This window comes from Hydrogenophaga sp. FG152 (assembly GCF_057809615.1).
In genome coordinates, this window is the sequence record NZ_JBMDKH010000008.1 from 56,296 (window position 1) to 167,310 (window position 111,015).

General features: G+C 68.0%; 110 protein-coding genes, 1 tRNA gene and 3 riboswitches (2 of these 114 cut by a window edge). Of the genes, 71 read left to right on the top strand and 40 right to left on the bottom strand.

Annotated features, from left to right (window positions below; all coding sequences use genetic code 11):
- The 16 genes from ribD to tolA form a co-directional block, all read left to right on the top strand.
- Positions 1 to 655: the 3' portion of a bifunctional diaminohydroxyphosphoribosylaminopyrimidine deaminase/5-amino-6-(5-phosphoribosylamino)uracil reductase RibD gene (ribD, locus tag ACODTB_RS11430; protein ID WP_291112150.1), read on the top strand. 503 nt of this gene lie to the left of the window's left edge; 655 of the gene's 1,158 nt are visible here — the last part of the coding sequence; its start codon lies off the left edge, out of view; the stop codon is at positions 653 to 655.
- Positions 656 to 763: 108 nt separating this feature from the next.
- A complete protein-coding gene (locus ACODTB_RS11435) occupies positions 764 to 1,339 on the top strand; it encodes a GspH/FimT family pseudopilin (RefSeq protein WP_291112147.1) in 576 nt (191 codons plus the stop codon).
- Positions 1,336 to 1,923 (top strand): type IV pilus modification protein PilV, encoded by a 588-nt coding sequence (gene pilV / locus ACODTB_RS11440; RefSeq protein WP_488929348.1) that lies wholly within the window; start codon positions 1,336 to 1,338, stop codon positions 1,921 to 1,923. The genes ACODTB_RS11435 and pilV overlap by 4 nt, the downstream gene beginning before the upstream one ends.
- A complete protein-coding gene (locus ACODTB_RS11445) occupies positions 1,920 to 2,708 on the top strand; it encodes a PilW family protein (protein ID WP_291112141.1) in 789 nt (262 codons plus the stop codon). The genes pilV and ACODTB_RS11445 overlap by 4 nt, the downstream gene beginning before the upstream one ends.
- Positions 2,705 to 3,472: a pilus assembly PilX family protein gene (locus tag ACODTB_RS11450; RefSeq protein WP_291112138.1), complete on the top strand. Its 768-nt coding sequence runs from the start codon at positions 2,705 to 2,707 to the stop codon at positions 3,470 to 3,472. Before ACODTB_RS11445 ends, ACODTB_RS11450 begins: the two co-directional genes overlap by 4 nt.
- Positions 3,424 to 6,786, top strand: coding sequence for a pilus assembly protein (locus ACODTB_RS11455; protein WP_488929349.1), 3,363 nt, complete (start codon positions 3,424 to 3,426; stop codon positions 6,784 to 6,786). The genes ACODTB_RS11450 and ACODTB_RS11455 overlap by 49 nt, the downstream gene beginning before the upstream one ends.
- Entirely contained in the window at positions 6,783 to 7,235 is a 453-nt protein-coding gene (locus ACODTB_RS11460; protein ID WP_291112136.1) for a type IV pilin protein, read from the top strand. Before ACODTB_RS11455 ends, ACODTB_RS11460 begins: the two co-directional genes overlap by 4 nt.
- Before the next feature lie 61 nt (positions 7,236 to 7,296).
- Positions 7,297 to 7,941, top strand: coding sequence for a riboflavin synthase (locus ACODTB_RS11465; protein WP_291112134.1), 645 nt, complete (start codon positions 7,297 to 7,299; stop codon positions 7,939 to 7,941).
- A complete protein-coding gene (gene ribBA / locus ACODTB_RS11470; protein ID WP_291112133.1) occupies positions 7,938 to 9,068 on the top strand; it encodes a bifunctional 3,4-dihydroxy-2-butanone-4-phosphate synthase/GTP cyclohydrolase II in 1,131 nt (376 codons plus the stop codon). Before ACODTB_RS11465 ends, ribBA begins: the two co-directional genes overlap by 4 nt.
- A 45-nt stretch (positions 9,069 to 9,113) precedes the next feature.
- Positions 9,114 to 9,578 carry a 6,7-dimethyl-8-ribityllumazine synthase gene (gene ribH / locus ACODTB_RS11475; protein ID WP_291112129.1) on the top strand — a complete coding sequence of 155 codons (465 nt, stop codon included), beginning with the start codon at positions 9,114 to 9,116 and terminating at the stop codon, positions 9,576 to 9,578.
- Positions 9,579 to 9,583: 5 nt separating this feature from the next.
- Complete coding sequence (gene nusB / locus ACODTB_RS11480; protein WP_291112128.1) at positions 9,584 to 10,102, top strand: transcription antitermination factor NusB; 519 nt, start codon at positions 9,584 to 9,586, stop codon at positions 10,100 to 10,102.
- Positions 10,099 to 11,319 carry a pyridoxal phosphate-dependent aminotransferase gene (locus ACODTB_RS11485; protein WP_291112126.1) on the top strand — a complete coding sequence of 407 codons (1,221 nt, stop codon included), beginning with the start codon at positions 10,099 to 10,101 and terminating at the stop codon, positions 11,317 to 11,319. The genes nusB and ACODTB_RS11485 overlap by 4 nt, the downstream gene beginning before the upstream one ends.
- Positions 11,316 to 11,750: a tol-pal system-associated acyl-CoA thioesterase gene (gene ybgC / locus ACODTB_RS11490; RefSeq protein ID WP_291112123.1), complete on the top strand. Its 435-nt coding sequence runs from the start codon at positions 11,316 to 11,318 to the stop codon at positions 11,748 to 11,750. Before ACODTB_RS11485 ends, ybgC begins: the two co-directional genes overlap by 4 nt.
- A 49-nt stretch (positions 11,751 to 11,799) precedes the next feature.
- On the top strand, positions 11,800 to 12,498 hold the full coding sequence (gene tolQ / locus ACODTB_RS11495; protein WP_291112121.1) for a protein TolQ: 699 nt from the start codon (positions 11,800 to 11,802) through the stop codon (positions 12,496 to 12,498).
- A 1-nt stretch (position 12,499) separates the two neighbouring features.
- The gene (locus ACODTB_RS11500) at positions 12,500 to 12,943 is read left to right on the top strand and encodes an ExbD/TolR family protein (RefSeq protein WP_291112118.1); all 444 of its coding nucleotides are present in this window, start codon (positions 12,500 to 12,502) and stop codon (positions 12,941 to 12,943) included.
- Between the two features lie 16 nt (positions 12,944 to 12,959).
- Positions 12,960 to 13,859: a cell envelope integrity protein TolA gene (gene tolA, locus ACODTB_RS11505; RefSeq protein ID WP_291112115.1), complete on the top strand. Its 900-nt coding sequence runs from the start codon at positions 12,960 to 12,962 to the stop codon at positions 13,857 to 13,859.
- A gap of 114 nt (positions 13,860 to 13,973) precedes the next feature.
- Here tolA and dnaE read toward each other — a convergent pair whose 3' ends face one another.
- The 5 genes from dnaE to ACODTB_RS11530 are packed head-to-tail and all read right to left on the bottom strand — an operon-like array spanning position 13,974 to position 20,099.
- Complete coding sequence (gene dnaE, locus ACODTB_RS11510) at positions 13,974 to 17,543, bottom strand: DNA polymerase III subunit alpha (RefSeq protein ID WP_291112113.1); 3,570 nt, start codon at positions 17,541 to 17,543, stop codon at positions 13,974 to 13,976.
- Between the two features lie 36 nt (positions 17,544 to 17,579).
- Positions 17,580 to 18,293 (bottom strand): DUF599 domain-containing protein, encoded by a 714-nt coding sequence (locus ACODTB_RS11515; protein ID WP_291112110.1) that lies wholly within the window; start codon positions 18,291 to 18,293, stop codon positions 17,580 to 17,582.
- Positions 18,294 to 18,324: 31 nt separating this feature from the next.
- Positions 18,325 to 18,879: a flavodoxin family protein gene (locus tag ACODTB_RS11520; RefSeq protein ID WP_291112107.1), complete on the bottom strand. Its 555-nt coding sequence runs from the start codon at positions 18,877 to 18,879 to the stop codon at positions 18,325 to 18,327.
- A 57-nt stretch (positions 18,880 to 18,936) separates the two neighbouring features.
- Positions 18,937 to 19,350: a DoxX family protein gene (locus tag ACODTB_RS11525; RefSeq protein WP_291112193.1), complete on the bottom strand. Its 414-nt coding sequence runs from the start codon at positions 19,348 to 19,350 to the stop codon at positions 18,937 to 18,939.
- A gap of 47 nt (positions 19,351 to 19,397) precedes the next feature.
- Positions 19,398 to 20,099, bottom strand: a complete 702-nt coding sequence (locus tag ACODTB_RS11530; protein ID WP_291112104.1) for a pirin family protein — start codon at positions 20,097 to 20,099, stop codon at positions 19,398 to 19,400.
- 137 nt (positions 20,100 to 20,236) lie between these two features.
- Between ACODTB_RS11530 and ACODTB_RS11535 the strand changes: the two genes are divergently transcribed.
- The 5 genes from ACODTB_RS11535 (at position 20,237) to ACODTB_RS11555 (ending at position 25,020) form a co-directional block, all read left to right on the top strand.
- Positions 20,237 to 21,184, top strand: a complete 948-nt coding sequence (locus ACODTB_RS11535; RefSeq protein ID WP_488929350.1) for a LysR family transcriptional regulator — start codon at positions 20,237 to 20,239, stop codon at positions 21,182 to 21,184.
- A gap of 77 nt (positions 21,185 to 21,261) precedes the next feature.
- Positions 21,262 to 22,398, top strand: coding sequence for an NAD(P)/FAD-dependent oxidoreductase (locus ACODTB_RS11540; RefSeq protein WP_291112097.1), 1,137 nt, complete (start codon positions 21,262 to 21,264; stop codon positions 22,396 to 22,398).
- Positions 22,399 to 22,417: 19 nt separating this feature from the next.
- Positions 22,418 to 23,299, top strand: a complete 882-nt coding sequence (gene gluQRS, locus ACODTB_RS11545; RefSeq protein ID WP_291112095.1) for a tRNA glutamyl-Q(34) synthetase GluQRS — start codon at positions 22,418 to 22,420, stop codon at positions 23,297 to 23,299.
- 31 nt (positions 23,300 to 23,330) lie between these two features.
- Complete coding sequence (gene trmB, locus ACODTB_RS11550) at positions 23,331 to 24,059, top strand: tRNA (guanosine(46)-N7)-methyltransferase TrmB (RefSeq protein WP_291112093.1); 729 nt, start codon at positions 23,331 to 23,333, stop codon at positions 24,057 to 24,059.
- A 16-nt stretch (positions 24,060 to 24,075) separates the two neighbouring features.
- Positions 24,076 to 25,020 carry a pseudouridine synthase gene (locus ACODTB_RS11555; RefSeq protein WP_291112092.1) on the top strand — a complete coding sequence of 315 codons (945 nt, stop codon included), beginning with the start codon at positions 24,076 to 24,078 and terminating at the stop codon, positions 25,018 to 25,020.
- On the opposite strand, the gene ACODTB_RS11560 is transcribed toward ACODTB_RS11555, so the two are convergent.
- The 3 genes from ACODTB_RS11560 to alaS all read right to left on the bottom strand — a co-directional run bounded on the left by ACODTB_RS11560 (position 25,010) and on the right by alaS (position 29,419).
- Positions 25,010 to 26,131 (bottom strand): transglutaminase-like domain-containing protein, encoded by a 1,122-nt coding sequence (locus ACODTB_RS11560; protein WP_291112089.1) that lies wholly within the window; start codon positions 26,129 to 26,131, stop codon positions 25,010 to 25,012. The genes ACODTB_RS11555 and ACODTB_RS11560 overlap by 11 nt on opposite strands.
- 142 nt (positions 26,132 to 26,273) lie before the next feature.
- Entirely contained in the window at positions 26,274 to 26,801 is a 528-nt protein-coding gene (locus ACODTB_RS11565) for a TlpA family protein disulfide reductase (RefSeq protein ID WP_291112086.1), read from the bottom strand.
- Entirely contained in the window at positions 26,798 to 29,419 is a 2,622-nt protein-coding gene (alaS, locus tag ACODTB_RS11570; RefSeq protein WP_488929351.1) for an alanine--tRNA ligase, read from the bottom strand. The genes ACODTB_RS11565 and alaS overlap by 4 nt, the downstream gene beginning before the upstream one ends.
- Positions 29,420 to 29,689: 270 nt before the next feature.
- Between alaS and ACODTB_RS11575 the strand changes: the two genes are divergently transcribed.
- Positions 29,690 to 31,180: an NAD-dependent succinate-semialdehyde dehydrogenase gene (locus tag ACODTB_RS11575; RefSeq protein ID WP_291121608.1), complete on the top strand. Its 1,491-nt coding sequence runs from the start codon at positions 29,690 to 29,692 to the stop codon at positions 31,178 to 31,180.
- Between the two features lie 25 nt (positions 31,181 to 31,205).
- Positions 31,206 to 32,813: a gamma-glutamyltransferase family protein gene (locus ACODTB_RS11580; protein ID WP_291121607.1), complete on the top strand. Its 1,608-nt coding sequence runs from the start codon at positions 31,206 to 31,208 to the stop codon at positions 32,811 to 32,813.
- Positions 32,814 to 32,839: 26 nt separating this feature from the next.
- Here ACODTB_RS11580 and ACODTB_RS11585 read toward each other — a convergent pair whose 3' ends face one another.
- From ACODTB_RS11585 to ACODTB_RS11640, 12 genes are all read right to left on the bottom strand, one after another.
- The gene (locus ACODTB_RS11585) at positions 32,840 to 33,829 is read right to left on the bottom strand and encodes a Bug family tripartite tricarboxylate transporter substrate binding protein (protein WP_291121606.1); all 990 of its coding nucleotides are present in this window, start codon (positions 33,827 to 33,829) and stop codon (positions 32,840 to 32,842) included.
- A 51-nt stretch (positions 33,830 to 33,880) separates the two neighbouring features.
- Entirely contained in the window at positions 33,881 to 34,540 is a 660-nt protein-coding gene (locus ACODTB_RS11590) for a 4-carboxy-4-hydroxy-2-oxoadipate aldolase/oxaloacetate decarboxylase (RefSeq protein WP_291121604.1), read from the bottom strand.
- Positions 34,540 to 35,196, bottom strand: a complete 657-nt coding sequence (locus ACODTB_RS11595; RefSeq protein WP_291121603.1) for an RraA family protein — start codon at positions 35,194 to 35,196, stop codon at positions 34,540 to 34,542. The genes ACODTB_RS11590 and ACODTB_RS11595 overlap by 1 nt, the downstream gene beginning before the upstream one ends.
- Positions 35,193 to 35,873, bottom strand: coding sequence for an RraA family protein (locus tag ACODTB_RS11600; protein WP_291121602.1), 681 nt, complete (start codon positions 35,871 to 35,873; stop codon positions 35,193 to 35,195). The genes ACODTB_RS11595 and ACODTB_RS11600 overlap by 4 nt, the downstream gene beginning before the upstream one ends.
- Entirely contained in the window at positions 35,870 to 37,120 is a 1,251-nt protein-coding gene (locus tag ACODTB_RS11605) for a Rieske 2Fe-2S domain-containing protein (RefSeq protein ID WP_291121601.1), read from the bottom strand. The genes ACODTB_RS11600 and ACODTB_RS11605 overlap by 4 nt, the downstream gene beginning before the upstream one ends.
- A gap of 24 nt (positions 37,121 to 37,144) precedes the next feature.
- A complete protein-coding gene (locus ACODTB_RS11610) occupies positions 37,145 to 38,155 on the bottom strand; it encodes a DODA-type extradiol aromatic ring-opening family dioxygenase (RefSeq protein WP_488929352.1) in 1,011 nt (336 codons plus the stop codon).
- Between the two features lie 23 nt (positions 38,156 to 38,178).
- On the bottom strand, positions 38,179 to 39,186 hold the full coding sequence (locus ACODTB_RS11615) for an amidohydrolase family protein (protein ID WP_291121599.1): 1,008 nt from the start codon (positions 39,184 to 39,186) through the stop codon (positions 38,179 to 38,181).
- Positions 39,187 to 39,410: 224 nt separating this feature from the next.
- Positions 39,411 to 40,178 (bottom strand): FadR/GntR family transcriptional regulator, encoded by a 768-nt coding sequence (locus tag ACODTB_RS11620; RefSeq protein WP_291115236.1) that lies wholly within the window; start codon positions 40,176 to 40,178, stop codon positions 39,411 to 39,413.
- Positions 40,179 to 40,246: 68 nt separating this feature from the next.
- Positions 40,247 to 40,320 (bottom strand) — tRNA-Gly (locus tag ACODTB_RS11625).
- Positions 40,321 to 40,355: 35 nt separating this feature from the next.
- Positions 40,356 to 40,934 (bottom strand): TMEM165/GDT1 family protein, encoded by a 579-nt coding sequence (locus ACODTB_RS11630; RefSeq protein ID WP_291115238.1) that lies wholly within the window; start codon positions 40,932 to 40,934, stop codon positions 40,356 to 40,358.
- A 6-nt stretch (positions 40,935 to 40,940) separates the two neighbouring features.
- Positions 40,941 to 41,114: riboswitch (yybP-ykoY riboswitch) on the bottom strand.
- A 26-nt stretch (positions 41,115 to 41,140) separates the two neighbouring features.
- Positions 41,141 to 41,776, bottom strand: coding sequence for a 3-oxoacid CoA-transferase subunit B (locus ACODTB_RS11635; RefSeq protein WP_291115240.1), 636 nt, complete (start codon positions 41,774 to 41,776; stop codon positions 41,141 to 41,143).
- Between the two features lies 1 nt (position 41,777).
- The gene (locus ACODTB_RS11640) at positions 41,778 to 42,485 is read right to left on the bottom strand and encodes a CoA transferase subunit A (RefSeq protein WP_291115242.1); all 708 of its coding nucleotides are present in this window, start codon (positions 42,483 to 42,485) and stop codon (positions 41,778 to 41,780) included.
- A gap of 96 nt (positions 42,486 to 42,581) precedes the next feature.
- Between ACODTB_RS11640 and ACODTB_RS11645 the strand changes: the two genes are divergently transcribed.
- A complete protein-coding gene (locus ACODTB_RS11645; RefSeq protein ID WP_291115244.1) occupies positions 42,582 to 43,136 on the top strand; it encodes a LuxR C-terminal-related transcriptional regulator in 555 nt (184 codons plus the stop codon).
- 18 nt (positions 43,137 to 43,154) lie between these two features.
- On the opposite strand, the gene ACODTB_RS11650 is transcribed toward ACODTB_RS11645, so the two are convergent.
- Together ACODTB_RS11650 and pcaC are read right to left on the bottom strand one after the other, a co-directional pair.
- Positions 43,155 to 44,126: a Bug family tripartite tricarboxylate transporter substrate binding protein gene (locus ACODTB_RS11650; protein ID WP_291115246.1), complete on the bottom strand. Its 972-nt coding sequence runs from the start codon at positions 44,124 to 44,126 to the stop codon at positions 43,155 to 43,157.
- A 57-nt stretch (positions 44,127 to 44,183) separates the two neighbouring features.
- Positions 44,184 to 44,570 (bottom strand): 4-carboxymuconolactone decarboxylase, encoded by a 387-nt coding sequence (pcaC, locus tag ACODTB_RS11655; RefSeq protein WP_291115248.1) that lies wholly within the window; start codon positions 44,568 to 44,570, stop codon positions 44,184 to 44,186.
- A gap of 282 nt (positions 44,571 to 44,852) precedes the next feature.
- Between pcaC and ACODTB_RS11660 the strand changes: the two genes are divergently transcribed.
- From ACODTB_RS11660 to ACODTB_RS11675, 4 genes are all read left to right on the top strand, one after another.
- Positions 44,853 to 48,800 (top strand): two-partner secretion domain-containing protein, encoded by a 3,948-nt coding sequence (locus ACODTB_RS11660; RefSeq protein WP_291115250.1) that lies wholly within the window; start codon positions 44,853 to 44,855, stop codon positions 48,798 to 48,800.
- A gap of 87 nt (positions 48,801 to 48,887) precedes the next feature.
- Positions 48,888 to 50,558, top strand: coding sequence for a ShlB/FhaC/HecB family hemolysin secretion/activation protein (locus ACODTB_RS11665; RefSeq protein ID WP_291115252.1), 1,671 nt, complete (start codon positions 48,888 to 48,890; stop codon positions 50,556 to 50,558).
- 54 nt (positions 50,559 to 50,612) lie between these two features.
- Positions 50,613 to 51,197 carry a peroxidase-related enzyme gene (locus ACODTB_RS11670; protein WP_291115254.1) on the top strand — a complete coding sequence of 195 codons (585 nt, stop codon included), beginning with the start codon at positions 50,613 to 50,615 and terminating at the stop codon, positions 51,195 to 51,197.
- Positions 51,198 to 51,292: 95 nt separating this feature from the next.
- Complete coding sequence (locus tag ACODTB_RS11675; protein WP_291115256.1) at positions 51,293 to 51,598, top strand: DUF5666 domain-containing protein; 306 nt, start codon at positions 51,293 to 51,295, stop codon at positions 51,596 to 51,598.
- 15 nt (positions 51,599 to 51,613) lie between these two features.
- Here ACODTB_RS11675 and ACODTB_RS11680 read toward each other — a convergent pair whose 3' ends face one another.
- From ACODTB_RS11680 to ACODTB_RS11695, 4 genes are all read right to left on the bottom strand, one after another.
- Positions 51,614 to 52,822: a PQQ-dependent sugar dehydrogenase gene (locus ACODTB_RS11680; RefSeq protein ID WP_291115258.1), complete on the bottom strand. Its 1,209-nt coding sequence runs from the start codon at positions 52,820 to 52,822 to the stop codon at positions 51,614 to 51,616.
- 70 nt (positions 52,823 to 52,892) lie between these two features.
- Positions 52,893 to 53,312, bottom strand: a complete 420-nt coding sequence (locus ACODTB_RS11685) for an acyl-CoA thioesterase (RefSeq protein WP_291115260.1) — start codon at positions 53,310 to 53,312, stop codon at positions 52,893 to 52,895.
- 16 nt (positions 53,313 to 53,328) lie between these two features.
- Positions 53,329 to 54,276, bottom strand: coding sequence for a DMT family transporter (locus tag ACODTB_RS11690; RefSeq protein WP_291115262.1), 948 nt, complete (start codon positions 54,274 to 54,276; stop codon positions 53,329 to 53,331).
- A gap of 112 nt (positions 54,277 to 54,388) precedes the next feature.
- Positions 54,389 to 55,171, bottom strand: coding sequence for an SDR family oxidoreductase (locus ACODTB_RS11695; RefSeq protein ID WP_291115264.1), 783 nt, complete (start codon positions 55,169 to 55,171; stop codon positions 54,389 to 54,391).
- 190 nt (positions 55,172 to 55,361) lie between these two features.
- Here ACODTB_RS11695 and ACODTB_RS11700 point away from each other — a divergent pair, with 190 nt between their 5' ends.
- From ACODTB_RS11700 to ACODTB_RS11725, 6 genes are all read left to right on the top strand, one after another.
- Positions 55,362 to 57,047 carry an electron transfer flavoprotein-ubiquinone oxidoreductase gene (locus ACODTB_RS11700; RefSeq protein ID WP_291115266.1) on the top strand — a complete coding sequence of 562 codons (1,686 nt, stop codon included), beginning with the start codon at positions 55,362 to 55,364 and terminating at the stop codon, positions 57,045 to 57,047.
- Positions 57,048 to 57,163: 116 nt separating this feature from the next.
- The gene (locus tag ACODTB_RS11705) at positions 57,164 to 57,667 is read left to right on the top strand and encodes a hypothetical protein (RefSeq protein ID WP_291115268.1); all 504 of its coding nucleotides are present in this window, start codon (positions 57,164 to 57,166) and stop codon (positions 57,665 to 57,667) included.
- Between the two features lie 31 nt (positions 57,668 to 57,698).
- Positions 57,699 to 57,813: riboswitch (glycine riboswitch) on the top strand.
- Positions 57,814 to 57,825: 12 nt separating this feature from the next.
- A riboswitch (glycine riboswitch) is annotated at positions 57,826 to 57,930 on the top strand.
- Positions 57,931 to 57,935: 5 nt separating this feature from the next.
- Entirely contained in the window at positions 57,936 to 59,117 is a 1,182-nt protein-coding gene (gene gcvT, locus ACODTB_RS11710) for a glycine cleavage system aminomethyltransferase GcvT (RefSeq protein ID WP_488929353.1), read from the top strand.
- A 37-nt stretch (positions 59,118 to 59,154) separates the two neighbouring features.
- A complete protein-coding gene (gene gcvH, locus ACODTB_RS11715) occupies positions 59,155 to 59,523 on the top strand; it encodes a glycine cleavage system protein GcvH (protein ID WP_291115273.1) in 369 nt (122 codons plus the stop codon).
- Positions 59,524 to 59,551: 28 nt separating this feature from the next.
- Complete coding sequence (gene gcvP / locus ACODTB_RS11720) at positions 59,552 to 62,455, top strand: aminomethyl-transferring glycine dehydrogenase (RefSeq protein ID WP_291115275.1); 2,904 nt, start codon at positions 59,552 to 59,554, stop codon at positions 62,453 to 62,455.
- Between the two features lie 342 nt (positions 62,456 to 62,797).
- Complete coding sequence (locus ACODTB_RS11725; RefSeq protein WP_488929354.1) at positions 62,798 to 64,747, top strand: B12-binding domain-containing radical SAM protein; 1,950 nt, start codon at positions 62,798 to 62,800, stop codon at positions 64,745 to 64,747.
- Between the two features lie 21 nt (positions 64,748 to 64,768).
- On the opposite strand, the gene ACODTB_RS11730 is transcribed toward ACODTB_RS11725, so the two are convergent.
- Together ACODTB_RS11730 and ACODTB_RS11735 are read right to left on the bottom strand one after the other, a co-directional pair.
- Positions 64,769 to 65,410, bottom strand: a complete 642-nt coding sequence (locus ACODTB_RS11730; RefSeq protein ID WP_488929355.1) for an NrsF family protein — start codon at positions 65,408 to 65,410, stop codon at positions 64,769 to 64,771.
- Positions 65,407 to 65,970 (bottom strand): sigma-70 family RNA polymerase sigma factor, encoded by a 564-nt coding sequence (locus ACODTB_RS11735; RefSeq protein ID WP_291121801.1) that lies wholly within the window; start codon positions 65,968 to 65,970, stop codon positions 65,407 to 65,409. Before ACODTB_RS11735 ends, ACODTB_RS11730 begins: the two co-directional genes overlap by 4 nt.
- Before the next feature lie 141 nt (positions 65,971 to 66,111).
- Here ACODTB_RS11735 and ACODTB_RS11740 point away from each other — a divergent pair, with 141 nt between their 5' ends.
- The 4 genes from ACODTB_RS11740 to ACODTB_RS11755 are packed head-to-tail and all read left to right on the top strand — an operon-like array spanning position 66,112 to position 68,447.
- The gene (locus ACODTB_RS11740) at positions 66,112 to 66,405 is read left to right on the top strand and encodes a BufA1 family periplasmic bufferin-type metallophore (protein WP_291121800.1); all 294 of its coding nucleotides are present in this window, start codon (positions 66,112 to 66,114) and stop codon (positions 66,403 to 66,405) included.
- A 7-nt stretch (positions 66,406 to 66,412) separates the two neighbouring features.
- Complete coding sequence (bufB, locus tag ACODTB_RS11745) at positions 66,413 to 67,246, top strand: MNIO family bufferin maturase (RefSeq protein ID WP_291121799.1); 834 nt, start codon at positions 66,413 to 66,415, stop codon at positions 67,244 to 67,246.
- A complete protein-coding gene (locus ACODTB_RS11750; RefSeq protein WP_291121798.1) occupies positions 67,243 to 67,989 on the top strand; it encodes an HvfC/BufC family peptide modification chaperone in 747 nt (248 codons plus the stop codon). The genes bufB and ACODTB_RS11750 overlap by 4 nt, the downstream gene beginning before the upstream one ends.
- Positions 67,986 to 68,447, top strand: coding sequence for a DoxX family protein (locus ACODTB_RS11755; protein ID WP_291121797.1), 462 nt, complete (start codon positions 67,986 to 67,988; stop codon positions 68,445 to 68,447). The genes ACODTB_RS11750 and ACODTB_RS11755 overlap by 4 nt, the downstream gene beginning before the upstream one ends.
- A gap of 6 nt (positions 68,448 to 68,453) precedes the next feature.
- On the opposite strand, the gene ACODTB_RS11760 is transcribed toward ACODTB_RS11755, so the two are convergent.
- The 3 genes from ACODTB_RS11760 to ACODTB_RS11770 form a co-directional block, all read right to left on the bottom strand.
- Entirely contained in the window at positions 68,454 to 69,083 is a 630-nt protein-coding gene (locus tag ACODTB_RS11760; protein WP_291121796.1) for a hypothetical protein, read from the bottom strand.
- 166 nt (positions 69,084 to 69,249) lie between these two features.
- A complete protein-coding gene (locus ACODTB_RS11765; protein WP_291121795.1) occupies positions 69,250 to 69,588 on the bottom strand; it encodes a Fic family protein in 339 nt (112 codons plus the stop codon).
- The gene (locus ACODTB_RS11770) at positions 69,506 to 70,006 is read right to left on the bottom strand and encodes a Fic/DOC family N-terminal domain-containing protein (protein WP_291121794.1); all 501 of its coding nucleotides are present in this window, start codon (positions 70,004 to 70,006) and stop codon (positions 69,506 to 69,508) included. The genes ACODTB_RS11765 and ACODTB_RS11770 overlap by 83 nt, the downstream gene beginning before the upstream one ends.
- Here ACODTB_RS11770 and ACODTB_RS11775 point away from each other — a divergent pair.
- The 6 genes from ACODTB_RS11775 (at position 70,005) to ACODTB_RS11800 (ending at position 76,505) form a co-directional block, all read left to right on the top strand.
- On the top strand, positions 70,005 to 70,406 hold the full coding sequence (locus tag ACODTB_RS11775; protein ID WP_291121793.1) for a hypothetical protein: 402 nt from the start codon (positions 70,005 to 70,007) through the stop codon (positions 70,404 to 70,406). The two genes, ACODTB_RS11770 and ACODTB_RS11775, sit on opposite strands and share 2 nt — an antisense overlap.
- The gene (locus ACODTB_RS11780; RefSeq protein WP_291121792.1) at positions 70,391 to 70,819 is read left to right on the top strand and encodes a YciI family protein; all 429 of its coding nucleotides are present in this window, start codon (positions 70,391 to 70,393) and stop codon (positions 70,817 to 70,819) included. Before ACODTB_RS11775 ends, ACODTB_RS11780 begins: the two co-directional genes overlap by 16 nt.
- A 475-nt stretch (positions 70,820 to 71,294) precedes the next feature.
- A complete protein-coding gene (locus ACODTB_RS11785) occupies positions 71,295 to 72,428 on the top strand; it encodes a radical SAM protein (RefSeq protein ID WP_291121791.1) in 1,134 nt (377 codons plus the stop codon).
- A 43-nt stretch (positions 72,429 to 72,471) separates the two neighbouring features.
- Positions 72,472 to 73,542 (top strand): glycosyltransferase, encoded by a 1,071-nt coding sequence (locus ACODTB_RS11790; protein ID WP_291121790.1) that lies wholly within the window; start codon positions 72,472 to 72,474, stop codon positions 73,540 to 73,542.
- Positions 73,543 to 73,721: 179 nt separating this feature from the next.
- Entirely contained in the window at positions 73,722 to 74,105 is a 384-nt protein-coding gene (locus ACODTB_RS11795; protein WP_291121789.1) for a hypothetical protein, read from the top strand.
- 96 nt (positions 74,106 to 74,201) lie between these two features.
- Entirely contained in the window at positions 74,202 to 76,505 is a 2,304-nt protein-coding gene (locus tag ACODTB_RS11800; RefSeq protein WP_488929356.1) for a TonB C-terminal domain-containing protein, read from the top strand.
- Positions 76,506 to 76,512: 7 nt separating this feature from the next.
- On the opposite strand, the gene ACODTB_RS11805 is transcribed toward ACODTB_RS11800, so the two are convergent.
- The gene (locus ACODTB_RS11805; protein WP_488929357.1) at positions 76,513 to 77,247 is read right to left on the bottom strand and encodes a hypothetical protein; all 735 of its coding nucleotides are present in this window, start codon (positions 77,245 to 77,247) and stop codon (positions 76,513 to 76,515) included.
- Positions 77,248 to 77,320: 73 nt separating this feature from the next.
- Positions 77,321 to 77,977: a DsbA family oxidoreductase gene (locus ACODTB_RS11810; RefSeq protein ID WP_488929358.1), complete on the bottom strand. Its 657-nt coding sequence runs from the start codon at positions 77,975 to 77,977 to the stop codon at positions 77,321 to 77,323.
- 98 nt (positions 77,978 to 78,075) lie between these two features.
- Here ACODTB_RS11810 and aroE point away from each other — a divergent pair, with 98 nt between their 5' ends.
- The 10 genes from aroE to ACODTB_RS11860 all read left to right on the top strand — a co-directional run bounded on the left by aroE (position 78,076) and on the right by ACODTB_RS11860 (position 86,780).
- Complete coding sequence (gene aroE / locus ACODTB_RS11815) at positions 78,076 to 78,897, top strand: shikimate dehydrogenase (protein ID WP_488929359.1); 822 nt, start codon at positions 78,076 to 78,078, stop codon at positions 78,895 to 78,897.
- Positions 78,894 to 79,775, top strand: a complete 882-nt coding sequence (locus ACODTB_RS11820; protein ID WP_291121698.1) for a DMT family transporter — start codon at positions 78,894 to 78,896, stop codon at positions 79,773 to 79,775. The genes aroE and ACODTB_RS11820 overlap by 4 nt, the downstream gene beginning before the upstream one ends.
- A 39-nt stretch (positions 79,776 to 79,814) precedes the next feature.
- Positions 79,815 to 80,495 carry a TetR/AcrR family transcriptional regulator gene (locus ACODTB_RS11825; RefSeq protein ID WP_291121699.1) on the top strand — a complete coding sequence of 227 codons (681 nt, stop codon included), beginning with the start codon at positions 79,815 to 79,817 and terminating at the stop codon, positions 80,493 to 80,495.
- 131 nt (positions 80,496 to 80,626) lie between these two features.
- The gene (locus ACODTB_RS11830) at positions 80,627 to 81,163 is read left to right on the top strand and encodes a TRAP transporter small permease (protein WP_291121700.1); all 537 of its coding nucleotides are present in this window, start codon (positions 80,627 to 80,629) and stop codon (positions 81,161 to 81,163) included.
- 18 nt (positions 81,164 to 81,181) lie between these two features.
- Positions 81,182 to 82,465, top strand: coding sequence for a TRAP transporter large permease (locus tag ACODTB_RS11835; protein ID WP_291121701.1), 1,284 nt, complete (start codon positions 81,182 to 81,184; stop codon positions 82,463 to 82,465).
- Between the two features lie 38 nt (positions 82,466 to 82,503).
- The gene (locus ACODTB_RS11840; protein WP_291121702.1) at positions 82,504 to 83,505 is read left to right on the top strand and encodes a TRAP transporter substrate-binding protein; all 1,002 of its coding nucleotides are present in this window, start codon (positions 82,504 to 82,506) and stop codon (positions 83,503 to 83,505) included.
- Between the two features lie 20 nt (positions 83,506 to 83,525).
- Positions 83,526 to 84,575 (top strand): Gfo/Idh/MocA family protein, encoded by a 1,050-nt coding sequence (locus ACODTB_RS11845; protein ID WP_291121703.1) that lies wholly within the window; start codon positions 83,526 to 83,528, stop codon positions 84,573 to 84,575.
- 40 nt (positions 84,576 to 84,615) lie between these two features.
- A complete protein-coding gene (gene aroQ / locus ACODTB_RS11850) occupies positions 84,616 to 85,062 on the top strand; it encodes a type II 3-dehydroquinate dehydratase (protein WP_291121704.1) in 447 nt (148 codons plus the stop codon).
- 2 nt (positions 85,063 to 85,064) lie between these two features.
- Positions 85,065 to 85,898 (top strand): shikimate dehydrogenase family protein, encoded by an 834-nt coding sequence (locus ACODTB_RS11855; RefSeq protein WP_291121705.1) that lies wholly within the window; start codon positions 85,065 to 85,067, stop codon positions 85,896 to 85,898.
- A gap of 6 nt (positions 85,899 to 85,904) precedes the next feature.
- A complete protein-coding gene (locus ACODTB_RS11860; RefSeq protein WP_291121706.1) occupies positions 85,905 to 86,780 on the top strand; it encodes a DMT family transporter in 876 nt (291 codons plus the stop codon).
- A 12-nt stretch (positions 86,781 to 86,792) separates the two neighbouring features.
- Here ACODTB_RS11860 and ACODTB_RS11865 read toward each other — a convergent pair whose 3' ends face one another.
- From ACODTB_RS11865 to aroC, 4 genes are all read right to left on the bottom strand, one after another.
- Entirely contained in the window at positions 86,793 to 87,698 is a 906-nt protein-coding gene (locus ACODTB_RS11865; protein ID WP_291121707.1) for a sugar phosphate isomerase/epimerase family protein, read from the bottom strand.
- A gap of 4 nt (positions 87,699 to 87,702) precedes the next feature.
- The gene (locus tag ACODTB_RS11870) at positions 87,703 to 88,617 is read right to left on the bottom strand and encodes a 4-hydroxyphenylpyruvate dioxygenase (protein ID WP_488929360.1); all 915 of its coding nucleotides are present in this window, start codon (positions 88,615 to 88,617) and stop codon (positions 87,703 to 87,705) included.
- 157 nt (positions 88,618 to 88,774) lie between these two features.
- Entirely contained in the window at positions 88,775 to 89,953 is a 1,179-nt protein-coding gene (locus tag ACODTB_RS11875; RefSeq protein WP_488929361.1) for an MFS transporter, read from the bottom strand.
- 22 nt (positions 89,954 to 89,975) lie between these two features.
- The gene (gene aroC, locus ACODTB_RS11880) at positions 89,976 to 91,076 is read right to left on the bottom strand and encodes a chorismate synthase (RefSeq protein WP_291121089.1); all 1,101 of its coding nucleotides are present in this window, start codon (positions 91,074 to 91,076) and stop codon (positions 89,976 to 89,978) included.
- Positions 91,077 to 91,220: 144 nt separating this feature from the next.
- Here aroC and ACODTB_RS11885 point away from each other — a divergent pair, with 144 nt between their 5' ends.
- The 3 genes from ACODTB_RS11885 (at position 91,221) to ACODTB_RS11895 (ending at position 94,835) form a co-directional block, all read left to right on the top strand.
- Positions 91,221 to 91,643 carry a cupin domain-containing protein gene (locus ACODTB_RS11885; protein ID WP_291121091.1) on the top strand — a complete coding sequence of 141 codons (423 nt, stop codon included), beginning with the start codon at positions 91,221 to 91,223 and terminating at the stop codon, positions 91,641 to 91,643.
- 326 nt (positions 91,644 to 91,969) lie between these two features.
- Entirely contained in the window at positions 91,970 to 93,361 is a 1,392-nt protein-coding gene (gene trkA, locus ACODTB_RS11890) for a Trk system potassium transporter TrkA (RefSeq protein ID WP_291112990.1), read from the top strand.
- A gap of 13 nt (positions 93,362 to 93,374) precedes the next feature.
- Positions 93,375 to 94,835, top strand: coding sequence for a TrkH family potassium uptake protein (locus ACODTB_RS11895; protein ID WP_291112988.1), 1,461 nt, complete (start codon positions 93,375 to 93,377; stop codon positions 94,833 to 94,835).
- 94 nt (positions 94,836 to 94,929) lie between these two features.
- On the opposite strand, the gene ACODTB_RS11900 is transcribed toward ACODTB_RS11895, so the two are convergent.
- Complete coding sequence (locus ACODTB_RS11900) at positions 94,930 to 95,634, bottom strand: glutathione S-transferase N-terminal domain-containing protein (RefSeq protein ID WP_291112986.1); 705 nt, start codon at positions 95,632 to 95,634, stop codon at positions 94,930 to 94,932.
- 92 nt (positions 95,635 to 95,726) lie between these two features.
- On the opposite strand from ACODTB_RS11900, the gene ACODTB_RS11905 reads away from it, so the two are divergent.
- Positions 95,727 to 96,110, top strand: a complete 384-nt coding sequence (locus tag ACODTB_RS11905) for a YchJ family protein (RefSeq protein WP_291112984.1) — start codon at positions 95,727 to 95,729, stop codon at positions 96,108 to 96,110.
- A 111-nt stretch (positions 96,111 to 96,221) separates the two neighbouring features.
- A complete protein-coding gene (locus ACODTB_RS11910; RefSeq protein ID WP_291112982.1) occupies positions 96,222 to 96,884 on the top strand; it encodes an HAD family hydrolase in 663 nt (220 codons plus the stop codon).
- On the opposite strand, the gene ACODTB_RS11915 is transcribed toward ACODTB_RS11910, so the two are convergent.
- Positions 96,813 to 97,832: an AraC family transcriptional regulator gene (locus ACODTB_RS11915; protein WP_488929362.1), complete on the bottom strand. Its 1,020-nt coding sequence runs from the start codon at positions 97,830 to 97,832 to the stop codon at positions 96,813 to 96,815. The genes ACODTB_RS11910 and ACODTB_RS11915 overlap by 72 nt on opposite strands.
- A gap of 142 nt (positions 97,833 to 97,974) precedes the next feature.
- Here ACODTB_RS11915 and ACODTB_RS11920 point away from each other — a divergent pair, with 142 nt between their 5' ends.
- From ACODTB_RS11920 to ACODTB_RS11970, 11 genes are all read left to right on the top strand, one after another.
- Complete coding sequence (locus tag ACODTB_RS11920; protein ID WP_291112977.1) at positions 97,975 to 99,597, top strand: carboxyl transferase domain-containing protein; 1,623 nt, start codon at positions 97,975 to 97,977, stop codon at positions 99,595 to 99,597.
- A 7-nt stretch (positions 99,598 to 99,604) separates the two neighbouring features.
- Positions 99,605 to 100,741, top strand: coding sequence for an acyl-CoA dehydrogenase family protein (locus tag ACODTB_RS11925; RefSeq protein WP_291112975.1), 1,137 nt, complete (start codon positions 99,605 to 99,607; stop codon positions 100,739 to 100,741).
- A gap of 2 nt (positions 100,742 to 100,743) precedes the next feature.
- Positions 100,744 to 101,535 (top strand): enoyl-CoA hydratase/isomerase family protein, encoded by a 792-nt coding sequence (locus ACODTB_RS11930; RefSeq protein WP_291112973.1) that lies wholly within the window; start codon positions 100,744 to 100,746, stop codon positions 101,533 to 101,535.
- A gap of 13 nt (positions 101,536 to 101,548) precedes the next feature.
- Positions 101,549 to 102,169 carry a DUF4126 domain-containing protein gene (locus ACODTB_RS11935; protein WP_291112972.1) on the top strand — a complete coding sequence of 207 codons (621 nt, stop codon included), beginning with the start codon at positions 101,549 to 101,551 and terminating at the stop codon, positions 102,167 to 102,169.
- 8 nt (positions 102,170 to 102,177) lie between these two features.
- A complete protein-coding gene (locus ACODTB_RS11940; protein ID WP_488929363.1) occupies positions 102,178 to 104,196 on the top strand; it encodes an acetyl/propionyl/methylcrotonyl-CoA carboxylase subunit alpha in 2,019 nt (672 codons plus the stop codon).
- Positions 104,197 to 104,231: 35 nt separating this feature from the next.
- Positions 104,232 to 105,152 carry a 2-hydroxyacid dehydrogenase gene (locus tag ACODTB_RS11945; protein WP_291120554.1) on the top strand — a complete coding sequence of 307 codons (921 nt, stop codon included), beginning with the start codon at positions 104,232 to 104,234 and terminating at the stop codon, positions 105,150 to 105,152.
- 18 nt (positions 105,153 to 105,170) lie between these two features.
- Positions 105,171 to 106,079, top strand: a complete 909-nt coding sequence (locus tag ACODTB_RS11950; protein WP_291120553.1) for a hydroxymethylglutaryl-CoA lyase — start codon at positions 105,171 to 105,173, stop codon at positions 106,077 to 106,079.
- Between the two features lie 154 nt (positions 106,080 to 106,233).
- Positions 106,234 to 106,875, top strand: a complete 642-nt coding sequence (locus ACODTB_RS11955) for a LysE family transporter (RefSeq protein WP_291120549.1) — start codon at positions 106,234 to 106,236, stop codon at positions 106,873 to 106,875.
- A 14-nt stretch (positions 106,876 to 106,889) separates the two neighbouring features.
- The gene (locus tag ACODTB_RS11960) at positions 106,890 to 107,399 is read left to right on the top strand and encodes a YbaK/EbsC family protein (protein WP_291120551.1); all 510 of its coding nucleotides are present in this window, start codon (positions 106,890 to 106,892) and stop codon (positions 107,397 to 107,399) included.
- 4 nt (positions 107,400 to 107,403) lie between these two features.
- On the top strand, positions 107,404 to 107,640 hold the full coding sequence (locus ACODTB_RS11965; protein WP_291120547.1) for a DUF1289 domain-containing protein: 237 nt from the start codon (positions 107,404 to 107,406) through the stop codon (positions 107,638 to 107,640).
- Positions 107,637 to 108,314 carry a 2-hydroxychromene-2-carboxylate isomerase gene (locus ACODTB_RS11970; protein WP_291120545.1) on the top strand — a complete coding sequence of 226 codons (678 nt, stop codon included), beginning with the start codon at positions 107,637 to 107,639 and terminating at the stop codon, positions 108,312 to 108,314. The genes ACODTB_RS11965 and ACODTB_RS11970 overlap by 4 nt, the downstream gene beginning before the upstream one ends.
- Before the next feature lie 75 nt (positions 108,315 to 108,389).
- On the opposite strand, the gene ACODTB_RS11975 is transcribed toward ACODTB_RS11970, so the two are convergent.
- On the bottom strand, positions 108,390 to 109,460 hold the full coding sequence (locus ACODTB_RS11975; protein ID WP_291120543.1) for a substrate-binding domain-containing protein: 1,071 nt from the start codon (positions 109,458 to 109,460) through the stop codon (positions 108,390 to 108,392).
- Positions 109,461 to 109,528: 68 nt separating this feature from the next.
- Here ACODTB_RS11975 and ACODTB_RS11980 point away from each other — a divergent pair, with 68 nt between their 5' ends.
- Positions 109,529 to 111,015, top strand: the 5' portion of a protein-coding gene (locus ACODTB_RS11980) for an NADH-ubiquinone oxidoreductase-F iron-sulfur binding region domain-containing protein (protein WP_291120542.1). Its footprint extends 280 nt past the window's final position; only the first 1,487 of its 1,767 coding nucleotides appear in the window; it begins with the start codon at positions 109,529 to 109,531; its stop codon lies off the right edge, out of view.

The window sequence follows — 111,015 nt, forward strand, 5'->3', positions numbered from 1 at the left end:
TGACGGCATCACCGCGCTGGACAACGGCGCCAGCCAATGGATCACGGGCGAGGCCGCGCGCGCGGACGGCCATGCCTGGCGCGCCCGCGCCTGCGCTGTGCTCACGGGCATCGGCACCGTGCTGGAGGACGATCCCTTGCTGGACGTCCGCCTCGTGGACACCCCTCGCCAACCGCACCTGGTGGTAATCGACAGCCGCCTGCAGACACCACCGGCCGCGCGCCTCTTCCAGACGCCCGCCAACGGCCAGGCACGTCAGATCTGGATCTATCACGCCAGCCGCGACGCCAACAAGGAAGGCGCCTTGCAGCGCTTGGGCGCGACCCTGGTCCACATGCCAGGTGCCAACGGCAAGGTGGATCTGCCGGGCGTGCTTGCCGACCTGGCTCGGCGCGAAGTGAATGAGCTGCATATCGAGGCGGGTCACAAGCTCAATGGCTCGTTCGTGCGCGAAGGATTGGTCGACGAGATGCTGCTCTACTTGGCGCCGCAGCTGCTTGGGCGTGGCGCCAGCCTGGCCGACTTCGGACCGCTGCAGCAGCTGACGGAAGGCCCCCTGCTCCGCTATGTCTCGGTGGAACCGGTGGGCGCCGATCTGCGCATCGTGGCACGGGTGCAAGGCCGTGATGCGTTCCTCCTCCCCCCTGCAAGTTGATCGATCACCACGAAGATACAAAAAGCAATACAAAGAAACTATCCACTAAATGATGCCGCTCATCAGAATCAATATTTAGTTGTATTTTTTGACTGATAGAGTGCCGCCATGCAAAAAGCGCGGCATCTCTTCATCACAGCATCGAATAGGCCTCTGGGCGTCTCCCTGATCGAACTGCTGGTGGTGATCGCGATGCTGGCGGTCCTGGCATCGATCGCCATTCCGTCGTTTGCCGGTATCGCCCGCCAGTACCGCGTGAGTGCGGCCGTGGACGAATTCATGGCATCGGTCCAACTGGCCCGGGTGGACGCCATGCGCCTGGGCCAAGACATCTTGATCTGGCGCCAAACCTCGTGCGACGTCGCCTTGCCCACCACCGCCGATTGGCATTGTGGGTGGCGCGTGTTTGCCGATCTCAATGGCAATCAACTGCCGGACGCGGCCGAGGCCGAGCTGCAGTCCGTTGCGCTTCCCATCGGCATCCACCTTGTCAAGGCGGCGGGCGGCGGCAGCCCGCAGTACATGACCATCAACCGGTATGGCCAGGTCACTGCCTTAGGCCAACGTTTCGCGGTCTTCCCCGCAGGCATGGACGAACTGAGTGGCCAACTGATCTGCTTCTCCACGGGCACGCGCCTGCGCACGGTCAAGGGTGCAAAAGCCTGCCCTGATCAAGCCAAATGATGGGGAGACCGCACCACCGCCAACGTGGCACCAGCCTGATCGAAGCGCTGGTGGCCCTGCTCGTGCTGGCCCTGGGCGTCATGGGCATGGCGGCGGTTCAAACCCGCGCCCTGACCACGGCCCGCACCACCAATCTGCGAGCGGTGGCCATCCAAGCCGCCGAAGACCTGCAGGACCGCATCCAGGCCAACGCCGACCTGCGGCACATGCCAGCCTTGGTCAACCCGTATGTGACCACCTGGGGCCCCCCACCCGCCACCGGGACGGACTGTTCCTCCGCACCGTGCGGAGGAACACCACTCGCCACCTTCGATCTGATGCAGTGGAAGAAAGAACTGGCCCGAGTTCTGCCCGCGGGCGACGGGCGTGTGTTTGCTTCCACGAAGGACGCCACCCAGCTGGGCATTCTGGTGAGGTGGACGGAAGCCAAGGCCAGAAACGAGGCCCAGGCCGGCAAAGAAGAGGCTGCCCTCTTCCGCCAGGCCGTCGCCGTGCGAGGTGCGGCCGACCAACCGGGCGCTGGCGTGTCGGGCGAGCTTTGCCCTGACACCTTCACCTGCCACCTGATCTTCGTCCGGCCATGACGACATCACGCCAGTCGGGTGCAAGCCTGGTCGAACTCATGATCGCGCTGGCCGTCGGTCTCATGGTGGTGATCGCCGCCATGGGCAGCCTGGTGTACACGCGCACGGCATCGCAGGTGATGGGCGACAGCACGCGCCTGCAACAGGACGCCGCCACCGCTTTTCGTGTCATCGGCCAGGTGGTCCGCCAGGCCGGGGCACGGCGGCTGTTGGACATGCCGGGGAGCACGGTGAGCTTCAATCCGCAGTACAAGGGAATCGAAGTCAACGTGAACACCTGGCAGCCTGCCGCCGTCAAGGGCACGGATGGCGCGCTCAATAGGCCCGACACCTTGGCGCTCGCCCGGGACCACACGCTGGCGTCGGGCGCAGACAAGAAGAGCCCCTTGAACATCGACAACGTCGACTGCCTCGGCCAGCCAACTGCGCCGGGCCAGAACGTCACGAGCACCTTCAGCGTGGACGCCGGTGAACTGAAGTGCAAGGGATCAGGGAGCAGCGAGGGCAGCTACGGCCTCATGGCCAGCGTCGAGGACTTTCAGGTCTGGTACGGGCTTCGGGAGGGCGCTGGCCTGCGCTACACCACCGCCACCGCGTTGAACCAGTTCTCTCCCGCGCCCTGGGACCAGGTCGAGGCCCTGCGAGTCTGCCTGCGCCTCGCGGGCGAGCTCAGCAGCGGGCTGGTCGCAACCACGGTGGGGTGTCAAGGTGAGCCCACGCCGAACGACGGCAGGCTGCGCCGCGTGTTCTTTCGCGTCTTCAAGTTGCGCAACGCCAGCCTATGAACGCTCGCCTGTCCCCATCAACAAACGCTCGCCAACAAGGCATCGCGCTGATTGTCGTGATGGTCATGCTCCTGCTGGCCACCATCGTCGCGCTCAGCAGCACGCGCCTGGGCTGGCTCAACGAACGCATGGTGGGCAGCGAAAGCGATCACCAGCGTGCCTTCGCGGCGGCCGAAGCCCTGATTCGGGATGCAGAACGCGACATCAAAGGCGTACAGGCCGACGCCACCACCCCCTGCCGGGCTGACCCGGCCTTCATTGGCTGTCGGAATTTCGGCGCCGGCGCGCCCTTCTTTCCTCAGGATGTGGCCGATCTCGATCTGCTGCGGGCCCGTCTGAAAGCGAACGCGATCGTTGGTTGCTTGCGAGGCATCTGCCTGCCGGACAGCACCACCACCCTGGGCCGGGAGCAGTGGACCACCAAGCTGGCGGCCATGACGGCCGGAACAGGCGACTCGGCCGTGCCTGCTCGGTACGGCGAATTCACAGGGACCGACCCCGCCTCCAGCGGCAATGCCCTGCTGCACTGGTCCCGCCCAGGCGTGACTCCCGCCGTGGCCGCTCGCGCCTGGTATTGGGTGGAGGTGTTCTTGTACACCGAAGCAGCGGGCATGGCAGCGGCGTCCGGCCATGTGCTGGCGCCGGACATGCACAGCCACCCCTTCGTCTATCGCATCACCGCCTATGTGCAAGGCATGAAGCCAGGCACCCGGGTGTGGTTGCGTTCGATCTACGTGCCTCGCCCGCAAGCCGATCTGGACTGACTTTCCAAAGGTTGCTGAACATGCTCCATGCCCCTCTGCCCCTTGCCTTCATCGCCATCGCCTGCGCCGTTCTGCCCGCGACGCTTCGCGCCGCACCTTTGAACCTGGCGCAGTCACCGGCGGCGCTGGGGCGCGAGCCTGCTCCCAACGTGATCGTGTCCGTCGACGATTCCGGCAGCATGGGATTGGAGGGCATCGCCACGCTCCAGGCCGCCCTGCGGCAAACCTTCTCTGCCGCCAACGTGCCCGATGATCGCGTGCGGTTGGCCTGGCAGTCCATGAACCGCTGTCGCGGAATCCCCAGCGACAGCTTCGATTGCAGAAACCAGAACGGCATGGCTCGGCTCAGCGGCGCACACCGTGCCGACTTCATGAACTGGGTGGATCGATTGACCCACGGCAACAACACGCCTTCGCATCTCATGATCGATGAGGCCGGCAAATACCTGAGCCGGACCGATCTCGGTGTCCATAGCCCATGGGCATCCAACCCTGGCGTGAAAGAAGCACCGCTGCTTTCATGCCGAAAATCGTTCCACATCTTCATGACGGATGGTGCATGGAACTCCGTGCACTACACCTACCACGACACCGCAGGGCCGAACAACACGTACATCGTTCGCGGCGGCAACGCGGACAACACGAAGCTTGTTCTGCCCGATGGTGTTCTTTACGATCCCAGTTCGCCACAGACCCGTCTGTACCGCGACAACTGGGGCACCCCTCAACTCAGCACCTTGTCCGACCTGGCGTTCTACTACTGGTCACGCGACCTCCAACCGGGCCTGGCCAACAACCTGCGGGCAAGCCCCAAGATCCAGTGGCCCAGGCAGAACTTCGGCTCGGCGGGCAAACCGGCGGAACTTGAGGCCTACTGGAATCCGCGCAACGATCCCGCGACATGGCAGCACATGGTGAACTACACCATCGGCTTCAATGATGCCGCCGCCTGGACGGGCCAACCGCTCTGGGGCGGTGACACCTTCAACGGCCTGGCCAGCCTCGTCAACGGCGACATCACCTGGCCCTCTCCGTTCTGCAATGTGTCCGGAAAAGACAATATCCCCTGCGAGGGCGCGTTGTTCCAAACCCGTCAGAACGAACGCAAGGTAGAACTGTGGCACGCCGCTTTGAACAGCCGTGGCCGCTTCATACCTGCCGTCAGTGACACCGCGCTGCTCACTGCCTTCCAAGGCATCCTGGACGACATACTTCACCAGACCTCGCAACCCCTGGTCAGCATCGCGAGCAGCTCCAGCCGTCTGCGGGCCAACGGGCTCGTCTACGTCGCCGGCTTCAACTCCAGCAACTGGAGCGGCACCCTGAGCGCGTACACCATCAACGCATCCACCCATGGCATCGGCAGCACCCCTTCATGGTCCGCGCACCAGTTGCTGGACGCCAGCACACCGGATGCACGGCAGGTGCTCACACACAACGGCAAGGGAGGCGCCGTCTTCACCTGGAACAACCTGAACGAGGCGCAGCAGGCCTCCTTGCGAGGGAGCGACAGCGACATCGAGGGCCAGCGCCGCCTGAACTACCTGCGGGGAGACCGCGCCCATGAAAACGACAAGCCCGGCGGCACGCTGCGCCGCCGCGATTCGCGCCTGGGCGACATTGCCAACGCGAACCTCTGGCAGACCCGGCAGCCCGTGCGCATGGGATTCGAACACCCCGGGCATGCCGACTTCCGAGCCGCGCAGGCGAACCGCCCACCCATGCTCTACGTGGGTGCGAACGATGGCATGCTGCACGGTTTCAGCGCCGAGAACGGCCGCGAACTCATGGCCTATGTGCCGGCCGGGGTCTACGGCCACCTGCGCAGCTATACGCGGCCCGACTACAGCCACCGCTACTTCGTGGATGGGCAGGCCTTCACCGGCGATGTCGATATCAGCGGCAATGACACCACCAGCAACGCGGGCCGGCCCGCCGACTGGCGCACCTACCTGGTCGGGGGCCTGGGCGGTGGCGGCAGGGGCTACTTCGTGCTGGACGTCACCACCCCTCTGGCGGCCACAGCGGCCACCTCCACCTTCAACCCATCGGGTGTTCTGCTGGACCGCAGCTTTCCGGGCAGCGGCCCCGCTCCCGACGAAGCGAGCAAGGACATCGGCCACCTCTACGCACCGCCGGTGGTGAGCGCGATCGATGGCGGCCGCAGCGAGCAGATGGTCAAGCTCAACAACGGCCGCTGGGCGGTGGTGATGGGCAATGGCGTCAACAGCGTCAACGAGCGCCCGGTGCTGCTCATCCAGTACCTGGACGGACCACGAGAACTGCTCAGCATCGTGGCCCATGCCGCCACCCACCAAGGCAATGGCCTGTCCGCGCCTCGCCTGCTCGATGTCAACGGCGACGGCAGGATGGATGTGGCCTATGCCGGCGACCTGCAAGGCAACCTCTGGAAATTCAACCTGACCGACACGGACGCCACGAAATGGGGTGTCACCGACTGGAGCGGCGGTGGCATGCCCTGCAAGAGCGCCTCCTGCACCCCCTTTTTCACGGCCCGCGACGCGGCCTCCCCCGCCAACCTCCAGCCCATCACCACGGCGCCGCTGTGGATGGCCCATCCGCTGGGGGGCGTCCAGATCCTGTTCGGCACCGGCCGCAGCCTGGAGGAGGCCGATCGCGCAAGCGCGAAAGTGCAGACCATCTACTCGGTCTGGGACTTCAGCCAATACACCGTCGACAAGGGGTTGCTGTCCGAAACCACGGACGCGCGCTCCGCGATTCCCGGCCGCAGCGCACTCGTCCAGCAATCCGTCACCGGGGCCGTGACCAGCCGCGCCTCGGGCACCGAGCTGCCAACCCAGTTCTTCGACAGTTCCCGCCGGCCGGTCGCGTACGCCCGAACCAACCCAAGCTCACCGCGCGGCTGGTACATGGACCTGCCCGACGCCGGTGAGCGCGTGTTGGGCAACCCGCAACCGTTCGAGGGCCAGAAGGTGATCGTGACCACCACCGTCCCGGCGCAGGGCAGCAACGAAGAAACCTGCGCGTTCGAACAGGCCCAGGAAGGCGGTGCGATCACCGTCCTCAACATGATCACGGGGCAGCCTGGCAGAGCGCCGGCATTCGCCAGCACCGACGCGTCCATGTCCATGGTCAATGCCTCGCGCGTGCGATTTGGCAGCGGTGAATTCGCCAGCATCCACACATCGGGTGGTGATCTCAACCTGCTGTCTCTCTCCAACACGTCAGGCGACCCAGCCTGCGATCCCACCAAAGCGGCGTGCATCAGGAAGCTGACCTTGACAGCCGGCAAGGTCGCGGGCCGACGCGCGGACTGGCGGGAATTCGAATGAGCACGCGGCCGTCCCCAGGCGTGCGGCGGCCGTCGGCACAACGGGCTTTCACGTTGATCGAAGTCATGATCGTGCTGGTGATCGTCGCCGTGCTCGCCACGATCGCATTGCCGCAATACACCTCGTATGTGCAGCGAACCCACCGGGCCCACGCCCGGGCCGCCCTGCTGCAGGCCGCCCAATGGCTGGAGCGCGCGGCCACCGCGCAGGGCGCCTACCCCGAACGGGCGGCCATTCCCGCCGGCGTGCTGGCGGTGGAAGGCGATCGGTACGCGGTCGGCTTCAAAACGCTGAATGCCAGCGCCTTTGTGCTGCAAGCCACCCCGCGCGCCGCGCAAAGCGCGGACGAATGCGGCGTTTTCGAACTCAGCGAGGCAGGGCTGAGAACCCAGTCTGCCACGGCGCTCGTGGCGGCCCCCTTGTCGGCGCAGGCCTGCTGGAACCGCTAGCGCCCGAGCCCGCCAAAGAGGGCTCCAGGCCCGGTTTCCGAAACCCTGCGAAAATAGCGGGATGTTTACCGGCATCATCACCGGCGTGGGGCGCATCGCCGCCCTCCACGACCTGGGCAGCTCTTTGGACCATGGCAAGCGACTCACCCTCGAGGCGCCGCCTGGCTACCTCGACGACGTCGGTCTGGGCGACAGCATCGCCCTCAACGGCGCCTGCATGACCGTCACCTCGCTGGACCTGCCCCGGCACCACTTCACGATCGACATTTCCGCCGAATCGCTGGCCCGCACCACCGGCCTGGCGCAAGCGGGCCGTCGCATCAACCTGGAGAAGGCGCTGCGCGCCCATGACCGCCTGGGTGGGCACATCGTCGCGGGCCATGTGGACGGCGTGGGCACGGTCACCCGCTTCGCCCGGGTGGGCGAAAGCTGGGAGCTGCGCGTGATGGCGCCCACCGAACTCGGCAAATACCTTGCCTACAAGGGCTCGATCACGGTCAACGGCGTCAGCCTCACCGTCAACGAGGTGGCCGACAGCGCCGCCGGTTGCGAATTCAGCATCAACCTCATCCCCCACACGGTGGACAACACTTCATTGGGCGAGCTGGCCGAGGCAAGCACGGTCAATCTCGAAATCGACACCGTCGCGCGCTATGTCGAGCGCATGCTCAGCGCCGGCACGCACCCCACCAAGGAACCCGCATGAACGCCCCTGAAACCCTTGCCCCGGTGGCCATCTCGCCGGTCGAAGACATCGTCGCCGACATGCGCGCCGGGCGCATCGTCATCCTGGTCGACGAAGAAGACCGCGAAAACGAAGGCGATCTGGTGCTGGCCGCCGACCACGTCACGCCCGAAGCGATCAACTTCATGGCCCGCTTCGGCCGCGGCCTGATCTGCCTCACCCTCACGCGCGAGCGCTGCGAGCGCCTGCGCCTGCCGCCCATGGTGCCGCGCAACGGCACCAAGATGGGCACGGCCTTCACCATCTCCATCGAAGCCGCCGAAGGCGTCACCACCGGCATCTCGGCCGCCGACCGCGCGCGCACCGTGCAGGCCGCCGTGGCGCCCGACGCGCAGGCCGGCGATCTGGTTCAGCCCGGCCACATCTTCCCCCTGCAAGCGGTCGAAGGCGGCGTGCTCATGCGCGCCGGCCACACCGAGGCGGGTTGCGACCTCGCCGCCATGGCCGGTTGCAGCCCCGCGTCGGTGATCTGCGAAATCATGAAGGACGACGGCACCATGGCGCGCCTGCCCGACCTGCAGGTCTTCGCCGCCGAGCATGGTCTGAAGATCGGCACCATCGCCGACCTGATCGAACACCGCAGCCGCACCGAATGCCTGGTCAAGAAGCTGGGCACGCGCAGCATGAACACCGCCTTCGGTGAATTCCAGGTCACGGCCTTCAGCGACCAGCCCAGCGGCGCCCTGCACCTCGCCCTGGTGAAGGGCGAGTGGAAGCCCGAAGACAGCGTGGCCGTGCGCGTGCACGAACCGCTGTCGGTGCTGGACGCGCTGGAAGTCGGCCGCTCCATGCACTCCTGGAGCCTGGAAGCCAGCCTGCGCCACATTGCCCAGGCTGGCGCGGGCGTGGCCGTGCTGCTCAATTGCGGTGAAACCGCCAGCCAGCTGCTGGCCCAGTTCGAAGGCACGGCGCGGTCCGCCCAGGCGCCCGAGCGCGGCCGCATGGACCTGCGCACCTACGGCGTGGGCGCGCAGATCCTGCGCGACTGCGGTGTGCACCGCATGCAGCTCATGGGCAACCCGCGCCGCATGCCCAGCATGACCGGCTACGGCCTCGAGATCACCGGCTACCTCAGCCGCAACGGCTGATTCCTTTCCCCTTCCCTCCTTCATCCCAAGAAACGGACCCCCCACATGTTCGGCGCAGACAAAGGCACCCCCAGCGTGCTCGACGGCAGAAAACTCAGCATCGGCATCGTCCAGGCCCGCTTCAACGAATCCATCACCGACGCCTTGTTCAACGCCTGCCTGGCCGAGCTGCTCGCCCTGGGCGTGCAAGACAAGAACATCGCCCACGTGAAGGTTCCCGGCGCGCTGGAAGTGCCGGTGGCCCTGCAGGCCATGGCCGAGCGCGACGACTTCGACGCGCTGATCGCCCTGGGCTGCATCATCCGCGGCGAGACCTACCACTTCGAACTGGTGGCCAACGAATCGGGCGCCGGTGTCACGCGCCTCTCGCTGGACTACCAGATCCCGATTGCCAACGCCATCCTGACCACCGAAAACCTGGATCAGGCCGTGGCCCGTCAGACCGACAAGGGCCGCGATGCGGCCCGCGTGGCGGTGGAAATGGCGCACCTGCTGCAAGAGATCGGTTGAACACCATGTCCGCTGACACCCCCACCCCGGCCACCGCCAAGAGCGGCGGCACCGCGCGCAAGGCGGCCGACAAGTCCGCCCGCACCCGCGCCCGCGAATTCGCGCTGCAGGGGATCTACCAATATCTGGTGGGCCGAAATGCCGCCGTCGACATCGACACCTTCACACGCGACCTGGCCGGCTTCCACAAGGCCGACAGCGTGCACTTCGACGCCCTGCTGCACGGCTGCATCGCCGAAGCCACGGCGCTGGACGCGCTGATCACGCCGCGCCTGGACCGCCCGCTGGCGGAACTCTCGCCGATCGAACACGGCGTGCTCTGGATCGGTGCCTACGAGTTCCAGCACTGCCTTGACGTGCCCTGGCGCGTGGTGCTCAACGAGTGCATCGAACTGGCGAAGTCCTTCGGCGGCACCGACGGCCACAAATACGTCAATGGTGTGATGCACCAGCTGGCCTCGCAACTGCGCCCCGCGGAAGTGGCCGCATCACCGGCGCCCGCCGCGCGCAAGCCCGCTCCATGAGGATTGCCCAGCGCGCGCAGCGCGTCGAACCGTTCTACGTGATGGAGCTGGCCAAGGCCGCCTCCGCGATGGCGGCCCAGGCCGGCGCCGGCGACCGGTCGATGATCTACCTCAACATCGGCGAACCCGACTTCACCGCGCCGCCGCTGGTCACTGCCGCCGCCGAACGAGCCATCCATGCGGGCCGCAGCCAGTACACGCAGGCCACTGGCCTGCCTTCGCTGCGTGAAGCCATCAGCGGCTGGTACGCCTCGCGCTTTGGCCTGCGCATCGACCCGGCCCGCATCGTGATCACCGCCGGCGCCTCGGCGGCGTTGCAGCTGGCCTGCCTGGCGCTCATCGAAGCCGGCGACGAAGTGCTGATGCCTGACCCGAGCTACCCGTGCAACCGGCAGTTCGTGCAGGCCGCCGAAGGCCGCGCGGTGCTGATCCCCTCCGGCCCCGAACAGCGCTTCCAGCTCAGCGCCGAACAGGTGGAAGTCGCCTGGGGCCAGGCCACGCGCGGTGTCCTGCTGGCCTCGCCCTCCAACCCCACGGGCACCAGCATCGCCCGCGAAGAACTCGAACGCATCGCGCGCTTCGTGCGTGGCCGCGGTGGCATCACCCTGGTGGACGAGATCTACCTCGGCCTGAGCTTCGAAGACGAGTACGGCCACAGCGCGCTGGGCCTGCCCGATGGCCTCGGCGACGAGGTCATCAGCATCAACAGCTTCTCGAAATACTTCAACATGACCGGCTGGCGCCTGGGCTGGCTGGTGCTGCCGCCCGCCCTGGTGCCGGCGGTGGAGCGCCTGGCACAGAACCTGTTCATCTGCGCCAGCACCATCGCGCAACACGCCGCGCTGGCCTGCTTCGAGCCCGACAGCCTGGCCGAGTACGAGCGCCGCCGCGCCGCCTTCAAGGCCCGGCGCGACTTTTTCATCCCCGAACTCAACCGCCTGGGCCTCAACGTGCCCGTGATGCCCGACGGTGCCTTCTACGCCTGGGCCGACGTGCGCGGCCTGTGCGAGCGCTGGGGCATCGCGCCGCAGGGAGCACGGCCCGACGAAGGCGGCAGCTGGGCGCTGGCGTTCGAACTCATGAAGCGCTGCCAGCTGGCCACCACGCCGGGGCGCGATTTCGGCCAGGCCGAGCCTGGCCGATACCTGCGCTTCTCCACCGCCAACTCGATGGCCCAGCTCCAGGAAGCCGTGGCCCGCCTGGAGCAGGCCCTGTGAGCGAGCAGCCCCCCTTCACCTGGCCGGTGCGCGTGTATTGGGAAGACACCGATGCTGGCGGCATCGTCTTCTATGCCAACTACCTCAAGTTCTTCGAACGCGCCCGCACCGAGTGGCTGCGCCACCTGGGCCTGGGACAGCAAGCCTTGCGCGAGGAAGTCGGCGGCATGTTCGTCGTGAGCGAAACGCAGGTGCAATACCACCGCCCGGCCCGGCTCGATGATTTGCTTCTCGTTACAGCCCACGTGCGGGAAGCGGGCCGGGCCTCCCTGACAATCGAGCAGCGCGCGCTCCTGAAGCCCCAGTTGGCCAGCGACCCGCCCACGTTGCTGTGCGAGGGCAGCATCCGGATCGGGTGGGTCGATGCCCGCAGCCTGCGCCCCCAGCGCATCCCGGCCCAGGTGCTCGACGCGCTGCAAGGAACGGCTTGACGAGACCGGCCCCCGAAACTTTTTTCCCATCCACCGCCTCCGAACACCCATGACCCAAGATCTCTCCATCGTTCAATTGATGCTCAACGCGAGCTGGGTGGTCCAGGCCGTCGTGGCGCTGCTGGTGGTGGTTTCGGTGGTGAGCTGGGCCGCCATCTTCCGCAAGGTGTTCGCCCTGAGGCGCGTGCGCAGCTACAACGAAGACTTCGAACGCGAATTCTGGTCGGGCACCAACCTCAACGACCTGTATGCCTCCGCCGCCCAGAACGCCAAGCACGGCGGCCCGATGGAACGCATCTTCGCCAGCGGCATGCGCGAGTACCAGAAACTGCGCGAGCGCCGCATCACCGACAGCGGCGCCCTGCTCGACGGCGCGCGGCGCGCCATGCGGGCCAGCTTCCAGCGCGAGCTCGACGCCCTGGAAACCAACCTTTCCTTCCTCGGTTCGGTCGGCTCGGTCTCGCCCTATGTGGGCCTGTTCGGCACCGTCTGGGGCATCATGCATGCCTTCACCGGCTTGGCCGCGCTGGCCCAGGTGACCCTGGCCACGGTGGCCCCCGGCATCGCCGAAGCCCTGGTGGCCACCGCCATCGGCCTCTTCGCCGCCATCCCGGCGGTGGTGTTCTACAACCGCTTCTCGCACGACATCGACCGCGTGGCCAACGCCATGGAGACCTTCATGGAAGAGTTCTCCAACATCCTGCAGCGCAACCTCGGCGTGCACACCCAGACGCCGTCGGGACACTGACATGCCAGCCGTTTCCTCCCGCGGCCGGGGCCGTCGCACCATCAACGAAATCAACATGGTGCCCTTCATCGACGTGATGCTGGTGCTGCTGATCATCTTCATGGTCACCGCGCCGCTGATCACGCCGAGCCAGATCGCCCTGCCCAGCGTGGGCCAGGCGGGGCGCCAGCCCGACCGCTTCGTGGCCGTGGTGATCGACAAGGACGAACAGATCAAGGTGCGCGAAGGCTCCTCCAGCGCCGAACCGCAACCGGTCTCCATGGGTCAATTGGTCGCGCGCGTGCAGCAGCTGCAGGCCAGCCGGGGCAGCCCACCCGAAGGCGGCGTGCCGGTCGTGATCAGCGCCGACAAGAACGTCAAGTACGAAGCCGTTGTTCGCGTGATGGATACCTTGCAGCGTGCGGGCATTGCGCGCGTCGGCCTCTCCGTGCAAACCTCGCGCTGAGCCCCATCAACGCCCCATGCAATCGACCGCCGACCACCTCGACCTCGCTCCGCCCCGCAACGGGCGCTGGCTCGGCCCCATGGGGCTGGCCCTGGTTGCCCATGGCCTGCTCGTGATCGCCCTGACCCTGGGCGTGCAGTGGGAGAACGACGGCGAGCCCGTCACCGTCGAAGCGGAACTCTGGTCTCGCACGCCGCAGCAGGCCGCGCCGCGCGCGGTGGAGCCCCCGCCGCCTCCGCCCGCGCCGACCCCGGCGCCCACGCCAGCCCCGACCCCGAAACCAGCACCCGCACCCACCCCCGCACCGCCGCCGCCCGGCCCAACCCAGGCCGAGATCGCCACCGCGCAGGCCAAGAAGAAGGCCGAGGCGGAAAAGAAGGAGCGCGAGGAAGAGGCGAAGAAAGTCGCCGCCGCCAAGGCCGCGGAAAAGGCAGCCGCCGAGAAAAAGGCCGCAGCGGACAAAGCTGCTGCCGAGAAGGAGCGGCAGCAGAAACTGGCGGCCGAGAAGCGCGAACAGGAACGCAAGGAAGCCGCCGAGGAAAAACGCCTGGCGCAGATCCGCGAAGACCAGATCAAACGCATGATGGGCCAGGCCGGCGCCAGCGGCGGGCCGCAGAGCACCGGCACGGCCCAGCAGTCCAGCGGCCCGACACCGGGCTACGCAGGGCGCGTGGCCGCGCGCATCAAGCCCAACGTGGTGTTCACCGACGTGGCACCGGGCAACCCGCGCGCCGAGGTCGAGGTTCGCACCTCGCCCGATGGCAGCATCGTCTCGCGCCGGCTCGTCAAGAGCAGCGGCAACCCGGACTGGGACGAGGCCGTGCTGCGCGCCATCGACCGCACCGCCAGCCTGCCCAAGGACACCAACGGCACCGTGCCGTCGCCGCTGGTGATCGGCCTGCGCCCCCTCGATTGATCAAAAACCGCTCCAGCGGACGTGCCTGACCCAGAAGTGCCACGGCACCGGCTTCGCCGGGCCGCAGGCACTGTCCCCTTCAGGGGGAAGCCGCGCAGCGGCGCAGGGGGTATTTCAATCAAACACGATTTCGGCGCGCTGCTCGTGGGCCTGGGCCATCCAGCTCGCCAGCGCGGCGTCCGTGGGGAAGAACAGCGCCCGGTCGTCCAGCTGCAGCTCGCACTGCGCGCCCTCGCGCAGCAAGGCCAGTCGCACCGGCAGGCCGCGCACCAGCTCGCCCTGCTCGGTGATCTCGCGCTTGGGCGGGAATTCGCGCACCAGCTCGGCGATCGACGGTGCCGTGCCGTTCACCGCCACGCGCAGGTACTTGCCAAAGCGGCAGCGCGCCGCCGCCAGGTCCCAGATCTGCTGGATCTTCAGCCTCACGCCGCCCGAGAAACGGTCGGGTTGCGCCACCGCCTGAACGATGATGAGCTCGTCGTCCTTGAGCAGGTTGCGGTGCTGGTTGATGAGGTTCTCGTCCGCGCTGGTCTCGAACACCCCGGTCTTGTCGTCCAGCTTGAACAGCGCGAGCTTGCCGCGCTGGCCGTTGATCACGCGGAAGTCGGTCACGATGCCGGCAAGGATCACCGGGTCGCGGCTCTCCACCACATCGCCAAGCGGCGTGCGCGCGAAGCGGCGCACCTCGCGCTGCACTTCGTCGAACAGGTGGCCCGAGAAGTAGAAGCCCATCGCCGTTTTTTCCAGCGTCAGGCGCTCCTTCACCCCCCATGGCGTGGTGGCCACGAGGTCGGGCTCCTGCGTGCTCGATCCGTGGTCGTCGTCACCCATCATGTCGAACAACCCGCCCTGGTTGGCGTTGGCCAGGGTGGCGGCGGCGAACTCGAAGGCCCGGTCCACCGAGGCCAGCATCTCGGCTCGGTTGAGGTTCAGCGAATCGAAGGCGCCGGCCTTGATCAGCGCTTCCACCGTGCGCTTGTTCAGGCGCGTGCGGTCCACCCGCACGCAGAAGTCGAACAGGCTCTTGAATGGGCCCTTCTCGTCGCCGCGCGGCCCCTCGCCCCGGCCTTCACGCGCGGCCACGATGGCCTCGATCGCCTGCTGGCCCGTGCCCTTGATGGCGCCCAGGCCGTAGCGGATGGATTTGTTGGTGATCGGCTCGAAGCGGTGGAAGCCCCGGTTCACGTCCGGGGCTTCGAAGCTGATGCCCATCTTCTGCGCGTCTTCGAACAGCACCTTGAGCTTGTCGGTGTCGTCCATTTCCACCGTCATGTTGGCGCAGAAGAACTCGGCGGTGTAATGCACCTTGAGCCAGCCGGTGTGGTACGCGAGCAGGGAGTAGGCGGCGGCATGCGACTTGTTGAAGCCGTAGCCCGCGAACTTCTCCATCAGGTCAAAGACCTCGTCGGCCTTGTCCTGGGGAATGTTGTGCGTGGCGAGCGCACCGGCGCGGAATTTCTCGCGGTGCTCGGCCATCTCCTCGGCCTTCTTCTTGCCCATGGCGCGGCGCAAGAGGTCGGCGCCGCCGAGTGAGTAGCCGCCCAGGATCTGCGCGGTCTGCATCACCTGTTCCTGGTAGACCATGATCCCGTAGGTTTCGGACAGCATCTCCGCCACCGCCGGGTGCGGGTACTCCACCTCCTCGCGCCCGTGCTTGCGGTTCACGAAGCTGGGGATCAGGTCCATCGGGCCCGGCCGGTAGAGCGCGTTGAGCGCGATCAGGTCTTCCAGGCGCGAGGGCTTGGCGTCCTTCAGCATGCCCTGCATGCCGCGGCTTTCAAACTGGAACACGGCCTCGGTCTGACCGCGCGAGAACAGCGCGTACACACGCGCGTCGTTCAGCGGCACGTCCTCGAAACGGAAATTCTCCTGCCCCGGGTGGCGCTTCATGATGAGCTCGCGCGCGATCTCCAGGATGGTCAGCGTGGCCAGTCCCAGGAAGTCGAACTTCACCAGGCCGATGGCCTCCACGTCGTCCTTGTCGTACTGGCTCACCGCCGATTCGCTGCCGGGCTGCGCGTACAGCGGGCAGAAGTCGGTGAGCTTGCCCGGCGCGATGAGCACGCCCCCGGCGTGCATGCCGATGTTGCGCGTCATGCCTTCGAGCTTCTGCGCCAGCTCGATCAGGGTCTTGACGTCGTCTTCCTTCTGGATGCGCTCGGCCAGCACCGGCTCCATCTCGATCGCGTAGTTGTTCTTGTCGCCTTCCTTCTTCTGCGCCGGCGGGTACTGCAGCGTGACCGACATGCCGGGCTTGTTCGGGATCAGCTTGGAGATGCCGTCGCAGAAGCCGTAGGAGAAGTCGAGCACGCGGCCCACGTCGCGGATGGCCGCGCGCGCGGCCAGCGTGCCGAAGGTGGCGATCTGGCTCACCGCCTCCTTGCCGTATTTGTCCTTCACATAGTCGATCACGCGATCGCGGTTGGTCTGGCAGAAGTCGATGTCGAAGTCGGGCATGGACACCCGCTCCGGGTTCAGGAAGCGCTCGAACAGCAGGTTGTATTGCAGCGGATCGAGGTCGGTGATCTTGAGTGCGTAGGCCACCAGCGAACCGGCGCCCGAACCCCGGCCCGGCCCCACCGGGCAGCCGTTGTTCTTGGCCCAGTTGATGAAGTCGCCCACGATCAGGAAGTAGCCCGGGAACCCCATCTTCAGGATGGTGTTGATCTCGAACTCGAGGCGCTCCACGTAGCGCGGGCGTTCGGCGTCGCGCTTGGCGGTGTCGGGGTACAGGTGCGCCAGGCGCTCTTCCAGGCCTTCGAAAGACGACTGCCGGAAGAAATCGGCCATCGGCATGGGCACGCCGTCGATCAGCGGCGTGGGGAAGTTGGGCAGCTGCGGCTTGCCCAGCACGAGCGTGAGGTTGCAACGCTTGGCGATCTCCACGGAGTTCGCCAGCGCGGACGGGATGTCGGCGAACAGCGCCTGCATCTGCGCCGTGCTCTTGAAATACTGCTCGCGCGTGAAGCGGCGCACGCGCCGGTTGTTGCCCAGGATCTCGCCCTCGGCGATGCAGACGCGGGCTTCGTGCGCCTCGTAGTCGTCGGCTTCCAGGAACTGCACCGGGTGCGTGGCCACGACTGGCAAGTGCAGGCGCGCGGCCAGTTGCACGGCCTGCGCCACGTGGCGTTCATCGTCGACGCGCCCGGCGCGCTGCAACTCGATGTAGAAACGGTGCGTGAAGATGCTGGAGAGCTGCAGCGCCACGTCAGCCGCGCGCTGCGCATCGCCCTGCATCAGCGCCTGACCCACCGGGCCGGCCTGCGCGCCCGAGATCAGGATCAAGCCCGCATTGCATTCCTGCAGCCAGTCGCGCTGCACCAGGGCCTGGCCCCGGCCGTCGTTGCGCGTCCAGGCGCGGGCCAGCAGTTCGCTGAGGTTCAGGTAGCCTTGTTTGTCCTGCACCAGCAGCAGCGCGCGCGGCACGGGGGCCTGCTGGCTGCCCGGCATGGCACCGGGCGTTTCTTCGGTGAAGCCCTGCAGCAGCACCTCGGCGCCGATGATGGGCTTGACGCCCGCGCCGCGGGCTTCCTTGTAGAACTTGACGGCACCGAACAGGTTGCTGAGATCGGTGATGGCCAGCGCGGGCTGGCCGTCGGCAGCCGCTGCGGCCACCACGTCATCGATGCGGTTGGTGCCGTCGACGACGGAGAATTCGGTGTGCAGGCGCAGATGGGTGAACATCAGGCCATTTTAGAAGGCGCGGGGGTCTTCTTCCTCTCAGGTGGGCGGAGGCACTTCGTCCTTGAGGATGCTCAGCACCTCGGACCGGAACTCCCGGCTGTAGAGGATGGCGACCACCGCCAGCGTGGCCACCACCATGGCCAGCGGGGAAATGAACCAGGCCAGCGCAGCGAACGAAAAGTAATAAGCGCGCAGGCCGTCGTTGAAGGTGTCGGCCGCGGCGCCCACCATGGCCGCCGCGCGGTCGGCAAAGGCCCGGCGGTCGTGCTTGCCCGCCTCAAAGTCCTCGGCCGGCGGCATGGCGCCGATCACCAGCGCCACGAAGGTGTATTGCCGCATGCACCAGGAAAAGCGGAAAAACGCGTAGACGAAGATCGCCACCATCACCAGGATCTTGAACTCGAAGACGATCAGCGAAGTGGTCTGGGCGAACGGGATCTCGCTCATCAGCTCGGTGGCCTTGTCGGTCGTGCCGAGCAACGCGAACAGACCACCGATCACCAGGATGGACGTGGACGAGAAGAATGCGGGCGTGTTCGACAGGGTCTGGGTGATGAGCCCGTCGAGCATGCGCGGGTCGCGCGCCGTGGTCTGGGTCATCCAGTAACCCCGATAGCGGTTGGTGGTGTGGAGCAGCGAGCCCATCTTGCGGCCCCACTCGCGGGCGAACCAGGCGTAGCCGACCCACAGGGCCAGGAAGCAGACCAGCGCCAGCCAGTCTGCCCAGGGGATGATGCTGAGAACCTTCATGGCGACGGATGTTACGCCGTCTGTTCCCCTCTTATGCCTTGAATTTCGCCGTCACCGCAGCCACACGCTCGCCAAAGAGGCGCGCCGTTTCCAGGTCACCGGGCAGCATGTCCTGCGCACCGGCATCGGAGGGCGACTGGGCGATCGCGCCGCTGTAGCTCACGAGGTAGTTCACGTCGTTGCGCTGGGCGCCCTTGGTGTTGCTGGGCATCAGGCCCTGGCTGACCCAGATCATGCCGTGCTGCATGGCCAGGGTGAACATCGTGTTCAGCGTGGCGAGCTTGTCGCCGTTCATGCCCGCGCTGTTGGTGAAGCCGGCGGCGATCTTGTCCTTCCATTTCTGGGCGAACCAGGGCTTGCTGGAGGCGTCGGCGAACTTCTTGAACTGCCAGCTCACGCTGCCCATGTAGGTGGGCGAGCCCATGATGATGGCGTCGGCCGCATCGAGGGTGTCCCAGCCGCCGTCGGGCAGGTTGCCGTCGGCGTCGATGGTGAGCAGTTCGGCATCGGCGCCCTGGGCCACCGCCTGCGCCATGCGCTGGGTGTGACCGTAGCCGGAGTGGTAGACCACGACAATTTTGGACATCTTGTGTTCCTGAAAAAAGCGGCGCCCAGGCGCCGCGAAGGAGAAAACCAGTGAGGCTCAGGCGGCCGGGCGGCGCGCGTCAAGGCTGAAGGCTCCGGCGCCGAAGGCAGCGAAGGCGAGCAGGCCACCGGTGATGGCGATGTTCTTGAAGAACATCAGGTTCTGCATCATCTGCTGCTCGGCCGGCATGGCCCAGTAGTTGTGGAAGTAGAAGCTGGCCACCAGCGTGAACACGGCCAGGGCGATGGCGGCAATGCGGGTGCGGTAGCCGATCAGCAGCGCGAGGCCACCGAACAGCTCGATCACCAGGGCGATGGCCACGCCCACCTGGGGCAGCGGCAGACCGACGGACGCGGAATAGCCGACCATGCCGGCAAAGCCAGCGATCTTGGAAAAGCCCGCCGGCACGAAAACAATCGCCAGCAGGATGCGGCCGATCAGGGCCAGAGGGTTTTGCAGAGCGTTCATGATGGGTTCCTTGAGAAAAAGTGGAAGGTTGAGGAAAAAGAAAAAAGCGTTCAGGGAGCGAGATCGAACACGAGCACCTCGGCATCATCGCCGTTCGAGAGCTGCAGGCGGCTTTCGCCCGCCAGCACCGCGGCATCACCCGCCTTGAGGTGTTGGCCGTTCACGTCGAGCTTGCCACGCACCAGGTGCACATAGGCCTTGCGGGCCGGGTTCAGGGCGAGTTCGGCGGCTTCCTGGCCGTCGATCAGGCCCGCGTACATGGCGGCATCGGCGTGAATGGTCACTGAGCCCTCGGCCCCGTCGGGTGAGGCCACCAGGCGCAGTTGACCACGCTTTTCGGCGTCGGCAAAACGCTTCTGTTCGTAGCCCGGGTCGATGCCCGTCACGTTGGGCTCGATCCAGATCTGCAGAAAGTGGGTCGTGGCGTCGGGTGCGTGGTTGAACTCGCTGTGGCGCACGCCGCTGCCCGCGCTCATGCGCTGCACGTCACCAGGTGGAATGCCCTTGACGTTGCCCATGCTGTCCTTGTGTGCCAGGTTGCCCTGCAGCACGTAGCTGATGATTTCCATGTCGCGGTGGCCGTGCGTGCCGAAGCCGGTGCCCGGGGCAATGCGGTCTTCGTTGATCACGCGCAGGTTGCCCCAGCCCATCCAGGCGGGGTCGAAGTACTCGGCGAAGGAGAACGAGTGGTGGCTCTTGAGCCAGCCGTGGTCGGCATAGCCGCGGGCGTCGGAGCGTCGAATCTGGAGCATGGTGGATTCCTTTCCATCTTCCGTAGGGCCGGCCCGAATGGCTGGCATGGAATGAATTCTGAGCGGACACCCCCTCTTTGTGACTGCACGGTTTTGATGGCATCATTCAAATTATTTGAACGATTGATATCGCCGCCATGGCCACCTCCAACCCGCGTGCCGCCCTCTCTCCTGAAAACCTCGGCCTGCTCGACGCCGTGGCTCGCCTGGGCAGCATGGCAGCGGCGGCGCGCGAACTCGGCATGGTGCCCAGCGCCCTGACCTACCGCATCCGCCAGATCGAGGACGCGCTGGATGTGCTGCTGTTCGACCGCAGCGCGCGCCGCGCCGTGCTCACCCCTGCCGGGTCCGAGCTGCTGCGTTCCGGGCAGTACCTGTTGAGCGAACTCGACGCCGTGGCCCAGCGCGTCAAGCGCGTGGCCACCGGCTGGGAGCCGCAACTCACCATCGCCGCCGACGCCATCATCGCGCGCGCCACCCTGTTCGAACTCTGCGAGGCCTTCTACGCCGAAGGGGCGCCCACCCGGCTCAAGCTGCGGGCCGAAACGCTCTCGGGCACGGTGGAAGCCTTGCAAAGCGGCCAGGCCGACCTCGCCCTGGGGGTGCCCAGCGAAATGGCACCCACCGAATTCCAGTCCGCGCCCATGGGCACGCTGAGCTTCGTCTACGCGGTCGCGCCGCACCACGCCCTGGCCGCCGCCACCCACAGCCTGCGCGACGAGGAACTGCGCGAACACCGCGCCGTGGCCGTGGCCGACAGCACGCAGCGCGGGCGTGGCGTCACGCACAACCTGCTGCCGGGACAGGACGTGCTCACCGTGCCGACCATGCAGCACAAGCTCGAAGCGCAGCTGCGCGGCCTGGGCGGTGGCTTTCTGCCGCTCTCGCTCGCGCAGCCCTTCATCAACGCGGGGCGCCTGGTGGTGAAAACCGTGCAGCGGCCCAACCGCACGCTGCGCGTCTCGTACGCCTGGCGCCAGCCCCGCGGCGCGGGCGACACCGGCCGCGCGCTGCGGTGGTGGCTGGACCGCCTGCAGCATCCCAAGACGCGCGGCGCACTGCTGAACAACCACCATCAGATCTGATCCATGGGAAAGCGGCGCGAACGATGAAGCAACTGATACAGTCAGCCACACACCCATCACCCAACGCGCCAAGAGACATGACGAACACCAGAAGCCCACGCGCAGCCCCAGCCACGAAGAACACCCGCTCCAAGGCCCGCGGCGCGGCGGCCACGCCTCTGCACTTCGCCGTGGTCGGCGGTGGCATGGCGGGGGTGGTGTGCGCGCGCACGCTGGTGCAGGCGGGTCACCGCGTCAGCCTGCTCGAGAGAAGCCGTGAATTCGGCGGCCGCATGGCCACGCGGCGCACCGAGTTCGGCGGCTTCGACCACGGCGCCCAGTACTTCACCGTGCGCGACGCGCGTTTCGAGACCGCGCTGCGCAGCAACGCCACCGCCGTCGTGCGCCCCTGGAGTGCCAGCACCGTGCGCGTGCTCGACGAGCTGGGCCGCGTGCTGGCCAGCGCGCCGCCCCCCACCGAACCGCATTTCGTGGCCTCGCCCGGCATGAGCGCCCTGGTCGACCTCTGGGCGCAGCCCCTGGCGCACCCCGAGCTGCACGGCGGCCTGCTGGCCCGCACGCTGCTGGACACCTGCGTGACCCGCATCGAGCGCGATGCGCTGCATCCCGAACAATGGCAGCTGCGCGCCGAAGACGCCCAGGGCGGCCAGCAGGTGCTGGGCGGCTTCGACCGCGTGGTCCTCGCCATGCCGCATCCGCAGATCCACGACCTGCTGCTGGCCTCCGGCCTCGCACCCGAGCTGCGCAAGGCGCTCACCCCCGTGCACGTGGCACCCTGCTGGGCGCTGATGGTGGCCTACCCCCAGGCCATGCAACCCGGCCTGCCGCACCTCGGCCCGCAGTGGAACGCCGCGCGCAGCACGCACCACCGCATCAGCTGGCTGGCGCGCGAATCCAGCAAGCCCGGGCGCGACCCCATCGAGCGCTGGACCGTGCAGGCCAGCCCCGCCTGGTCCACCAAGCACCTGGAAGACGACGCCGAGCGTGCCAAGGCCAAGCTGCTCAAGGGCTTCGCCGAAATCACCGGCATCCGCGCCACGCCCACCCATGCCGTGGCACACCGCTGGCGCTTTGCCCAGACGCAGACGCCGCTGGGCCAGAGCCACCTGCTCGACAGGGCGCTGGGCATCGGCGCCTGCGGCGACTGGTGCCTGGGCCACCGCGTCGAGGACGCCTTCGTCTCCGGCCTGGAGATGGCGCTCGCTCTCGCCTGAGTCCGTTCGGACGGGGGCCATGACGGCCATGTACAGAGGCCGCTTCGCCCCTTCGCCCACTGGCCCCCTGCATGCCGGCTCGCTGGTTGCCGCCCTCGCCAGCTGGCTCGATGCGCGCGCCCACGGCGGCGTGTGGCTGGTACGCATGGAAGACGTGGACACGCCCCGCTGCGTGCCCGGCGCGGGCGACACCATCCTGCGCCAGCTGGCCGCCTGCGGCCTGGTCAGCGACGAGCCGGTGGTCTGGCAAACGCAGCGCGGCCCGCTCTACCAGCGGGCGCTGGACCACCTGGTGGCCCACGATCGCGCCTACCCCTGCGCCTGCTCGCGCAAGGACATCGAGGCCGCACGGCAGGCCCAGGGTCTCGTGCGGGAGCGCCACCACATCGCGGTCTATCCCGGCACCTGTCGGCCCGAGCGGGGCGGCCTGCACGGCCAACCCGCCAGGGCCTGGCGCTTCGCCATCGATCCCGCGCACAGCAACGTGCGCTGGGCCGACCGCCAGCTCGGACCGCAGACGCAGGACGTGGCCACCGAGGTGGGCGACTTCGTGCTCAAGCGCGCCGACGGCCTCTGGGCCTACCAACTCGCGGTGGTGGTGGACGACGCGGCGCAAGGCATCACGCACGTGGTGCGTGGCGAAGACCTGGCCGACAACACGGCGCGCCAGATCCTGCTGCAACAGGCGCTGGGCCTGCCCACGCCGGCTTACCGGCACACCCCGCTGGTGCTTGGTGACAACGGTGAAAAGCTCAGCAAGCAGAACGGCGCGCAGGCCCTGGACCTGAGCGATCCCCCCACCGCCCTGATGCAGGCAGCCCAGGTGCTCGGGCTTCCCACGCCAGCGCGCGACACGGTGACCAACCAGCTGGCGGCGTGGACGAAGGCCTGGCCCGCCTAAAATCCACCCCTTCCCCGACCGACCGCTCCCGATGACCGATCCCCGCCACGCCCAACCGCGCCCAGCCCCCGCCGACACCACCTTCATGCGGGAGGTGAAGAGCTATGTGCTGCGCGCGGGCCGCATGGGCCCGGGCCAGGCTCGAGCCTTCGAACAGCACGGCCCCCGCTTCCTGCTGAACTACGCCCCGGGCGCGTTCGACGCGGCTGCGGCCTTCGGCCGCGCTGCACCGCTCATCATGGAGATCGGCTTCGGCATGGGCGGCGCCACCGCACACATCGCCGCCGTGCGCCCGCAGGACAACTTCCTCTGCTGCGAAGTGCACGAGCCCGGCGTGGGCGCCCTGCTCAAGCTCGTGGGTGAGCAAAGCCTGGAGAACATCCGCATCTTCCGCCACGACGCGGTCGAGGTGCTGGACCACATGCTGGGCGAAGCCAGCCTCGATGGCGTGCACATCTTCTTCCCCGACCCCTGGCACAAGAGCCGCCACCACAAGCGCCGCCTGATCCAGGGCCCGTTCGTGAGCCGCCTCGCGCGCCACCTCAAGCCGGGCGGCTACCTGCACCTCGCCACCGACTGGGAGCCCTATGCCCAGCAGATGCTGGAAGTGCTTCAGGCCGAGCCCCTGCTGAGCAACACCGCCGAAGCAGGTGGCGACGGCTTTGTGCCCAAGCCCGACTACCGCCCGCTCACCAAGTTCGAGAACCGCGGCCTCAAGCTCGGTCACGGCGTCTGGGACCTCGTGTTCCGCCGGGTCTGATCCGCAACGGGCCACCATGGGCCGTCCCCCGAAGAACCCGGCGATTCCCTCGCGGCAAGGCGTGTCCGCCAGCTGCATCGCCCTGCCCTACGGCAAGGCCGCGCCCTGGCCGCTGCTGCTCGACTTCCTGGCCGACCGCCTGAGCGCCGTGAGCCGCGAGGCCTGGGCCCAACGGCTCGCGCGCGGCGAGGTGCTTGACGACGCGGGCCAGGCCCTGCCACCCGATGCGGTTTTCACGCCGGGGGTGCGGGTCTACTACTACCGCGAACTCGACCACGAACCGGTGGTGCCGTTCGAGGAAACCGTGCTGCACCTGGACGAGCACCTGCTGGTGGCGGACAAACCGCATTTCCTGCCGGTGACACCCGGTGGGCGCTACGTGCAGCAAAGCCTGCTGGTGCGGCTGAAGAACCGGCTGGGCATCGACACGCTGAGCCCCATCCACCGCATCGACCGCGAGACAGCGGGCCTGGTGGTGTTCAGCCTGCGCCCGCAGGACCGCGACGCCTACCAGTCGCTGTTCCGGGACCGCGCGGTGCACAAGGTGTACGAAGCGCTCGCGCCCTCTGGCGATGCATCCCAGGCCTGGCCCGTGGTCCGGCGCAGCCGCATCGAGGAAGCGCACGACGCCTTCTTCCGCATGAACGAGACGGAGGGCGAGCCCAACAGCGAGACGCGCATCGAGCGGCTGGAGGTGCGCGGCCCCTGGGCGCGCTACCGCCTGGAGCCCGTCACCGGCAAGCGGCATCAGCTGCGCGTGCACATGAACGCGCTGGCGCGGCCCATCGTGGGCGACCAGTTCTACCCGCGCGTGCAGCGCGGGCCGCACGAAGCCGAGGATTTCTCGAACCCGCTGCGCCTGCTGGCCCGGGCCATCGCCTTCACCGATCCGGTGACGGGCGAGGCACGGGCCTTCCAGAGCCAGCGCGCGCTGGACTGGCCCGAAGCGATCAGGCCTTGATCTCGCGCGCCGTGATCTGGTACTTGAAGTCGTCCGGCGCGTAGGAGTCCAGGCGCTGGCCGCCGGTCTCGCCCACCGGGTACATGAAGAAGCCCAACTGCGGGCCCTGTGCCTGCGGCAGCTTCACGTCGTGCGCCATGTTCCAGGCCATCCAGTTGCCCTCCCAGCCGCCGAACAGCGCGCGGTTCACCGGCGTGACCACCGGGTGCTGCGTGGTCTTGATCCACTCGGGCGTCTCCAGGCGCATGACCTTGGCCACGTCGGCCGGGTCCATCGCCACCCAGCCGTGGCCGGCCAGGTGCACCTCGGCGCGGCAGTGCTGCGCCCCCTTGAGGCTCGCGGGGTTACCGCTCAGTTCCTTGTAGCCGAAGGCCGACGGCGCGAGTCGGATGCCATAGACGTCTCTCGCGGGCAACCCTGCCGCGCGACACAGGCCGACGAAGATGGCATTGAGGTCGGCGCACTTGCCGCCCAGGTTGCCGGTCTCCAGCATGGTCTTGATGTCGCCTTCGCCGCAGCCGCGCACCTTGGGTTCGCGGTAGGTGTTGGCCACCACCCAGTCGTAGATCTGGCGCGCTTTTTCCACGTCGGTGCGCGCACCGCGCGTGGCCTTCAGCGCGGTTTCGCGCACGATGCCGTCGGTGGGCAGCAGGGCCGTGGGCCGGGTCCAGAAGCGCAGGCTGGCGGCGTCTTCGGTGCTGGCCGTTTTCTGCGAAAGATCGGCCGCGCGGTTGCGCGTCTGCACGCGGCTGGTGAGTTCGACATACGGCGTGGCGCCTGCTTCAGCGAAGGTCACATGCAGCATGCGCGCGCCGTAGTGCCGCTCTTCGGTCAGCCGAGCGTTGCCGTTGGTGCGGAAGTCGCTGGTGAACGACTTCTGCCAGTCGCTCTCGATCGAGGGGAGCGGAAGCCAGACCTGGGTGGCACCGCGTGGCAGCTCGATGTCCACGCGCGTGGTCACATCGAAGGTGCGCCAGGCGCCGGGCTGGGGGTTGAAGGCGCGCTGCGCCGGATGGGCCTGGGCCAGGGCCCCGGCGGTTTGGAACAGGGGCGATGCGGCGGCCACGGACGTGGCGGCGCGCTGCAGGAAGCGGCGGCGATCGGGGGTCATGAAGAGAACTCCGGAATAGGGAACAAAGGCGGAACCGCACACACCGGGTGCGATGCATCGCCATGGGGAATGCGGCACAGCGCGCCGCAGAGGGATTATGTGGGCCGCGCTGCGCGGTCAGCAAAACTGCCGCCTGCCGGCATCAGGTCCCGAGCAGTTGATCCACCCAGCCCAGCGCCTCGCGACCGCTCCAGTCGACCTCGCCCCGCACGCGCTGGCGAGCGCGGCCCTGGCGGTCGATCAGCACCGTGGTCGGAAACACCCGCACGCCCCAGGCGCGCGCGTGCTCGCCCAGCGGGTCGAGCCACACCGGCAGGCTCAGGTTGGTCTGCTGCACAAAGCGCTGCGCGCGTTGCGGCGGCTCCTTGAAGTTGAGCGCGATCACCGCCAGGCGGTCCTCGCCGATCAGCGAAGGCAGGTCCTGCAGCATGGGCATCTCGGTGCGGCAGGGCTCGCACCAGCTGGCCCAGAAGTTGAGCAGCACGGCGCGGCCTTTGAAGTCGGCGAGCTTCACGGCCCGACCTTGCAGGTCCAGTGTCGCCAGCGCCGGCGTGGGCGTGCCGCGCGGCCAGGCGCTCAGCTCGAAAGCCGGCTGCGCGCCGACCGCCACCGGTCCCAAGGCCACGGCCAGCCCGCCGCCCAGGACCTGTCGGCGGTTCAGCGTGCTCACAGGCGTTCGGCCACCCAGCCCTGCACCGACTGCAGCGCCTTGGGCAGACCGCTGGCGTCGGTGCCGCCGGCCATGGCCATGTCGGGCTTGCCGCCGCCCTTGCCGCCCACCTGCTGGGCCACGAAGTTCACCAGTTCGCCGGCCTTGACCTTGCCCATGCTGTCGGCCGTGACGCCGGCGGCCAGCTGCACCTTGGCGCCATCCACGGCGGCCAGCACGATGGCGGCGGACTTGAGCTTGTCCTTGAGCTTGTCCAACGTGTCGCGCAAGGTCTTGGCGTCGGCGCCGTTGAGCACGGCGGCCAGCACCTTGATGCCCTTGACGTCCACCGCCTGCGCCACCAGCTCGTCGCCCTGGCTGGAGGCGAGTTTGCCCTTGAGGGCCGCCACTTCCTTCTCCAGCGCCTTGACCTGCTCCAGCGTCTGGCCGATGCGCGCGTTCAACTCGGCCGTGGGGGCCTTGAGCACACCGGCGGCCTGCGCCACCGTGTCTTCCAGCGACTGCAGGTAGGCCAGCGCGTTCGTGCCGGTGATGGCTTCGATGCGGCGCACGCCCGCGGCCACGCCGCTTTCGCCCACCACCTTGAACAGGCCGATGTCGCCGGTGCGCTGCACGTGCGTGCCGCCGCAGAGTTCGCGGCTGCTGCCGATGTCGAGCACGCGCACGGTCTCGCCGTATTTCTCGCCGAACAGCATCATGGCGCCGGTCTTCTGCGCCGACTCGATGTCCATCAGGCGCGCCTGCGTGGCGTGGTTGTCGAGAATCTCGGCGTTGACCTTGGCTTCGATCTGGCGGATCTGCGCGTCCGTCACGGGGGCGTTGTGCGCGAAGTCGAAGCGCGTGCGCTCGGCGTTCACCAGCGAGCCCTTCTGCTGCACGTGCTCGCCCAGCACCTCGCGCAAGGCCTTGTGCATCAGGTGGGTGGCGCTGTGGTTGCGCACGGTGGCGGCCCGCAGCGCGGTGTTCACCTGCGCGTTCACGTGATCGCCCACGTTGAGCGTGCCCTGCTCCACGCTGCCGTGGTGGCCGAACACGTCGGCCTTGATCTTCTGCGTATCGCCCACGGCGAAACGTGCCGAGCCACTGGTGATGACGCCTTCGTCGCCGACCTGGCCACCGCTCTCGGCGTAGAACGGCGTGTTGTCCAGCACCACCACACCGGTCTGGCCGGCGTTCAGCGCGGCGACCGGGGTGCCTTCGAAGTAGAGCGCGACGATCTTGCCGGGCGCTTCCAGCTGTTCGTAGCCCACGAACTGGTTGCCCGCGCCGGAGTAGTCCAGCGCCTTGTCCATCTTGAACTTGCCGGCCGCGCGGCCCGCGGCCTTCTGCTTTTCCATCGCGGCGTGGAAGCCCGCCTCGTCCACCGACAGGCCGCGCTCGCGGCAGACGTCGGCAGACAGGTCGAGCGGGAAGCCGTAGGTGTCGTGCAGCTTGAAGGCCACCTCGCCCGGCAGCACCTTCTCGCCGCCGGCCAGCGCCGCGTCGAGGATTTCCATGCCGTTGGCCAGCGTTTCGTAGAAGCGCTCTTCCTCCGCCTTGAGCACCTCGATGATGCGCTGCTCCTGCCGCGCCAGGTTCGGGTAGGCCGCGCCCATCAGCTTCACCAGGTCGGGCACCAGCTTGTGGAAGAACGGCGTCTTCTGGCCCAGCTTGTAGCCATGGCGGATGGCGCGGCGCACGATGCGGCGCTGCACATAGCCCCGGCCTTCGTTGCTGGGGATCACGCCGTCGCTCACCAGGAAGGCGGTGGCGCGGATGTGGTCGGCGATCACCTTGAGCGAGGGGTTGTCCAGGTCGCTGATGTGGGTCTCGCGCGCGGCGGCCTTGATGAGCGCGGCGAAGATGTCGATCTCGTAGTTGCTGTGCACATGCTGCAGGATCGCGGCCAGCCGCTCCAGGCCCATGCCGGTGTCCACGCAGGGCGCGGGCAGCGGCGTGACGGCACCGGTCTCGTCCATGTTGAACTGCATGAACACGTTGTTCCAGATCTCGATGAAGCGGTCGCCGTCCTCATCGGGGCTGCCGGGAGGGCCACCGGGGATCTCGGGGCCGTGGTCGTAGAAGATCTCGCTGCAGGGGCCGCAGGGGCCGGTGTCGGCCATCATCCAGAAGTTGTCGGACTTGTAGCGCCCGCCCTTGTTGTCGCCGATTCGGATCACGCGCTCGGGCGGCAGGCCGATCTCCTTCGTCCAGATGTCGTAGGCCTCGTCGTCCTCTTCGTACACCGTCGCCAGCAGGCGCTCCTTGGGCAGCTGGTAGACCTCGGTCAGCAGCTCCCAGGCCCATTTCAGGCTCTCGCGCTTGAAGTAGTCGCCGAACGACCAGTTGCCCAGCATTTCGAAGAAGGTGTGGTGGCGCGCGGTGTAGCCCACGTTCTCCAGGTCGTTGTGCTTGCCGCCGGCACGCAGGCAGGCCTGCACCGAAGCCGCGCGCACGTAGGGGCGCTTGTCGGTGCCGAGGAACACGTCCTTGAACTGCACCATGCCGGAGTTGGTGAACATGAGCGTCGGGTCGTTGCCGGGCACCAGGGGGCTGGACGCGACCACGGTGTGGCCCTTGGAAGCGAAAAAGTCCAGGAAGCTCTTGCGGATGTCGGCAACGGAGGCGGGGCGGGTCATGTTGGCCTTGTGGGTGGTCGTCGGTGAATGCGGGGCAGCGCTCGCGCGCGCGGAACCCGCTATTTTCCAACATGCGGGCCGACCCCGGCGCGCGGGCGGCGAAATCGGGTGGATCGGCGCGCCGCGTCGCGGGCGGCACCGCCTCGGAAAAGACCTGGGGCTATGCTGGAATGCCTTTCGGCGGCACAATCGGCGGCGATTAATTTAATAAGTTAAATAAATTTCCAACCACCCCCTTCCCGTGCACCGCACCGACGGAGACAACCCCTCATGGACATGAAGACTTCCCCCCTGGCCCTGCTCAAGGACCCGAGCCTGCTCAAGACCGACGCCCTGATCAACGGCCAGTGGGTCGCCGGCGCCAGCCGTTTCGACGTGCACGACCCGGCCACCGGGCACAAGCTGGCCGACGTGGCCAACCTCGGCCCTGCGGACGCCGAAGCCGCGATCGCCGCCGCCAACGCCGCCTGGCCGGCCTGGAAGGCCAAAACCGCCAAGGAGCGCAGCCACATCCTGCGCAAGTGGTACGACTTGCTGATGGCGAACCAGGACGATCTGGGCACGCTCATGACCGCCGAACAGGGCAAGCCCCTGGCCGAGGCCAAGGGCGAGGTGGCTTACGGCGCCAGCTTCGTGGAATGGTTCGCCGAGGAGGCCAAGCGCGTCAACGGTGAAACCCTGCCCACCTTCGACAACAACCGCCGCCTGATGGTGCTCAAGCAGCCCATCGGCGTGTGCGCGGCCATCACACCCTGGAACTTCCCGCTCGCCATGATCACGCGCAAGGTGGCGCCCGCGCTGGCCGCCGGCTGCCCGGTGATCATCAAGCCGGCCGAACTCACGCCGCTGACCGCCCTGGCCGCGGCCGAACTCGCCATCCGCGCCGGCATCCCGGCCGGGGTGTTCAACATCCTCACCGCCGACGCCGAACAGTCCATCGCCGTGGGCAAGGTGCTGTGCGCGAGCGACGTGGTGCGCCACATCAGCTTCACCGGCTCCACCGAGGTCGGCCGCATCCTCATGGCGCAGTGCGCGCCCACGGTCAAGAAGATGTCGCTGGAGCTGGGTGGCAACGCGCCCTTCATCGTGTTCGACGACGCCGACATCGACAGCGCGGTGGAAGGCGCCTTCGCCAGCAAGTACCGCAACGCCGGCCAGACCTGCGTCTGCACCAACCGCTTCTACGTGCAGGCCGGCGTTTACGACACCTTTGTGGCCAAGTTCGCCGCCAAGGTGAAGACCGCCAAGGTCGGCAACGGCTTCGGCGAGGGCGTGAGCCAGGGCCCGCTGATCGAGGAAGCGGCCCTCGTGAAGGTGCAGCGCCACGTGGACGATGCGGTGGCCAAGGGCGGGCGCGTGGTGGCCGGTGGCCGGCGCCTCGCCAGCCTGGGCAGCGGCCAGTTCTTCGAACCCACCGTGGTGGCCGACGCGACGGCCGACATGCTGTGCGCCAAGGAAGAAACCTTCGGCCCCTTCGCGCCGGTGTTCAAGTTCCACACCGAGCAGGAAGCCATCGACGCGGCCAACGCCACCGAGTTCGGCCTGGCGAGCTACTTCTACAGCCGTGACGTGGGCCGCATCTTCCGCGTGAGCGAGGCGCTGGAGTACGGCATGGTGGGCATCAACGTCGGCATCCTGGCCACCGAACACGTGCCGTTCGGCGGCGTGAAGCAGTCCGGCCTAGGCCGCGAAGGCTCGCACCACGGCATGGACGACTACGTGGAAATCAAGTACCTCTGCGTCGGCGATATCCTCAAGTGATTCCCACCTGAGAGACACCCACCCCATGCAGTTCGACTGGAGCCACCCCTACCCCACCATCCGCAGCCCGCTCATGGCGCGCAACGTGGTCGCCACCTCGCAGCCCCTGGCTGCGCAGGCCGGTCTGCGCATGCTGCTCAAGGGCGGCAACGCGGTGGACGCCGCGATCGCGGCCGCCGCCGCCCTCACCGTGGTGGAGCCGATCTCCAACGGCCTGGGCAGCGACAACTTCGCGATCGTCTGGGACGGCCAGCAACTGCACGGCATGAACTCCTCGGGCGTGGCGCCCGCGGGCTGGAGCAAGGCCTACTTCGAGAACAAGCACAACTGCCAGATCCCGCTGCGCGGCTTCGACGCCGTGACCGTGCCCGGCGCGGTGGCCGGCTGGGCCGCCCTGTCCGAGCGCTTCGGCGCCCTGCCCTTCGCCGACCTGATGGCGCCCGCCATCGAGCTGGCCGAAGGCGGCTTCGCGGTGGCGCCCGTCATCGCCCACAAATGGGCCCTGGCCGTGCCCCTGCTGCAGGACAAGCCCGGTTTCGCGCAGGCCTTCATGCCACGCGGCCGTGCCCCACTGCCCGGTGAGCGCTTCAGCTTCGCCGAGGCCGGCCGCGCGCTGCGCCGCATCGCCGAGACGCGCGGCGAGGCCTTCTACAGGGGCGAGATCGCTGCCGCCATCGACGCCTTCGCGCGCGAGCATGGCGCGCAACTGCGCGCCACCGACCTCGCTGCGCACCAGGTGCAGTGGGTCAAGCCGATCGAAATGGCGTTCGCCGGCCACACGGTGCACGAGCTGCCGCCCAACGGCCAGGGCATCGCTGCACTCATGGCGCTGGGCATGCTTGAACAACTAAACATCGGACGCTACGGGCCCGACAGCATCGAAGGCCAGCACCTGCAGATCGAGGCCATCAAACTCGCCTTCGCCGACACCTACCGCTGGGTCGCCGACGAGCGCTTCATGACCGAGGTGCGCGCCGCCGACCTGCTCGACCCGGGCTACCTGCGAGATCGCGCAAAGCTCATCGACCCGAAACGCGCCATCCACCCCGGCGCAGGCCACCCGCCGCGCGGTGGCACGGTCTACCTCACCGCCGCCGATGCGCAAGGCCGCATGGTCAGCCTGATCCAGTCCAACTACCTGGGCTTCGGCAGCGGCGTGGTGGTGCCTGGCTGGGGCATCAGCCTGCAGAACCGGGGCCACGGCTTCACCCTGCAGGACGGCCACCCCAACCAGGTGGCGCCGGGCAAGCGGCCCTTCCACACCATCATTCCGGGCTTCCTCACGCGCGAGGGCCAGGGTGTGATGAGCTTTGGCGTGATGGGCGCCAACATGCAGCCGCAAGGCCATGTGCAGACGCTGGTGCGCATGCTGGTGCACGGACAGCAGCCCCAGGCGGCCTGCGACGCACCGCGCTGGAAATGGGGCAGCGGCCTGGACGTGGACTTCGAATCCACCATGGCACCCGCGCTGCGCGACGGCCTCAAGGCGCTGGGCCACCGCTTCGAGCCCACGGCCGACACCTACCTCGACTTCGGCAGCGGCCAGTTCATCGCGCGCCTGAGCGACGACATGGCCGACGGCTACGTGGCCGCGAGCGACGCGCGGCGCGATGGGCAGGCGGTGGGGTTCTGAGCGCCGCCCTGCAGAGGCGCCGCGCGTCAGTCGGCCTTGATGCCGTTGCGCTTGACCACGTCGGTCCACATCGCGAGTTCGCTGCGGCACAGCGCCGCCAGTTGCTCGGGTGACCCTCCCACCGGCTCCGTGCCGGCCGTGAGGAGCTGCGTCTTCACCTCCGGCATGGCGAGCACCGCGGCGACTTCCCTGTTCAGCTTCGCCAGGATGGGCTTGGGTGTCCCTGCGGGCAGAAAGAGGCCGTACCAGAGTTCGCTGTGAACGCTGGAGAGGCCGGCCTCGGCAAACGTCGGCACGTCGGGAATCTCGGCGAAGCGCGATTTGCCGGTTTGCGCCATCGCCTTGAGGTGGCCGCTCTTGATCAGGCGAACGGCGTTCTCCATCGGAGCGAGCACCACCGTGACGCTGTTCTGCACCACGTCCATGATGGCGCCGGGCACGCCCTTGCTCGGGACGTGCCGCATGCTGGTGCCCAGCACCTGCTGCAGCTGGGCGGTGTAGAGATGGAGGGTCGAGGCCTGCCCCGCCGAAGCGTAGGTGGCGTTGTCGCCCTGCGCCTTCAGATAGCTCACCAACTCCTTCAGGTTGTTCGCCGGCGTCGCGGCGTTCACCACCAGCACCAGGTTCGAGCGGGCGACCTGGATGACCGGATCGAAGTTCCTGATCGGGTCGTAGGGCATCTTGCGCAGCACCGAGTTGATGATGTGCGTGGGCGGCGCCAGCATCATGGTGTAACCGTCGGGCGCGGCGGCGGCGGCCGCGGCGGTGCCGATCTGCCCGCTCGCACCCGGGCGGTTCTCGACGATGACCGGCTGTCCCAGGCGTTGCGAGAGCCGCTCCGACACCATGCGGGCCAGGGTGTCCGTCACGGACCCCGGGCTGTAGGGCACCACCATCTTGAGGGTCTTGGCGGGATAGTTGCCCGCCGTGTCGGCCTGGGCCATCGCCCACGGGGTGGTGGCCGCAGCCAGCAGGCCGATGACCGCGCTGCGTCGGTCGATTCGAGGGATCTTCATGGGGTTTGTCTCCTGGTTTTACCGTCCATCTGCCCGGGCTTGCGCGGGCGCCTAACGCCATCCGTAAATCGACAAGGTGCTCTCTCCCCTTTGGAGCCGCTGGACGAACTCGGCTTCTTCGGCATCGCGTTGCGCTCCTGCGTCCAGGACCTCGCCGGCCATGTGGTGTGGGATGGCGACGACCCCGTCGCCATCACCGACGATCAGGTCGCCGGCGTTCACGACCACGTCGCCGATCAGGATCGGGTGATTGATCCAGCCGACGGCGCCGAAATCCTTGCCCGTCCCCCGGATGCAGAGACCGCGGCTGAACGTGGGCACGCCGATCTCCCGCAGCAGATCGCCATCGCGCACGCAACCGTCGATCACCAGACCAGCCAGGCCTCGGGCCTTGGCCATCGTCGCCATGATCTCGCCCCAATAGCCATGCCCATGGGCACCGCCCGTGAACACCACCATCACATCGCCGGGCTGGACCCGCTCGAGCGCGCGATGCAGCCAGAGGTTGTCCCCCGGCGGGGAATGCACGGTGAGGGCCGATCCCGCGCAGCGGAACCCGGGCGCGAGGGCCTGGATCTGGGCAGGCAGGGCGCCGATCTTGCGCGCGGCCTCGTGCAGGGTGGCCGACGATGCGGCCTGCGCTCGCGCGAGGACGGGCGCCGGCAGCCGGACCGCGTCCCGCGTCGTGGTGGAAGGGTCGTGCCGGTGCATCACGATGTCCTCGTCTGCAACTGGTGGTATCCATGGGCCTTGCGCGCCTCGTCTAGGCGCATGCCACCCCGCACCGCCGCGCGCACGCGCGCCTCGGCCGAGTCGATGGCTTCGGCGGTGTCCAGGACCCGTGCCTCGTGCTCCTTCGGAATGATCACGACGCCATCCGCGTCGCCTTTGACGATGTCGCCAGGGCTCACGCGGGCATCGCCGACATTGACGGGAACGCCCGTGGCCTCGACCTGCACACGGTCCTTGCCGGTGCGCATCCAGTGGTCCTTGGAGAAGACCGGGTAGTTCAGTTCCAGACAGAGCGCGACATCGCGGCAGATGCCGTCGATCACGGTCCCGGCGATGCCCCGCCGATGCGCAATCTCGGTCAGGATGTCGCCCCACACGGTGGCGTTGTCGCGGCCGCCGTTATCCAGAACGATCACGCTGCCCGGGGGCACATCGTCGATGTAGTCTCCGACGGTGCCCGGAGGGCTGCCCGCGGGGCCGTACAGCAGGGTCCACGCCCGGCCGGCCATGCGAAAGGAAGGGTCTCGCGGCTTGACGCGATGGCACTGGCCAACGATGCCCAGCTTGTCGAGGGCGTCACTGAGGGCGGCCGTGTCCAGCCGGGCCGCGCGTTGCACATGGGGATCGTCGTTCATCGCCTGTTCTCCAGCATCTGTTCGTAGTGGCCATTCATCACCTGGCTGATCGGGGTTCCTCCCTGGAGGGCCTTGGCCATGCCGCCCTCGCGCCGCGCGATGGCTTCGGCGGTGTCGAGCACCTCATCGATGCTTGCCGCCGCAATGACGACCACACCACTGCGATCGGCCACCACGTAGTCACCCGGCTGCACCAAGACATTCCCCAGCGCCACCGGCAGCTGAGTGCCCAGCTCGACGACGCGCGACCGGGCCGTCAGGCAGGTCAGGGTGCGGCTGAAGATCGGGAAGCCATAGGCGATGGCTTCGTCCACGTCCCGAAGCGGGCCATCGGCAATGACGCCCTCGACGCCGCGCACCTTGGCGCCCAGCGTGAGCAGCCCGCCCCAGCAGCCGGCCTCGATGCCCGAGCGCTGCTCGACCACGATCACCTGGTCCGGCCCCGAGAGTTCGATGGCGGTGCATCCCAGGTGCCGTGGCTCACCCGGGGGAGGCTGGCCTGGACCGACCTTCATCGTGACGGCGACCCCGGCGATGCGGCCCTGGCCACTGCGCTGCGGGATGCCGGTGACGGCGCCCGCGCGGCCCAGCTTGTCGAGGGCGTCGGACAGCGCGCAGACATCGATGCGCCGCAGGCGCGCCACGCATGCCTTCTGGGTGGTGCTCAGCGTGTTCATAGGCCTGCCGCCTCCCGGAAAGCCTGGCGCACCGACTCGGGCTGGCCGTAGGCAAAGCGGAACCCTTCGTAGTGCTGTCGCCAGATGGGGTGCGCCAGAAGCACCTGCCTCGGAAGGCCCCGCAGGAGGAACTCGCGTTCCGCGATGGGCAGCTGAACCCGGACGTTTTTCGCCGGATCGCGGATGACGCCTTTTGGATCCTCGCCCCGTTCGACCGCCGCGATGTCCTGCTCGAACCGCCGGCGCAGCATCGCGATGCCGCGGTCGCTGAGCCCGAGGGTCTCCTTCGTCCGGTCGGCGATGACCCCCTGGCCCACCCAGGCCACCATGTCCTGGTTGATCACATGACTCGTCACCCAGCGCCCGGTGGCGTCGTCCTTGACCGGGCTGCGCCAGGTTGGCACCGAAGGCTGTGAATACGACTCGACCTCCTGCGGCAGGCGCGTGAAGATCCACGAGATGCTGAGTGTGTTCTCGTCGTCGATCGGCACCCGGTACTCGAAGTGGTCGCCGAGAAAGAACGCGTTGGGCCACAGGCACACCCGGCCGACGGTCCACATCGCATCGGCCTTCGTGGCCTCGCCGCGGATGCGCTTGTAGACCAGTCCGTGGTCGAACTCTTCGAAAGCGACCTCCTTGTGCTCCGCCGAGTAGGGGCCGGTCTGCCCGCTCAGGCGGGTGCTCCAGTTGTTGTGCATCCATTCGAAGTGCACGGGGTCGATGGAGTTCTCCTGGCACTGCAGCCAGTTGCAGGGCACGTCGGACACCACGATCTGGACGAAACCGTTCTCGAAGCTGAAAGGCTCCCAGTCGGGCAGCTCCGGTGCGGGAGCAGGCCCCAGGTAGGCCCACAGAAGCCCGGCCTTCTCCTTCACTGGATAGCCCTGGATGCAAATCCGCCCGCGCTTCGTGATTTCGGGGTTGACGGTGTCCTCGTACGGGCGGCTCACGCACTTGCCCGAGGCATTGAAGGCCCAGCCGTGGTAGCTGCAGCGGATGCCATCGGCCTCGACGAAACCGTAGGAAAGGTCGGCGCGGCGGTGGGCGCAGGCCCGCTCGACCAGGCCATGGTTGCCGCTCAGGTCGCGGTAGAGGACGAGGTCTTCGCCCATCAGCCGCAGCGGCTTGATGGGGTTCTCATCGAGTTCCGACGCACCCGCGATCGGCATCCAGTGCCTTCGCAGCACCTCGCCCATGGGCGTTCCGCGGCCGACCTGCGTCAGCCTGCGGTTCTGTTCTTCATTCATGGCTTCTGTTTCCTTCTTTCACACTCACAAGGACCACGCCACGAAACCCATGCCGCTGCCGGTGCCGGCCGGCGTCCGGTAGCACGGCATGTAGTCCCGCATGTCGATGCGCAGCCCCGCTTCGTTCATCGCCGAAGCCACCGCCATCCAGCTCTTGATCTCGCCGCTGTTCCCGTTGAACCAGCTCTCCGGAATCGACTGGAGCGATGCCGCATCAAACGGGCTCAGGGCCCGGAGGACTTTCTGGTCCAGCGATTCGTCGACCACGAAGTGGCTCAACCCCCCCGAGGCGATGAACACCACACGCGAGGCATCGGGCAGATCGCGCACCGCCCGGGACAACGCCGCGCCGAAGGCGAGCGCCCTCCCCGTTCTGACCTGGTTGGGCGCGACACCCACATTGACAAAGACGGGCACGCTCGGCGGCGGCGCATCGTTCAGGATGCGGCGGTACACGAAACCGAATGCGTGGGGAATGCCGTGCTGTCCATCGGCGGTCGACGGCAGGCGGGCCGATGTCGCCACATCGAAACCCGCGTCGCTCAGGCTGGCCACGATGCGCGTCGCCTGGGCCGCATGACCGGGGTACACCGCCCCCTCCGGTGGACAGTGCCCCACCTCCGCTTCAGCAATGCCGGGCGGCAGCTTGGCCAGCTGCGCCGGGGTCAGGGGAATGTTGAGAATCGACTCGCCGGTGTAAACCAGCAACGCGGGTGACATGTCGTCATGGAAGACCTCCCGCTGGTCGTTGCCCACGACGATCACCCAGTCCGCCCTCATCGCCTTGAACCGTTCCGCCAGCAGGTCCAGTGACGACTGGCATTGCGCGTAGGCGCGCGCCTGCTGCGCTGCCTGCACGGCCATGCCGAATCCCGGCGCTCTGGCGGCGAGCAGCTCATGGTAGTCGTGACGCCGGCCCTGATACCAGTGGTTCGCATTCTTCTGGTCGGCCCCCGCTCGCAGGTGCCAGATCGAAGGCGGCGTGCACAACAGGGGCCCATGGGAGACCGCAATGCCCCCGACGATGTTTGCCATGTCTGGTGTCTCCCGAAGAGGATCTACAGCTTGAAGACCTGCTTCGCGTTGCCACTGAAGATCGCCTGCTTCGCGTCTTCAGAGAGCCAGTCGAAACCCTCGATGAGCGGCTGGATGTCGTCCATCCAGCGCCCGGTCGCGGGGTCTTTCACCGTGCCGACGCCGGGGCGCTCGGCGCCGAAGATGCAGCGCTCGGGGCCGACGGTCTTGATCAGCAGGCGCAAGGCCTCTTCCGAATAGAGCACGGTGTCGAAGTAGAGGCGGCGCAGCGCATCGAGGAACGGCTCGGGTGCCCGACCCGGTCGCAGCGATGGCGCATGGAAGCGCCCGACCTGGTACGGCATCGCGCCACCGCCATGCGACACGACGATGCGCAATCGCGGGAAATCCTTGAACACGCGCGAGTTGCACAGCGCCATGACGGCGATCGTCTCTTCGTTGATGAAGTGGACCGAGTAGCTGTTGCGCTCCGAACGAAAGCCCGCGGAGTGCAGGTAGGCAGGGACGTCGAGCTCGACCAGGCGCTCCCAGAGCGGGTACCAGTACTCGCTGCCGAGATTTGGAACCGCCTGGGTGTCCAGCCCCTCGCTGGGATCGGTGTTCACCATCGCCGCCACCATGCCGAGCTCCTTGACGCAACGGTCCAGCTCCGGCAGGCAGTTCTGGATCGGCTCGCCCCAGGCCTGCGGCAGGCCGCACACCCCCCGGAAGGTGCCCGGCACCAAACGGGCCTGCTGCCCGATCATGCTGTTCACCTCTTCCGTGTACCAGTGAACCAGCTTGGCCGGCCTTTCGCTGTGCATGCTCTGGTAGGGCCGGGGCGAGATCAGCTGCATGTCCGTGCCGAGCTCTTTCAACTGTTCCAGGTGGGACTTCGTGCCGAAGGTCGGCGTGTGAAGGACGGCCAGCATCTCGTCGTCGCTCACCTTCGGAGATCCGCGTCCGTGGTTGCCGCGGTGCGACAGCAACCCGGCCTTCCACACATACAGCGAATCGGGCGCCGTCACGTGCGCGTGTGCATCAATGAGCATGTTTTTTTCCGTGGGCATTGCGGGCGATCGGGACCAACGCGGCACCTCGACCTCTGGCGCCGGACACCCCATGGGCGTCTCGGCTTGGGTCCAACTGTAATCTGTATATCTGTAATATACATTAGGGTTTTCGCGATGGGGCCGGCGCACGCGCACCAAAGAGAACGGGCGCCCAAGGCGCCCGTTCTGGCAAAAAAGACAAAAGCGCCGGGGCGCCAGCGGCACTAGGGAGATGGGGCCTGCGCTGCCGGCACGGCCGTGGCGGCCGGATCCGAGCCCAGGATGCGCATCCGGATACCGGACTCGCGCTCGCGCATCAGCTCACCCGCGGCCGCTGCATCCCCATGGACGATGGCCTGAAGCAGGCGGGCGTTGGACTGGATGATCCGGCGGGTGGCCGCGGGGGTCGTGTTGGCTTCGAGCAGGGGGCCGAGCACCGATCCGAAGGCGCGGTACTGGGCAATGAGAACGCGGTTCTTGGAGGCGTTGACGATGGCCTCGCGGAACCGCATGGACGCTTCCGTGAACGCGTGCGGGTCACCCGCGGCCGCCTCGGTGGCCTGCGCCGCCTCTTCCATCCGCGCGGCGTCTTCCGGGGTCACGCGGCCTGCAGCCAGTTCGGCCGAGGCGATGCTCGTGATGCTCTGCGCTTCGAGCATCTCCGCCGCAGTCAATCCGATGAGATGGAGCTGAACGGCCAGCGAGTCGACCAGGCGATCGGAGTTGCCGGTGGCCACCCAGGCACCGCCCCGGGAACCCATGCGGACTTCCACCACGCCCATCGCGATCAGCGAACGCAGCGCATCGCGCGCCGCGATCCGGCTCACGCCGAACTGCTGAGCCAGGGTGATTTCGCTGCCGATGAATTCGCCGGCCTTGAGCTTTCCCGAGAAGAGCGCATCGCGGATCTGCCGCACGATCGACCACGAGAGGCTTTCGGCTCGCGCAGCGGGCTCCCATTGGGGGGCGATGTGGGCTGATGGCTCGTTCATGATGAAACCGCGCCGCCACAGGCGCCGCACGCGCAGCGATGGTGCCGGTGGAGGGGGGAGTCGAGAGGTGGAGCGGGTGAAGGGAATCGAACCCTCGTATGAAGCTTGGGAAGCTGCCGTTCTACCATTGAACTACACCCGCAGCAGGCCGCCATTCTAGCGCCCCTGCCGGGCCGGTCAGCCGGTCATCGACGCGCCCACGCCCATCAGGGCCAGCACGCCCAGCACCGCGAAGATCAGCGCGGCGATGATGTGCACGATCTTGATCGGTACGCGCCGCGTGATCGCCTCGCCGAAGAACACCACCGGCGCGTTGGCCAGCATCATGCCGAAGGTGGTGCCGATCACCACCGCGATCAGGGGTTCGTATTGCGCGCCCAGCGCCACGGTGGCGATCTGTGTCTTGTCGCCCATCTCGGCCAGGAAGAAGGCCCACAGCGTCGCGACGAACACGCCCATCTGCCGCTTGGGCACAGCGTCTTCGTCGTCCAGTTTGTCAGGGATCAGCATCCACCCGGCCATGGCGATGAAGGAGATACCCAGCACCCAGCGCATCACGTTCGGGCCCACGGCGGCCATGATCCAGGCGCCGGCAGCGCCCGCGAGGGCGTGGTTGAGCAGCGTGGCCACCAGGATGCCCCAGACAATGGGCCAGGGGCGCTTGAAGCGGGCAGCGAGAACGAGGGACAACAACTGGGTCTTGTCGCCCATTTCGGCGAGGGCGACGATGCCCGTCGAGATCAGGAATGCTTCCAAGAGAATGCTCCGAGGGCCGGCAAAAGACAGAAGACCACACGGCATCCCCGGCCCATCCGGAGGCAGTGTGGTCAAAGGTCTTGCCAGGCTGGAAGCTGTCTGCGCCATGGCCGTGGGGGCCAAGTGTGTTGACGCGGACCTCTGCAGGGCGCAGAGCGGCTACTCCCCAATGACGGGTGCAGGCGGGAGTATACCCGCCCGGGGTATCAGACCAGCGTGACGCCGGTCTTGGACTGGATGAATTCGCGCGTGACGCCCGGGGCCATCTCCACCAGCTTGAGGCCTTGCGGCGTCACGTCCATCACACCCAGGTCGGTGATGATGCGGTCGACCACGCCCACGCCGGTCAGCGGCAGGGTGCAGGTCGGGATGATCTTCAGGTCTTCGGTGCCATCCTTCTTTTTCGCGACGTGTTCCATGAGCACGATCACGCGCTTGACGCCGGCCACGAGGTCCATCGCGCCGCCCATGCCCTTGACCATCTTGCCCGGGATCATCCAGTTGGCGAGGTCGCCTTTCTCGCTGACCTGCATCGCGCCGAGGATGGAGAGGTTGATCTTGCCGCCCCGGATCATGGCGAAGCTGTCGTGGCTGCCGAAGATGCTGGAGCCCGGCAGCGTGGTCACGGTCTGCTTGCCGGCGTTGATCAGGTCGGCGTCCACCTCGTCTTCGGTGGGGAACGGGCCAATGCCCAGCATGCCGTTCTCGCTCTGCAGCCACACCTCTTTGGAACCCGTGTGGTTCGCCACGAGCGTGGGGATGCCGATGCCCAGGTTCACATAAAAGCCGTCTTCGAGTTCGTGGGCCGCGCGCGCAGCCATCTGGTCTTGATTCCAGGGCATATCAGGCTCCTGCCTTTTCGGTGATGGTGCGCTTCTCGATGCGCTTCTCGGGGTTCGCGTTGTGCACGATGCGGTGCACGTAGATGCCGGGCAGGTGGATCTGGTCCGGGTCGATCGCGCCGATCTCGACGATTTCTTCCACCTCGACGACGCAGATCTTGCCGGCCATGGCCACAGCGGGGTTGAAGTTGCGCGCGGTCAGGCGGAACTGCAGGTTGCCGGATTTGTCGGCGCGGTGCGCCTTGACCAGGGCCACATCGGGCACCAGCGCGCGCTCCATCACATAGGTCTCGCCGTCGAACTCGCGCAGCTCCTTGCCCTCGGCCACCAGGGTGCCCACGCCGGTCTTGGTGAAGAAGGCGGGGATGCCCGCACCGCCGGCGCGCAGCTTCTCGGCCAGCGTGCCCTGCGGCGTGAATTCGAGCTGCAGTTCACCCGCCAGGTACTGGCGCTCGAACTCCTTGTTCTCACCGACGTAGCTCGAAATCATCTTGCTGATCTGGCGCGTCTCCAGCAGCTTGCCCAGGCCGAAGCCGTCCACGCCCGCGTTGTTGGAGATCACGGTGAGGTTCTTCGCGCCGCTGTCGCGCAGCGCGTCGATCAGGGCCTCGGGAATGCCGCAAAGGCCGAAGCCTCCGACGGCGAGCAACTGGCCGTCGGCCACGATGCCTTTGAGCGCGGCGTCCGCGTTCGGGAAAATCTTGTTCACGTCGGTGTCTCCTGGGTTGGACCGTGGAAGCCGCTACGATACTACGTAACCACATACGTAGTATTTCGTAAAGCCAAACCCGAAGCCTGATGCGCCATGGAGATCGACTACCGCCTCGCCTTCGACCTCGCCCCCGTGGGCCTGGCCCTCTCCCGGCAGCGCATCATGGTCGACTGCAACCAGGTGCTGTGCGAGATGTTCGGCGCCACGCGCGAGCAGCTCGTGGGCCAGAGTTTCCAGATCCTCTACCCCAGCGCCGACGAGTACGAGCGCATCGGCGAGCGCATGGCGCCCCTGCTGGGCCGCAGCGGCACCTACTCGGACAACCGCATCATGAAGCGCGTGGGCGGGCAGTCGCAGGGCGAGACCTTCTGGTGCCACGTGACGGGCCGCGCGCTGAACCGCGACGCGCCGCACGCCGCCGGCATCTGGAGCTTCGAAGACCTCAGCTCCACGCGCACCGTGAAGGCCGAGCTGACACCGCGCGAGCGCGAGGTGGCGGCCTTCCTCATGGATGGCCTGACCAGCAAGCAGATCGGCAAGGCGCTGGACATCAGCCACCGCACGGTGGAGATCTACCGCGCGCGGCTCATGCGCAAGTACCAGGCCCACAGCACGCCGGACCTGATGCAGCGCCTGCTGGCGGGCTGAGCCCGATCCGGCGCCAGGTCACTGCGGCTGGAAGCCGCTGTCCTGGATGATCTTCGCCCACACCTTGCCATAGGCCTGCTCGCGCGCGCCCAGCTGCTCGCCGGTCATGAAGCCCACGGTGAGGCCCATGGCGGTGAGCTTCTCGCGCACGTCGGGCTGCGCGATCGCCTTCTGCACCGCCTGGGCGATGCGGTCCAGCGCGGCCTTGGGCGTGCCGGCCGGCGCGAACAGGCCGTAGTACGGCACGTCCTCGAAACCCTTGAGGCCGAGTTCGGAGAAGGTGGGCACCTCGGGCATGGCGGCCTGCCGCTGCGAGCCCATCACCGCCACCACGCGCAGCTTGCCGGCCTTGTGGTTTTCGATGAAATCGGGAATCGAGGCCACGCCGGCCGGGATCTGGTTGCCCAGCATGTCCGACATCATGGGCGCGCTGCCCCGGTAGGGCGCGGCCACGAGGTCCAGGCCGTTCTGCTTGGCGATCACCTGCACCAGGAACTGCGGCACCGAGGCCGGCGCGGGAATGCCCACCGTGCCCTTGCCGCCGGCCGCCTTCACGCCGTCCACATAGGCCTTGAACGATTGCGCGGGCGTGCCGTTGGAGACGGCGAAGGCGTTGACGAAGGTCGCGAAGCCGGCCACCGGCACGAAGTCCTTGGCCGAGTCGTAACCCGGGTTCTTCGTCACCATGGGCAGGATGGTGATGCTGTGGTCGTGGCTGAGGAACAGGGTGTTGCCGTCGGCTGTGGCGGCCTTGAGCGCCTGGGCCGCGAGCTGGCCGCCCGCGCCGGGCTTGTTGTCCACCACCACCGGGTGGCCGAGATCCACCTGCAGGCGTTCGCCAATGATGCGGGCGATCGCGTCGGTGCCGCCGCCGGGCGGGAAGCCCACCAGGATGCGGGTGGTGGACTGCGCCTGAGCCAGGCCGAGGGAGCAGACCAGGCCGGCGGCCAACAGGGCGCGGCGGACCAGCGAGAGACGGTAAGCGGTCATGACGGAACTCCGTAGGGGATGGTGAAGAAACCCCCGATCGTAGCGCCGCATCGGCACTCAGGCTTTCTCGCCGTCCACCACGCTGGCCGCCGTGCGAAACGCCTCCACCGCCGCCGGCACGCCGCAATACACCGCGGCGTGCAACAGCACCTCCTGCAACTCGGCGGGCGTGGCGCCGTTGTTCAGCGCGCCGCGCACATGGCCCTTGAGCTCGTGCTGCTTGCCCAGCGCCGTGAGCATGGCCACGGTGATGAGGCTGCGCGTCTTGAGGTCGAGCCCGTCGCGCTGCCAGACATCCCCCCAGGCCTTGCGCGTGATGTGCTGCTGGATGGGCTCGGTGAAAGGCGTCATGTCGCCGAACGCCTTGTCGACGAAAGCGTCGCCCATGACCTGCCTGCGCGTGGCCAGGCCGCGCTCGAATTCGGAATCGGGATGAGATGGCATAGGTGCTCCATGGCTAGAAAAACAAGGTTTGTGTGAACGATAGCGCAGCGAACCGAACAAGCACCCCAATCCCCTGTTATTCGGGCCTCAAGAACATCAAGGCCCGGCCGATACTGCCCCGAGAGCAATTTCTATAGCAACAGCTCCCTCCTCCGCGCAGCCTGTCCAGCAGGCTGCAATTCGTATCCATCGGCGTTCCCCGGCATGCAATGTGACCGGGGCCACACCAGCCCTCCCATGGTCTCTGCACCGAGGGCGACAGAAGACAGACCAAGACCTTCCATGAACCGCATCTACACCACCATCTGGAACCACGCCATCAACGCCTGGACCGTTGTGAGCGAGGTCGCCAGCGCGCGCGGCAAGCGCGGCGCCTCCCGCATGGCCGGCGCCCTGCTGCTCGCGCCCCTGGCCGCCGTGGCCGGCGGCCTGCCCACCGGCGGCACCGTCACCGCCGGCCAGGGCAGCCTGCAGCAGGCCGGCAACGTGCTCACCATCCAGCAGGCCAGCGACAAGCTCGCCATCGACTGGAACAGCTTCTCCATCGGCCAGGGCCACAGCGTCAACTTCGTGCAACCCGGGGCGGCCTCGGTCGCGCTCAACCGCGTGCTCGGACCCGACGTGTCGGTGATCCAGGGCGCGCTGAATGCCAATGGCCAGGTGTTCCTGGTCAACCCCAACGGCGTGCTCTTCTCACCCACCGCGCAGGTGAACGTGGGCTCTCTGGTGGCCTCCACCCTGAACATCAGCACCGAAGACTTCCTGGCCGGCCGCTACCACTTCAGTGGCGGCAGCACCGCGTCCATCGTGAACCAGGGCCAGATCTCGGCCGCCTCGGGTGGCCATGTCGCGCTGGTCGCGGCACGCATCGTGAACGACGGCCAACTGTCCGCCGAACGCGGCGGCGTGGTGCTCGCCGCGGGCAGCACCGTGCGGCTCGACCTGGGCGGCCCGGTGCAGGTCGAGGTCGACGGCGGTGCGCTGGGCGCGCTGATCGACAACGGTGGCGCCATCCACGCCAACGGCGGCACCGTGCTCATGACCGCGCGCGCCGTCGACAGCCTCACCGCGACCGTGATCAACAGCAGCGGCCTGATCGAGGCGCGCTCGCTCGGCGTCGGTGCCGACGGCGTGGTGAGCCTGGTCGCCGAACAGGGCGGCGTGCACGTTGCCGGCCGCATCGACGTCTCCGCGCCGCAAGGCCAGGGGGGCAAGGCCATCGTCACCGGCGACACCGTCACCGTTGCCGATGGCGCGGTGATCGACGCCACCGGTGCCACCGGCGGCGGCCAGATCTACGTGGGCGGCAGCTGGCAGGGCAAGGACAGCACCATCAAGCAGGCGCAGCGCACCCTGATCGCCTCGGGCGCCACGCTCGACGCTTCCGCCACGCAGAACGGCCATGGCGGCACGGTCGTCGCCTGGTCCGACATCAAGAACACCGCCGGCCGCACCGACGTCGCGGGTGTGCTCAAGGCACGGGGCGGCGTCAACGGCGGCAACGGCGGGCGCATCGAAACCAGCGGCGCCACGCTTTCGGTGAGCCGCGCGGCCGATGCCGCCGCACCCAAGGGCAACGGCGGCCTGTGGCTGATCGACCCGACCGACGTCACCATCGCGGCCGGTGCCGGCGCGATTGGCGGCACCAACGTCGGCCTCGACGACATCGAGGCCGCGCTTGCGGGCGGCACCAACGTCAGCATCCAGGCCGACGACACCATCACCTGGGCCAGCGACTACACCAACACCGGCGGCAGCGGCCGTTCGCTGATCCTCAGCGCGGACCAGCTCCTTCTGCAGGGCAACATCGGCTCCACCTCGGACCTGAGCTTCATCTTCAACGGCGACGTCAAGCTCGATGGCCACATCACCATCGCCAGCCAGGGCGGCGAGATCTACTTCGCCAAGTACGTGGACTCGGCCACCGCAGGTGCCGGCAACGCCAGCCGCCTCACGCTGACCAACACCGGCAACGGCAGCATCGTCTTCGGCGACCAGGTGGGCGGCACCAACCCGCTGGATTCGCTGTACGTCACCACCGCGCCCACCGGCGCCACGCACATCAACGGCGGCATCGTGCGCACCTTCGGCGAGCAGGTGTACGACTCGCCCGTGGTGCTCGGCGCGGCCGAGTTCCTGAACGCGGGTTTCGAGAACGGCACCACCGGCTGGAGCATCCACGACCAGCGCGTCTACATGAACGGCGGCTCCACGGTGCGCGGCTACCTCACGCCGAACGACCCGAGCGGCCCCTCCCCATCCACCGGCGAAAACGTCAACTCCTCGGGCAGCTTCACCTCCGGCGTCAGCAACAACGGTGCCAACGGCACCCAGGGCCTGCAGCTCAGCAGCTCCCAGCAGTGCGACTCCGGCTACTGCATCGTGCGCGGCGGCTACGTCACCAGCGACAGCACCATCGCCCTGGCCAAGGGCGATGTGGTCAGCTTCCAGTGGAACGCGGCCGGCAGCGCGGACGCCTACGACGTGTTCGGCTACCTGCTCAACGTGAAGACCGGCGAGACGCAGGTGATCCTCAACGCCACCGGTGCCAGCGCCTCGTCCAGCACCGGCTGGCTGACCGCCAGCGCGACGGTGGACACCGCGGGCACCTACGCCTTCGTCTTCGTCTCAGGCAGTTGGGATGCCACCGGCGGCCGCGCACTGGGCGCGACGCTGACGCTGGACAACATCGCCACCAGCTCCCTGCTCAACGGCAAGACGCTCGAAGGCAGCTCGCTGAGCTTCCTCCAGGGCATCAATGCGGCCGACAACAAGCTCACGCTCAAGGCCGATGACATCACCTTCGGCGGCACGGTGAGCGGCACCGGCCAGATCGGTTTCGAAGCCCACAACCCCAGCCACGACATCCACGTCGGCGGCGGCGCGGGCACGCCGGGCGACGGCGTGCTGAACGTCTCCTCCGCCACCCTGGCCTCGCTGGCCGACGGCTTCTCCTCCATCAACATCGGCGGCGCCGCCATGCAGGGCAACATCACCGTCGTGACCGACACCCGCCTGCAGGACAGCGTGGCGCTCGACGCCGGCACCGGCCACATCCGGCTCGACGCCGTGCTCGGCTCCACCGACATGGTGACGCTGCAGACCGATGGCGGCACCGTGACCCAGGCCGCCAGCGCCGCGCTCGAGGCCGGCACCCTCGCTCTGGTCGGCAACGGCGGCCGGTTCACGCTGGGCCACGCAGGCAACACCGTGGGCACCCTGGTGACCGCCACGCAGGACGTGCACCTGGTCAACAGCGGCGCCCTCACCATCGGCAGCGCCACGCTGGCCGATGGCAGCACGCTCAACGGCATCCACAACACGGGCCTCGTGAACGTGAGCACCGTCAGCGGCGACATCGCGCTGGGCAAGAGCGTTCAGACCAGCAGCACCGCGAGCAACGCCATCGTGCTCAACGCCGGCGCCAGCCACGCGGCCGGCCAGGCAGAGGGCGGCAACGTGACGGTGGGCGCGGGTGCGACCGTGAGCACCGGTGCGGGCGGCCGCGCGGTGATCTACACCGGCAGCGTCGCCGGCAGCACCGGCGTGACGAACGCCGTGGGCAGCGGCTCGGGCGCCTTCCGCTACAACAGCGACGAAAGCACCAGCAACTTCACCAAGGCCCTGGGCAGCAGCGGCGTGCACGCGGTCTACCGCGAACAGCCCGTGCTCACCGTGAGCACCAACGCGTCGACCCAGCTCGAAGCGGAGAACTCCGGCGCCAACGGCTTCGATGGCGGTGGCGTCGACGGCTACGACGTGCAGGGCCTGCTCAACGGCGATACCAAGGCCATGCTCGGCGATCCGCGCTACAGCACCGACGCGGCCGGCCCGGGCAAACACGCCATCCGGATCTCGCTGCTCAACGAGCTGGGCTACGCCGTGGTCAACAGCCCGGAGAACGCCGAGGTCGAGGTCACGCAGACCTTCAACCCCGCGCCGGTGACCGACAGCATCCAGCGCCCCAGCCTCACGGCGGTGCCGGCGCACGTGCACGTGCCGCAGGTCAGCGACCCGTCGTCCGCGCCCGACGCGACCGGTGGCCTGCAACTGGTGCAACTGGCGACCGAGGGCGAAGCCGCCCCGGGTGCCGGCGGCCAGAGCGCCAGCGCAACGGATGCCACGCCGCAAGACTGCGCCGCCAGCGGCTGGACCGGCGGCGGTTGCGGCGCCTCGGCCCAGGTTCTCGTGCGCGGCAGCGGCCTGCGCCTGCCCAGCGGCGGCCACTGAAGCACGAACCTTCCCGGCTCCTTTTTTGATCGCTCCCGCCAGGGCCCCACGGCCCTGGCGCGGGCAACCACGAACTATTCATCTCCCATGCACAAGACCTTTCGCCTCTCGCCCGTCACGCTGGCCCTCTGCGCGCTCGCCCTGGGCAGCGCCTCCTCCGCCTTCGCCCAACAGGCCCCCGACGCCGGCCGCATCCTGCAGGACCTGCAACTGCCCCAGCAGGCGCTCCCCGAATCGCTGAACCTCCAGCTCGACGCGCCCCCGGTGGACAGTGCCGGCCGCGACGAAGGCGCCGCGGTCGAACTCAAGACCGTGCGCATCACCGGCAACAGCCGCATCGAGACCACGCGCCTGCAAGCCGTGATCGCGCCCGCCACCGGCCGCAGCCACACCCTGGCCGGTCTGCGCGGCCTGGCGGACCAGATCACGCGCTTCTACCGCGAGCAGGGCTACCCCTTCGCCCGCGCCTACGTGCCTGCCCAGCGCATGGCCGGCGGCGAACTCCACATCGAGGTCATCGAAGGCCGCTACGGCCAGGTGAAGGCCACCTCGCCGGACGCCGCCCTGGCCACCGACGCCGGGCGCTTCCTCGGCGACCTGCGCAGCGGCGACGTGATCGCCATGGACGCGCTCGAACGCTCGGTGCTCGTGCTGTCCGATCTGCCGGGCATCCGCGTGCGCCCGGTGGTGCGCCCCGGCCAGGCCGTGGGCACGGGCGACCTCGCCGTCGAGGTCGAACGCAGCAAGGCCGTGGAAGGCCGCGTCTCGATCGACAACCACGGCAACCGCTACTCGGGCCAGCACCGCGTGCTGCTCGAAGGCGCCTGGAACAGCCCGTTCAGCCTGGGCGACCGCCTCAACGCGGCCGTGATGGCCACCGATGAAGACCTGTTCTTCGGCAACCTCGCCTACTCGCGCGCGCTGGGCACCAGCGGCCTGCGCGGCGACGTCGGCTACGCCGTCTCCGACTACAGCCTCGGCGGCGAGTTCAGCAGCCTGCAGGCCTCCGGCACGGCGCGTGTGGCCAGCGTCGGCGTGAGCTACCCGCTGGTGCGCAGCAACCGCGCGAACCTGCTGCTCACCGCCCAGGCCCAGCACAAGACCATGGTGGACGAATACCGCTCCACCAACACGCGCAACGAGAAGTCCGCCAGCGTGCTGCCGGTCGCGGTGCAGTTCGACCTGCGCGACGCGCTGCTCGGTGGCGGCATCACCTACGGCTCGCTGGGCTGGACGCACGGCAGCGTCTCGCTCAAGGGCGACGTGCAGCGCCTGCTCGACCGCCTCACCGCCAGGACCGACGGCTCCTTCAACAAGGTCAACCTCGACGTCACCCGCCTGCAGGCCCTGCCCGGCGGCTGGACGCTCTCGGCCCGCGTCGCGGCGCAGTGGGCCGGCAAGAACCTCGACTCGTCCGAAGACTTCGTGCTCGGCGGCGCCAGCGGCGTGCGCGCCTACCCGCGCGGTGAAGGCGCGGGCGACGAAGGCGTGCTCGGCCAGCTGGAACTGCGCTACGGCCAGGGCGCGTTCGTGCCCTACGCCTTCTGGGACGCCGGCCAGAGCACGCTCAACCGCCGCCCCTGGGCGGTGGGCGACAACCACCGCAGCCTCGCCGGTGGCGGCGTGGGCGTGCGCGCCCAGCACGGCAACTGGTCGGTGGACGGCACGCTGGCCTGGCGGCACGCCGGCGGCGCGGCGCAATCGGACAGCCAGCAGCGCAACCCGCGCGTCTGGGTGACAGGGGCCTACCGCTTCTGACCCTCGGCGGGGGGCGGTACGATGGCCAGACATTCCACCACGCCGGAGACCCGCATGAGCCGCTACCCCGCCCCCGACATCAACGACCTGCCCGAGGACATCAAGGCCAAGGTGCTCGAAGTGCAGGAAAAGGCGGGCTTCGTGCCCAATGTGTTCCTGGCCCTGGCGCGCCGGCCCGCCGAGTGGCGGGCCTTCTTCGCGTACCACGACGCGCTGATGCTCAAGGAAGAAGGTTCGCTTACCAAGGGCGACCGCGAAATGATCGTCACCACCACCAGCGCGGCCAACCAGTGCCTGTACTGCGTGGTGGCGCACGGCGCGATCCTGCGCATCCACGAGAAGAAACCGCTGGTGGCCGATCAGGTCGCGGTGAACTACCGCAAGGCCGACATCACACCGCGCCAGAAAGCCATGCTGGACTTCGCCATGAAGGTCTGCCAGCGCTCGCACGAAATCAACGACGACGACTTCGCCCCCCTGCACGCCCACGGCTTCTCCGACGAGGACATCTGGGACATCGCCGCCATCACCGCGTTCTTCGGCCTGTCCAACCGGCTGGCGAGCTTCAGCAACATGTTGCCCAACCCGGAGTTCTACCTGATGGGCCGCGTGCCCAAGGCCAAGCCGCCGAAGGACTGAGCGGCACGGCCGCCAAATCAGACAAGGCTTACAGCACTTCTTGTCGGCGCGCGATTCAATCGATACCGCCACACAACAACACAAGGAGTGCTTCCATGCCGATCAAACCATCCGTCAAGCGGGCCTTCCTGCTCACCGCCGTCCTCGCCCTGGGCACGGGCGCGGCCTGCGCAGAAGACATCAAGGGGCGCATCACGGCCGTCGACACCACCGCGAAGACCTTCACCGTCAACAGCGAAGTGATCTATGTGACCGACAAGACCGACTACGAAAACGACTACAAGCGCTTCGAGGATCTGCGCCAGGGCCACTACGTGGAAGTGGATATCGACCGCAGAGACGGCCGCCTGTACGCCGACGACGTCGAGTACAAGAAGGACGCTCGCGAGAACAAGCAGTAAGCCGCCGCGCCGGCCTCAGCCTCCGATGCGCAGCAGCTTGCCGCTGCCGCCATCGGTGAGCAGGTAAAGCCGGCCGTCGGGGCCCTGCCGCACATCGCGGATGCGCTCGTTGCGGTTCGCCAGCAGGCGCTCGCGCCCCACCACCCGCGTGCCATCGAGCTGCAGGCGCCACAGCGCCGTGCCGGCCAGCGCGCCCACGAACAGGCTGCGGTTCCAGTTCGTGGGAATGGTGCCGGTGAAGAAGGCCATGCCGCTGGGCGCGATGGACGACTTCTGACCACCCGTCCACGTCGAGCCGTCGATGGTCTCCCAATACGCCACCGGCTGCTCCATGCCGGCCTTGACCGTGCCCTCGCCCACCTGCTGCGTGGTGCCGTATTCCTGCCCATAGCTGATCACCGGCCAGCCGTAGTTCCGCCCGGCCTGCGTGAGGTTCACCTCGTCGCCGCCCTGCGGTCCGTGCTCGCTCGTCCACAGCTCACCGGTGTCCGGGTGCAGCGCCGCGCCCTGCGGGTTGCGGTGGCCGTAGCTCCAGATGCCAGCCTGCGCGCCCGCCAGCACGGGGTTGCCCGGTGCCGCCGCGCCCGAGGTGGTGATGCGCACCACCTTGCCGTTGCCCCGGCTCAGGTCCTGCGCGTAGCCGCGCTGGTCGTTGCTCTGCCGGTCGCCCAGCGTCACGAACAGGTGGCCCTCGCGGTCGAACACCAGGCGCGAACCGAAGTGCCCACTGCTCGCCACCTTGGGCAACTGCCGGTAGATCACCTGCAGATTCACGAGCGCCATCGCGCCCGTGTCGAGTTCGGCGCGCGCCACCGCCGTGCCATTGAGGTTGGCGTTGCCGCTGTCGGTTTCCGAGAAGCTGAAGTAGATGCGCCGGTTGCTGCCGAAGGCGGGGTCCAGCACCACGTCGAGCAGACCGCCTTGCCCGCCGGTGTCCAGCGCGGGCAGGCCGCTGATGAGGTTGAACGACTGCGCGTTCGCCGCGTACAGGCGCAGGCTGCCCGTGCGCCCCGTGATCAGCATGCGGCCATCGGGCAGGAAGGCCAGGCTCCAGGGATTGGGCAGGTTGGTCGCGAGTTCGGTGACCGCGACCGGCCCGGTGGTGGGCATGAAGCTGGGGCTGCCGGGCGCGGGCGAGCCGTCACCTTCACTACCGCCGCCGCCGCACGACAACAGCAGACCCATCGATAGGGCCCCGGCGATGAGCGCAGAGAAGTGGCGCATGTCGGACATGCTAGGCACGCGCGCGCCGCCTGTGTGCAAGCATTTGTGTGTGCGCCAGCGCACACAGCCATCAGCTCAAATGCGCGCGCAGCCAGTCGGGAATCGGGGCCGACTTCTTCAGCGGGAAGTTCACCCACACGGTGGTCGCACCGCCGGCCGCGCACACGGTGTCGGGGTCGTCACTGCGCGAGAGCGTGCACCAGCTTTCGAAGCTGCTGCGCCCCACATCGCTCACGTACATGGTGGCGATCACGTCGCCCGGGTATTCGAGCTGCCGGTAGAAGTTGCAGAAGGCGTTGGCGATCACCGGCCCTTCGCCGCCCGGATCGGGCGGACAGCCGATGGAGTGCATCCAGTCGATGCGGATGATCTCCAGGTAGCGGAAATAGATCGTGTTGTTCACGTGGTTCATGCCGTCCATGTCGCCCCAGCGGATGGGGATGGTCATGCTGAACACGCGCTTCTTCTGTTCGGGGATGTCGAGTTTCATGGCATTGGGGTGGTCGTCAGCGGTGCGCCTTGATCGACGCGAGGATGCCGAGCACGAACAGCACGCAGGCCGTCCATTGCAGGGCAGCGGGCCACTGGGCGCTCCAGGCGAAGGTGTAGATCAGGCCGAACACCGTCTCGCTCACGATGAGCTGGCCCGCCAGGCTCGGGCTCAGGCGGCGGCTGGCCATGTTCCAGAGCACCGAGGCGATCCAGGCCGAGCCGATGCCGGTGACCGCGCAGACGATCAGGAACATGCCGAAGCCCGGGCGCTGCACCAGGGTGTCCACCTCGGTCCCGGCCACGGCCCAGATGCCCAGCGCGCCCAGGCCCGCCGCCACACCCAGCCAGTTGGCCCACACGGTGGAGTTGACCTCCGGATGGCGGCTCAGCCAGCGCGCGTTCAGCAGACCGAACGCGGTCCACGAGGCCATGGCCAGCACAGCGAAGAAGATGCCGAGCCAGAGGTTCGTGCCGCCGCCCGCCTCGCCACCGCCATGCGCCGTCACCCGCATCATCAGCGCCAGGCCCGCCAGGGTGAGCAGCAGCCCCGGCACCAGCGCGCGCCAGCGCAGGCCCTGCGGCTTGCCCAGCAACATGATCCAGATCGGGATGGTGCCGATGATCAGTACCGGCAGCGCCGCGCCCGCCGCCTGAATGGCCAGCACCAGCAGCAGGTAGTAGCCGGTGTAGCCCAGCAGGCTCAACCACAGCGCGGCGCCCGCCTGGCGCCAGCTCGGCAGGTGCGCCTCGCCGCTCAGCCCGGCCCACGCCAGCAGCAGCACCGACAACAGGCCGCAGGCCAGGAAGCGGCCCACCGTGAGATCGATCGAGCTGAAGCCCGGCGTGAGCAGGGGCGCGAGAAAGGCCGTGCCCCAGAACGCCCCCGCGCCCAGCCCCGCCAGAATGCCGGTCACCATGCCCGGCGGCCAGCCCGAAGGCCGGCCCAGAACAGCCGTGCTCATCTCGACGAAAGAAATGCCGCGATAGGGTCCAGAACCCCGCGGAACCGGCTCTGCCGGGCCGCAGGTGTTGCCCCTGAGGGGTGACGCCGCAGGCGGCGCGGGGAGAGCTCCTTCATGCCCCGAAACCGTCGTCGGCGGCGATCACCGCTCCGTTGACGAAATGGCTCTCGCTCGAACACAGCATGACCAGCAGCGCGTCCAGGTCGGTGGGTGAGCCGACGCGCTTGCGCGGCAGCATGCTGATGAGCTTCTGGCCCTGCTCGGTCTGCCAGTGGTGGTGGTTGAGCTCGGTGTCGATGTAGCCCGGGCAGATCGCGTTCACATTGATGCCGAAGCGGCCCCACTCGATCGCCATCGCCTTGGTCATCTGCACCACGGCGGCCTTGCTCATGCAGTACACGCCGATCTGCGGCAGCACCTTGAGCCCGGCCATGGACGCGATGTTGACAATGCGCCCGCCCACGTAGGTGCCCGGCGCCGCGCCGTTGGCGCGCGCCAGCATGCGACGGCCCACCTCCTGCGCCACGAAGAACGCGCCCTTGGTGTTGGTGTCGAAGACGAAGTCGTAGTCTTCCTCCGTCACGTCCTGCAGGCGCTGCGTGGTGCTCACGCCCGAGTTGTTGACCAGGATGTCGATCGCGCCGACCTCGGTCTCGGCGTGCGCCACCGCCGCCTTGATCGATGCCGTGTCGGTCACATCCATCGCCACCACGTGCGCGTCGCCACCGGCAGCCTCGATGTGCGCGCGCAGCGCCATCAGGCGGTCGGTGCGGCGGCTGGCCAGCACCACGGCCGCGCCCGCCCGCGCCAGCGTCTTGGCGAACTGTTCACCCAACCCACCGGACGCCCCGGTGATCAGGGCCACGCGGCCCGACAAGTCCAGGCTGTATGCCATGAGAGAACCTCCTCTAAAGTGGTTGGATTCTGCGGCCATCCGAGCACCGCCCGGGCCGACGAGGCCCCATCCGACAGGATTGTGCGCCCTGGGCCACTAAAATCGGTCCCGACCACGACACCGGCATGACTCCATGCATTGCCGTCATGAAAATCCCCGGGCGCCCGCCCGACAGAGTGAGACCCTCGACATGACCCCCGAAGAAATCATCAGCACCTACGGCCCGCGCGAAGCCATGGAGTACGACGTGGTCGTGGTCGGTGGCGGCCCCGGCGGCCTGGCCACGGCGATCCGGCTCAAGCAGATCGCCGCCGAAAAAGGCGGCGAGATCAACGTGTGCGTGCTCGAAAAAGGCTCGGAGCCCGGCGCGCACATCCTCAGCGGCGCGGTGATGGACCCCAAGGCCCTCAACGAGTTGCTGCCCAACTGGAAAGCCGACGGCGCGCCGCTCAACCAGCCCGTCACCGACGACAAGCTGCTCTGGCTGACCGAAAAAGGCGCCATCGACACACCCAAGTTCCTGATCCCCAACAACTTCCACAACGAAGGCAACTACGTGGTCGGCCTGGGCAACGTGGTCAAGTGGATGGCCCAGCAGGCCGAAAACCTCGGCGTGGAGATCTTCCCCGGCTTCGCGGCCGCCGAGGTGCTCTACAACGACGACGGCTCCGTCAAGGGCGTGGCCACCGGCAACCTGGGCGTGGGCAAGGACGGCGAGCCGACCGACAACTTCCAGCTCGGCATGGAGCTGCACGCGAAATACACCGTCTTCGCCGAAGGCTCGCGCGGCCACCTGGGCAAGCGCCTGATCGCCAAGTTCCACCTCGACGAAGGCAAGGACCCGCAGGCCTACGCCATCGGCGTGAAGGAACTGTGGGAAATCGACCCCGCCAAGCACCAGCCCGGCCTGGTGATCCACACCGCCGGCTGGCCCATGAAGGACGACACCTACGGCGGTGGCTTCATGTACCACCTGGAGGACAACAAGGTCACGCTGGGCCTGGTCACCGGCCTGAACTACAGCAACCCCTGGCTCAGCCCGTTCGAGGAAATGCAGCGCTGGAAGACGCACCCGCGCATCCGAGCCTTCCTCGAAGGCGGCAAGCGCATCAGCTACGGCGCGCGCGCCATCACCACCGGTGGCCTCATGAGCCTGCCGCAGACCACCTTCCCCGGTGGCGCCCTCGTCGGTTGCGACGCGGGTTACCTCAACGGCGCGCGCATCAAGGGCAGCCACGCTGCCATCAAGAGCGGCATGCTCTGCGCAGAAGCCGCCTTCGAGGCCGTGCAGGCCGGCCGCCAGCACGACGAACTCAAGGCCTACCCGGTTGCCTTCGGCAAGAGCTGGCTGCGCGAAGAGCTGGACGCCTCGCGCAACTTCAAGTCCTGGTTCAAGTACGGCAACATCGTCGGCGGCCTCATGGTCGGCATCGAACACTGGCTGCTGCCCCGCCTGGGCTTCAAGGCCCCGCCGTGGTCGCTGCACCGCGAGAAGGCCGACCACCTCTACCTCAAGCCGGCCGCCGAGTGCGAGCAGATCGTCTACCCCAAGCCCGACGGCAAGCTCACCTTCGACCGCCTGGGCAGCGTCTTCGTCAGCAACACCAACCACGAAGAGCACCAGCCGGCCCACCTCACGCTGAAAGACGCCAGCGTGCCGGTGAAGATCAACCTCGCCAAGTACGCCGGCCCCGAAGCCCGCTACTGCCCGGCCGGCGTGTACGAGTTCGTGAAGAACCCCGACAACACCGACCGCCTGCAGATCAACGCGCAGAACTGCGTGCACTGCAAGACCTGCGACATCAAGGACCCGACGCAGAACATCGTCTGGGTCACGCCCGAAGGCGGCGGCGGTCCGAACTACGCCGGCATGTGAGCGAAATCACCCTTTCCTGAAAAGCCGCCTGCGGGCGGCTTTTTCATGCCCGGTATTCACCGCGCCGTCACATGGGCTGTCCACAGTGCAGGCTCCGTGAACGACGCCGAGATGCCATGCTGAACAAGACCCAGAAGGGCCGCGCCGAGCTGCGCCCCGGGCAACGCCAACTCGCGCAGCGCGAGCGCGCCCTGTTGCTGCTGGCCGATGGCCGCAAACCCGATGCCGAACTGTTCGCCCTGTTCGAGGGCCAGGGGCCCACCCTCGCGGCCGACCTGATCTCGCGCGGCTACCTTGTGGACGAAGCGCCGCCGCCGCTCCTCACACCGGCCAACACCCCGCCCACCGTCTCCGCCGACGCCTTCTCCGGCCCACGCTCGCTCGCCAGCGCGCGCATGTACCTGTTCGACCTGAGCGAGCGCATGTTCGCCCCGCGCGACAAGGCCATGGCCCAGCGCTACCGCGACGCCCTGCGCGCAGCGCGCGACGTGGGCGACATGCTGGCCGTCAGCCGGGCCATGACGGCCGACGTGGAGCGCCTGGCCGGCAGTGAACGCGCCGACGGCATCCGCGAGCGGCTGGCCCGCCTGCTGCCCGAATCGGCCCTGGAAACGCCCTGAAACACCGGCCGGCATGGCGCCGTGCGATACACTCGCCGGGTCAGGAGAGAAGCCGATCCGGTCCCCGGAGAAGGCTCGCCGAAGGCGCAGGCGGCACCGCACACCGGGTGCTCTGAACGCTCAGGCAAAAGGACTGGCAAACACGGGCCGCGAGGCCGGTGTACCCCCCTGGAGAGAGGCCGCTCCTCGAAGCGGCCCACCGAAGGAGCAAGCGCGGCATCGCCCGCGTGAATCTCTCAGGTAAAGCGGACAGTGGGGCAGCGCACGGATGAACCGTGTTTCGCCCCACCGGGGCCTGCCCCCTTGCCTGAAAGCCTTTGCCGTGCCCGCTGCCGCCCCGCTTCTCCAGACCCCGCTGCACAAGCTCCACGTCGAACTGGGCGCCCGCATGGTGCCCTTCGCCGGTTACGACATGCCGGTGCAGTACCCCACCGGTCTCATGGCCGAACACCACCACACCCGCAAGGCCGCCGGCCTGTTCGACGTCTCGCACATGGGCCAGCTGCGCCTGGTCGGGCCCGACGCCCCCGCCGCCTTCGAGACGCTCATGCCGGTGGACGTGATCGATCTCGGCGTGGGCAAGCAGCGCTACGGCCTGCTGCTCAACGACGAGGGCGGCATCATCGACGACCTCATGTTCGTCAACCGCGGGCACGACCTCTTCGTCATCGTCAACGGCGCCTGCAAGGCTGGTGACATCGCGCACATCCAGGCGCGGATCGGCTCGCGCTGCGAGGTCATCCCCCTGCCCGACCGCGCCCTGCTCGCGCTGCAGGGCCCGCTGGCGGTGGACGTGCTGCGGCGCCTCGTGCCCGGCGTCGAAAAACTGGTCTTCATGACCGGTTCGCCCTTCAACTGGCACGGCGCCGACCTCTTCATCACCCGCAGCGGCTACACCGGCGAAGACGGCTTCGAGATCTCCCTGCCCGGCGACCGCGCCGACCAGTTCGTGCGCACCCTGCTGGCCCAGCCTGAAGTGATGCCCATCGGCCTGGGCGCGCGCAACTCGCTGCGCCTCGAAGCCGGCCTGTGCCTCTACGGCAACGACATCGACACCACCACCACCCCGGTGGAAGCCGGGCTCAACTGGGCCATGCAGAAAGTGCGCCGCACCGGCGGCGCGCGCGCGGGGGGCTTCCCCGGCGCGGCGCGCGTGCTCGCGCAGCTCGACGGCAGCGAACCGCTGGCCCGCAAGCGCGTGGGCCTGATCGCCCAGGAATGGGTGCCCGTGCGCGAGAACGTCGAACTGCAGAACACCAGCGGCGACGTGATCGGCAAGACCTCCAGCGGCCTCATCGGCCCCAGCGCCAACAAGCCCGTCGCCATCGGCTACGTCGCGCCCGAACACGCCGCCCTGGGCACGCCCGTGGTGGCCATGGTGCGAGGCAAACCCGTGCCCATGCAGGTCAGCGCCATGCCCTTCGTGCCCAACCGATACTTCCGCGGCTGATCTCACTTTTTTCGTTTCTTTTTTCAGGAGCTTTTCCATGACCACCAAGTACACCGAAGACCACGAATGGATCACCGTTGACGGCGGCATCGCCACCGTCGGCATCACCGTGCACGCGCAGGACGCGCTGGGCGACGTGGTGTTCGTCGACCTGCCCGAAGTCGGCAAGACTTTCGCGCAGAAGGACGTGGCCGGCGTGGTCGAGTCCGTGAAAGCGGCCGCCGACGTGTACATGCCCATCAGCGGCGAAATCACCGAAGTCAACGAAGCCCTGCGCGCCGACCCCTCGCTGGCCAACACCGACCCGCTCAAGGCCGGCTGGTTCTTCAAGGTCAAGCTCTCCGACCCGGCCCAGGTCGACGCCCTGCTGGACGAGACCGCCTACAACGCCTTCGCCAACGCCTGACCCGCCTCTTCTCCCGCCGGAGCCCCCCATGCTGATGCCCTCTGTCAAACCCCTCGGTGAACTCGAAAACCCGTCCGAATTCGTGGCGCGCCACATCGGCATCGGCCAGGCCGACGAGACCCACATGCTCTCGGTCATCGGCGAGGCCTCGCGCCGCGCGCTGATCGACGGCATCGTGCCGCGCAGCATCGCGCGCAGCCAGGGCATGCAGCTGCCAACGGCCGTCACCGAGGCGGCAGCGCTGGCCGAGCTCAAGGCGCTGGCGCAGAAGAACAAGGTGTTCAAGAGCTTCATCGGCCAGGGTTACCACGGCACGCTCACGCCCGGCGTGATCCTGCGCAACGTGCTGGAGAACCCCGCCTGGTACACCGCCTACACGCCCTACCAGGCCGAGATCTCGCAAGGCCGCATGGAAGCCCTGGTCAATTTCCAGACCATGGTGAGCGACCTCACCGGCATGGCCATCGCCAACGCCTCCATGCTCGACGAAGCCACCGCCGCCGCCGAGGCCATGACCCTGGCCAAACGCTCGGTGAAGAACAAGGGCAACACCTTCATCGTCTCGGGCGACGTGCACCCGCAGATCATCGAAGTGGTGCAGACCCGCGCCAAACCCCTGGGCCTCACGGTGAAGATCGCGATGTCGGGCGAGGAATGGGCCGCCATGTTGTCGGACGGCGACTACTTCGCCGCCTTCACCCAGTACCCCGCCTCCAGCGGCTGGCTGCACGACTGGACCAAGGACGCCGCCACCGTGCACGGCAAGCAGGCCGCCTTCATCGTCGCCGCCGACCTGCTCGCGCTCACCCTGCTCAAACCCCCGGGCGAAATGGGCGCGGACATCGTGGTCGGCACCACCCAGCGCTTCGGCATGCCCATGGGCGCGGGCGGCCCGCACGCTGGTTACATGGCCTGCCGCGACGAATTCAAGCGCTCCCTGCCCGGCCGCCTGGTCGGCGTGAGCGTGGACGTGCACGGCCAACCCGCCTACCGCCTCGCGCTGCAGACGCGCGAGCAGCACATCCGCCGCGAAAAAGCCACCAGCAACATCTGCACCGCCCAGGTGCTGCCCGCCGTGGTGGCGAGCATGTACGCCGTGTACCATGGCCCCCAGGGCTTGAAGCGCATCGCCAACCGCGTGGCCGCCTACACCGCCATCCTCGCCAGCGGCCTGGAGCAATTGGGCTACCGCGACACCCACCACGGCGACCAAGGCGTGTTCGACACCCTCGCCCTGCACACGAAAGACCAGACCGACACCATCATGGCCCGCGCCGTGGCCCAGGGCGCCAACCTGCGCAAGGCCTGGGGCGACTACCTCATCGTCTCGCTCGACGAAACCACCACCCGCGACGACATCGCCCTGCTCTGGAAAATCTTCGCCAAGGACGGCCAGGCCCTGCCCGTCTTCGACACCTTCGAAAAAGGCGTGGAGCCACTCATCCCCGCCGAGCTGCGCCGCACCAGCGACTTCCTCACGCACCCGGTGTTCAACAGTCACCACAGCGAAACCGGCATGCTGCGCTACATCCGCGCGCTGTCCGACAAGGACCTCGCGCTCGACCGCAGCATGATCCCGCTGGGCTCCTGCACCATGAAGCTCAACGCCACCAGCGAGATGATCCCCATCACCTGGCCGGAATTCGCGAACATGCACCCCTTCGCCCCGGCCGACCAGCTGCAGGGCTACAAGCTGCTCGACGAACAGCTGCGCGCCTGGCTCTGCCAGGCCACCGGCTACGCCGGCATCAGCCTGCAGCCCAATGCCGGCTCGCAGGGCGAATACGCGGGCCTGCTCGTCATCCAGGCCTACCACGCCTCGCGCGGTGAAAGCCACCGCAACATCTGCCTCATCCCCAGCAGCGCGCACGGCACCAACCCGGCCAGCGCGCAGATGGTGGGCATGCAGGTCGTCGTCACCAAGTGCGACGAGAACGGCAACGTGGACATGGCCGACCTGAAGGCCAAGTGCGAACAGCACAGCGCGCACCTGGCCGCCGTGATGATCACCTACCCCAGCACCCACGGCGTGTTCGAGACCACCGTGAAGGAACTCTGCGCGCTGGTGCACCAGCACGGCGGGCGCGTCTACGTGGACGGCGCCAACATGAACGCGCTGGTGGGCGTGGCCGCTCCCGGTGAATTCGGCGGTGACGTGAGCCACCTCAACCTGCACAAGACCTTCTGCATCCCGCACGGCGGCGGCGGCCCCGGCGTCGGCCCGGTCTGCGTGGTGGAAGACCTCGTGCCCTTCCTGCCTGGCCATGCGGCGGGTGGTCTGCCCGTGAACGGCGTGGGCGCCATCAGCGCCGCGCCGCTGGGCAACGCGGCCGTGCTGCCCATCAGCTGGATGTACATCCGCATGATGGGCGCGGAGGGTTTGCAGCACGCCACCGAAGCCGCCATCCTCGCGGCCAACTACATCAGCAAGCGCCTGGCGCCGCACTACCCCACGCTGTACGCCAGCGCCAACGGCCATGTGGCGCACGAGTGCATCCTGGACCTGCGCCCCTTGAAGGACACCAGCGGCGTGATGGCCGAAGACGTGGCCAAGCGACTCATGGACTACGGCTTCCACGCGCCCACGCTGTCCTTCCCGGTCGCCAACACGCTGATGGTGGAGCCCACCGAGAGCGAAACGCTGGACGAGCTGGACCGTTTCATCGACGCGATGATCGCCATCCGCGACGAGATCCGTCAGGTGGAAAACGGTGTCTGGCCGCAAGACGACAACCCGCTGAAGAACGCGCCACACACCGCGCCCAGCCTGATGAAGGCCGACTGGCCGCACCCCTACGCACGCGATGTGGGCGCCGCCAGCGCCTCCACCCGGGCCCACGCCAAATACTGGCCGCCCGTGGGGCGTGTGGACAACGTGTATGGGGATCGCAATCTGTTTTGCAGTTGCGTTCCCTTGTCTGACTACGCTTGAGCGCGTTCTGATTCCTCGCCTGCTGGGTGGGCGAGGTCGGGTAGTCCGGTGCGATGGTGGCGCGCCAGGCTGGGTGTGCCTGGGCTTCTTGCAGGGCGGTGGCGGCGTCCGAATGCGCAGGCCTCCATTCGCGGTTGCCGCAGAGACAGCGTGCCAACAACGGCGTTGACGAAGCGATCTCCGCGCGCACGGGCAGACGCCCGCGAGCAAGGCCGGAGCAGTCGGATCCCGCCACCGGCCTGACGCGAGGTCCAAGAGCGAAACCCTTGAGCCAGCCAGAAACCCGCCAAAAACGAAAAAAAGGGCCCAAGCCTTAACATCGTGGCCACGCCCGGAAAAGCCATGACCACCCACGCCCCGCGCGTGCTGAGCCTCATCCCCCCGATGACCCAGCTCAACACGCCCTACCCCTCCACCGCCTACATCACCGGCTTCCTCCGCTCGCGCGGCGTCGACGCCGTGCAAGCCGACCTCGCCCTCGCGCTCGTCCTCAAACTCTTCACCCCCGCCGGCCTCGAAGCCGTGCGCGGCAAAGCACTCGCCCAACCCGAAGCCGATCGCAGCGGCAGCGTGCACGCCTTCCTCGACCAGTTCGCGCGCTACCGGGGCACCATCGGCCCCGTCATCGCCTTCCTGCAGGGCCGCGACGCCACCCTCGCCCACCGCATCGCCGCGCGCGAACTCCTGCCCGAAGGCCCCCGCTTCAGCGCGCTCGAGGTCTACGTGGACGCCGCCCTCAGCGAAGAAGGCAGCGACCCCCTGGCCTGGGCCTTCGGCGCCCTCGGCGTGCAAGACAAAGCGCGCCACATCGCCACCCTCTACCTCAACGACCTCGCCGACGTGCTGCGCGACGCCGTGGACGAACGCTTCGCCTTCGTGCGATACGCCGAATCCCTCGCCAGCAGCCAGCCCAGCTTCGAGCCCATGGCCGCCGCGCTCGCCGCGCCCTTCACCCTGGTCGACGAGCTGCTGCACACCCTGACCCTCGCCACCCTGGCCCAGCACAAGCCCGACGTGGTGCTGCTCTCCGTGCCCTTCCCCGGCGCGCTCTACGCCGCCCTGCGCATCGCGCAGACCATCAAAGGCCAGAACCCGCACATCACCATTGCCCTGGGCGGCGGCTTCGTCAACACCGAGCTGCGCGAACTCGCCGAGCCTCGCCTGTTCGACTTCGTCGACTACGTGACCCTCGACGCCGGCGAACGCCCCCTGCTCGCGCTGCTGGAATTCCTGGACCGCAAACGCTCCCGGCAGCGCCTGGTGCGCACCTTCGTGCGCGAGACCAGCGAAGCCGGCGCGGCCACGGTGAAGTACATCAACTTCGTCGAGCCCGAAGTGCCGTTCGAAGACATCGGCACCCCCACCTGGGACGGCCTGCCACTCGACCGCTACCTGAGTCTGCTCGACATGCTCAACCCCATGCACCGTCTGTGGAGCGATGGGCGCTGGAACAAACTCACCGTGGCGCACGGCTGCTACTGGAAGAAGTGCAGCTTCTGCGACGTGAGCCTGGACTACATCAGCCGCTACGAAACTGCGTCCGCCGCCACGCTGGCCGACCGCATCGAAGCCATCGTCAACGAAACCGGTCAGACCGGCTTCCACTTCGTGGACGAAGCCGCGCCGCCCAAGGCCCTCAAGGCCCTGGCCGACGAACTGCTGCGCCGCCAGCTGCCCGTCTCGTGGTGGGGCAACATCCGCTTCGAAAAAACCTTCAGCCCCGAGCTGTGCCAACTGCTCGCCGACAGCGGCTGCATCGCCATGAGCGGTGGGCTCGAAGTGGCCAGCGACCGGCTGCTCACCCTCATGAAAAAGGGCGTGTCCGTCGAGCAGGTCGCGCGCGTCACCAAAGGGTTTTCAGACGCCGGCATCCTCGTGCATGCCTACCTCATGTACGGCTTTCCCACGCAGACCGTGCAGGACACCGTGGACTCGCTCGAATACGTGCGCCAGCTGTTCGAGAACGGCTGCATCCAGAGCGGTTTCTTCCACCGCTTCTCGTGCACCGTGCATTCGCCCGTGGGGCTGGACCCGGCGGCCTACGGCATCGAACTCGTGCCGCTGCCCGAAGTGACCTTCGCCAAGAACGACATCGGCTTCATCGACCCCACCGGCGTGGACCACGACGCGCTGGGCATCGGCCTGCGCAAGGCGATCTACAACTACATGCACGGCATCGGGCTGGATGAAGACGTGCGCGCCTGGTTCAGTCACCTGCACGAGCCGGTGCCCAGGACGCGGGTGAAGCGGCACTTCATCGAGCGGGCGCTGGACAGGCGGGAAAAGGCCTGACCGCGGCGCCCGCCGGCGCGCCTACCAACGCAACCAGCGCCGCCCCGCCAGCGCGCCCAACAAGGCGCACGCCGCCATGCCCAGCACGTACCAGACGGCGAGGAACGGTGCCTGCATCTCAGGGCAATGCAGTGCGTACACCACCGCACCCACCGCGCCCGCCAACCAGCCCGCTGCGGCGCCCGTCAGCATGGGCCGCGTGGGCGCCAGACCACGCAGGGCCCAGAACAGCGCCACCCCCACCGGCAAGGCCGTGGCCATCACGTTGAACACGCAGTAGCGCCAGGTCTCGCCCAGCACCAAAGCCGCCCGCGTGCCAGGGGCCGCCTGCGCCAGCACCCACATCGCCCAGGCCCACAGCAGCGCCACGGGCAGCCACAGCCCCCATGCCCAGCCGCGCACGCGCGCGCCCGGGTGGGCCAGCCGGAACACCACCGCCAGGCCACTCACCGCCACGGCCAGCGGCATCGCCAGCTTGACCCCGAACGCCGACGTGGCCCAGACCTCGCCCAGATCGCTGCGCACGCCGTACATCAGGTGCACCCAGGCCAGCGCACCCACCAGCCCCAGGCCCAGCGCGAGCGCAAAACGGCGCTCACCCGCATGCCGGGGCACAGGGGTGGCGCCGGTGGCCAGGAGGTTCATCAGATCGTCGGTTTTCATGCTTGTCCTTTCCATTGGCGCGCCAGCGCCTTGATGCCCCGGTGCACCCCCACCTTGACGGCGGACTCGCTCATGCCCGTGAGCCGGGCCGCCTCAGCCACCGACAGGCCGTCGAGCTTGGTGTGCTGGATGGGCAACCGCTGGTGGTCTGGCAGCTCCTCGAGCAGGCGGCCCAGGTCGCACCGCGCCTCACCCGCCTCGCTGTCTGGCTGCGCAAACACATCCCGTTCTTCGTCCAGCGGATCGTTGAAGGCCTCGTGGCGGGCGCGCCGCCGCCACAGATCCACCAGTTTGTAGCGCGCCAGGGCATGCACCCACGCCGTCAGCGGCTCACCCCGGCGGTAGGTCTGGCGCTGGGCGTGCACAGCCATCAAGGTCTCCTGCACCAGGTCTTCCACCTCGTCGGGTAACTGCTGCAGGCGGCGCCGGAAATAGCCGCGCAGCAACGCCGCCAGGCGCTGCAGGAAACGGTGGTAAGCGGCGCCATCGCCGTCCAGCCCCGCCACAAAAAGGCCGTGCAATTCGTGTTCTGTCGCGGTCACGTCAGCTATTCGTGTCATGGCGCGGAAAAGTTACAGACGGGCTGAAATAAAAAAACCGATCGATTCTGCGTCGAGCCTGTAACCCGCAAAGAGGCTGCGACGAAATAGCCACCGGAAGCGCCGGCTGGTCGGCGCGGCCACACACCCAAGGAGCCTCTCATGAACACCTCGCAACTGACCCTCACCCTCGCCACGCTGGCCGCCCTCACCACCGGTGCCGCGCTCGCGCAGTCCAACATGCCGGACACCAAGAACGCCGCCAGCGCCAAGGAACGCTGCTATGGCGTGGCCATGGCCGGCAAGAACGATTGCGCCGCCGGCCCCGGCACCACCTGCGCCGGCACCTCCAAGATGGACTACCAGGCCAACGCCTGGAAGTATGTGCCCGCCGGTACCTGCGTGGGCATCAAGACGCCCAGTGGCATGGGCTCGCTGCAACCCGTCAAGGGCTGAACGGGCCATGGACCTGAGCGCCGGCCTCGGCCTCAAGCCCGAGCACTTCGATGCCGCCTGCGGCACGCGGGCAGCCGGCCTGTGGTTCGAAGTGCACGCCGAAAACCACCTGGTGGACGGGGGCCCGCGCCTGGCGTGGCTGGAGGCCGTGCGCGCACACCACCCGGTGGCGCTGCACGGCGTCTCGCTGTCGCTGGCCGGCCACGAGCCACCCGACAACGGCCACCTGTCGCGGCTGGCGGCCCTGGTGCGCCGGCTGCAGCCGGCGCTCGTGTCCGAACACCTCGCCTGGAGCAGGCTGGCGGGCCACTACGCCCCCGACCTGCTGCCATTCGTGCGCACCCACGAAGCGCTGCGGCACACCGCCGCCAACATCGAGCGGATGCAGGACGCCCTGCGCTGCCGCATCGCCATCGAAAACCCATCCCACTACCTGCACTTGCAGGGCCACGACTGGGACGAGCCCGACTTCCTGCAAGAGCTGGTGCGGCGCACCGGCTGCGGCCTGCTGGTGGACGTGAACAACGTGTTCGTCTCGGCGCACAACATCGGCACCGACCCGCTGGACGCGCTGGACCGCCTGCCGGCCGACGCCGTGATGGAAATTCACCTCGCCGGCCACCACGAAGACCCGGCGCTCGGCGCAGGCCTGCTGATCGACGGCCACGACGCGCCCGTGGCCGAGCCGGTGTGGCGGCTGCATGACCACCTCGTCGAGCGCATCGGCCCCAGGCCCACGCTGATCGAGCGCGACGGCAACCTGCCCGCCTTCGAGGCGCTGATGGCCGAACGCGACCGCGCCCATGCCCAACTGAGCCGGCTCGTCGAGGTGGCCACATGAACCACGCCGACTTCCAGACCGCGTTCTGGCACGACCTGTGGTCGACCGATGAAACGGCATCGCCGTCACTGGCCCGCCAGCCCGGCTTCGCGGTCTACCGCAACACCGTGCTCAAAGCCTGTGTCGACGCCCTGCTTGCGCTCTACCCCGCCGTGCGCCGCCTGACCGGCGACGACTGGCTCACCGCCGTGGCGCTGGCGCACGCGCGCGAACATCCACCGCAATCCGGTTGCCTCGCGGGCTACGGCGAAGACTTCCCCGAACATCTGGCGCGCGCGCTCCCCGCAGGCGAATGGCCCTGGCTGCCCGAGGTGGCCCGGCTCGACGCGCTGTGGAACCAGTGCCACACGGCCGCCGACGCGCCCACACTGCGGCCCCAGGCCCTGACCACGCTGGACGCCGCCGCCCTTCCCCACACGGTCCTCGTGCCCCACCCTGCCGCATGCTGGCACCGCTGTACCCCATGGCCCGCCCTCGCCCTCTGGCACGCCGCACGCGAAGCCCTGCCCGACCCCAACCCGCGCCACTGGCACGGCCAGCACACGCTGCTCACGCGGCCCCAGGGCGCGGTGCTGGCGCACGAGATCGGCGTCGGCGCCTGCGAGCTGCTCGACGCGTGTGCCCAGGGCCAACCGATCCCCGACGCAGCCGCCCGTGCACTGGCGGCACAACCCGGCCTGGACCTCGCCACCGCGCTGAGCCAGCTCATCACCCACGGCGCCTTCACGGCGGTTGCACCATGAACACCCTTGCCCGCAGCACCACCCACGCCACCGAATCCATTCGCCAGTGGCTCGAGCGCTGGATCTCGCACGACCTCATGGCCCTGGCCAGCCGCCTCGGCATCGCCGGCATCTTCTGGCTCTCCGGCCGCACCAAGGTCGAAGGCTGGTTCACCCTCACCGACACCACCTTCCTGCTGTTCAGGGAGGACTACGCGCTGCCCCTGATTCCCCCGGACTGGGCGGCCTACCTCGCCACCACCGCCGAACACCTGTTCCCCATCCTGCTCGTGCTCGGCCTGGCCACCCGGCTCTCGGCCGCCGCGCTGCTGGGCATGACCGCCGTGATTCAGTTTCTGGTCTATCCGGCCGCCTGGCCCACCCACCTGACCTGGGCCGTGCCGCTGCTCTATCTGCTCGGAAGGGGCGCGGGGCGCTGGTCGCTGGATGCGCTGCTGCTGCCGCGACGCCAGGGTTGATGCAGGCTAAGGCGCCGCGCCGGCGGACTTCACCTCGGACAGCTTGCAGCCCTTCTTGAGAAACAGATCCGTCAGGTGCTCGCCGCGCGCTTGCGCATGCTCACGGGCCAGCTCCGCGTTCACCAGCCGGGTCTGCACCTGCATCATCTTCTCCATGTTGTCCTGCATGCTCGCGCGCCGGGCGTCGGCAGCGGCCTGCATGGCGAAACTCTGAATCTGCCCACCGCCCGGAATCAGGCTGAGCAGGCTGCTGCCCACCGACGAACCCACGCCGCCACCCATGCCGCTGGCCTGCTTCATCATCTCGTTCTGGCTGGCCATCATGGCCGCCTGCGCCTGCTCGGCCTCGGCCCCCCGCTCCTGGCTGGTCTTCTCCAGCGCCTGGGCTTCCGCATAGATCTGCGCGCAGCTGAGTTCGCCATCGCCCAACTTCTTCACGTTTCGCGGCGGCGCCGCCATCATGGCCCCCGCGCCCATCGGCATCGGTGGCAAGCCGGCCGCATCTTCGGGCTGATCAGCCAGAGCCGCCGCCCGCGCCGCCCCAATCTGCGATGCCACCTGCGCGCCAACCGCCCAGGGCGCCAGCGCCAGCAGGCCAGACAGGGACAGACGCGTGATCGCAGCGGCGGACAGCATGGAGTTCTCTCTATTTCGGTTGAACGGACGGGTGGCTGAAAGCCCGGCGGGAAGTTTCAAGCACCCCGCACGCGGCGTAAAGTGTCTCGGGTCATATTTACGCCGGCCAGACGGCAGACCCGCTTCATGCCACCCGTCGGTGGCCTCGAACCCCAGCGATTCGCCGTCAAGCGTAAGGCTGAAACTCGTTGGAGTCCCCGCTGAGCAGCTGCATCAGTTTGGGATGTATGAAGAGCTTTTCTTTGCCAAAAGGCATTTCGCTTAACACGCCCAAGGCGGCGAGTTCTTGCAGGTAACGAGAGGCGGCCTGGCGCTGCGCAATGCCCTTTTCCACCAGATTGCCGATGCGGCAATAGGGTTGCTCAAAGATGACGTCCACCAGCTCGCGGGTGTAGATCTTGGGCAGGCGCGTTCGCACATGCTCAGTGGTGTGCTCGGCCAGTGCGCGGATCGCGGCGATCTTGGCCGTCGTCCACTTGGACGTGTCGGCCACGCCCTGCAGCATGAAGAATGTCCATGTCCACCGCCTTGCGGGTGCGGCAGACATCCACAGCAGTGGCGGTACACAGTGGCCGCGCCTGGAGCGATTGAAAGCCCTGGTGCAACGCGGTCCGGTAACGCAGCGCCTCCTTGGTGGCGGGGTCGGCGTTGTCGTGTCCCTGCGCGTACTGGAACAGCTGGTCGGTCGTGGTGACGATGTTTTCGATTTCCGAGCTGTCTTTGGCTTCCAGCAGCGGGATGGTGTTGATCAGCATCGCCTGATTGGGAATCAGCTCGGCCGCCTGCTTGAGCTCGGCCAGCGCGGCGCGGGCCTCGATGCAGGCCTTGAGCACAACGCGGCTTTCCAATTCGTGCGCCGGGGGCCATGCAGGCAACTCGTTGTGGGGCTGCTGGGGATGCCAGACGAGGGAAACATCGGTCATGATGCAAAAAGCCTGTTTTATCGACAGGTGGGGAGCTTATGTCGCCACCAGCGACACGTCGCCAGAACATGTTCTCATTTCAATGAAATGGCGACACGTTCAGGACTCATGTCGCTGGCAGCGACATGACACGGGCAACGCGTCGCCAAAATCGCATTTAAAGAACATGAGGCCGATCGACCTCAGCAACGACCACGGAGCGAACATCGAAGTCGGCGACAACTTCTACGCCAACTTCAACCTCACGATCCTGGACGCTCAAAAGGTCGTGCGGCTGAGACTTCAGCGATGTTTCGGCCGAAGGCAGGCTGTCGAAAAGGCGCGGCCTGAATCGTCGTACCAAGGTGGGCGGATGGCCGCCCGGCTCAACCCAAGGAGATCAAGATGCGATTCATGGTGATGGTGAAAGCAACGAAAGACAGCGAAGCCGGCGTGATGCCCACACAAGAGGAGTTTGCCGAGATGGGCTCGTTCAACGAGGAGCTCGTCAAGGCCGGCGTCATGGAGGCGGGCGAAGGTCTTCACCCAAGTTCTCGCGGCGCCCGGGTCGCGTTCTCGGGCAAGGACCGGCGGGTGATCGACGGGCCGTTCCCGGAAACCAAGGAGCTGGTCGCCGGCTTCTGGATCTGGAACTGCGGTTCGCTGCAGGAGGCGATCGAATGGGTGAAGAAGTGCCCCAACCCCATGCGCTCCGATTCCGAAATCGAGATCCGGCAGATCTTCTCGGCGGAGGATTTCGGCGACGCGCTGACGCCAGAACTGCGCGAGCAGGAAGAGCGGTTGCGCAAGGAGGTTCAGTCGCGGGCCGGCTGATCCGCCGCAGTCATTCAGGTGTGCGGGCAAAACCCGATCGAACCGTGGACTTTGAGCGCGAGTGCCTGCCGCCAGAGTTCATGAATGTCTTCCCCATACGGCATCCAATCTGCCCCACGTCAATGAAGTGAATCCCGTTGCCTGAGGCAATTTCCTTGGATGACAACACATCTCCGCCAAGATCTGCCGCCATTTTCTGGAAACAAATGTCTCGACCAAGCCAAGCAGGTCACACCTTCCTTGAATTCAGCGGTGCGAGCAGACCGGTCAAGTCACATTCATGATAATTTCAGTACCACTTACAGCAAGAAAACCCAGGGGGCGTCCATGTTCATTCTTCCCACCATTGGGCGGGTGACCGTCCTTGGGTTGTCGGACAGGTGTCTGAGCCGGAATAAGCGGGCGCGATAGTTTCGTACGCGCATCCGCTCTCGCTCCGCTGGGTTGAATTCAACGCCTTAACAGAGGGTCAACAATGACAGTCGACAGCATCGCTCGCTCCGTTGCCAAGTTCATCCCCTCAACCATGCCGGTGTTGAAAGCAAGTTATCGCGCCAGCGAGCGCATGCTTAGTTCACTTGCGGAGACTTGGCCGTCGATCGTGCGAGCACGGACCGAGAGAATCACCATAGCAATCACGGCCCACTGCAACTTGCGATGCAAGGGTTGTAGATATGGACGGGACTTCATGCCAGGAGCGCAGCTCCCATTGAAAATCGTCGAGCAGTTGCTGGAAGATGCGGCCGCCGCCAAGGTCCCCGCTGTCCGCCTCTATGGAGGCGAACCGTTGCTCCACCCCGATGTGGTCAAAATGGTCGAGGCCGCCACCCGTCTCGGCGTTGGTTGCTACATCACGACCAATGCACTCACATTGGACAAGCGGATCAAGGAGCTACACGCTGCAGGCCTGCGCAAAATCACGGTTGGCTACTACGGGGAGGGAAGTGCGTTTGACGAGTATGTCCAACGCCCTGGCCGCTTTGAGCGTCTGATCGAAAGTCTTGAAAACACCCGAAAGATGTTTGGGCCAGACGAGCTGGAGATTCAGTTTAATTTTCTGCTCAGCCGCCGCTCAGCAAGCATTGAGTCCGTAGACGAAATTGTCCGATTTGCCGACCGCTTCAAGGGCCGCATTCACATCGATATCGTTCATTACTCGCTACCCTATTTCCAGGAAGGTGAGGACCGTGAGCTGCAGTTCACTCCCAGTGACGAAGCTGCGCTTGAGCAAGTTACCCGTCATCTGCTCACGCTAAAAGCCACACGTCCTGAGTTGCTGACCGAATCTGCGGTTGCCATTGCATCTCTGGCGGATTGGGCGTTGAAGCAGGAACAGATGCGAATTCCTTGCGATGCACGCAAGCTGCTCTGGGTTGGTGCAGACGGCAGCGTCATGCTCTGCTATGTGACCTTTCCCCTTGGCAATCTGCACGAGAAGCGGCTCAGCGAGATCATCTACTCGAAAGCTCACCACGAGGCTGCGCAGGACGCCTTCAAACTCAACTGTCCCAACTGCCATTGTGAAGCGGCCTCGAGAATAGAAAAGCACGCGCCGAGCTATCGCAAGTACGCCGCCGAGGCGCGCAGCCGGCTCGGTGCCAGCGAATGAGAGCGCGCACAAGGCGGAACGTGAGAACGACTCAAGCCTCGTCATGATCCGCATCGCTCACCTGCTCCCGACCATGGAGATCGGCGGGCGTGAGCGGATCGTCTCGGACCTGTGCCGCACCGCGCCCAGCCTGGGCGTCGATCCGGTCCTCATTACCTATGATCCGCCGACTGAGGGCTACTCGCTGATTGACGCACCCGGTGTGCCGGTCATCGGTCTGGATCGGCGTGATTCCGCCTTTCCCGATCGGTTGCGCACGATTCTGGAAAAGCAAAAAATCCAAGTGCTGCATGCACAGGGACATATATCAGCGGCACTGGCCGCGAGATCGCTAGACCATGTGCCGATGTTGGCCACCATGCACATTGCGCTCGGCTCAGGCTGGCGTTGGCTGGTGCCAATCATTCGGGGGCTTCGCGCTGCTGACCGCTTGACTGCAGTGTCAGAGGATCTCGCTCGTCGCTACGGGTACCTTGCCCGGCGCCAGATCGAGGTGATTCCGACCGGCGTTGATCTAGAGCAATTTTCGCCTTTACCCAGATGCCGAGATGCAAGCACGCCCTTCACCGTTGGCGTCGCAGCCAGGCTTCATCCTGTAAAGCGTCTGGACGATGCTGTAGCTGCGATGCGCGTTTTGAAAGGACGCGGCCTGAGTTGCCGATTGGTCATCGCAGGGGAGGGACCTTGCCGCAGGCATGTCGAGACACTCGCAGTTGGCCTGGACGTTGAACTGCGAGGTGCTGTCATGGACATGCCAGCCTTTCTGCGCAGCCTCGATGTGTTCCTTCTACCGTCGGACCATGAGGGCACCCCAGCTGCCTTGCTCGAAGCAATGGCTATCGGGTTGCCTTGCATCGCAACACGTGTCGGAGGCATGCCCGCATTGCTCGGTAGCGCGGGAGTGCTTGTTCCTCGTCGCGACCCGCATGCCATCGCCGATGAGATCGAGCACTTGATTGGCAACCCCGGTCGACGTGTGGAGCTTGGAAAGGCGGCAGCGCAACGTGCGATCTCTCATGCCTTGACGCACCAGGCCCGGGCCTACGCAGGCCTCTACGCTCTGATTTGCGAAAGCAGTTCCGACCTGCGAGCCATCCGTCAGCGCGACGCTTGAGACAGCGCGCGCGGGTTCGTGCATCGCTGGACGTTGATGCTCTCCACATGAGAAGCAAACTCTGTGGATGAAAGTGAGGCAGTTTGCCATGCTCGCTCTGCGCTTCGACCTTCTTGTGCTGCACGTCAAATGTGTCCCGAACAGCATGGGAAGCTCAAGCGGTCACGCCAAAAGGAGCCATGAAATTGCCCAAGCAAGCTGCCGAATTCAAACCTGACAGTTCCCATCGACCCAGCCACCCGCTCAAGGCCGAGCGCGTCGCGTCCCTTACCCCACACATCCTCATGCTGGCCAGGCAAGGCATCGAGCAGTACGCGCAGCTGTCTATCACGCTGGAGGCGAGCATCTCGCTCGATACCGCCGTGGCACCCGAGAGCGCGGAAGACATCGTGGAAACCTTCGCCCCGGACGAGCAAATCGACGCGATGCGGCGCTCGCTCAAGGCCGAGATGCGGCGGCAAGTCAAGACGCTGGGCGAATCCATCAGAGCGACCCATGTCTGCGCCACGGAGCTCCAACGCGGCCGGGGCTATTGGCCGCCAAAACCGCCACGCAACAAGTAGGCGACATGGCTCACCGGGGCTTGCTGGCACCGCTGGCGGGGGAAGCGTGAGATACGTCGCCCCGGCGCGGCCGATTTGGATACGACAATCGGCCTCATGTCCGCGCCAACCCCCTCTTCCCGCCCGATGCCGGCGGGACCGTCGCTGGCCACGGCAAACACCGCCCGTGGCCTGTGGGCGGGTATGGACCCGGAACGCCGGCGCATGGCGCTGGCGCTCACCTATTCCCTGGTCTTTCACGCCCTGCTGCTGACCCTGACCTTTGGTGGCCAGGGCATGGGCTTGCCGGGTTTCGGCTTTCCCTGGCAGGAGCGGCGGGCCGAGGTGCCGACGCTCCATGTCGTGCTGGGCCCGGTGCAACCGCCCAGCGCCCCCGCGCCTGCGGTGCCAGCCCCGAGCGGGCAGCCAGTGACGGGCGGCGCCCCGGCGCGCAGCAGCACGCCCGCCCCCGCCGTGGCGCAGCCGGCGGCCCCGGTGGCCGTGGCCGAGGCGCCAGCACCGGCTGCGCCCGCCCCTGAAACCCTGTCGGCCCCTGCGCCCACGCCGCCCGCCCCCGCTGCAGCAGCGTCAGCAGCACCGACGGCGGCGGCCCCTCCGCCAGCCCCTGCGCCCGTGGTGGCACCAGCACCCGTGGTGGTCGCCGCAGCCCCCATCCCGCCGAGCATGGAGGCCGCCATGCCGCCCCCGCGCGATGCGGCGGAGATCGACCGCGAGCAGCGTGAGCAGCGCGAACAGGCCGCCGCCGCAGAGCGGGCCTTGCGCGAGCGCGCCGAGCAGGAAGCGCAGCAGTTGCAGCAACGGCAGGAAGCCGAACGCCAGGAGGCGAAGCGCTTCGAGATGGCGCGGCTGGAGGCCGAGCGCGCGGAGGCCGCGGCACGCCAGGAGGAAGCGACCCGGCAGGAAGCCGAGCGCGAGGCGGCGCGCGTGGAAATCGCCCGGCTGGAAGTGGAGCGCCAGGAGGCCGAGCGGCAGGCCACTGCCCGCGAAGAGGCCGCGCGCCGCGAAGCCGCAGCGAAGGCCGAAGCCGCCCGGCGCGAGGCTGCCGAACGGCAGGCGGCGGCTCGGGCAGCGGCGGCGGCCCAGCAAGAGGCAGAACGGCAGGAAGCCGCTCGCCAGGAAAGCGCCCGCGCAGAAGCGGCCCGGCAGGCCACCGAGCGCCAGGCGGCGGCGCAGCAGGAAGCCGCACAGCAACAACAGGCCGCGGCTCAGCAAGAGGCCCGGCGGCGCGAGGAGATGGCCCGCCAGGAAGCGGCACGGGCCGAGGCCGAGCGGCAGGCCGCAGCCCAACGCGCGGCAGCGCAGCAGGCGGCGGCGGCGGCCCAAGCCCAGCGCGAGGGAGCGGCCCAGGCCCAGCAGGAGGCGGCTCGGGTGGAAGCGGCCCGTGTGGAGGCAGCGCGACGGGAAGCCGAGCGCCAGTTGGCGGCGCAGCAGGCGGCAGCAGCGGCGGCGGCACAACAAGAGGCCGCGCGGCAGGAGGCAGCCCGCCTCGAAGCCGCGCGGCTGGAAGCGGAGCGGCAGGCCGCTGCGCAGCGCGCTGCCGCGCAGCAGCTGGCCGCGCAAGACGCCGCGCGCCAGGAAGCCGCCCGGGCCGAGGCCGCGCGGCTCGATGCCGAAAGGCAAGCGGCGGCGGCACAGGCGGCTGCCCAGCAAGCGGCCGCGCAACAGGCAGCGGCACAACAGGCCGCAGCCCAGCAAGCAGCTGCAGCAGCAGCCGCTGCTGCGGCGCAAGCGGCTGCCGCGCAACAGGCGGCGGCCCAGGAAGGCGCAGCCCGGGCGGCCGAGGCCGCGCGGCAGGAAGGTGAACGCCAAGCGGCTGCGGCACAGGCCGCCGCGCAACAGCAAGCCGCCGCCCAACAGGCGGCGGCGCAGCAGGCGGCCGCTCAGGACGGCGCCCGCACCGAGGCCGCGCGGCTGGCGGCCGAGCGCGCGGAGCACGAGGCCAAGCGCGAAGAGCGGTTGCGCGCGATCGGCCGGCAGCTGGACGAGGAACGCGCCCGGCGCGACGCGGCCGATGCGGCGGCGCTGCGCGACCCACAGGGGAGCCCGCTGCGCCGGGGCCGCCTGTTCGGGCTGGTGGACAACAACGAGGAACTGGTGCGCTACGCCGAGGCCTGGGCGCGCAAGATCCAGCTGAACAGCAACACCTTCGAGCTGGTGCGCGAGGCGGTGAAGCAGCCGCACACCAACCCGGTGGTGACGGTGGCGATCCGCGCCGATGGTTCGGTGGAGTCGGTCACCTTCGTGCGCACCAGCGGCGTGGCGGCGATCGACGAGGCGATCCCGCGCATCATCCAGAGCCTGGCGAACTACCCGGCGTTTTCACCCGCGCTGTCGCGGCAGTACGACGTGGTGGAGATCCGCCGCACCTGGCATTTCGACGTGGCGATCCGCCTGTATTGAGGCAGGCTCAGCGGCCGACCTGCTGCAGCTGCTTTGCGGCCAGCGCCGCCACCTGGCGCAGGCCGGCCCGAAAGCCTTCCGACACTTCGCGCTGCTGGTCCCAGATCTGGTCGTATGAGGCGTAGGCGTATTTGGCGTCTGCCGGAATCTGGTCGTTGGTGTGCTCGCGCGCGTCAGCACCGTAGTAAATGGAGTGCGAGTGCAGCTCGGCCTGGTCGGCTTTGGCCACCACGTCGATGTCGACGTTGAGCCGGGGCAGGTAGTTGGTGGAGAACTGGCCGGCGTACAGCCCGGCGCCGGCGTAGCGTGCGGTGACGATGGCGTCCGCGTCCGTCTCGACGCTTTCATAGAGGATGCCTTCGGGGTCGTCCTTGGGGCGCTTCACGTTGCGCACCACGTGCACGGTGTAGCCCAGGCGCTTGAGCTCTTCGCCGAGGGCGGCGGTCATTTCTTCCCCGAGGTGCAGGCCCTGGGCGCGCATGGCCTGGGTCAGGCTGTCGGCCCGTCCGCTTTCGATGTTGCGCTGAATGAAGAACCCGGGCAGCGCGAGCACGCCCCAGGCACTGCCCCGGTTTTCAATGGTGAGCCGGGGCGGGTCCATCACCGCGACGAGGGCGATCTTCTGCGGCACCGGGCGGATGACTTCCACCTCCACCGGTTGAGCGGGTCGGTTGGCGCAGCCGATCAATAGGGCGGCGGTGGCCAGCAGCAGGGCGCCAAGTCTTGCGGTGCGGGAGGTCATGGGCACATCAACCAAGGACGACGGCAAGATCGCCGCCGCTGGCTAATGTAAGGGAGCCTTCGCCGGCCCCGGCTCACGCCGCCGCGATCTGCCGCAGCGCCTGCTCGAACACCGCCGCCGGCTGGCCGCCGGAGATGAGGTGCTTGTCGTTGATGATGACGGCCGGCACGGAGTGGATGCCGTGGCTGGTGTAGAAGGCTTCGCGCTCGCGCACGTCTTGCGCGTATTCGTCGCTGGCGAGAATGGCTTTGGCCCGCGCTTCATCCAGCCCGGCTTCGCGCACGCAACCGAGCAGCACGTCGTGGTGGCCCATGGCTTCGCTGCGGGTGTGGCAGGCGGCCATGAGGGCTTTCTTGAGCGCGTGTTGCTGGCCGGGCGCGCCTTCTTCGCCGGCCCAGTGCAGCAGGCGGTGGGCGTCGAAGGTGTTCCAGATGCGGCCCCGGCCTTCGGGGTTGAAGGCGAAGCCCACTTCGGCGCCGCGCGCGCGGATGGTGTTGCGGATCTGCGCCTGTTGCTCAGGCGTGGAGCCGTACTTCTCGGCGAGGTGTTCGCCGATGTCCTGGCCTTCGGGGCCCATCTTGGGGTTGAGCTCGAAGGGCTGGAAGTGCAGCTCGGCCGACACGTCGCCCTGCAGTTTCTGCAGCGCTTCTTCGAGCGCGCCCAGGCCCACGGCGCACCAGGGGCAGGACACGTCGGACACGAAATCGATCTTGAGGGGGGTGGTGTTCATGGCCACCATGGTAGGCCGGGGGCCAAGCCCGTGGCCGGCCCAGGGGCTTGCGCCACAATGTTGCTTTCTCAACCCTGGCCCGCCCCACCCCGCGCTTTATGACCGACCGCTACGCCGTTCTCGGCAACCCCATTGGCCACAGCAAATCGCCGCTGATCCACACCGAGTTCGCCCGCAGCACCGGGCAGGACCTGGGCTACACCGCCATCGAGACGCCGCTGGACGGTTTCGCGGACACGGTGCTGGGTTTTCGGGCGAGCGGCGGGCGTGGGCTCAACGTGAGCCTGCCGTTCAAGCTGCAGGCGTTCGAGATCGCCACGGAGCCGAGCGAGCGCGCGCGGCTGGCGGGCGCGGCGAACTGCCTGAAGTTCGAGGGTGAGCGCATCCTGGCGGACAACTTCGACGGCGTGGGCCTGGTGAACGACCTGCAGCGCAACCTGGGCGTGCCGCTCCAGGGCAAACGCGTGCTGCTGCTGGGCGCGGGCGGCGCCACGCGGGGCGCGCTGCTGCCGATCGCGGCGGAGCAGCCGGCGCTGCTGTCGGTGGCGAACCGCACGCCCGAGAAGGCGCACGCGCTGCGGCACGATTTCGCGGCCCATGTGCCGCTGCAGACCGGTGGCTACGACACGCTGCTGGGTCAGCGTTTCGATGTGGTCATCAACGCCACATCCACCGGGCTTTCGCAGGAGGCGCTGCCGCTGCCCGACGGCCTGTTCGCCCCGGGCGCGCTGGCTTACGACATGGTCTATGGCAAGGGCCTCACGCCTTTCCTGCGGCAGGCCAAGGCCGCGGGCGTGGAGCGCGTGGCCGATGGCGTGGGCATGCTGGTGGAGCAGGCGGCCGAAGCCTTTCTGTGGTGGCGCGGCGTGCGCCCCGACACCCAGCCCGTGGTGCGGCAGCTCACCGTGCCGCTGGTTTGAAATCCCGCCACTTCCTGCAACTGGTCGGCCTGTCGGCGCTCTGGGGCGCGTCGTTTCTGTTCATCCGCGTGGCGGTGCCCGAGATGGGGCCGCTGGTGCTGGCGGGTTGCCGCGTGGCGCTGGCCGGGCTCACGCTGGCGCTGATCATGCGGGGCCTGAAGCAGCAGTGGCCGTGGCGCTACTGGCGCGAACTGCTGTTGATGGGCGGGCTGTCGGTGGCCGTGCCCTTTCTGCTGTACGCCTGGGCCGGGCTGCGGCTGCCGGCGGGCTACAGCGCGCTGCTCAACACCACGGCGGTGCTGTTCGGTACCCTGGCCTCGAGCTGGTTCAAGGAAGACACGCTCACGGCGCGCAAGCTGCTGGGTTGTGTGTGCGGCTTCGTGGGCGTCGGGCTGATCGTGCGGCTCGGCCCGGTGCAGCCTGACGCGGCCACGATCGCGGCGGCGCTGGCCTGCGTGCTGGCGGCGGCGTGTTACGGCTGCTCCACGCCGCTCATGAAGCGCGCCACCACGCGCATGCAGCCGCTGGCGATCGCGGCGGGCATCCACGCGGGCGCGATGGTGCTGGTGTTGCCGGGCGCGCTCTGGGCCTGGCCGCAAGCCACGTTCACGCCCACGGGCATGGCGGCGGTGCTGGTGATGGGCGTGGTCACCTCGGGCCTGGCCTACTGGGCGCACCTGCGCATCATCCGCCACGTGACGCCGGTGGCGGCGATGAGCCCGGTGTTTCTGATCCCGGTGTTCGGCGTGACCTGGGGCCACCTGTTCCTGGGCGAAGCGCTGTCGTCGGGCATCTTCGTGGGCGGCGCGCTGGTGCTGCTGGCTTCGGCGCTGGTGACGGGTTTCAACCCGCTGCGGCGCAGCCCGCCGCTGCCCTGAAACGCCCGCAGCAGGGGCCCTCCGGCCTATACTGCGCAAATGAACGAAACGGTACATTCCAAGCGGCGGGCCGCGCGCGGCGTGGCGCCCACCAAGGAAACCACCCGCACCAACGACCCGGAGCGGACCATGGCCAACATCCTCGAGGTGGCCATGGCGGAGTTCGCCGAAAAAGGCCTGGCGGGGGCGCGCATCGACGAGATCGCGGCCGCTACGCAGACCAGCAAGCGCATGATCTATTACTACTTCCAGAGCAAGGAGGGCCTGTACCTCGCCGTGCTGGAAGAGTCGTACCGGCGCATGCGGGACATCGAGAGCCAGCAGCACCTGGAAGACTTCGAGCCCGAGGCCGCGCTGCGCAAGCTGGTGGAATTCACCTTCGACCACCACGCCAGCCACGAGAACTACATCCGGCTGGTGATCTCGGAAAACATGAATCGGGGCCAGTTCCTGGCGCAGAGCCAGAGCATCCAGCAGCTCAATGTGCCTGCGATCTCGGCGATCCGCCGGCTCTACGAACGCGGCGTGGCCTCGGGCGTGTTCCGCCCCGGGCTCGATGCGATCGACATCCACGCCTCGATCTCGGCGCTCACCTTCTTCAATGTGTCCAACCGCCACACCTTCGGCCTGATCTTCAAGCGCGACCTGAGCGACCCGAAGATCGCGGCCGCGCGCCGCGACGCCATCACCGAGATGGTGCTGCGCTACGTGCGCGCCTGACGCGCCTGCCTCCGGGGCCCTGTTTTTCACGACCCGACGGCCGGTGCGCCGATCTAGGGTAATCCCCGATTCGTTGAAAACTAACCAGTTCGTACATTATCAGCTCGAACGGAACAAAACAGGAGACCTGCGTGATCCAGAACCTCATCAACACATACTGCCGGCTGCTGGCCTGGCTGATGGTGCTGTTCCTCGCCCTCATGGTGGTCATGGTGTTCGGCAACGTGTTGATGCGCTACGGCTTCAACTCGGGCATCACCCTCTCCGAAGAGCTGTCGCGCTGGCTGTTCGTGTGGATGACCTTCCTGGGCGCCGTGGTGGCGCTCAACGAGCGCGCCCACCTCGGCACCGACTCGCTGATCTCGCGGCTGCCGGTGCTGGGCCGCAAGCTGTGCCTGGCCGCGAGCCTGGGGCTGATGCTGTACGTGTGCTGGCTGATCTACCAGGGCGCGTGGGAGCAGGTGAAGATCAACTGGGACTCCACCAGCGCGGTGATGGAGACCTCGATGGCGTATTTCTATGCCAGCGGCATGGTGTTCGCCCTGCTGGCCGCGCCCATCCTGCTGCTGAACCTGTGGCGCCTGCTGGCCGGCCGGATGAGCGAGGACGAGTTGATCGGCATCCGCGAATCCGAAGACGCGCCGCCCCCCGGCAACCCCCAGGCCTGAACGCACCGGAAGACCGCCATGACCATCGCCATCTTCCTCGGTGCTCTGCTGGCCGCCATGGCCATCGGCATTCCCATTTCCTTCGCGCTGCTGCTCAGCGGCGTGGCCCTGATGTGGCACCTGGGCATGTTCGACGCCCAGATCCTGGCGCAGAACCTGATCGAGGGTTCCAACAGCTTCCCCCTGCTGGCCGTGCCTTTCTTCATGCTGGCCGGCGAGATCATGAACACCGGCGGCCTGTCCAGGCGCATCGTGAACTTCGCGATGGCGCTGGTGGGCCATGTGCGCGGCGGGCTGGGCTACGTGACCATCGTGGCGGCCTGCCTGCTGTCGGCGCTCTCGGGCTCGGCCGTGGCCGACGCGGCCGCGTTGACGGCCCTGCTGCTGCCGATGATGGTGAAGGCCGGCCACGACAAGGCGCGCAGCGGCGGCCTGATCGCGGCCTGCGGCGTGATCGGCCCGATCATCCCGCCCTCGATCGGTTTCGTGATCTTCGGCGTGGCGGCCAATGTGTCGATCTCCAAGCTGTTCCTGGCCGGCATCTTCCCCGGCATCCTGCTGGCCGCCGGCCTGTGGGCCACATGGTGGTGGAGCACGCGGCGCGAAAAGCTGGAGCCGCCGCCGCGCAAGTCGGCCGGTGAAGTGCTCAGCGCCATGCGCAGCGCGGGCTGGGCGCTGATGCTGCCGCTGATCATTCTGGTGGGCCTGCGCATGGGCGTGTTCACGCCGACCGAAGCGGCCGTGGTGGCCGCCGTGTACGCCCTCTTCGTGGCCGGCGTGATCTACCGCGAACTCACGCTCAAGCAGCTCTACGAGGTGTTCCTGAACGCGGCCAAGACCACGGCGGTGATCATGTTCCTGGTGGCTGCGGCCATGGTCTCGGCCTGGCTGATCACGGTGGCGCAGCTGCCGGACCAGATCGTCACGCTGCTGCAGCCGCTGCTGGACAACCCCACGCTGCTGATGCTGGCCATCATGCTGCTGGTGATCGCGGTGGGCACGGCGATGGACATGACGCCCACCATCCTGATCCTCACGCCGGTGCTGATGCCCATCGTGAAGGCCGCCGGCATCGACCCGGTGTACTTCGGCGTGCTGTTCATCATCAACAACTCCATCGGCCTGGTGACGCCGCCGGTGGGCACCGTGCTCAACACCGTGGCCGGCGTGGGCCGCATGCGCATGGACGACGTGACGCGCGGCGTGATGCCCTTCATGCTGATGCAGTTCGCGGTGATGTTCCTGCTGGTGCTGTTCCCCTCGCTGGTCATGGTGCCGGCGCGCTGGCTGATCGGCAACTGAGCTTCCCTTTCCACGGCCCTCATTTCTTTGGAGACAACATGAAACGCCTGATGCTCAAGACCCTGGTCGCCGCCCTCGCCATGACCGCCTTCGGCGCTGTGCACGCGCAGGACAAGACCATCAAGTTCGCGACCCAGAACCCCAAGGGCCACCCGATCGTGATGGGCATGGAGAAGTTCGCCGAGCTGGTGGCGGCCAAGTCCGGCGGCAAGATGAAGGTCAACCTGTTCCCCGGCGGCACGCTGGGCAGCGACCAGGCCAATGTGTCGGCCATCCAGGGCGGCACGCTGGAGATGGCCTCGATGAACTCGGGCATTTTCGCCAGCCAGGTCAAAGAGTTCGCGATCTACGACTTCCCCTTCATGTTCGCCAACACGAAGGAGGCCGACGCCGTGGTCGACGGCCCCTTCGGCAAGAAGCTGCACGACAAGCTGCAGGAAAAAGGCCTGATCGGCCTGGCGTACTACGAGCTGGGTTTTCGCAACATCACCAACAGCAAGCGCCCCATCACCAAGCTGGAAGACCTCGAAGGCCTGAAGCTGCGCGTGATCCCCAACCCGATCAACGTGGACTGGGTCAAGGCCCTGGGCGCCAACCCCACGCCCCTGCCCTTCCCCGAGGTGTACGCGGCGCTGGAGCAGAAGGCGATCGACGGCCAGGAGAACCCGCTCACCGTGATCAACGCCAACAAGTTCTACGAGGTGCAGAAGCACGTGGTGCTGAGCAACCACCAGTACAACCCGCAGTCGGTGATCATCAGCAAGAAGTTCTGGGACAACCTGGACGCGGCGCAGAAGAAGATCGTGGCCGACGCGGCGCAGGAATCGGCCAGGTACCAGCGCGAGCAAGCGCGCGGCCAGGTGGCGGTGGCGCTGGACAACATGAAGAAGAGCGGCATGCAGGTGACCGAGCTGTCGGCCGCCGAGACCGACAAGCTGCGCGACAAGCTGCGCCCCGTGATCGCCAAGTTCGCCGTGACCGTGGGCCAGGACACGGTGCAGAGCCTGCAGGCCGAGCTGGCCAAGGTGCGCGGCAAGTAAGCCAGCCCCCGCCACGGCCCATGAGCAAGACCCGCATCGCCGTGGCCGGCGCCGGCTACATCGGCCAGGCCCACATGGGCGTGGCGCAGGCCAGCGCGGGCTGCACCCTGAGCGCGGTGGTCGATCCTTCGCCGGCCGCGCAGGCCGTGGCGCGGCAGGCGGGCGTGCCGCTCTACCCGTCCATCGAGGCCTTGCTGGCCAGCGAGCACCGGCCCGACGGCCTGGTGCTGGCCACGCCCAACGCGCTGCACGTGCCCCAGGCCTTGCAATGCCTGGCCGAGGGGGTGCCGGTGCTGGTGGAAAAACCCATCGCCACCACGGTCGCCGAAGGCCGGCGGCTGGTGGACGCGGTGGACAACAGCGGCGCGGCCGTGCTGATCGGCCACCACCGGGCCCACAGCCCCATCATGGCCAAGGCGCGCCAGGTGGTGGCCTCGGGCCAGCTGGGCCGGCTGGTGAGCGTGATGGGCAGCGCCCTGTTCTACAAGCCCGCAAGCTATTTTGCCGACAGCCCCTGGCGCCGCGAGATCGGCGGCGGGCCGATCCTGCTCAACATGATCCACGAGGTGCACAACCTGCGCATGCTCTGCGGCGACATCGGCGCGGTGCAGGCGTTCAAGTCGCACGCCACGCGCGGCTTCGCGGTGGAGGACACGGTGGCCATCAACCTGCGCTTCACCAACGGCGCGCTGGGCAGCTTCATGCTCTCGGACACCGCCGCCTGCCCACGCAGCTGGGAACAGACCTCGCAGGAGAACAAGGCTTACCCCAGCTACGCCGACGAGGACTGCTACGTGATCGCCGGCACCGACGGCAGCCTCTCGGTGCCCACCATGCGGCTCAAGACTTACCCGCGCGCCGAAGACCGCTCGTGGTGGAAGCCTTTCGAGGTGGGTACAGTGGGCCTGGTGCGCGGCGATCCGCTGCAACACCAGATGGACCATTTCGGTGCCGTGGTGCGCGGCGAAACCTCACCCATGGTGAGCGCGCGCGACGGCCTGGACAATCTGCGCGTCACCGAAGCCATCGCCGAAGCGGCCACCACGGGCCGCGTCGTCGAACTGGCCTGAACCCATTTCTTTTTCAACCATCCCATCTTCTGGAGCGACGATGAAAGTTCTCATGCTGCACGGCATCAACCTCAACATGTTCGGCAAGCGCGACCCCAAGCAGTACGGCACCATCACGCTCGACCAGATCAACGAGCAGGTGAGCGAGCTGGGCAGGGAACTGGGCGTGGAGGTGGAGGCCTTCCAGACCAACTTCGAAGGCGCGATGTGCGAGCGCATCCACCAGGCCTACTTCGACCAGGTGGACGCGGTGATGATCAACGCCGGTGCGTGGACGCACTACAGCTACGGCATCCGCGACGCGCTGGCCATCCTGCCCTGCCCGATCGTCGAAGTGCACATGTCCAACATCCATGCGCGCGAGACCTTCCGCCACCACTCGGTGCTGGCCGAGATCGCACAAGGCCAGATTGCCGGCTTCGGCGTCGAGAGCTACCTGATGGGCCTGCGCACGGCCGTGAGCCACGCGCGCGCCAAGAAGGGCTGACCATGATCAACGGCACCACCGAGCTCATCGCGCACATCGGGTATCCGACGCATACCTTCAAGTCGCCGATGATCTACAACCCCTACTTCGAGCACGTGGGGGTGAATGCGGTGGTGGTGCCCATGGGCTGCCAGCCACCCGATTACCCGGCGTTCCTCAAGTCGATCTTCACGCTCACCAACATCCGGGGCGCGCTGATCACGATGCCGCACAAGGTGGCCACGGTGGGGCTGATGGACGAGGTCACGCCCACGGTGAGGGTGGCCGGCGCGTGCAACGCCGTCAAACGCACCGAGGACGGCCGCCTGGTGGGCGACATGTTCGACGGCGCGGGCTTCGTGCGCGGCGTGCAGCGCAAGGGCCTGAACCTGCAGGGCGCGCGCGTGTTGGTGGTGGGCAGCGGCGGCGTGGGCAGTGCCATCGCGGCTTCGCTGGCCGGCGCGGGCATCGGCGCGATCGCGCTGCACGACGTGAACGCCACCTCGGCCAGCGCCCTGGGCCTGCGCCTGAAGGCCAGCTACCCGCGCATCGAGGTGAGCACCGGCAGCAACGACCCGGCCGGCATGGACCTGGTGGTCAACGCCACGCCCATGGGCATGAACGAGGGCGACCCGCTGCCGATGGACGTGTCGCGCCTGGAGGCGCGCACCTTCGTGGGCGAGGTGGTGATGCGCACCGAGATGACGGCCTTCCTTTCGGCCGCGCGGGCGCGCGGCTGCCCGGTGCAGGTGGGCTCGGACATGCTGTTCGAGCAGATCCCGGCCTACCTGGAATTCTTCGGCCTGCCCACCACCACGGCCGAGGTGTTGCGATCCGTGGCCCGGCTGAGCTACTGAGCCGGCGTGACGCACCCCGACACCCACTCCCCGAAACGCACCGCACTGGGCATCGCGCTGCTGGTCTGCGCCACGCTGTGTTTCGCGCTGCTCGACACCACCTCCCAATACGTGGGCCCCGCCGTGCCGGTGGTGATGGCGGTCTGGCTGCGTTACCTCACCCAGACCCTGATGACCACCGCCCTGCTCTGGCCGCAGCGTGGGCGCACGCTGCTGCACACCCGCGCGCCGGGCTGGCAGTTCGGCCGCGGCGTGCTGATGCTGGGCTCCAGCGTGGTGGCCTACCTGGCCCTGCGCCACGTGCCGGTGGGCGAGTTCACCGCCATCATGATGCTGGTGCCGCTGGCGGTCACGCTGCTGGCCGCGCTGATGCTGCGCGAACCGGTGTCCGCGCTCACCTGGGCGCTGGTGATCGGGGGCCTGGCCGGCGCGATGATCGTGATCCGCCCCAAGGGCAGCGATTTTCACGGCGCCATGCTGCTGCCCCTGCTGCTGGTTCTCGTGAACGCGGCCTATCAGATCCTCACCAGCCGCATGGTGCGCACCGAAGACCCGGGCACCATGCACTTCTACACCGGCCTGCTCGGCCTGGCCTGCTGCTCGCTGCTGCTGCCCTGGGGCTGGGCGCCGATGGCCGACTGGACGCTGTGGGCGCTCGCTGGTCTGCTGGGCGTGTTCGGCTCGGTGGGCCACTACCTGCTGATCCAGGCCTACCACCACGCACCGGCCTCGCGCCTCACGCCCTACCTGTACGCCCAGATCGCGTTCGCCACCCTCGCCGGCTGGGTGGTGTTCGGCTACGCGCCCGATGTCTGGACCGTGGTCGGCATCGCGCTCATCGCGCTGTGCGGCTGGCTGGGCGTGCGCCTGCGCAGGGGCTGAGCCCCCCGTTGCTCAGCGCGTCTTCAGGCGCATCTGATTGGGCAGCGGCATCGAGCGGCGCATCACGTCCTCGGCCAGCCACAGCGCCGAGCGGCGCGCGCGCTCGGCCACCACCGGCAGCGGCATCTGCTGGTAGTCGTCGTTGAACACCTCGAAGCTGTAGTCGCCCTCGTAGCCCAGCTTGTCGAGCTTGAGCACGAGTTCGGCCAGCTGCTCGCTGTGCACGCCCTCACCAGGGAACACGCGGAAGGTGCGCGCGGTGGCCATGCGCTCCTCGAAGGTCTTGGTCTCCTGCCACATGAAATCGGCCAGCTGCACCAGGAAGATCTTGGCCGGGTCGAGGTAGTCGATCTCTTCCAGCGAGGTCTTGGCCGCGAAGATGTGGAACGAGTCGATGCCCAGGCCGAGGTTGGGGCAGTCGGCGCGGCAGACCACGTCCCAGGCGGTGGTGAACTCGTTGACCGTGCGGCCCCAGGACAGGCCTTCGTAGGCGATGCGGATGCCGAAGGGAACCGCCAGCATGGCGAGCTTGCGCAGGTCGCGCGCGATGTGGTCGAGGTCCTGCGAGGCGTGCGCCGAGGTGGACGAGCAGGCCAGCAGCACCTTGCAGCCCAGCGCGGCGCACATTTCGAGCATGTTCTTGGCGATGTCCACCTTGTAGTGGTGCAGGTGGCCCGAGAGGCCCTCGAAGTCGCGCAGCACCTGGAAGCCGGTGCCGCGCAGGCCGCTGTCCTTCACGGCCTGCACGGCCGCGCCCAGGCCGCCGGGGTGGCCGACCAGGTCGTTCGCCTTGAGCATCACCTGCGAAAAGCCGGCGGCCTTCATGGCCGCCAGCTTGGCTTCGAGCGGGCCGGCCAGCGTGATGGTGTCCATGCCGAAGCCGCTGATGGCCTCGATGGAAGCGCGGTTCGGGCTCATGGCCTCACTCCTTCTCACTGTGCACCAGCTCGAACACGACCGAGCCCAGGTAGGTCTTGCTGATGGCGCCGCGCTGCTCGGTGTGCGCGGCCTGGGTCTCGACGAACTCCACACCGAGCGCGCGCAGCGCCTTCACGGCTTCGAGCACATCGGGCACGCCCAGGCCGATGCGCTGCAGGCGCTCGTCGGCGTCCACCACGTGCAACTCGGGTTCGATGAGCTGCAGCATGAAGCGCTGCGACGGGTCGAGCGCCGGGGTGCGCAGCAGCGTGCCCTTGGGCATGATGCCGAAGCGCTGCTCGTCGGGAATCAGCTCGGTGCCGAAGAGTTCTTCGTAGAACGCGATCCAGTCGTTGCTGCGCTCGGGGCCGATGTACTGCACGACACCGAAGAAGTGGATGCCGGCGGTGGCCGGCGGGTGCTGGTCGACCGAAGGAATCGGCACGAAGTCCACATCGTAGATCGAGAAGTCCTTGTAGCGGTCCACGAAATAGATGCGGCTGCCGCCCGCGCCGTGGATGGCCGGGATGTTGAGCTCCATCACCTGGGCGTGCGTGGGCACCGACCAGGCGCCGCGCTCGAGCACGTAGTGGTAGGCCGCGCGCGCGTCGCGCACCCGCAGCGCCATGGCCGAGATCGAGGGCACGTCGCTGCCGTGGCCGGCGCCCTTGGCGTCCACCGGGTTGGCGTTGACCACCACATTGAGCCCGCCCTGGCGGTACAGCAGCACCTCGCGCGAACGGTGGCGCGCCACCGGGCGGAAACCCATCATCTCCAGCACCTGGCCCAGCGCCTGCGGCTTGCTGGTGGCGTATTCGATGAACTCGACGCCGTCCAGGCCCAGCGGGTTGGCCGCGTCGCTGAAAGAGGCTTGCAGGGGCTCGCGGCCTTCCTGTGGGTTGAGCAGGAAATCACTCATGTCGACAACTCCGGAGATCAGAAAACGGAACAGGCCAGCGGCCGGGCCACCCCGCACTTTAGGTGTCAACCTCCGGCATGACCAGGGTTTGCACACACACTCCGATCGATGTTCGCACGCTTTCGTTCGATAAACGATCCAGACAAGGGTTTCTGATTCACCCCGGCGACACCACCGCGTTCAGCGCCCGGGCCCGCAGCGCGCAGCCCGTGGCCACCAGCGCCAGCAGGGCCGACAGCCAGAACACGCTGGCCAGCCCGAAGGCTGAGCTGAGCAGGCCGCCGCTGATGCCCCCCACCACGCCGGGCAGGCCGTAGCCCACCACGGTGTAGAGCGCCTGGCCGCGCCCGCGCAGGCGGCCGGGGAAATGGTGGGACAGCATGGCGATGCACACCGTGTGGTGCGCGGCGAAGGTGATGGCGTGCAGGGCCTGCGCCAGCAGCAGCACCGGCCACACCAGTGCGAAGCCGGCCGTGAGGCCCATGCGCAGCGACATCAGTGCGGCGGCCAGCACCAGCCAGCCCGAGAGCGAGAGCAGCGGCAGCCAGCGGCCCTGCGTGAAGAACCAGCCGATCTCGATCACCACCGACAGCGCCCACATCAGGCCGATCACGGTCTTGCTGTAGCCCAGCGAGTCCAGGTAGAGCGAGAAGAAGACGTAGATGAAGATGTGCGCGAGCACGTGGAAGAACACCGCCGCGAAGAACCAGCGCACCGGCGGCTGGCGCAGCACCGGCCACACGCCGGGCTGGGGCGCCTGCGTGGCGTGGGCGGGTTCGCGGAAGTCGGGCAGCAGCCAGGCGCTGACGGCCACGGCGGCGAGCGTGCCCAGCGTCCAGGCCGGGAAGTGCACCAGGCCAAAGCGCTCGAACCACAGGCCTGCGGCGACGACCGTGACCAGGAAGCCCAGCGAGCCCCATAGGCGCACGCGGCCGTAGCGCTTCGCGTCGAAGGCGCCGCTCTGGCTCACCAGGTGGGCGAGCGCGGCCTCGCTCATGGGCATCATGCCGCTGGTATGGCTGAACATGAGCAGCAGCACCACGAACAGCACCACGCCGCCCCCGTCGAACCACAGGCCCAGCGAGAGCAGCAGTGCGGTGGTGGCGCCAAAGCGCAGCAGGCGCACGCGCTCACCGGTGCGGTCGCTCAGCGAACCCCACAGGTAGGGTGCGAACAGGCGCGTGGCCGACTGCACCGAGGTCAGCACGGCGATGGCGATCAAGCCGAAGCCGAGCTCTTTCAGCCACAGCGGCAAGTAGGGGTTGAAAAAGCCGATGTGCGCGAAGTAGCTCGCGGACAGCGCGGCGAAAGGGAAGAGTTGGCGGCGCTCGACCACGGCAGGCCAGACGGCCGGGGGTTCAGCCGCGCGCCTGGGCCGCGATGTCCGGCGTGGGCAGCTGCACGTCGCCGCATTGCGCGCGGTGCAGCAGCGCGTGGTCCATCACCACCAGGGCCAGCAAGGCCTCGGCGATGGGGGTGGCGCGGATGCCCACGCAGGGGTCGTGGCGGCCCTTGGTGATGACTTCGGTGGGCTGGCCGGCCGTGTCGATGGTCTCGCGGGGAATCAGGATGGAGCTGGTGGGTTTGATCGCGATCTGCACTTCCAGATCCTGCCCGGTGCTGATGCCGCCGAGGATGCCGCCAGCGTTGTTGCCCTTGAAGCCCTCCGGCGTGAGGCTGTCGCCGTGCGTGCTGCCCCGGTGCGCCACGCTGGCGAAGCCGGCGCCGATCTCCACGCCCTTGACGGCGTTGAGGCCGAGCATGGCGTAGGCGATGTCGGCATCGAGCCGGTCGTACAGCGGCTGCCCCAGGCCGACCGGCATGCCTTGCGCCGTGACGCGCAGGCGCGCGCCGCAGGAGTCGCCGCTCTTGCGCAGCTCGTTCATGTAGGCCTCGATGGCCGACACATCGGCGACCGGGGCGAAGAAGGGGTTGTGGGGCACGTGGTCCCAGCTCTCGAAGGGAATGGCCAGCTCGCCGACCTGCGTCATGTGGCCGCGGAAGGTGGTGCCGTAGCGTTCCTTGAGCCATTTCTTGGCGACCGCACCGGCGGCCACGGTGGGCGCGGTGAGGCGCGCCGAGCTGCGCCCGCCGCCGCGCGGGTCGCGGATGCCGTATTTCTGCCAGTAGGTGTAGTCGGCGTGGCCGGGGCGGAAGGTCTGCAGGATGTTGCCGTAGTCCTTGCTGCGCTGGTCGGTGTTGCGGATCAGCAGGGCGATGGGGGTGCCGGTGGTCTTGCCTTCGTACACGCCGCTGAGGATTTCGACGGTGTCGGGTTCGTTGCGCTGGGTGACGAATTTGCTCGTGCCGGGGCGGCGGCGGTCGAGCTCGGCCTGGATGTCGGCCTCGCTGAGTGCCATGCCCGGTGGGCAGCCGTCGATCACGCAGCCAATGGCCGGGCCGTGGGATTCACCGAAGTTGGTGACGCAAAACAGGGTGCCGAAGGTGTTGCCGCTCATAGGTGGGTGATTATCCCTGAGGCACGCTGGTGCGTCGGTGGGCCAGTCTGGTGCATGCGATCGTGCCTGGGGGACGGGAACATTTTGTGCTTTGTGCTGCGGCGCAGCAGTTGGTTGCTGTCCATCCCCAGAAAGGAGCGTCCCATGCTTGATCGAACCTCCACCTTGTTTTCTCACGTGAAGGGCGGCGAAGGCGACTATGTGAGTGGCGGCCTGCGCGATTTTTTCCTGTACCGCGACCTGGGGATCGCCCAGGCGACGCACGGCAAGGTGATTGCGCATCTGGTGAAGGCGAATCTTCCGCCGGAGGAAGGCACGGGCTGGCACCGGCACGAGGCGGACTTCCAGATCGTGATCATGCTCAAGGGCTGGGCCCGCTTCATGTACGAGGACCAGGAGACGCTGGTGGAGGCCGGCGACTGTGTGCACCAGCGGCCTGGGATCCGCCATTACCTGTTCGACTATTCGCCCGATATGGAGTACCTGGAGATCGTGTCTCCGGCGGACTTCAAGTCGATCGATGTGGAGCCGGTTTGTGAGATTCCCAAGCCGACGCCTTGGGTTTGATTTCGCTCCTGCGTGCCTTTGAGGCCCCAGGGGCGGGCGATGGGCTCCGCGAATGTCCCCCGGCGGCGGGAGGCCGCCTCCTCCTTTACTTCGCTCCGCCCATCACCCACCCCTGGAGCCTTGCCACCATGCAGGCACGCAACCGTTTGATGCGCCAGCATCGCTTCGGATCGACCACCCGGGCGTTCTGCGCAGCGGGGTAAAGGAGGAGCCGGCACCAGCCGGCGGGGGACACCCGCGGAGCAGAGCGCCGGGCGTCCGTGAGCCCGCGAGGTCTAAGCCAGAAACGAACCCAAAGACCCGCTCCCTCGTATGATCGCGCCACCATGAACATCATCATCCTGGGCGCCGGCCGCGTGGGCGAAAGCGTCGCCGAAAGCCTGGTCTCCGAGCAGAACGACATCACCGTGATCGACATGGACCCAGCCCGCCTGCGCGCGCTGGAGGAACGGCTGGATCTGCGGGGCGTGGTCGGCAACGGTATCCAGCCCTCCGTGCTGCGCGAAGCCGGTGCGCAGGACACCGACATGCTCATCGCCTGCGCCGCGCACGACGAAACCAACCTGGTCGTCTGCAAAGTCGCCCACGACGTCTTCAACGTCCACAGCACCATCGCCCGCCTGCGCTCCCCCGAATTCACCGAAGGCGACGAATTGCTGGGCAAGAACGGCTTCGCCGTCGACCACGTGATCTGCCCCGAAGAGTCGGTGATGCGCTACATCCACCAGCTCATCAGCTACCCCGAAGCCCTGCAGGTGCTCGAGTTCGCCGACGGCCGTGCCAGCCTGATCGCGGTGCGCGCGGCCCATGGCGGCGCCCTGGTGGGCCACACCATCGGCGAGATCCGCGAACGCTTTCCCCACGCCGAAATGCGCGTCGTCGCGCTCTACCGGCTCGACGCCGAAATGGAAGCCACCCCGCAGACCCGCATCCTCGCGGGCGACGAGGTGTTCGTGCTGGCCGACACGCAGAAGATCCGCCACGTGCTGGGCGCGGTCCACCACATCGACAAACCCGTGCGCCGGCTCATGATCACCGGCGGCGGCAAGGTCGGCCTGCGGCTGGCGCGCAGCCTCGCGGGCCAATGCGAAGTGAAGATCATCGAACGCGACCTCCAGCGCTGCGAGTACCTGGCCAGCCAGCTGCCCTCGAACATGCTGATCCTGCAAGGCGATGGCGCCGACGAGGAACTGCTGCTGGACGAGAACGTGGGCGAGATGGACATGTTCCTCGCGCTCACCAGCGACGACGAGGACAACATCATGTCCGCCATGCTGGCCAAGCGCCTGGGCGCAGGGCGCGTGCTCTCGCTCATCAACCGCCGCGCCTACGCCGACATGATGCAGGGCAGCACCATCGACATCGCCATCTCGCCCTCGCAGGCCGTCATCGGTGAACTGCTCACCCACCTGCGGCGCGGCGACGTGGCCGCGGTGCACAGCCTGCGCCGGGGCGCGGCCGAAGCGCTCGAAGGCATCGCGCGCGGCGACGTCAAGACCAGCAAGCTGGTCGGTCGCAAGGTGGAGGAGATCAAGCTGCCCAAGGGTACGCGCATCGGCGCCATCGTGCGCGGCGAGGGCCGCAAGTCCGAGGTGCTGATGCCGCACCACGACACCGTGATCGAGACCGACGACCACATCATCGTCTTCATCCCGAACAAGCGCCTCGTCCGCGAGGTCGAGCGCCTGTTCCAGGTGAGTGCCACCTTCTTCGGCTGAAGACCCCCGCGCCATGTACAACGTGCTGCCGGTTCTCGCCGTGTTTTCGCGCATCCTGCTGGCGTTCGCGCCGGCTTTTCTGGTGCCGCTGGCCTGGGCCTGGTTCCTGGACGCGCGCGACCACGCCGCGGTCTGGGCCGTGGGCTTCGCGGTCACGGCGGCCTGCGGCCTGGTGCTGTGGCGCTACACCCGCCTGCACCGCCGCGAGCTGCAGACCAAGGACGGCTTCCTGCTGGTCAACCTGGTGTGGCTGGTGCTGCCGGCCTTTGCCGCCGCGCCGCTGCTTTACACCGTGCCCGGCATCGGCGTGACCAAGGCCTACTTCGAGGCCATGAGCGCGCTCACCGCGACGGGCGCCACCGCCATCTCGGGGCTCGACGCTTTGCCGGTCTCGGTCAATGTGTGGCGCTGCTTCCTGCAGTTCATCGGCGGCCTGGGCATCATGCTGCTGGTGGTCGCCGTGCTGCCTCTGCTGGGGCTCGGCGGTGTGCAGCTCTACCGGGCCGAGACGCCGGGGCCGATGAAGGACACCAAGTTCACGCCCCGCATCGCTGAAACCGCGCGCGGCCTCTGGGGCGTGTATGTGCTGCTCTCGGTGGCCTGCATGCTGGCCTACCGCTGGGCCGGCATGGGCTGGGCCGATGCCTTCATGCACATGTGCACCACCATGGGCCTGGGCGGCTTCTCGTCGCACGACGCCAGCTTCGGCTACTTCAACTCGCCCGCGATCGAGAACGTCGCCACCGTGTTCATGCTGCTCTCCGGCGTGAGCTTCATGCGCTACTTCATCGTGCTGCGCCGGCGTTCCCTGCGCCCGCTCACCGACGACAACGAGATCCGCACCTACGTCGGCGTGATGGCCGTCTCCATCGTGGTGGTGGCCGCGCTGCTGGTGGCGCACGGGGGCTACAGCGACTGGGCCGAGGCGCTGCGCACCAGCGCCTTTCACGTGGTGTCGATGGCGACCACCACGGGCTACGCGTCCGCCGATTACGCGAAGTGGCCGGTGTTCGCGCCGGTGCTGCTGCTGTTCCTGGGTTGTTTCGTGTCCTGCGCCGGCTCCACCGGCGGCGGCATCAAGATGGTCCGCATGGTGTTGCTGATCAAGCAGGCCCGGCGCGAGCTGGTGCGCATCATCCACCCGCGCGTGGTCAACCCGGTCACGCTCGGCGGCGTGGTCATGCCCGCCTCGGTGATGGCCGCCGTGCTGGGCTTCATGCTGATCTACGGCGCCACCACCGTGGGCCTGACCATGGTGCTGCTGCTCACCGGCATGGACGTGGTGACCGCGTTCTCCGCCGTGATCGCCACCGTCAACACCATCGGCCTGGGCCTGGGTGAGGTGGGGCCCACCGGCCACTTCGGTGGGCTGAGCTCGGTGCAGCTGTGGGTGCTGAGCTTCTCGATGCTGCTGGGCCGGCTGGAGTTGCTGACCGTGCTCGTTCTCTTCACCACCCACTTCTGGAGAAAGTAGGCCCACCCCTGCCGCGCTTCGCGCGACCCCCTCAAGGGGGCGGCGCCTGCGGCCTGGCGAAGCCAGTTCCCCGGCGCCTCTGGATCAAGACACGTCAGTTGCGAGCGGGGATCTTCAGGCCGCGCTGCACGGCGGGGCGCTGCTCGAAGGCTTCAAGCACCCGTTTCAGGTTCGGGAAGTCGGCGAAGCCCACGATCTCGCCCGCGCCGTAGAAGCCGACCAGGTTGCGCACCCAGGGCCAGGTGGCGATGTCGGCGATGGTGTAGGCGTCGCCCATCAGCCAGGCGCGGCTCTCCATGCGCTCGTTCAGCACCTTGAGCAGGCGCTTGCTCTCGTTCACGTAGCGGTCGCGCGGTCGCTTGTCCTCGTAGTCCTTGCCGGCGAACTTGTGGAAGAAGCCGAGCTGGCCGAACATCGGACCCACGCCGCCCATCTGGAACATCAGCCACTGCAGGGTCTCGTATTTGCCCGCCGCGTCGTCGGGCAGGAAGCGGCCGGTCCTGCCGGCCAGGTAGACCAGGATCGCGCCCGACTCCCAGAGCGCCAGCGGGCGCCCGTCCGGCCCGTTGGGGTCGAGGATGGCGGGGATCTTGTTGTTCGGGTTGAGCGAGAGAAACGCCGGCGACATCTGGTCGTGGGTGTCGAAGCTCACCAGGTGCGGCTCGTAGGGCAGACCGGTTTCCTCCAGCATGATCGAGACCTTCACGCCGTTGGGCGTGGGCAGCGAGTAGAGCTGGAGGCGATCGGGGTGGGCGGCGGGCCATTTCTGGGTGATGGCGAAGGTGTCGAGCGTGCTCATGGGCGGTCCTTGAAGTCGAAGACGAGAGGCGCCATTGGAACACCCGCTCGCCATGCCCCCACCCTTGCAAGGGGATCGATAATCGGTCCCTCATGCCCACGACGAAAGACGCCTGCCCTTGTGGCCTCGGCCCGGATTTTCCGCATTGCTGCGGTCGCTACCTCGGCACTGGCGTTCCCGCCCCTGACGCCGCGGCGCTCATGCGCTCACGCTACACCGCCTTTGTGCGCGGTGACGAGGCGCACCTGCTGGCCACCTGGCATCCGAGCCAGCGGCCGGCTTCCCTGGACCTGGATGGCAGCGTGAAGTGGCTGGGGCTCGAGGTGAAGCGCCACATACCGCTCGACGACACCCACGCCGAGGTCGAGTTCGTGGCGCGCTCGCGGGTGCAGGGGCGCGGCCAGCGCCTGCACGAGCGCAGCCGCTTCGTGCGGGAGAATGGCCATTGGTTTTATGTCGATGGAGAAATGAAGTGACGCCACGAACGAAGCAGCCTCAAACAGAGACATCGAGGATCCGGCTCCGCCGGTCCCAGATGTCGCCCCCCTCGAGGGGGGAGGCGCCGAGGGCGACGCAGGGGGTGCTCCATGTTTGATGCAGTTCTGTTTGATTGCGACGGCGTGCTCGTGGACAGCGAGCCCATCACCAACGGTGTCTTGCGCGAAGTGCTCAACGAGAGCGGCTGGGCGCTGACCCAGGCCGAGTGCATGGATATTTTTATCGGCAAGGCGGTGCGCGACGAGCGCGCGCGCATCGAGGCCGAGACTGGCAAACCGTTCACCGAAGAATGGTTGCAAGGCTTCTACGCGCGCCGCAACGTGCGCCTGCTGGCCGAGCTCAAGGCGGTGCAGGGCGCGGTGGAGGCGGTGACGGCCATCCACCGTCAGGTGGCCGGCCGCATCGCCTGCGCCTCGGGCGCCGACCGGCCCAAGGTGGTGATGCAGCTCGATCTCGTGGGCATGCTGCCGCTGTTCGGTGAGCGCGTCTTCAGCGGCCACGACCAGCCGCGCTCCAAGCCTGCGCCCGACGTCTATCTGGCCGCCGCCGCGCACCTGGGCGTGGACCCGGCGCGCTGCCTGGTGGTGGAGGACACGGCCACCGGCGCCCAGGCCGGGCTGGCGGCCGGTGCCACGGTGTGGGGCTACTGCCCCGAGGGGCATGGGCGCGCGTTCGAGGGCCTACCGGTGGCGCGCGTGTTCGGCCACATGGACGAGTTGCGCGAGCTGTTCGCTGCGCCACTCGCCCGGTGAGCGCCCGGTCCAGCCGCGAAACGCGCGGATGAAGCTCTTCTCATTCTGGAACCCGCAGGCCTGGGCCACCTGCTTGACCGGGCGGCGGGTGCGCAGCAGCAGCTCGGTGGCGCGCTGGCGCCGCACCTCGTCCTTCAGCGCCTGCAGCGAGGCGCCCTCGTCCTTGAGCTGGCGGTGCAGGGTGCGCGCCGAGACGTTCAGCAGCGCGGCTAGGTCGTCGGCGTTGTGGGCGTCCAGCGGCTGGGTCGCGAGCACCTGGCGCACGCGCTGCACCAGCAGGCGGTCGCGCCGGTAGGAGCGCACGGTGAGCGGCAGGGCGCGCTGCAGCAGCTGGTTCATGGCGGCCTCGTCGCGCCGCATCGGCAGGCTGAGGTAACGCGCGTCGAAAGCGATCGCGGCCTCATCCGCGCCGAAGGTGGCCGGACCGTCGAACAGCACGGCATACGCGTCCAGGTGCGGCGGCGGCGCATAGGGAAACTGCGCGCCCTGCAACGGGATGCGCGAATCCACGTACCAGCTCGCCAGGCCGTGGATGTTGCGCAGCACCGAGACCACGCAGAACTCGGTGAGCGGCCCAGGGCGGCGGTGCGGGCGCAGCACCAGCCGTGCGCGCTCGCCCACGGTCTCCAGCGAGAGCGCCACATCGTCGGTGATCAGGCCGTGGTGGCGGCACCAGCGCCGCAGCGCCATGCCCAGCGTGGGCGCCGAGAGGGAGGCGCGCGCCAGCATGCCGTAGCTGCCCCACGGCAGGGCGCGGCTGAAGCAGCCCAGGCCTTCGTCGTCGAGTTCGCGCATGGCGGCCTCCGACACCGCTTCCATCTGCGCCGCGGTGATGCGGGCGTCCGGTTGATCAACTTTCCCTGGCGGAATTTGTGCCAGTTCGAGCGCACCTGCCGGGTTCATGCTTCGCGCGCGGTAGGCCGCCACCATGGCACGAACAAAAGCCATGGGGGTGAGGGCGGGGGTCAAGGCGGGAGGCATGGCGCCAGTTTCGCCAGATCCGGCGGTATTTGCAACCTGCATGGCAGACCGTCCCTCATCCGCGTGTCTATCCTCCACAATGCCCCGAAACACCACAACGGATGCCGCCATGCCGATCCTGGAGACACAACTCAACGCCCGTTCCGCCGACTTCCAGGCCAATGCCCAGGCCATGCAGGTGGTGGTCGACGACCTCAAGGCCCAGATCGCCAAAGCCACCCTGGGCGGCGGTGAAGCCGCCCGCGCCAAACACACCGCGCGCGGCAAGCTGCTGCCACGCGACCGCGTGCAGATGCTGCTGGACCCGGGCACGCCCTTCCTGGAACTCAGCCCGCTCGCGGCGCTGAACATGTACCCCGATCGCGACGGCACCGACAGCGCGCCCTGTGCCGGTGTGATCGCCGGCATCGGCCGCGTCAGTGGGGTGGACTGCCTGATCGTCTGCAACGACGCCACGGTGAAGGGCGGCACCTACTACCCGATGACGGTGAAGAAACACCTTCGGGCGCAGGAGGTGGCGATGCAGAACAACCTGACCTGCATCTACCTGGTGGACTCGGGCGGCGCCAACCTGCCGAACCAGGACGACGTGTTCCCCGACCGCGAGCACTTCGGGCGCATCTTCTACAACCAGGCCAACATGAGCGCCAACGGCATCGCGCAGATCGCGGTCGTCATGGGCTCGTGCACCGCCGGCGGCGCCTACGTGCCGGCCATGAGCGACGAGACCATCATCGTCAAGAACCAGGGCACCATCTTCCTGGGCGGCCCGCCGCTGGTGAAGGCCGCCATCGGCGAGATCGTGAGCGCCGAAGACCTGGGCGGCGGCGACGTGCACACGCGCCTCTCGGGCGTGGCCGACCACCTGGCTCAGAACGACGCGCACGCGCTCGCGCTGGCGCGCCAGGCCGTGGCCACGCTCAACCGCCGCAAGGTCGCCACCCAGGCGCTGCGCGAACCGCGCGCGCCGCTGTACGACCCGAAGGAGATCTACGGTGTCATCCCGGTCGACACGCGCAAGCCCTACGACGTGCGCGAGATCATTGCCCGTGTGGTCGACGGCAGCGAGTTCCACGAGTTCAAGGCGCGCTACGGCGCCACCCTGGTCTGCGGCTTCGCGCACATCGAGGGCATGCCGATCGGCATCGTGGCCAACAACGGCGTGCTGTTCTCCGAGAGCGCACAGAAGGGCGCGCACTTCATCGAGCTGTGCTGCCAGCGCAAGGTGCCCTTGCTGTTCCTGCAGAACATCACCGGCTTCATGGTCGGCCGCAAATACGAGAGCGAGGGCATCGCGCGCCACGGCGCCAAGATGGTCACGGCCGTCGCCACTGCCCAGGTGCCCAAGTTCACCATCATCATCGGCGGCAGCTACGGCGCCGGCAACTACGGCATGTGCGGCCGGGCCTACAGCCCGCGTTTCCTCTGGATGTGGCCCAACGCGCGCATCAGCGTGATGGGTGGCGAGCAGGCCGCCAGCGTGCTGGCCACCGTGCGGCGCGACGGCATCGAGGCCAAGGGCGGCAGCTGGAGCGCCGACGAAGAGGCGAAATTCAAGCAGCCGCTGCTCGACCAGTTCGCGCACCAGTCGCACCCGTACTACGCCAGTGCCCGCCTGTGGGACGACGGCGTGATCGATCCGGCCGACACGCGCCGTGTGCTCGGTCTCGCGCTGTCCGCCACCCTGAATACGCCGATCGGCGAGCCGAAGTTCGGCGTCTTCCGCATGTGAGGGCGCCATGAACCGCACCATCTACGACAACCCCGACCACGAGCTGCTGCGCGACCAGGTCGCGCGTTTTCTGGAACGCGAAGTGGAACCGCACGCGGCCGCCTGGGAAGAGACCGGCATGGTGCCGCGCGACGTGCTGCGCCGCATGGGCCAGGCGGGCCTGCTGGGCCTGATGTTCGAAGGCGAATACGGCGGCGGCGACGCCGACGCGCTGACCAACCTGGTGTTCGCCGAAGCGCTGTCGCAGTCCACCTTCGCCGGTTTCATCATCACCGTGCTGGTGCACACCGACATGGCCGGCCCGCACCTGCACCACGCGGGCAATCCGGCGCAGAAGGCGAAGTACCTGAAGAAGGTCACGGCCGGCGAGATGATCACGGCGGTCGGCATCACCGAACCCGGCGCGGGTTCCGACGTGGCGGGCATCCGCACCACGGCGCGCAAGGAAGGCAACCAGTGGGTGCTCAATGGCACCAAGATGTTCATTACCAACGGCGTGCACGCCGACCTGTACTTCGTCGCCGCCAAGACAGGCACGGCGCGCCACGACGTGACCATGTTCATCGTCGAGAAGGGCACGCCGGGCTTCTCGGTCGGTCGCGCGCTCAAGAAGACCGGCTGGCTTTCCAGCGACACGGCCGAACTGGTGTTCGACAATGTGCGCATCCCGGAAGAGAACCTGCTCGGCGAACAGGGCAAGGGCTTCTACTCGGTCATGAAGAACTTCCAGACCGAGCGCATCGCGCTCGCGGCCATGGCGGTCGGCCATTGCACCCAGGCCCTGAAGCTCACGCTCGACTACGTGCGCCAGCGCCAGGCCTTCGGCGCCACGCTGTGGGACAAGCAGACCATCCGCCAGCGCGTGTCGATGCTGGACGCCAAGACGCGCGCGGCGCGCCAGTTCATGTACCACTGCGCCTGGAGCGTGACCCAGGGCCACGACATCGTGCAGGAGGTCTCCATGCTCAAGGCCCTCACCGGCGAGCTGGTCAACGAGGTGGTGCAGACCTGCCAGCAGTTCCACGGCGGCATGGGTTTCATCCGCGAGACCGCGATCGAGCGCCTCTGGCGCGACGCGCGCGTGCTGGCCATCGGCGGCGGCGCCACCGAAGTGATGCTGGAAGAAGTGGCGAAGAGGTACTGAACATGAGCAACGTGATCGATGTGACCCGCCCCACGCCGCACGTGGCGAAGGTGTGGCTCAACCGCCCCGACGTGCGCAACGCCTTCAACGACGACGTGATCGCCGCGCTCACCGCGGCCTTCACCGAGCTGTCGCAAGACGAGAACCTGCGCGTGGTCGTGCTCGGCGCGCACGGCAAGGCCTTCTGCGCCGGGGCCGACCTGAACTGGATGAAGACCATGGCCGGCTACAGCTGGGACCAGAACCGCGCCGACGCGCAGCAGCTGGCCGACATGCTGTGGACGCTGGACCAGTGCCCGGTGCCGGTGGTCGGCCGCATCCAGGGCGACTGCTACGCAGGCGGCATGGGGCTGGCGGCGATCTGCGACGTGCTGGTGGCGGTGGAGGGCGCGACCTTCTGCCTGTCCGAGGCGCGCCTGGGCCTGCTGCCCGCCACCATCAGCCCCTATGTGGCACGCGCGCTCGGCGTGCAGGCCTCGCGCCGCTACATGGTGACCGCCGAGCGCTTCAGCGCGGTGCGCGCGCACGCGCTGGGCATGGTGCACGAGCTCGCCACGCCCGAGACGCTGGACGCGAAGGTGGAAGAGCTCGTCGCCACGCTGGTGGCCAACGGCCCCAAGGCCGCGCGCGAATGCAAGCGCCTGGTGCGCGATGTGGGCGGCCAGCCGATCACCGAAGCCCTGCGCAGCGAGACGGCCCGCCGCATCGCGGATGTGCGCGCCAGCGACGAAGGCCGCGAAGGCCTGCAGTCCTTCCTGCAGAAGCGCCCGCCGGGCTGGTTGCCGGCGGCCTGAGCGGGGCGACACCATGGCCGACTGGTTCCACACCCTGGGCACACCCGAGCTGCTGGCGCTCGCGGGTGCGCTCGGCTGGGCCAGCGGTTTTCGCCTCTACGCCGTGGTGTTCATCGTCGGCCTGGCCGGCGCCCTGGGCTGGATGGAGTTGCCCGCCGGCCTGCAGGCGTTGCAGCACCCGGTGCTGCTGGGCACGGCCGGCTTCATGCTCTTCGTCGAGTTCTTTGCCGACAAGATTCCGGTGGTCGATTCGCTCTGGGACGCGATCAACAGCGTGGTGCGCATCCCGGCCGGCGCGGCGCTCGCGGCGGGGGTGTTCGGCGCCGACAGCGGCACCGTGGCACTCGCCGCCGCGCTGCTCGGCGGCACGCTGGCTGCCACCAGCCAGGCCGCCAAGACCACCACGCGCGCGGCCATCAACAGCTCGCCCGAACCGTTCTCCAACCTCGGCATGAGCCTGGTCGAGGACGGCCTGGTGGTCGGCGCGGTCTGGCTTGCCACGAACCACCCGCTGGTCTTTGTCGTGTTGCTCGCGATCACCGTCGTGCTGATGTGGATCGCCACCTGGATGCTCTTCAAATTCCTGCGCGCGGTGTTCCGCCGCGTGCGCTCCTTCTTCACCGCCACCGCCTAGGAAGTCCCATGTTCCACAAGATCCTGATTGCCAACCGGGGCGAGATCGCCTGCCGCGTCGCCGCCACCGCGCGCCGCCTGGGCGTGAAGACCGTCGCCGTCTACTCGGACGCCGACGCGCGCGCCAAGCACGTGGCCGCCTGCGACGAGTCGGTGCACATCGGCGGCTCCGCACCCAAGGAAAGTTACCTGCAGTGGGAGCGCATCATCGCGGCCGCCCAGGCGACGGGCGCGCAGGCCATCCACCCGGGCTACGGCTTCCTGAGCGAGAACGAGGCGTTCGCCAACGCCTGCGTGAAGGCCGGTCTGGTCTTCATTGGCCCGCCGTCGTCGGCGATCGAGGCCATGGGCCTGAAGGCAGAGTCCAAGCGCCTGATGGAAAAGGCCGGCGTGCCACTGGTGCCGGGCTACCACGGCGCCGACCAGGACCCGGCCCTGCTGCAGCGCGAGGCCGACCGCATCGGCTACCCCGCGCTCATCAAGGCCAGTGCGGGCGGCGGCGGCAAGGGCATGCGCGTGGTCGAGAAGAGCGAGGACTTCGCCGCCGCGCTCGCCAGCTGCCAGCGCGAGGCGCGCAACAGCTTCGGCAGCGACGCGGTGCTGATCGAAAAATACGTGCAGCGCCCGCGCCACATCGAGATCCAGGTGTTTGGCGACACGCAGGGCGACTGCGTCTACCTGTTCGAGCGCGACTGCTCGGTGCAGCGCCGCCACCAGAAGGTGCTGGAAGAGGCGCCCGCACCGGGCATGACGCCGGAGCTGCGTGCCCAGATGGGCGCGGCCGCCGTGGCGGCGGCCAAGGCGGTGAACTACGTGGGCGCGGGCACGGTGGAGTTCATCGTCGAACAGCCCGAGGGCTACGCCCATCCCGAGGCCATGCGCTTCTATTTCATGGAGATGAACACCCGCCTGCAGGTGGAGCATCCGGTGACCGAGGCCATCACCGGTCTGGACCTGGTGGAGTGGCAGCTGCGCGTGGCCGGCGGCGAGCCGCTGCCGCTGAAGCAGGAAGACCTGCGCATCCACGGCCATGCGATCGAGGCGCGCATCTGCGCCGAAACGCCGGACAACAACTTCCTGCCCGCCACCGGCACGCTCACGGTCTACCGCAAGCCGGCCTGCACCAGTTTCGAACGCGGCGCGGTGCGCATCGATGACGGCGTGCGCGAGGGCGACACCATCAGCCCGTTCTACGACTCCATGGTCGCCAAACTGATCGTGCACGGTGCCACGCGCGAAGAGGCCTTGTCGCGGCTGGACGCCGCGCTGGCCGAGACGCGCATCGTCGGCCTCTCGACCAACGTGCAGTTCCTGCGCCACGTGGCCACCAGCCGCGCATTCGCCCAGGGCGAGCTGGACACCGCGCTGATCCCGCGCGAGGCCGCCGCGCTGTTCCACCAGGACAAGGTGGGCCTGCCGCTGGCCGTGGCCGCCGCCGTCGCGCAGACCCTGGTGGCCGAGCGCGCGCAGGAAGGCGCCGACCCGTTCTCGCGCCGCGACGGCTGGCGCCCGCACGGCATCACCGTGCGCCGCTTCGATTTCGAATACCAGGGGGAGACCCTGCTGGCCCAGCTGAGTTACCTGCACGACGGCGCGCTGCAACTTGCCTTCGGCGAGGTGAGCGGCGCGCTGGCCTTCGAGGCGCTGCCCGCCGACACCGGCACCCGCATGGACCTGCGCTTCAACGGCCAGCGCCAGACCGTGCAGACCTGGCAGGTGGACGAACACGTGCACGTGTTCTGCGCCCTGGGCGCGACCCAGATCGAGGAAATCGACGCCCTGGCCCACGCGGGCGAGGTGGCGGCTGAGGGCGGCCGCCTCACCGCGCCCATGCCGGGCAAGGTGGTGTCGTTCGCGGTCAAGGCCGGCGACGCGGTGACCAAGGGCCAGGCGCTGGCCGTGATGGAGGCGATGAAGATGGAGCACACCATCGCCGCGCCGGCCGACGGCACCGTGGCCGAGCTGCTCTACGCGCCCGGCGACCAGGTGAACGAAGGCGCCGAACTGCTCAAGCTCTCCGTGGCCTGACAGCGCCGCTGCGCGAGGCCGCGTAAGCTCGCCGCATGAACATCACCTTCTGCTGCGCCAACACCCGGGTCGGCCCCTGGCTGGCCGATCTGCGCCTGGCCTTGCCCCAGGCCAACGTCACCGAATGGCAACCCGGCGCCCCCCAGGCCGACCACGCGGTCGTCTGGGCGCCGCCGCAACAATTCATGGACGAACAACCCGGCCTCAAGGGCCTGTTCAACATCGGCGCGGGCGTGGATGCGCTGCTCAAGCTCCGGCTGCCGCCCTCCGCCAAGGTGGTGCGGCTCGACGACGCAGGCATGTCGGTGCAGATGGCCGAGTACGTGTGTCACGCCGTGATCCGCCACTTCCGCGAGTTCGACGCCTACGAGGCCGACGTGGCGCAGGGCCGCTGGTCGTACCGCAAGCCGCGCCTGCGGGCCGATTTCCCTGTCGGCGTCATGGGCCTGGGCGTGCTGGGCGAGCGCGTGGCCCAGGCGCTGCGCCAGTTCGACTTCCCGGTGCACGGCTGGAGCCGTTCGCCCAAGGCGATCGATGGCGTGATCTGCCACGCCGGTCACGCGGCCTTCGACAGCTTCCTGGCCTCGTGCCGGGTGCTGGTGAACCTGCTGCCGCTCACGCCCGAGACGCGCGACATCCTCAACCGCGACACGCTGTCGCGCCTGCGGCCCGAGGCGTACCTGATCAACGTCGCGCGCGGCGACCACCTGGTGGAAGACGACCTGCTCGCGCTATTGGAGAGCGGCCACATGGCTGGCGCCACGCTCGACGTGTTCCGCACCGAGCCGCTGCCCGCCCAGCATGGTTTCTGGAAACACCCGAAAATCACGGTCACGCCCCACACCTCGGCGCGCACGCTGCGCGAAGAAAGCATCGCCCAGATCGCCGGCAAGATCCTCGCGTTCGAACGCGGGGACCCGATCGCCGGCGTGGTCGATCCGGTGCGCGGGTACTGACCCCCTCGAAAGACCCCCATGAAACTGCCCTCCCGCGTCCAGCTCATCGACGTCGGTCCCCGCGACGGCCTGCAGAACGAAAAGCAGCCGGTGCCGGCGGCCGTCAAGGTCGAGCTGGTGCACCGCCTGCAGGCCGCCGGCCTGAAAGAGATCGAGGTCACCAGCTACGTGAGCCCCAAGTGGGTGCCGCAGATGGCCGACAACCACGAGGTCATGGATGGCATCCGGCGCCAAAGCGGCATCCGTTATTCGGTGCTCACGCCCAACCTCAAGGGTTATGAAGCCGCCGTGGCAGACAAGCCCGACGAGATCGTGGTGTTCGGCGCCGCCAGCGAGGCCTTCAGCCAGAAGAACATCAACTGCTCGATCGCTGAAAGCATCGAGCGCTTCGCGCCCGTGGTCGAGGCCGCGCGCGCGGCCGGCATCGCCGTGCGTGGCGCGATGAGCTGCACCGTGGGCTGCCCCTACGAAGGCGAGATCGCGCCCGAGCGCGTGGCCTACCTCGCCGGGCTCATGAAGGGCATCGGCGTGCAGCGCGTGGACGTGGCTGACACCATCGGCGTGGGCACACCACGCAAGGTGCAGGCCGCGCTGGAGGCCACGCTGACGCACTACGGCATCGATCAGATTTCAGGCCACTTCCACGACACCTATGGCCAGGCGCTGTCCAACACCCTGGCCGCGCTCGAGATGGGGGTCTGGAACTTCCAGTCGTCGGTGTCCGGCCTCGGTGGCTGCCCCTACGCCAAGGGTGCCACCGGCAACGTGGCGACTGAAGACGTGGTTTACCTCCTGCACGGCATGGGCATCGCCACCGGCATCGACCTCGACGCGCTGGTGGATGCCGGCGTCTACATCAGCGAACAGCTCGGCCGGCCCACCGGTTCGCGCGTGGCTCGCGCATTGCTCGCGAAACGCGCGGGGTGATATGACGTCACCCCCGCCGCGCTTCGCGCGACCCCCTCAAGGGGGCAACACCTGCGGCCCGGCAAAGCCGGTTCCGCGGTGTTTCTGGGCTGGTATCGTTTTGTGCGCCGCGCATCGTCCGCCGCACAGCAGATCAAACTGAGAAAGACATTCCATGGAATTGCAAGTCTGGATGGCGTATTTCGTGGCCTCGTGGGCCATCGCGCTCTCGCCCGGTTCGGGCGCGGTGCTGTCGATGACGCACGGCCTGGCCTATGGCGTGAAGAAAACCAGCGTGACCATCGCGGGCCTGCAGCTGGGGCTGGCGGTGATCCTGCTGGTGGCCGGCGTCGGTGTGGGGGCGCTGTTGCTGGCCTCGGCCACCGCCTTCACCATCGTGAAGTTCGCGGGCGCGGGCTACCTGATCTGGCTTGGCTTCAACCAGTGGCGTGCCCGCGTGGGCGTGGTGCCCGAGGCGGGCGATGCCGTGCCGGCCCAGGTGGCCGTGCCCTCGGCGCGCGAGCGCTTCGTCATGGGCTTCTTCACCAACGTGACCAACCCCAAGGGCATCGTCTTCATGGTGGCCGTGCTGCCGCAGTTCATCGACCCCACGCGCGGCCTCTGGCTGCAGCTGCTGATCCTGCTGGCCACCACCGTGGTGGTCGATCTGATCGTGATGCACGGCTACGCCTTCCTGGCCTCGCGCGCGCAGCGATGGCTGGCCACGGCCCGTGCCCGGCGCGCGCAGAACCGCGTGTTCGGCGGCGTGCTCATGGCCATGGGTGCTAGCCTCCTGCTCGTGAAACGCGCGGCATGAGGAGCGACACCAGCATGTGCGGCGCCGAACTTCAGACCCTGCCCGAGACCGTGCAGCGCGTGGCGCGCGTGCTGCAGGACGCGGGCCACGCCCACGCCCCCGTGATGCTCGACGACGCCGCGCGCACCGCGCAGCAGGCGGCCGATGCCCTGGGCGTGGCCCTGGGCCAGATCGCCAAGAGCATCATCTTTCGCCGCAAGAGCGACGACGCGGCCGTGCTGGTCATCACCTCGGGCGACCTGCGGGTGGACGAGAAGAAGGTGCAGGCCCTGGTGTGCGCCGACGGCGGCAAGCTCGGCCGGGCCGATGCCGACTTCGTCAAGGCGCGCACCGGGTTTTCCATCGGCGGTGTCTCGCCGCTGGCGCACGCGGTGGCGCCCGTCACGCTGATCGACGCGCAGCTCTCGCGCTTCGACGAGATCTGGGCCGCGGCTGGCCACCCGCATGCGGTGTTCCGCCTCAGCCCCGTCGAGCTCCAGTCGCTGACCGGCGCGCCGGTGCACGACGTCACCGTGGTGGCCTGAACGCATGTCCTTGCCGCCGCCCCCCGTCACCCTCCAGGCCGCGCGCCGCCGTGCCGGACTCCGCCCCGGCGTGCCGTCGCCGTGCATCTCGGTCTGCGAGATGGACGAGGCCCACAACCGCTGCAAAGGGTGCTTCCGCACGCTGGAAGAAATCGGCATCTGGAGCCGCGCCAGCGATGCGGACAAATTGCTGATCTGGCAACAGGTGGAAGCGCGGCAATCGTCCCGGACCGACCCATGACCGACATCCTGTTCTTTTACGACCCGATCTCGCCCTACGCCCACCTCGCGTTCGAGCGCCTGCCCGAAGCCCTGATGGGCCACAGCGTGCAGGTGCGCTACCGGCCCGTGCTGTTCGCCGCGCTGCTCAAGGCGCACGGCCAGCTGGGCCCGGCCGAGATCCCGGCCAAGCGCGACTGGACCTACCGCCACGTGAGCTGGCTCGGGCACCACCACGGCGTGGTGCTCGACATGCCGGCCGCGCACCCGTTCAACCCGCTGCCCCTGCTGCGCCTGGGCCTGGCCTGCGCGACGGACGACGCGCCGGGCGAGACCAACCGCTATGTCACCGAGCTGCTGTTCCGCCACGTCTGGCGCGGGGGGCTCGACGCCGCCGACCCGGCGCGGCTGGCCGAGCTGCAGGCTCTGTTGCAGGACCACATGGCGCAGCGCGGCAAGCCGTGGAACGCGCCCGACAGCGAGGTGGTCAAGCAGCGCCTGCGCGCCAACACCGACGAGGCGCTCGCGCTCGGCCTGTTCGGTGTGCCGGCGATGGTGGTGGACGGCCGCGTGTTCTGGGGACACGACGCCCTGCCCATGCTGCGCGCCTACCTGGACGGCGACACCTGGTTCGAGACCCAGTGGGGCGCGGCGGCGCAGCGGCCCGAAGGCGTGCGCCGGTCTCAGACGGGCTAGCCGCCGGGTCGCTCCCAAGGCAGGTCCAGCCCCCTTGGGGGGCAGCGACCCGCGCAGCGGTGGAGCGTGGGGCTCTTAAGTTTGAAACGCCGCCGCCACGCCCATCACCTCGCCGGTGTGGGCGGCCTCATAACCCTTGAGCGCGGCCACGCGCGCGCGGAACGCCGGTGAGCGCAGCACCGTGAGCACCGGCCGCAGCTCGGTGCGGTCCAGCGCGTCGGCCGGCAGCGCGAAGAAATAGCGCTCCTTCAGCAGGGGGATGAAATGCAGGCCGAAGCGGTGCGCGGCGGTCTGCACGCCGATGCCCACGTCGGCCATGCCGCTGGCCACATAAGCGGCCACGGCGGCGTGGGTGAGTTCGGTGTTGTCGTAACCCGCCACCGCCTGCGGCGCGATGCCTTCGCGCTTGAGCAGCAGGTCGGTCAGCACCCGCGTGCCCGAGCCCTCGGGCCGGTTGACGAAGCGCAGCCCGGGCCGCGCGAGGTCGGCCAGCCCGCGCAGGCCCAGCGGGTTGCCCGCCGCCACGAAGAGCCCCTGCGTGCGCACCGCCAACTGCACCAGCAGGTGCTGGTCGGGCTTGAGCCAGGTCAGGTAGCGCCGAGCGGCGGCGGCTTCGAACTCGCCCAGCGGCACGTGAAAACCCGCGAGTTCGCAATCGCCCTGCGCGAGCGCGGCCACGGCCTCCAGGCTGCTGCGGTAACGCAGCTCCACCGGCACCTGGCGCGCCGCCAGCTGTTCGCGCAGCGCGGCCACCGCGAAGCCGTGGCTGGCGTGCAGACGCGGCACGGCGCGCTGGCGGCGCTGCACGCGCCCGAGTTCGCCTTCGAGCTCCGAGGCCAGCGATTCGAGCAGGGGTTGCAGGCGCGCGCCGATGCGGGCATCGGCCCAGATGAGCTTTTCACCCAGCGGCGTGAGCGCCGAGCCGCGCCCGCGCCCGCGCACCAGCAGCGGTTGGCCGAACAGCTGCTCGGCCTGTTGCAGCAGGCCCCAGGCGTGGCGGTACGACAGGCCCAGCTCGCGCCCGGCCTGCGAGATGCTGCCCGAACCCTGCACGGCCGCAAGCAGGCCGAGCAGGGTGTTGGCATCGAGCGCGGGGCCGTCTTCCTGGGCGATGCGCCATTGGGGCTGGAGGGTGATGCGCAGCATGGGGGGAAGCCCGACTTTATGAACTGTCAAACATATTAAAACAACCCATACGGTGCTACGCTGAAAAAATGACCAGAACGACGGCCCACGAGACCCCCGAGCGCCCCACCGGCACCGTGATTCCCATCCGCCCGATCGAGGCGATGGGGCGCGGCAAGGCGCGCTACACGCCCAAGGGGCGGCAGACCTCACCCGAAGCACGCGAGCGCGTGGCCGCGCTGTGCGATGGCCTGGCGCCGCGCGCCGACCTGCTGATCGAACACCTGCACCGCCTGCAAGACGGCGAAGGTGCGCTGCGCCACGGCCACTTGGCCGCGCTGGCCGAGCGGCTGCGGCTGAGCCAGGTCGAGGTGTTCGAGGTCGCGAGCTTCTACCACCACTTCGAGATCGTCGACGATGCCGCACCCGTGCCGCAGACCGTGGTGCGTGTGTGTACCAGCCTCTCGTGCGCCATGGCCGGCGGCGAGGAACTGCTGGCCGACCTGCAGACCGCGCTGGCGGGTGACGCCACGGTGCGCGTGCAGGCCGCACCGTGCATCGGCCAGTGCCACGTGGCACCGGCTGCCTGCGTGGGCCAGCGCCAGCTGCCGCAGGCCAGCGTGGCTGGGGTGCAGGCGCTGCTGACCTGTGGAGACACCGGGCCACGCCAACTGCCCGCGCCCGCACCCGCCGAATTCAAGCAGCTGCGGCGCCTTCTTTCGGGCGGTCTCAACGCCGAACAGGTGCTGACCGAGCTGAAAGCTTCCAACCTGCGCGGCCTGGGCGGCGCGGGTTTTCCGTCCTGGCGCAAGTGGGAGACGGTGCGCGCCCAGCCCGGCCCGCGCCACATGGTCGTCAACATCGACGAAGGCGAGGTCGGCACCTTCAAGGACTGGCAGGTGCTCAGCAGCGCCGAGGCCGGCGCGCCGCAGATGCTCGAAGGCCTGCTGATCGCCGCCCAGGTGGTGGGCATCTCGCACGCCTGGATCTACCTGCGCGACGAATACCACGACGTGCGCGAACTGCTCACGCGCGAGCTCGCGCGGCTCGACACCACCCTGCGCGCGCTGATCGAACAACACCCCGGCTACACGCCCCCACGCATCGAGCTGCGGCGCGGCGCGGGCGCCTACATCTGCGGGGAAGAGTCGGCGCTGATCGAATCGGTGGAGGGCAAGCGCGGCCTGCCGCGCCTCAAGCCGCCCATCGTGGCCATGCACGGCGTGTTCGGCCGGCCCACGCTGGCGCACAACCCCGAAACCCTGTGGTGGCTGCCGCTGATCCTGGCCAAGGGCGGGGCCTGGCTGGCCGGCGAAGGCCTGCGCGGGCGCAGCGGCCTGCGGCGCTTCTCGGTCTCGGGCCGCGTGAACAAGCCCGGCGTGCACCTGGCGCCGGCCGGCATCACGCTGCGCGAACTGGTCAACGAACACGCGGGCGGCATGGTCGAGGGCCACACGCTCTACGCCTACCTGCCGGGCGGCGCCTCGGGCGGCATCCTGCCGGCCTCGCTGGCCGACGTGCCGCTGGACTTCGACACCCTGGTCGACCATGGCAGCTTCATCGGCTCCATGGCCGT

Coding starts and splice junctions, on each gene's coding strand:
- ACODTB_RS11900 (WP_291112986.1), bottom strand. CDS start 95,634: ATGAGCACGCTCGACACCTTCGCCATCACCCAGAAATGGCCCGCCGCC.
- ACODTB_RS11600 (WP_291121602.1), bottom strand. CDS start 35,873: ATGAACACGCTGAGCACCACCCAGAAGGCATGCGTGGCGCGCCTGCGG.
- ACODTB_RS11800 (WP_488929356.1), top strand. CDS start 74,202: ATGTCCGCGCCAACCCCCTCTTCCCGCCCGATGCCGGCGGGACCGTCG.
- ACODTB_RS11595 (WP_291121603.1), bottom strand. CDS start 35,196: ATGAACGACGATCCCCATGTGCAACGCGCGGCCCGGCTGGACACGGCC.
- ACODTB_RS11460 (WP_291112136.1), top strand. CDS start 6,783: ATGAGCACGCGGCCGTCCCCAGGCGTGCGGCGGCCGTCGGCACAACGG.
- ACODTB_RS11845 (WP_291121703.1), top strand. CDS start 83,526: ATGAGCAAGACCCGCATCGCCGTGGCCGGCGCCGGCTACATCGGCCAG.
- ACODTB_RS11885 (WP_291121091.1), top strand. CDS start 91,221: ATGCTTGATCGAACCTCCACCTTGTTTTCTCACGTGAAGGGCGGCGAA.
- ACODTB_RS11540 (WP_291112097.1), top strand. CDS start 21,262: ATGACGAACACCAGAAGCCCACGCGCAGCCCCAGCCACGAAGAACACC.
- alaS (WP_488929351.1), bottom strand. CDS start 29,419: ATGACCCGCCCCGCCTCCGTTGCCGACATCCGCAAGAGCTTCCTGGAC.
- ACODTB_RS11515 (WP_291112110.1), bottom strand. CDS start 18,293: ATGAAGGTTCTCAGCATCATCCCCTGGGCAGACTGGCTGGCGCTGGTC.
- ACODTB_RS11660 (WP_291115250.1), top strand. CDS start 44,853: ATGAACCGCATCTACACCACCATCTGGAACCACGCCATCAACGCCTGG.
- ribBA (WP_291112133.1), top strand. CDS start 7,938: ATGAACGCCCCTGAAACCCTTGCCCCGGTGGCCATCTCGCCGGTCGAA.
- tolA (WP_291112115.1), top strand. CDS start 12,960: ATGCAATCGACCGCCGACCACCTCGACCTCGCTCCGCCCCGCAACGGG.
- ACODTB_RS11960 (WP_291120551.1), top strand. CDS start 106,890: ATGTGCGGCGCCGAACTTCAGACCCTGCCCGAGACCGTGCAGCGCGTG.
- tolQ (WP_291112121.1), top strand. CDS start 11,800: ATGACCCAAGATCTCTCCATCGTTCAATTGATGCTCAACGCGAGCTGG.
- ACODTB_RS11645 (WP_291115244.1), top strand. CDS start 42,582: ATGGAGATCGACTACCGCCTCGCCTTCGACCTCGCCCCCGTGGGCCTG.
- ACODTB_RS11670 (WP_291115254.1), top strand. CDS start 50,613: ATGAGCCGCTACCCCGCCCCCGACATCAACGACCTGCCCGAGGACATC.
- ACODTB_RS11750 (WP_291121798.1), top strand. CDS start 67,243: ATGAACCACGCCGACTTCCAGACCGCGTTCTGGCACGACCTGTGGTCG.
- ACODTB_RS11580 (WP_291121607.1), top strand. CDS start 31,206: ATGCAGTTCGACTGGAGCCACCCCTACCCCACCATCCGCAGCCCGCTC.
- trkA (WP_291112990.1), top strand. CDS start 91,970: ATGAACATCATCATCCTGGGCGCCGGCCGCGTGGGCGAAAGCGTCGCC.
- ACODTB_RS11740 (WP_291121800.1), top strand. CDS start 66,112: ATGAACACCTCGCAACTGACCCTCACCCTCGCCACGCTGGCCGCCCTC.
- gcvP (WP_291115275.1), top strand. CDS start 59,552: ATGCTGATGCCCTCTGTCAAACCCCTCGGTGAACTCGAAAACCCGTCC.
- ACODTB_RS11775 (WP_291121793.1), top strand. CDS start 70,005: ATGATGCAAAAAGCCTGTTTTATCGACAGGTGGGGAGCTTATGTCGCC.
- ACODTB_RS11725 (WP_488929354.1), top strand. CDS start 62,798: ATGACCACCCACGCCCCGCGCGTGCTGAGCCTCATCCCCCCGATGACC.
- ACODTB_RS11675 (WP_291115256.1), top strand. CDS start 51,293: ATGCCGATCAAACCATCCGTCAAGCGGGCCTTCCTGCTCACCGCCGTC.
- bufB (WP_291121799.1), top strand. CDS start 66,413: ATGGACCTGAGCGCCGGCCTCGGCCTCAAGCCCGAGCACTTCGATGCC.
- ACODTB_RS11920 (WP_291112977.1), top strand. CDS start 97,975: ATGCCGATCCTGGAGACACAACTCAACGCCCGTTCCGCCGACTTCCAG.
- ACODTB_RS11955 (WP_291120549.1), top strand. CDS start 106,234: ATGGAATTGCAAGTCTGGATGGCGTATTTCGTGGCCTCGTGGGCCATC.
- ACODTB_RS11535 (WP_488929350.1), top strand. CDS start 20,237: ATGGCCACCTCCAACCCGCGTGCCGCCCTCTCTCCTGAAAACCTCGGC.
- ACODTB_RS11575 (WP_291121608.1), top strand. CDS start 29,690: ATGGACATGAAGACTTCCCCCCTGGCCCTGCTCAAGGACCCGAGCCTG.
- ACODTB_RS11870 (WP_488929360.1), bottom strand. CDS start 88,617: ATGAGTGATTTCCTGCTCAACCCACAGGAAGGCCGCGAGCCCCTGCAA.
- ACODTB_RS11965 (WP_291120547.1), top strand. CDS start 107,404: ATGTCCTTGCCGCCGCCCCCCGTCACCCTCCAGGCCGCGCGCCGCCGT.
- ACODTB_RS11950 (WP_291120553.1), top strand. CDS start 105,171: ATGAAACTGCCCTCCCGCGTCCAGCTCATCGACGTCGGTCCCCGCGAC.
- ACODTB_RS11605 (WP_291121601.1), bottom strand. CDS start 37,120: ATGAATGAAGAACAGAACCGCAGGCTGACGCAGGTCGGCCGCGGAACG.
- ACODTB_RS11730 (WP_488929355.1), bottom strand. CDS start 65,410: ATGAAAACCGACGATCTGATGAACCTCCTGGCCACCGGCGCCACCCCT.
- ACODTB_RS11695 (WP_291115264.1), bottom strand. CDS start 55,171: ATGGCATACAGCCTGGACTTGTCGGGCCGCGTGGCCCTGATCACCGGG.
- ACODTB_RS11975 (WP_291120543.1), bottom strand. CDS start 109,460: ATGCTGCGCATCACCCTCCAGCCCCAATGGCGCATCGCCCAGGAAGAC.
- ACODTB_RS11930 (WP_291112973.1), top strand. CDS start 100,744: ATGAGCAACGTGATCGATGTGACCCGCCCCACGCCGCACGTGGCGAAG.
- ACODTB_RS11585 (WP_291121606.1), bottom strand. CDS start 33,829: ATGAAGATCCCTCGAATCGACCGACGCAGCGCGGTCATCGGCCTGCTG.
- ACODTB_RS11635 (WP_291115240.1), bottom strand. CDS start 41,776: ATGCCCTGGAATCAAGACCAGATGGCTGCGCGCGCGGCCCACGAACTC.
- ACODTB_RS11785 (WP_291121791.1), top strand. CDS start 71,295: ATGACAGTCGACAGCATCGCTCGCTCCGTTGCCAAGTTCATCCCCTCA.
- ACODTB_RS11520 (WP_291112107.1), bottom strand. CDS start 18,879: ATGTCCAAAATTGTCGTGGTCTACCACTCCGGCTACGGTCACACCCAG.
- ACODTB_RS11685 (WP_291115260.1), bottom strand. CDS start 53,312: ATGAAACTCGACATCCCCGAACAGAAGAAGCGCGTGTTCAGCATGACC.
- ACODTB_RS11560 (WP_291112089.1), bottom strand. CDS start 26,131: ATGACCCCCGATCGCCGCCGCTTCCTGCAGCGCGCCGCCACGTCCGTG.
- ACODTB_RS11760 (WP_291121796.1), bottom strand. CDS start 69,083: ATGCTGTCCGCCGCTGCGATCACGCGTCTGTCCCTGTCTGGCCTGCTG.
- aroQ (WP_291121704.1), top strand. CDS start 84,616: ATGAAAGTTCTCATGCTGCACGGCATCAACCTCAACATGTTCGGCAAG.
- ACODTB_RS11610 (WP_488929352.1), bottom strand. CDS start 38,155: ATGGCAAACATCGTCGGGGGCATTGCGGTCTCCCATGGGCCCCTGTTG.
- ACODTB_RS11465 (WP_291112134.1), top strand. CDS start 7,297: ATGTTTACCGGCATCATCACCGGCGTGGGGCGCATCGCCGCCCTCCAC.
- aroC (WP_291121089.1), bottom strand. CDS start 91,076: ATGAGCGGCAACACCTTCGGCACCCTGTTTTGCGTCACCAACTTCGGT.
- ACODTB_RS11445 (WP_291112141.1), top strand. CDS start 1,920: ATGACGACATCACGCCAGTCGGGTGCAAGCCTGGTCGAACTCATGATC.
- ACODTB_RS11915 (WP_488929362.1), bottom strand. CDS start 97,832: ATGGCTTTTGTTCGTGCCATGGTGGCGGCCTACCGCGCGCGAAGCATG.
- gcvH (WP_291115273.1), top strand. CDS start 59,155: ATGACCACCAAGTACACCGAAGACCACGAATGGATCACCGTTGACGGC.
- ACODTB_RS11555 (WP_291112092.1), top strand. CDS start 24,076: ATGGGCCGTCCCCCGAAGAACCCGGCGATTCCCTCGCGGCAAGGCGTG.
- ACODTB_RS11665 (WP_291115252.1), top strand. CDS start 48,888: ATGCACAAGACCTTTCGCCTCTCGCCCGTCACGCTGGCCCTCTGCGCG.
- nusB (WP_291112128.1), top strand. CDS start 9,584: ATGTCCGCTGACACCCCCACCCCGGCCACCGCCAAGAGCGGCGGCACC.
- ACODTB_RS11615 (WP_291121599.1), bottom strand. CDS start 39,186: ATGCTCATTGATGCACACGCGCACGTGACGGCGCCCGATTCGCTGTAT.
- pcaC (WP_291115248.1), bottom strand. CDS start 44,570: ATGCCATCTCATCCCGATTCCGAATTCGAGCGCGGCCTGGCCACGCGC.
- ACODTB_RS11840 (WP_291121702.1), top strand. CDS start 82,504: ATGAAACGCCTGATGCTCAAGACCCTGGTCGCCGCCCTCGCCATGACC.
- ACODTB_RS11945 (WP_291120554.1), top strand. CDS start 104,232: ATGAACATCACCTTCTGCTGCGCCAACACCCGGGTCGGCCCCTGGCTG.
- ACODTB_RS11940 (WP_488929363.1), top strand. CDS start 102,178: ATGTTCCACAAGATCCTGATTGCCAACCGGGGCGAGATCGCCTGCCGC.
- ACODTB_RS11650 (WP_291115246.1), bottom strand. CDS start 44,126: ATGACCGCTTACCGTCTCTCGCTGGTCCGCCGCGCCCTGTTGGCCGCC.
- ACODTB_RS11795 (WP_291121789.1), top strand. CDS start 73,722: ATGAAATTGCCCAAGCAAGCTGCCGAATTCAAACCTGACAGTTCCCAT.
- ACODTB_RS11780 (WP_291121792.1), top strand. CDS start 70,391: ATGCGATTCATGGTGATGGTGAAAGCAACGAAAGACAGCGAAGCCGGC.
- ACODTB_RS11620 (WP_291115236.1), bottom strand. CDS start 40,178: ATGAACGAGCCATCAGCCCACATCGCCCCCCAATGGGAGCCCGCTGCG.
- aroE (WP_488929359.1), top strand. CDS start 78,076: ATGACCGACCGCTACGCCGTTCTCGGCAACCCCATTGGCCACAGCAAA.
- ACODTB_RS11970 (WP_291120545.1), top strand. CDS start 107,637: ATGACCGACATCCTGTTCTTTTACGACCCGATCTCGCCCTACGCCCAC.
- ACODTB_RS11895 (WP_291112988.1), top strand. CDS start 93,375: ATGTACAACGTGCTGCCGGTTCTCGCCGTGTTTTCGCGCATCCTGCTG.
- gluQRS (WP_291112095.1), top strand. CDS start 22,418: ATGACGGCCATGTACAGAGGCCGCTTCGCCCCTTCGCCCACTGGCCCC.
- ACODTB_RS11755 (WP_291121797.1), top strand. CDS start 67,986: ATGAACACCCTTGCCCGCAGCACCACCCACGCCACCGAATCCATTCGC.
- trmB (WP_291112093.1), top strand. CDS start 23,331: ATGACCGATCCCCGCCACGCCCAACCGCGCCCAGCCCCCGCCGACACC.
- ACODTB_RS11735 (WP_291121801.1), bottom strand. CDS start 65,970: ATGACACGAATAGCTGACGTGACCGCGACAGAACACGAATTGCACGGC.
- ACODTB_RS11590 (WP_291121604.1), bottom strand. CDS start 34,540: ATGCACCGGCACGACCCTTCCACCACGACGCGGGACGCGGTCCGGCTG.
- ACODTB_RS11925 (WP_291112975.1), top strand. CDS start 99,605: ATGAACCGCACCATCTACGACAACCCCGACCACGAGCTGCTGCGCGAC.
- ACODTB_RS11690 (WP_291115262.1), bottom strand. CDS start 54,276: ATGAGCACGGCTGTTCTGGGCCGGCCTTCGGGCTGGCCGCCGGGCATG.
- ribH (WP_291112129.1), top strand. CDS start 9,114: ATGTTCGGCGCAGACAAAGGCACCCCCAGCGTGCTCGACGGCAGAAAA.
- ACODTB_RS11855 (WP_291121705.1), top strand. CDS start 85,065: ATGATCAACGGCACCACCGAGCTCATCGCGCACATCGGGTATCCGACG.
- ACODTB_RS11865 (WP_291121707.1), bottom strand. CDS start 87,698: ATGAGCCCGAACCGCGCTTCCATCGAGGCCATCAGCGGCTTCGGCATG.
- ACODTB_RS11790 (WP_291121790.1), top strand. CDS start 72,472: ATGATCCGCATCGCTCACCTGCTCCCGACCATGGAGATCGGCGGGCGT.
- dnaE (WP_291112113.1), bottom strand. CDS start 17,543: ATGTTCACCCATCTGCGCCTGCACACCGAATTCTCCGTCGTCGACGGC.
- ACODTB_RS11770 (WP_291121794.1), bottom strand. CDS start 70,006: ATGACCGATGTTTCCCTCGTCTGGCATCCCCAGCAGCCCCACAACGAG.
- ACODTB_RS11500 (WP_291112118.1), top strand. CDS start 12,500: ATGCCAGCCGTTTCCTCCCGCGGCCGGGGCCGTCGCACCATCAACGAA.
- ACODTB_RS11835 (WP_291121701.1), top strand. CDS start 81,182: ATGACCATCGCCATCTTCCTCGGTGCTCTGCTGGCCGCCATGGCCATC.
- ACODTB_RS11825 (WP_291121699.1), top strand. CDS start 79,815: ATGAACGAAACGGTACATTCCAAGCGGCGGGCCGCGCGCGGCGTGGCG.
- ACODTB_RS11435 (WP_291112147.1), top strand. CDS start 764: ATGCAAAAAGCGCGGCATCTCTTCATCACAGCATCGAATAGGCCTCTG.
- ACODTB_RS11530 (WP_291112104.1), bottom strand. CDS start 20,099: ATGCTCCAGATTCGACGCTCCGACGCCCGCGGCTATGCCGACCACGGC.
- ACODTB_RS11935 (WP_291112972.1), top strand. CDS start 101,549: ATGGCCGACTGGTTCCACACCCTGGGCACACCCGAGCTGCTGGCGCTC.
- ACODTB_RS11905 (WP_291112984.1), top strand. CDS start 95,727: ATGCCCACGACGAAAGACGCCTGCCCTTGTGGCCTCGGCCCGGATTTT.
- pilV (WP_488929348.1), top strand. CDS start 1,336: ATGATGGGGAGACCGCACCACCGCCAACGTGGCACCAGCCTGATCGAA.
- gcvT (WP_488929353.1), top strand. CDS start 57,936: ATGAACCGTGTTTCGCCCCACCGGGGCCTGCCCCCTTGCCTGAAAGCC.
- ACODTB_RS11810 (WP_488929358.1), bottom strand. CDS start 77,977: ATGAACACCACCCCCCTCAAGATCGATTTCGTGTCCGACGTGTCCTGC.
- ACODTB_RS11700 (WP_291115266.1), top strand. CDS start 55,362: ATGACCCCCGAAGAAATCATCAGCACCTACGGCCCGCGCGAAGCCATG.
- ACODTB_RS11805 (WP_488929357.1), bottom strand. CDS start 77,247: ATGACCTCCCGCACCGCAAGACTTGGCGCCCTGCTGCTGGCCACCGCC.
- ACODTB_RS11450 (WP_291112138.1), top strand. CDS start 2,705: ATGAACGCTCGCCTGTCCCCATCAACAAACGCTCGCCAACAAGGCATC.
- ACODTB_RS11765 (WP_291121795.1), bottom strand. CDS start 69,588: ATGCTGCAGGGCGTGGCCGACACGTCCAAGTGGACGACGGCCAAGATC.
- ACODTB_RS11680 (WP_291115258.1), bottom strand. CDS start 52,822: ATGCGCCACTTCTCTGCGCTCATCGCCGGGGCCCTATCGATGGGTCTG.
- ACODTB_RS11485 (WP_291112126.1), top strand. CDS start 10,099: ATGAGGATTGCCCAGCGCGCGCAGCGCGTCGAACCGTTCTACGTGATG.
- ACODTB_RS11705 (WP_291115268.1), top strand. CDS start 57,164: ATGCTGAACAAGACCCAGAAGGGCCGCGCCGAGCTGCGCCCCGGGCAA.
- ACODTB_RS11910 (WP_291112982.1), top strand. CDS start 96,222: ATGTTTGATGCAGTTCTGTTTGATTGCGACGGCGTGCTCGTGGACAGC.